The following is a 115343-nucleotide window of genomic DNA, read 5'->3' as shown; positions in this document are numbered from 1 at the left end:
CCAGGCTTTCGATGTATTTCGGGATGAGTGTTTTTGGGCCACATACTTTGACTTCGGCACCTTGCATTTGCAAAGCGTAGATGTTAGACAAAGCCACTCTCGAGTGCAAAATATCGCCTACGATTACCACCTTCTTTCCTCCTACCTCGCCCAGTCTTTCTCTGATGGAGTAACTGTCGAGTAAACCTTGCGTTGGGTGTTCGTGGGCACCGTCTCCGGCGTTGATGATGCTGGCTTTTACATTTTGTGATAAGAAGTAAGCGGCACCCGGATTGGCATGACGCATCACGACCATATCGACTTTCATTGACAGAATGTTATTTACGGTATCAATCAGCGTTTCGCCTTTTTTAACCGAAGATTGCGCTGCTGAGAAACTAATTACATCGGCTGACAGTCTTTTTTGCGCCAATTCGAATGAGAGTTTCGTACGTGTACTGTTCTCAAAAAAAATATTGGCAATGGTAATGTCGCGCAATGAAGGCACTTTCTTAATCGGGCGGTTAATCACTTCTTTGAAATGATCTGCCGTTTCAAAAATCAAGTCGATGTCTTGCTTTTGCAGGTATTTTATTCCTAGTAAATGGTTGACTGACAGTTCGGACATTTTTTTTGTTGTATTATTTCGCTGCGCTCCGATTATTAATTTTTCTTAATATCAAATGCCTCGGGTGTTGTATGTTGTAAGTTATATGTTGTTGTCTCTGCTAAAATTCGTAATTCTCTTATTCCTTATCCCTTATCCCTTTTCCCTTATCCCTTTTCCCTTATCCCTTTTCCCTTTTCCCTTATACTAAATAAACCGCATCTTCTCCATCCTTTTCCTTCCAAGACACGATTACTTTTTCATCATTAATGACATCTACCTGACGTCCGCGGTAATCGGGTTGTATGGGCAAATGGCGGCTGAATCTTCTGTCGATCAGTACCAAAAGTTCTACTTCTGAGGGTCTTCCAAAGGATTGAACGGCGGTTAAAGCCGCATTGATACTTCTTCCGGTGAATAGCACATCGTCAATAAAAACCACTTTTTTATCTTCTACCAAAAAATCGATTTGGGTTTTGTTGGCTTCCAATTGTTTTTCGCCCCGACGAAAATCATCGCGAAAAAAAGTGATGTCTAAGAAACCTAATTGAACGTCTTTGATTTGGTAATCATGCTCCAACAAAGCCTTGACACGGTTGGCCAAATAAGTGCCTCGCGGTTGTATGCCTATTAAAACGGTATTGGAAAAATCGAGGTGGTTTTCGATTAACTGACAAGCCAAACGATGGAGTATGATATTGACTTCTTTGGAAGTGAGCAATACTTTTTGACTCATGGTAGTGTTGTTTGGGTGGTAAAAGTAGCGTTTTTTTTTAAGCAAGGCAAATTAGTTGTAAGTTGTGGGTTGTCGGTTGTCGGTTGTAAGTTACAAGGTTCGTCAGTTCGAGTGTTCTTTGTGGAGTGCAACGGAACAAAAAATGACCCGAGGCTTTAGCCAAATTGAGCGCAGCTAATCGAGAGCCGTTTGTCAGTAGTCGGTTGGTTTGGTTTATAACCGAGATGCTTTGCTGTTAAATATGTTACACAGAGATTCACAGAGATTATTGAGCTTCACAGAGATTTTCTGATATTCAGATTTTCTGACAACAGACAACAGACAACGGACAACGGACAACAGAAACTTTGTGTTCTTTGCGCCTTCTTTGCGTTCTTTGTGGTTAAATTTTTAGTGGCCAGTGGTCAGTTGGTTTAGTTTAAACCGAGAAGCTTTGTTGGATGACAGTTGGGAGTTGTAAGCTTGCAAGTATCTTTGATGCTTTATCCACATTCTAAGACTTTTGCATTAATTAGGTACTGTGCAAAATGATACCATAAATTAAAATCTTTCCTATTTTTTTGTTAAAGGGAAAACAACTTACCGAGGAAACTCCCAATTTTAAAACCTGAAATACAATCCATTTAAACCCACTTCCATACATGAAACATTTTTTCTCTTTACTGTTTACTTGTTGCCTCACCTTAGCGATTAACGCGCAAGCACAACCCAAAAACACGATATTAAATTTAGACATTGAAATGGTCGTCGATGGTAAAGCGGTTGGCTGGACGCTATTTGGCAATGAAAAATTCACTGCCGTTGTTGACTCGACCATAGTGCATGGCGGCAAATATTCTTTATCGATTAGCAATGACAGTGATGTGGCCAATTTTAGGGCTTGGAACTTTACTTTGCCTGCTAATTATGAAGGCAACAGAATAAAACTCAGCGGTTATCTAAAAACAGAGAATGTTACTACCGGGTTTGCCGGTTTGTGGATGCGAATTGATCCATCGATAGGTTTTGACAACATGAAAAATAAAGGCATTAAAGGCACCAACGATTGGCAGAAATTTGAAATAATACTTCAAATGAATCCGCAAGAAACTACACAAATCGTATTAGGCGGTTTATTGGTGGGCAAAGGAAAAATTTGGATTGATGATTTGGAAGTGCACATTGACCGAAAAGAATTGAAGAATGCCAAAATCTTTGAAAAGGAAAAATTACCCGCCGATTTGGATACTGAGTTTGCCCAAGGTTCTACCATTGCCGATTTTACGCCGAATGCCATACAATTGGAGAATCTAAAAACGCTTGGTCTGATTTGGGGTTTCTTAAAATACCATCATCCGGCAATTGCTAAAGGAGATTATAACTGGGATTTTGAGTTGTTTAGAATCACGCCTAAAATACTGGCTGCCAAAACCGCTACAGAAAGAGATTTGGCTTTGTTGGAATGGATTAAAAAATTGGGCGAGGTAAAAGAAGGAAAACCCGAAACCTTTAAGCCGGAGGAAGTCAAAATAAAACCCGATTTAGATTGGTTAACCCAAAGCGGCTTTTCGGCGGAACTGCAAAACCAACTGTTGAAAATCAAGAATGCGGATAGAAATAATAAGCATTATTATATTGATTTTCATGCCGGTGTTAAAAATCCTAATTTCCAAAACGAAAATGCTTATGCTGATATGGTACATCCTGATGCCGGTTATCGCTTATTGTCGTTGTACCGTTATTGGAACATGATACAATATTATTTTCCATATAAGAACCTAATCGAAGAAGATTGGAAAGGTGTTTTGCAAGAGTTTATTCCGAAAGCAATCGCCGCCAAAGACAAAACCGAATACACGCTGACGATGTTGGAATTGATTGCCCGCATTCATGATACCCATGCTAATATTTGGGGCGGCAACAAAACCCTGAGTGACTTTTGGGGCAAAAATTATCCGGCGTATGAAGTTAAATTTATTGAAGAGCAAGCTGTCGTAATTGATTACTATGATGAGATTTTGGCGAAAGAAAACCCACTGCAAAAAGGAGATGTTATTCTGAAAGTGAATGACAAAGAAGTCACCCAAATAGTCAAAGACCTTTTAAAAAGAACTCCGGCGTCCAATTATCCGACACAGTTGAGAGACATTGGTTCCAAACTTTTGCGCAGCAATGACAGCTTGGTTACTGTGACTTATCAACGCAACAACGAAATCCTGACGCATACCATTAAAACCTATCCGACGAACAAAATCAACTTTTACAATCCGGACGAAAGTACTGAGCCAAGTTATAAATGGTTGGACCAAGACATCCTGTACATTCACCACGGCGATTTAAAGAAAAAGGAGTTAGCCGATATTGGAAAACAAATGCAAAAGGCCAAAGCAGTGATTATTGATGACCGAAATTACCCTTCGGATTTTCCTATTTTTGAATTGAGCAAACTTTTACTTCCTCAAAGGAATCTCTTTGTCAAGTTCTCCAATAGCAGTTTGAAAACCCCGGGCTTGTTTACCTATTTCGGTGAAGGTACTTACGTAGGCTCCAACAACAGCGATTATTTTAAAGGAAAAGTAATTATACTGGTTGATGAAACCACGCAAAGTTCAGCCGAATACCACGCCATGGCGTACCGAACTGCACCAAACGCCACCGTTATGGGTTCTACCACAGCCGGTGCAGACGGAAATGTATCTACTATCAAACTTCCGGGTGGTATTATGACCATGATTAGCGGTATTGGGGTGTATTATCCTGACGGCAAAGAAACCCAGCGCATTGGGATAGTTCCTGATATAGTGGTCAAACCCACTATTGAAGGTTTTACTAAAGGGAAAGATGAAGTACTTGAGAAAGCTTTAGAGTTTATACGAAAGGATTGATTGGGGTGGATTGTGTTTAGTGGTCAGTTAGTTTGGTTGATAACAGAAACCTTTGCGTTCATTGCGCCTTCTTTGCGTGCTTTGCGGTTAAGTTTTTAGTGGTCAGTGGTCAGTTAGTTTGGTTGATAACAGAAACCTTTGCGTTCATTGCGCCTTCTTTGCGTGCTTTGCGGTTAAGTTTTTAGTGATCAGTAGTCAGTGGTCAGTTAGTTTGGTTGATAACAGAAACCTTTGCGTTCATTGCGCCTTCTTTGCGTGCTTTGCGGTTAAGTTTTTAGTGTTCAGTAGTCAGTGGTCAGTTGGTTTGGTTGATAACAGAAACCTTTGCGTTCATTGCGCCCGCTACCGCTCGAATCCCTTCCCCTGCTACCGCGCAAATCCCTTCGCGTGTTTCTATTAAACGTGATTCTAAAAAGTTTTACTAGTTTGGTAAAAAGAACAGATGAACAAGAATTACAAGTTTCATAATGATGAGGGATTGTGTTTTTAGGTATTTTAAGTTGTAGTATTGAAGTACCACATACCACGCGAAAGGATTGACTTCGTCGAATTTCATTTCGCGCGGTAGCGGGGGGGTTGACTTATCCCTTTTTCCTTTTCCCTTTTTCCTTTTCCCTTTTCCCTTTTCCCTTTTCTCTTTTCCCCTTTTCTCTTTTCCCTTTTCCCTTTTCCCTTTTCCCTTTTCCCTTATCCCTTATCCCTTATCCCTTATCCCTTTTCCCTTTTCCCTTTTCCCTTTTCCCATATCCCTTTTCCCTTATCCCTTATCCCTTTTCCCATATCCCTTTTCCCTCATTCCTCTCAATTTCCTCAAAAAACCAACTTTCCAGCATTTCCAAGCCCTCCCAGCCGGAGAACGAGCTTCGGACTCCCGCAAACGAGCTTCGGACTCTCAAGAACAAGCTTCGGACGGATTACTTTACTCTTCGGAGGATTACTAACGAGTTTCGGACGCCTTCCCTCCAACTTCTGAGAACAAAAAATGGTCTTCGAACCACTAAAAACAAGCTTCGGATAATAACGAAGACTCAACGGAGGATGAAAAAGACTCAAAGTACTAAGAAAGCTTTTCCCTTATCCCTCTTCCCTCTTCCCTTTTCCCTTTTCCCTTTTCCCTCACTCCCGACCAAAAACCTAAAAAACCCGATAAGGGGATTTATTTTACAAGAAATGAAAGGGATTGGTGGGGATTATTTATATTTGGAATAGGCTGGGTATTTTTAATACTTATCAAAACATTAGTAGCAAGCTTAATCAACATCAATAAATAAAGAAAAACATGCATCTTATTGAACGTGAAATTAAAAATATTGGAATAATCATCAATGAGTTTGAAGATGATATAAGTTCTAAAGTTTATCAAAATCAGGCTGAAATTATTGTTCAAAAACTGAAAAGAATAATAGATGCATCTGCTCTGAAATATAACCTTATTTCAAAGAATAGTGTTAGAGATATTAGACATTACAACTTTATTAGTAGAATAAAAGAACCTGATAGCTTAAAAGAAAAACTCATTAGAAACAATCTAATAAATGATTTCATTAATGAAATTAATTTTGAAAATCTAGATGCAAATTCTAAAAAGGCAATCAAACAAAAACTTTTTGGTTTAGATGATTTAATTGGTGTTAAAATATTAACTGACTTAAATGTAGATTGTAAAAACATGTGTGAATTAATACAATCACCAGAATTTCAATCTCAAGCAGAAACTGAAGATATTACTTTTAATAAATCAGACCTTGCAAAACAACCTCAAATAATGAGAAACGGATTAGCTATATATAAAATTCGTTGCTCTTACGACAAATACAATTTTGAATTACAAATAAAAAGTAAACTTGTATCAGCTTGGGGCGACATGGAACATTCCATTTTTTATAAAGATTATGCAATAACTCCTGTTAGGCATACTGCTCAAAAATCAATGAATCATGTTGGGAAATTATTATTTGATATTGATGATTTTGTTGAAAGCATTAGGAATGCAAATAAGGATTATAAAGAAAATGCTAATGCATTATTGTTTTTAAGCTGGTTTGAGGAAAAGTATTCAACTCCAGTTAAAAGTATACTTCAAAACGTAACATATAAATTTGATTCTATTTCAGAGATCCTATATCGTGTTAGTACATTATTAAAAATTAATTTAAAAGAGGACTTTGAGGTTAGAAATTTAAGAATTGAACATTTTGATTTACAATCAGAAGACGGAAATATTAATCATTATATAAAAATCAGAAACAATAACTATGATTTGAAAATTTTAGAATCTATATTAATTAGTTGGTTATTATTGAGTGATGAAGTTATTGACAAAGGTAATTTAGACAATAAACTTAAAGAGTATCTAGCAACTATTATTAATGCAACTTCAATATATCTTATTGAATATTTTCCTGGATATGAAGAAGATGAAATGATAGAATTAATTACTGAGCTTTATGAAATAAGTTTGAAATATGAATGCAACGAGAGTTTTTTAATAAATATTCAAAAACTTCAAACTTTTTTAGAAAACTGGGAATTTACAAAATCAATTATAGAATCTAAACTTGAAGATGATTTAATATCAATTATTGGTAAGATCATTTTTATATTTCTTAATAATGGAAATTACCAAAAGTATATTTCTGATACAATTAATGATATTGAATTAAAAAAATCTTTAATTAGCATAAATCGTGAATTGAATTCCTTTCCAGATATCAAGAAAAAAGTAACTCCTAATTTTCTATATATCATAAATGAATTAATAAAAAAAATAAACTAGAAGAATATGAAATTTCCAATAATAGAATACAATCAGAATAATTATCATTTTATTTCTACTGTTTTACCATTTGATTTAATTAATTCATCAAGTGAAACACTGGTTTATGGCAAAAACTTAGGTGGATATCAAAGAGAACCAGATGGTTTACATTTTAATAGAATTAAGAATTATATCTTAAAAGATGATAAATTTCTCTTTCCTACATCAATTATATTAGGTGTAGATAGTGAATTAATAAAAAGCTTCATAATAGTAGAGAACGGTATTTCATATATTGACTTCTCTACTATAAAATCTAAGATATTTAGAATTGTAGATGGACAACATAGACTCAGAGGTTTAGAAGAAGCAGCTAAAATAAATTCAACTCTTAAAGAATTACCTTTGAGTGTAAATATTTTATGCACTCCTCCAAATTCTAAATCATTAGAAATGGAAATATTTGGAAACATAAACTCTAAAAGTAAAAGAATAAAAGTAGATTTAATTGAGTTAGCTAGATATGAATATCACATAATTGAAAAGAGTATAAATTCTTCAGAGATAAATGAGCATCTATCAATTCGAGTTGCATTTAACTTAAACGAAAATAAAGACTCGAAAAATGTTTGGGAAAATGCGATTAAATTTGGTATTCATGATGATGAAAAAATTGGAATTATTGGCGTTAATGCTTTTCGTGAATCAATTAAATCAATTGTTTCTTCTTATCTGATAAATAATAAAGGAATATCTTCATTACAAGATGGGGAATTAATTGAAAAAACTAAAACTGCTTCAAGTGAAATTGAAGAATTCCTATTGCAAGCATGGAATATTGTTTTTGAAAAATGGCCAAGTTGTTTTGATATTTCACAAGAACAGATCGATTTTGATTTAGACGTAAAAAAATTTCATTATAAAAATAATTATTACATTCAAAAAACTTTAGGAGCAAAATCGATAAATGGATTACTGGGAAGTGTAATTTCTGAAAATAATAACAAAATCGATCTTTCTTCTCTGGATATATTTAAAGCTATTTTGAGTAAATCAGATACAGTGACAACTGATTGGGAAATTGGAAATACTTTTAGCGGATATAGTTCAGAATCTGGATTTGCAAAAGTGGCTAAAATTATTAGTGGTGAATTAAAGTCAAACAAAATTTGACACAACGAAAAGCCAGTTGCTAACAACAGTTTGTAGCAATTGAAAGGCTTATAAAAAAACCGCCCAATCAGGCGGTTTCTTCATTTAGCATCTTAATTATACATCTTCTTTCTCAACTCTTTAACCTTCTCATCATCCAAGTACTCATCAAAAGTCATGTATCTGTCAATAACACCATTTGGCGTAATTTCTAAAACACGGTTGGCCACGGTTTGCGCAAACTCGTGGTCATGCGTCGTGAATAGTACTGAACCTTTAAAGTTTTTCAACGAGTTGTTAAACGCCGTGATGGATTCTAAATCTAAGTGGTTCGTTGGTTCGTCGAGCATTAACACATTGGCACGAATCATCATCATGCGCGATAACATACAACGTACTTTTTCGCCTCCAGACAATACCGTACATTTTTTTAACGCTTCTTCTCCTGAGAAAATCATTTTCCCTAAGAACCCACGAACGTAAACTTCATCACGCTCTTCTTCGGTTTTTACGAACTGGCGTAACCAGTCTACTAAGTTCAAACTGCCGTCGGTAAAGAACTGGCTGTTGTCATTGGGTAAATAAGATTGATTGGTGGTAATGCCCCAATCATAGGTTCCGGCATCGGCTTTTTGGTTGCCGTTTAAGATTTCGTAGAAAGCAGTTGTTGCACGGGAATCTTTAGAAAACACTACTACTTTATCGCCTTTCGCCATGTTCAAATCGACATTCTTAAACAACACTTCGCCATCTACTGAAGCGGCTAGGTTTTGCACGTGAAGGATTTGGTCTCCGGCTTCTCTTTCTACATCAAAAATAATCGCAGGATATCTTCTACTTGACGGTCTGATTTCGTCCAAGTTTAATTTTTCAATCATCTTTTTACGGGAAGTCGCTTGCTTAGACTTGGCCACATTCGCACTAAAACGACGGATGAATTCTTCCAACTCGGCTTTCTTTTCTTCCGCTTTTTTGTTTTGTTGTGCTTTTTGACGCGCCGCTAACTGGCTCGATTCATACCAAAAAGTATAGTTTCCGGAATAGTGATTGATTTTAGAAAAATCGATATCCGAAATATGCGTACAAACCGAATCTAAAAAGTGACGGTCGTGAGATACTACGATTACGGTGTTTTCATAATTGGCTAAGAAATTCTCTAACCAAGTGATGGTTTCAAAATCCAAGTCGTTCGTAGGCTCATCCATGACCAACACATCCGGATTTCCGAAAAGCGCTTGTGCCAAAAGCACACGAACTTTCATCTTTCCTTCCATCTCGCCCATCAAAGTATAATGTTGATCGGCAGTAATGCCTAAATTGGACAACATCGCTCCGGCATCAGATTCTGCGTTCCAACCGTTCATTTCTTCAAACTGCACTTGCAACTCGCCTATTCTGTCGGCATTTTTATCATCATAATCGGCATACAACGCATCCATTTCTGATTTTACGGCGAATAACACTTTGTTCCCCATCATCACGGTTTCCAACACGGTATGCTCATCGAACATGTTGTGGTTTTGATTCAACACCGACATACGTTTGCCCGGCTCGAGGAATACTCTTCCTGAAGTGGGGTCGATATCGCCGGCTAAAATTTTAAGGAAAGTAGATTTTCCGGCACCATTGGCACCAATCACACCGTAGCAATTGCCTTGGGTGAACGTGGTATTTACTTCGTCGAATAAAATTCTTTTACCAAATTGAACCGATAAATTAGAAACTGTAAGCATATTGTAGTTTTATAAAATTTTTGCAAAAGTAGTGAATAGTGTTCAGTGTTCAGTTAATTAGTGGTCAGTTTTTTATCTAACTTAGTTTTCAAGATGAATGAAAAGCATTAGCCAAAACGTCTCAAAAAATATTGGATAATTGATAATAAAGCCACATATTTACGGCGATTTACATTTAACTAATGCTTAACAGTATAATCCAAATCATCTGAATATTTTTGTTTACTAGTTTCTATTCAATGCACAATTACAGAAATTTAAAAGTTTTTGCTTTACTTATCCCTTTACTTACGCTTTTGAGTTCGTGTAAAAACGAATTTAAAGGGAATGACTATGTTGCTTATTTTGGCGGTGAAATTGTAAATCCAAACAGTCCGTATGTGCTTTTCTGCAAAGACAATGAAGTGATTGATTCGATAAAATTGGATAAAAACAATCGCTTTTTTGTACAATTTGATTCTTTAGCGCCGGGTTTATACACATTTAAGCACGAACCGGAATACCAATACATCTATTTCGATAAGAATGACAGTTTGATGGTGCGTGTCAATACCCGAGACTTTGACAATTCGGTTGTATTTTGTGGTCGTGGCGATCAGAAAAACAACTTTCTCATGGAGCAATATTTGAAAAATGAGAAAGACAAGAACAGGCTTTTTGAAGCTTTTGATTATGATATTGACAAATTTACCAAAGCCATCGATTCCTCTTATCAAGTAGCCACAAAATTCTACACCAACAAAAAAGAAGAACTTAAATGGAATGAGAGTTTTGATGTGTATGCCAAAGCGGCCTTAGACTTTCCGTATTATTCGCGTAGAGAGTTGTATCCGATGGTGCATAAAATGAGAACCGGAAATGATGTGTATGAACAAATTCCAACTGATTTTTACAATTTCAGAAAGAAGGTTGATTGTAATAATGTGGCACTTTCCTCCTATTCGCCTTTTGTGATGTACTTGTCGCACATGTTGAACAATATGGGTTCCATCAATTACCACAATCATTTTACCGAAGTTGATTTGGCACTCAAAACCAATGTCAACAAAATGAATATCGCCGATACCTTGATTAAAAACGAAAAGGTTAAAAACACGATTTTAAACAACATCGCCTTTACTTATTTGTTGGAAGATCAAAATATGGTGAACAACCAAACCTTTTTAGACACTTATCACAAGATATCGACAGATAAGAGTCAGAAAAATGAAATCACCAAAATAGGTAACGCCATACAATTGTTAAAAGCCGGAAGCCAACTCCCGGAAGTAACGCTTATAGATCGTAACGGTCATAAAATAAGCTCTACCACTTTTACCAATAAAAAAACAGTGCTTTTCTTTTGGACCGCGAACGCCGTTTCGCATCTTGAAGGAGTTCACAAAAAAATACTAAGCTTTCAAAAAGCCCATCCGGAATATCAGTTCATAGGCATCAATATTAATGATACGCAAGACGAATGGAAAAACTTATTGAAAAAATATAAGTTCGACACCATTACTGAATTGCGCTGTGTTGATTTTGAAGACATCAAAGCCAAATGGGTTATTACGAAAATTCACAGAACTATTATCTTAGGAGATAACGGAGCGATTAAAAACGCTTTTACGAATATATTTGAGTTGAACTTTGAAGAAGAACTCAAATAATAGTGGTCAGTTGGCAGTGGTCAGTGGTCAGTTAAAAAAAGCGTCCCGAAAAAATCGGGACGCTTTTTTTATGGTTATGGTTCAACTGCTCACTGAATACTGAACACTGAACACTATTGATTATTGGTTTCCTTTAGCGTAATCGGCTAAGAACTGAGCCAAACCTAAATCGGTTAAAGGGTGTTTTAATAATCCTGTGATGGATGATAATGGTCCGGTCATTACGTCGGCACCAATTTTAGCACAGTTTACCACGTGCATGGTGTGACGAATAGAAGCCGCTAAGATTTGTGTTTCAAAAGCGTAGTTGTCATAAATATCACGAATCTCTTGAATCAAAGCCAAACCGTCTGTAGAAATATCATCCAATCTTCCTAAGAATGGTGATACATAAGTCGCTCCGGCTTTGGCAGCCAATAAAGCCTGACCTGCAGAGAATACTAAAGTTACATTGGTTTTAACGCCTTTGTCTGAGAAATATTTACAAGCTCTTACACCGTCTTTGGTCATTGGCAATTTTACCACGATTTGCTCGTGTAAATCGGCTAATTCTTCTCCTTCTTTGATCATACCATCATAATCGGTCGCGATTACTTCAGCACTTACATCGCCATCAACAATGTTGCAAATGTCAACGTAGTGTTTTAAGATGTTGTTTTTTCCGGTGATTCCTTCTTTAGCCATCAATGACGGATTAGTCGTTACGCCATCAAGAACGCCAAGTCCTTGTGCTTCTCTGATTTCGTTTAAGTTGGCCGTGTCAATAAAAAATTTCATAGTGTACTGTTTATGTGTGTAAAAGTTGTGTTTTCAAATGTTGGGCGTTTCCCTCGGCAGTCGGCTTTCAGCCTCGCGTCCCTTCGGGTCAGGCTGTCCGCGGTGCATGATTTGATATTAAGAGGAAAATGTCAGGTGGACATTCGGTTTTTCTGACTTCCTAAAGTAAATACCTGACTGCCGCTGGCAGTCCTCCTTTTAATTTCAAATTTAACGCAAAATCTGTGCAAAAGTACAAATATATTACATCTTTTGGGAGTTGTTTTTATTCAATTCTTTCAGTTCATCACGTATTTCTTTTAACGTTCCAATCATTTCATTGTGCTTGTCATCATAGATAGCCTTGTTAGCCGCTTGCGCTTTCTTAAATATTGTCCTTATAAATATCAATAATGCGATAAAAATAAAAAGGGGTAATAAGCTAATTAAAATTTCTGTCCAGTTTGTCATTGTTTATAGTTTATAATGATTCATCAACATGCTTTCATAAATTCTATCAGGAAGAATCCTTTTCAAAACGATAGAGAACTTTTGCATAAAAGCACCGATTTTATAATGCAATTTCGGGTTTTTAGCATTGATAATTTGGTATATCGCTATTGCCATTTCGTCGGGATTGCTGCCACTGTCCACGTGGTCGTCCATTTGTTTCAGCGTATTGCCATAAGTGGTTTCATAAGCCGAACCTGCAACAACCGGTGCATGATATCTTCCCGAAGCAATATTGGTAGCAAAATCGCCCGGAGCCACATTTACGACATTGATACCGAATGGTTTTACTTCCATACTAATGGCTTCCGTAATAATTTCTAAAGCGCCTTTGGAAGCCGAATAAACACCACGATAAGGCAATCCCATATAGCCTGCAATGGAAGTAATATTGATAATTAAACCCGATTTTTGTTCGCGCATTTGCGGCAAAACGGCTTTGATAACCTCGATTGGGCCAAAGAAATTGGTTTCGAAATTGTTCTTGATTTCCTCAGTTGGAATTTCTTCCAATGGTCCGGTAATGCCAACGCCGGCATTGTTGATGACCACATCAATTCGTTTAGAAATTGAAATCACTTTTTCAACGGCATGTTTGATACTTTCACTATTGCGAACGTCTAAAGCAATCAAGGGAAATAACGAATTGGTGATTTTATCAGGATTTCTGCTGGTGCCGTAAACGGTAAACCCTTTGTGAAAGAGGAATTCACCTATGGCTTTGCCTATTCCGGAGGAACCTCCTGTAATCAGTACTACTTTGCTCATTAAATATTAAATTTCAAATATTAGATATAAAACTTATAAAGATAATTAGTTTATTTTGATGCCCAATCCGTGATTTTCGCTCAAGTGAATTTTTCCATTGACTATCTGAGTTCCTTGGGCGATATCATTGGCTATTAAATTGGCGCCGTCTAAATCGGCGTAGTCACACAATGGTGCTAAAACAGCTCCTGCTGAAATACCTATCGTTGACTCCGTCATGCAACCAATCATGATTTTGAAACCTAATTCACGAGCCGTTGAAATCATTTCCAACGCCGGTGTTAATCCGCCACATTTGACTAATTTAATATTGATGCTTTTATAATGTGGAACCAAGTCTTTTAAAGCCATTATATCCTGACAATCTTCATCAGCCATCCAATTGGCCTGTTTATCCGAATGCAAAATTGAATACTGCTCTACTCCTGTTTTCATGGGTTGTTCTAAATAAGTGAAGCTTGAAATTAACGCATTATTTTCCAACCAAAGACATTCTTCTGCGGTAAAACTTCCGTTAGAATCTAAAGCCAGATTTTTATCCAGTTGCAGTAATTTGGTGATGTCGCTTTCGCTAAAATGGTTACACTTGACTTTGAATTTTGTCCAAGCCGATTGTTTTATTTTCTGGATTTGGTTTTCGACTGCATCTACACTTATGGTAATGGAAGATTCCGGAAGTTGGTTGTAATTGATTTGATTGAGTGCTAAAAAACTTTGCTGCTCGAGTTTACCGAATAAATCCCAATAAGCACAATCGAGTGCTGAACGTAGAAAACTTGGAAGATTTAAGCTGACCAAAAAAGAATAAAACTCGAATGGAGGAACTGTTTTTTGGCTTTCAATTAGGGACTTGACTTTGGCTAAAGCAGTTTGAAAATCCTCTAAGTTAATGTGGTAATAATCTATCGAAGTACATTCGCCATATCCTTTTTCACCATGACTTTGAAGCGTAACAATTAAGGCTTCTCTGAACGTGTAATTTCCATAGGCAATGGCAAAGGTTTCTTTGAGATTGAACTTTACTATTTGCCAGGATAAAACCATAAGGTGTAAAAATAAAAAATCCCGATACTTTCGGGACACTTTTTGAAAAAAATGGCAAGCGACCTACATCGCACCGCTCAACCACATACCTTTGCTATGTTCCCATCCTGGAGGATTTTGCAGGAGCTGGTCGTGTAGGACTTGCCGGTGCAAATATACAATCTTTTTATTTTTTTGCAAGAATTTAAGAGCAATATAAATATATTTGTGAGTGAAAAATTAATTAAAAAAAATGAGAGTTCATAACCTATTCATAACCACTTTTTTAGCTTTAAACATCGTTGGTTGCGGTGATAAACAAAAAGACAAAGAAGGCTTTTTCGGCTTTGATGAAAGCGCTATAAAACCAATATACAGTGCCACAGATAAAGTAGATTTTACTTTATTGAACAATAATAGCAAAACCATAGACAGTGTGATTTACTTTGCCAATAACGAGAGAATTACTTCGGTAAAAGGCAATGGTAAATTCAGTTTTGATTTGAACGGAAAAAAATTGGGCTACCAAAACATTAAAGCTTTGGTATATTTTGAAGGCGATACCATTTCGACCCAAACCCGAATAGAAGTCGCTGCGGCGATTGCTCCCAAACTATTAAAGTATACCGTTGTCAATACTTATGACCATGATGTGAATGCCTTTACGCAAGGTTATGAGTTCTATAAGGATACTTTAATGGAAAGCACAGGACGTGAAGGAACATCGTATGTAGCCAAAACCGATTATAAGACCGGAAAAACATATCAGAAAACGGATTTAAATCAGCAATACTTCGGCGAAGGGATTACGGTTCTTAACGATAAAATTTATCAGTTAACTTGGCAAAATGCTGAAGGCTTTATTTATGATGCCAAAACGTTAAAGCCAATCAAATCATTCCCCTATGACAAAAAAATTGAAGGTTGGGGTTTGACTAATGACGGAAAATATCTTTACCAATCAGATGGTACAGAAAAAATTTGGAAAATGGATCCGGAAAGCCAAAAGCTTATTGATCATGTAAACGTTTATACCAATGACAGTAAAATAAAAAGTGTCAATGAAATAGAATGGATTAACGGAAAAATTTATGGTAATATTTGGCAGAAAGATGCGATTGCTGTAATTAATCCGCAAACCGGTGCTGTGGAAGCAGTATTGGATTTGACAGCTTTGAGAGCGAAAGTAACCAATAAAGAAGCGGAAGTTTTAAACGGAATTGCATTTCGCAAAACCACTAACACGATATTCGTAACCGGTAAAAATTGGAATAAAGCTTTTGAAATCAGAGTGCAGGAATAAGAATTCAGATTTCAGAAGCATTTATAAAAAAACCTCTCGTTTTAATCGAGAGGTTTTTTATTTATTTCTTGGTTACAAATTCCATTTTAGTGGCATCATAAACCAACTTATTTTCCTGCTTCTTGCTTTTTTGAGTAACAGAACCATCAGGATTCAGGATAAACTCAAAGCCATCTCTTCTTATTTTTTCCTGTGTTTCCGTAGCGGCTGTTCCGCCCAAAGAAACTATTTCAGTAATGTGATTGGTCGTTTGGGTATTTGAAAATACTTGTTTTTTATTGGTAATCTCATAAATCACTGAATAAACATTTGTAATGTCTTCTGTTTTCTTATTGGTTTTGATTTGCACTATTTCGGTCCAAGTCAATAAATATAATTTAGTTCCGCTTGCGGTGAATGAAGATAGTTTACAATTCGTTGGCTTAAAACCAGCATCGACCGCTTTGACAATCATAGCGTCTTTTTCTTTACCGTTTTCATTAATGGTTACTTGGAAATTTCCTTTCTTCACTTCGGCTACCAAGTTATCTACTTTGGCTAATCCTGAAGCAGCCGTTGTGGTTGGTTTCTTCGCTACGGGTTTCTTTTTCTGACTGTAAGTATTGACACTCAACATAGCGATTAACGCCAATAAAACGATTCTTTTCATTTGATACAATTTTTTGGTTTAAACAGGAATCGAATATACAAAATAATCAATTCGATGTGTGTTAAAAACAAAAACCGCTCCAAAAAATGGAACGGTTTTTTTATTTAATTGTAAAGACGCGATTAATCGCGTCTCTACGGGAATTATATTATTTTACCTCTTCGAATTCTACATCCTGAGTATTATCGCCTTGCGCTTCTGCTTCCTGAGCCTGACCAGCGTCACCTTGAGCATACATTGCTTCTGTAGCTGTTTTCCAAGCGGCATTTACATTGTCTAACCCTTTTTGAATCGCTTCCAAATCTTGTGATTGGTAGGCCATTTTCAATTCGGTTAAAGCATATTCGATAGCTGTTTTATGTTCGTCAGATAATTTCTCACCCAACTCTTTCAATTGACTTTCTGTTTGGAAAATCATACCGTCAGCTTCGTTTAATTTATCTGCTTTTTCTTTAGCCAATCTATCGCTTTCAGCGTTTAATTCAGCATCTTTTTTCATTCTTTCGATTTCTTCCGGAGTCAATCCTGAAGACGCTTCGATACGAATATCATGAGATTTTCCTGTTCCTTTATCTGTAGCTGATACTTTGATGATACCATTGGCATCGATGTCAAAAGTTACTTCAATTTGAGGAACACCTCTAGGTGCCGGTGGAATTCCTTCTAAGTGGAAACGACCAATAGTTTTGTTATCTGCAGCCATCGTTCTTTCTCCTTGAATCACGTGGATTTCAACACTTGGTTGGTTGTCCGCAGCCGTAGAGAACACTTGTGACTTTTTAGTTGGAATAGTCGTATTTGACTCGATTAATTTAGTCATTACGTTACCCATAGTTTCAATTCCTAATGATAAAGGCGTAACATCTAATAACAATACATCTTTTACATCACCGGATAAAACACCACCTTGAATCGCAGCTCCAATTGCTACTACTTCATCAGGATTAACTCCTTTTGATGGTTTTTTACCAAAGAATTTTTCTACTTGATCTTGGATAACCGGGATTCTTGTAGAACCACCAACCAAGATTACTTCGTCGATATCTGAAGTCGTTAAACCTGCATCTTTCAACGCTTTAACAACCGGTTCCATAGAACGTTTTACTAAAGATTCAGCCAATTGCTCGAATTTAGCACGAGTCAAAGTTTTCACTAAGTGTTTTGGTCCTGAAGCCGTAGCCGTAACGTATGGTAAGTTGATTTCTGTTTGTGTTGAAGACGACAACTCGATTTTAGCTTTTTCAGCTGCTTCTTTTAAACGTTGTAATGCCATTGGGTCTTTACGCAAATCAACACCTTCTTCGGTATTGAAATCGTTAGCCATCCAATCGATGATTACTTGGTCAAAGTCATCTCCACCTAAGTGAGTATCTCCGTTTGTAGACAATACTTCGAAAACACCATCGCCTAATTCAAGTACAGAGATATCAAAAGTTCCTCCACCTAAATCGTAAACGGCAATTTTTTGGTCTTTTCCTTGTTTGTCTAATCCGTAAGCTAATGCCGCAGCGGTTGGCTCATTGATGATACGCATTACTTTAAGACCTGCAATTTCTCCTGCTTCTTTCGTAGCCTGACGTTGTGCATCGTTAAAGTAAGCCGGAACAGTAATCACTGCTTCGGTAACCGTATGACCTAAATAGTCTTCAGCTGTTTTTTTCATTTTTTGAAGTGTCATCGCTGACAATTCTTGTGGTGTATACAATCTTCCGTCGATATCAACACGTGGTGTGTCATTATCGCCTTTCATTACTTTGTACGCAACAGTTGATGCTTCTTTAGCACTTTCTGTGTACTTGTTCCCCATAAAACGTTTAATAGACGCTATGGTTTTGGTTGGGTTTGTCACCGCTTGTCTTTTCGCAGGATCACCTACTTTAATTTCTCCACCTTCTACAAAAGCAATTACAGATGGCGTTGTTCTTTTACCTTCTGCGTTAGCAATTACAACTGGTTCTCCACCTTCCATAACGGCCACACAAGAGTTGGTTGTACCTAAGTCGATACCAATAATTTTTCCCATTTTTATTTTCTCCTTTTAATTTATTCTTTGATTATTCCTCTACGAGTGAATAGTACTTTGTGTTGTACGATTTCGAGAATGACAACTATTGTGCCAAGTGGCCATTGGGAATAAATTGTCAGTTTTGGGATAGATTATGCTGACAAGATGACATTTTGAGTATGGCGTTTGGAGTTTTGAGCCGGGAGTATTTGACTTATTTCTCACTTAGCGATTTCCTCTTAAACAAGATTCTTTCGTTAAAAATAACGATCGATAGTAAAATGAGGCTGAATGAAATAATATGCGCCGTTGTCATTTTTTCATGGAAATAAAATATACCCAACAAGAAGTTGATTAACGGATTGGTGTACATCAATATTCCAACCGCCGAGGAATTCATGCCTTTTAAAGCATACAAATTCAGAAACAACGGAATGATGGTAAACAATACTACAATTACAATCATCAGTATATAGAATATCGATTCGTTTGGTGTGGTTCCGCTATAGAGTGGAAAAAACGGTGCTAATACGATGGAAGCAATGATCATTTGAATAGACAACACGATGAACTTATCAAAAAGGTTATTCTTTCGCTGACTGATTAAGTACAAAGCAAAGGAAACCGCAATAATCAAGCTGTACACCAATCCGGTTAAATCTCCATAGGATAAAATCGCGCAACTGATCAAACATAAAACCACCGAAAACCATTGCCAGAAACTCAGCTTTTCTTTTAAGATAAAAAACGCTAAGATAGTAGTGATGATTGGGCAAATCAGATAAGCAAAAGAAGCCGAATTCAGACTCACATGGTTAAGGGCGAACATAAAAAGATACCAATTCAGCACCAATAAAAATCCGCCTACAACCGTTAAAGTCAAGAACTTTCTTTTATCTTTTTGACTCAATGACCTAAACACTTTTACATTTTCTTTGACAACATCATATCTAAACGAAACATTGATTAACAACAGTAAAGCCGTAGCTAAAAAAACTCTGTAAAATAAGATGTCCAACGACGGATAATCGTGAAGCGGTTTTAGTGGCAAACTAAAAAATCCCCAAATAATAAAAGCGGATAAAGCAGACAGGTAATATTTATTGATTTGCACGAAGTAAATTTTAATTTCATTCCGTTCGACCTTCGGTCTCGGGTGCTGCAAAAGTAAAGAATGAAAATGTTGCATTATGATAAATATTTGCTAAAAAAAATCCCAACCGTTAAGTTGGGATTCAATATTTAATCGTTCATCGAAATGAGGAACTCATCGTTATTTCGGGTCTTCTTAATCTTATCATTAATGGTATCCATCGCTTCTACCGGATTCATATCAGCTAAGAACTTGCGCAAAATCCACATTCTTTGTAGTGTTTTTTCGTCTAACAATAAATCATCACGACGCGTACTGGATGAAGTCAAATCGATAGCCGGGAAAATTCTTCGGTTGGCAATTTTTCTGTCCAATTGCAACTCCATATTACCTGTTCCTTTAAATTCTTCGAAGATTACTTCGTCCATTTTAGAACCGGTTTCCGTTAAAGCTGTTGCGATGATACTGAGTGAACCACCGTTTTCTACGTTACGAGCCGCACCGAAGAAACGTTTTGGTTTTTGTAACGCATTCGCATCAACTCCACCCGAAAGTACTTTACCGGATGCCGGTTGCACCGTATTATAAGCTCTGGCCAAACGCGTAATCGAATCCAACAAAATCACTACATCATGACCACATTCTACCAAACGTTTTGATTTCTCTAAAACAATATTGGCAATTTTTACGTGTTCCATTGGTTCTCTGTCGAAAGTAGAAGCAATTACTTCACCACGAACACTACGTTGCATATCGGTAACTTCTTCCGGACGTTCGTCAATTAGTAACACTATCAAATAAACTTCAGGATGATTGGCCGCAATGGCATTGGCAATGTCTTTTAACAACATTGTTTTACCTGTTTTGGGTTGGGCCACAATCATACCGCGTTGTCCTTTACCGATTGGCGAAAACAAATCGATTACTCTGGTGGAAACGCTGGCTTGTTTATCGGCTATATTGAATTTTTCTTTTGGAAAAATTGGCGTTAAGTGTTCGAAGGAAACTCTATCTCTAACGACTTGCGGATCATGTCCATTGATTTTTAAAACGCGAACCAATGGGAAGAATTTTTCACCTTCTTTAGGCGGACGTACTACTCCTTTTACGGTATCACCGGTTTTCAAACCGAATAATCTGATTTGAGAAGTCGATAAATAAATATCATCGGGAGACGCTAAGTAGTTATAATCAGAAGAGCGCAAGAAACCGTAGCCATCAGGCATCATTTCTAAAACACCTTCGCTTTCAATAATTCCGTCAAATTCATAATCGGAATCGCGGAAATTACTATGTTTCTTTCCTTTAAAATTAGGGTTGTTATTGTTTGCATTACCGTTACCATTGCCATTTTGGTTTACTTCGTCAGTTCGCTTACGCTCGTGTTGATTTTGGTTCGGATTTTTAGGCTTTTGCAGACGGTTACCATCCTTATTTTGGTTTGGATTGGCTTCAGTTTGTTGCGTCTGTTCGCTATCGCTTGGAACTTCAACAGCCCGTTGCTTTTCTTCAACTTCGCTATCGCTTGATTGCTGTGAAGGTGTATTGCCGGGTTTAGCTTCGTTCTGTTCGGCTCCGCCTCGAGTTTTTTTATCGAAAGGTTTTTTAAACTTAGGGTTTTTGCTTTCAAAAGCCGGCTTTTGCTCCGCCCGTTGGCTATCGCTCGGGGCTTCGGCTACGACCGCTATCGGTTCCTCATTGGCAAACAAATCATTTTGATTGGTTTCAGGTGCTTTTTTGGTTTCAGGCGTAATTCGGGCGCGTTTACTTTTATTATCAACTGCTGCTTTTTGCTTAGCCAATTCGCTATCATTCTGGTCTGAAGTAACTTTGGGTTTCTCTTCGGTTACAGTATTGTTTTGGTGTTCCAAAATTTTTGCAATTAGCGTATCTTTTTTGGCACCGGTGACTTTAATAGTTTTTGCCAACTTGGCAATGTCTTGAAGCTCAGAAAGCTTCATTTCTTTTAAGGCGGAAATATCAAACATCAATATTGTTTTGATTTAAATTTGTTCTTTGGAAAATACTACAAATGTGGGTAGAAAATATTGGTATAGAAAAGTCCGAAGATGAAGTACTTGCGGATTTGTTATGCAATAATACAAATAAATTTTTACCATGCAATAGTATTTTTTAAAAAGAAACTATATTTTTGTACAACATTTTTCAAGAACTATGTTTAGAATACAGACTTATTATTTGATAGCTTGCCTAATCGTAACTGGTGTTTTACCATTTGTGTTTCCTTTGTGGAATGACGCATCGGGTAAATCAATCTATTTTATGATGGATATTGCTTACACCGCGCTATTCGGATTGAGCAGCACGCTGTCATTATTGAGCATTTTATCACACGCAAAAAGACAACAACAATTTGTCATGGGCAGATTGAATATCATATTGAATTTAATTTTATTAGGATTATTTGTGTACCGAACACTAACTGCATCTGGAGAAGCTATTGTTTCTGAGAAAGGTGTTGGGATGTTCTTACCTATTCTTTCTATCGTACTTTTGGTTTTGGCCAACAAAGCCATTAAAAAGGATGAAGATCTCGTAAAATCTGTGGATCGATTGCGATAAACCTATAAACTTAGTTTTTTAGTGCTGCGAAAAACCCGTCTTTTTAAACAGACGGGTTTTTTATTGAATCATTTATATTAAACACAGATTACACACCCGAGCGAAGCGAACTGACGAAGTAAATTTTTACAAATTAATAATTAAACACAAATCTGTGATAATCTGTGAAATCTGTGTTTAAAACTACTTCTTCCCTATTTCAATAATCTCCAAATTCTGAATTTTATCGCCATCAATTTCGAAACGCAACATCGTTCGCACCTGATGAAATCCGTAAATCCCACAAGCTCCCGGATTCATATGCAATAAATTGAGTTTTTTATCAAATTGTACTTTCAGTATGTGCGAATGCCCACAAATGAAAAGCTTCGGTGGACTGGTTTGAATTTCAGTTCGAATGGCCTGATTGTACTTTCCGGGATAACCGCCAATATGAGTTATCCAAACGTCAACACCTTCACAGAAAAACCTATTGTTCAACGGAAATTCCATTCGGGCTTTGTCATCGTCTATGTTGCCGTAAACCGCTAGCAAAGGTTTGATTGCTTTAATCGTATCAGTCACATTTAAATCTCCAATATCTCCGGCATGCCAGACTTCATCAGCTTGGTGAACATATTTCAAAATAGTATCATCAATATGACTATGGGTATCGGAAAGTAATAAGATTTTTTTCAAGGTAAAAGGTACTGAGGTGCTGAGGCACTAGGTTTTGAGGTTACAAATATAATCAATGAAATTATGAAAACTTTAAACATCCAATTTAAAATCCTTTGTACCTTTGCACCTCATAAAACTAGGAACATCCACATTGAGATATTTTATTGAATTAGCTTATAAAGGAACAAATTACCACGGTTGGCAGTACCAACCCGATGCAAGTTCCGTACAAGAAACACTCAATAAGGCTTTATCCATCATTCTAAAAAAAGAGATTGATATTGTTGGTGCAGGCCGAACCGATACCGGCGTTCATGCCAAAAAAATGTATGCGCATTTTGATTATGAAACCGATATCGACAGTAAACTCATAGTTCACAAACTCAATTCTTTTTTACCCAAAGACATTGTCATTTTTGATATCCGAAAAGTACACGATGATGCTCATGCCCGTTTCGATGCTACGAAACGAACTTATGAATACCACATTCACACTTTCAAAGATGCTTTTGAAAACGACGGGAGTTGGTTGCACCAATTGCCTTTGGATGTAGACAAAATGAACAGAGCGTGCCAAATCCTTTTCAAGTATACTGACTTTGAATGTTTTTCTAAAACCAATACAGACGTCAGAACGTTTAATTGTGTTATTTTTGAAGCACACTGGCAACAACTCGAGCCAAAGGCGAACAGGACGGAGTCAAACGGCAACAAATTAGTGTTCACCATAGCCGCTGATCGCTTTTTACGTAATATGGTTCGTGCCATTGTCGGAACCATGATTAATATCGGTTTAGGCAAAATAAACTTAGAAGATTTTGAAAAAATAATTGAAAGTAAAGACCGAGGTCAAGCGGGATTTTCTGTGCCTGCGCACGGTTTGTACCTAACCCAAATTGATTACGACTATATAAAATAATATGCAAGCAAAAGCATTCGATACTAATTTATTCAAACGCATTTTAAAATACACCAAGCCTTATAAAAAAAGGTATTACGGTGTGATTTTGTTTGCCGTATTGCTTTCCGTTTTTGCAGCACTTCGTCCTTATTTGTTAAAACAAACCGTTGATGAATATATAGCACCGAAGGACGAACATGGTTTATTGTTTTATGTAACCATTATGGGCGTTGTGTTGATTTTAGAAACCCTATCCCAATTCTATTTTGTGTATTGGGCGAATTGGTTAGGACAAGATATTATTAAAGACATTCGAACCAAGTTATTCAAGCATATGCTCAGTTTCAGAATGAAATATTTTGACCATGCACCTGTCGGACAATTGGTAACTCGTTCTGTATCTGACATTGAACAAATTGCTCGTATTTTTAGCCAAGGTTTATTCATGATCATCAGTGATATGTTGAAAATGATTGTGATACTGATTTTTATGTTTTATATGAACTGGCGACTGACATGGATAGTGATTTTGGCGATGCCCGTTTTAGTCTATATCACTAGAATCTTTCAGCGAAAAATGCAAGTGGCTTTTGAAGATGTTCGAAATCAGGTGGCCAATATGAATACGTTTGTACAAGAGCGCGTTACCGGAATGAAAATCGTTCAGCTTTTCAACCGCGAAGAAATCGAATACGAAAAATTTAAGGAAATCAACCAAAAGCACAACAAAGCTTGGATTAAAACCATTCTTTACAACTCTATCTTCTTCCCTATCGCCGATATCATTTCGTCATTAACGTTAGGCGCCGTGGTACTTTATGGCGGTTTTCATATTTTAGATGGTGATAAGTTTACCACTTTTGGTGATTTGTTTTCCTATACAATGTTCATCGGGATGTTGTTTAACCCATTGCGTCAAATTGCGGATAAATTCAACGAGATGCAAATGGGAATGATAGCCGCCAATCGTGTTTTTGACATTTTAGACACCGATAAAGACGTTCAGGAAGACGGAAGTGTTGTGGCCAGCCATTTCAAAGGCAATATCCGATTTGAGAATGTTCGATTTGGTTATAACGATAAAGAAGAAGTATTAAAAGGTATCAATCTAAACGTTAAAGCAGGTGAAACTATCGCTATCGTTGGTGCCACCGGTGCCGGAAAATCTACCATTATCAATTTGCTGAATCGTTTTTATGAAATTAATTCGGGGACAATTTATGTCGATAACCAAAATATTAACGACTTCCAATTGGAAAGCTTACGCCAACAAATTGCCATCGTTTTACAAGATGTTTTTCTTTTTGCCGATACAATTCACAACAACATTACGCTTAACAATCCGAATATTTCACGGGAAGAAGTGATTGAAGCAGCAAAAAAAATCGGCGTTCATAAATTCATCAAAACATTGCCCGGTGGTTATGATTATGACGTTAAAGAGCGAGGTGTGATGTTGTCTTCCGGCCAACGTCAATTGATTGCTTTTCTTAGGGCTTATGTGAGTAATCCGAGTATTTTGATTTTAGACGAAGCGACTTCATCCATTGATACGTATAGCGAGGAGTTAATCCAAAAAGCGACTGAGCGAATCACGCAAGGCAGAACTTCTATCATCATTGCACACCGTTTGGCTACCATTATAAATGCAGATAAAATCATTGTGATGGACAAAGGCCAAATTGTAGAAGAAGGAACACATCAGGAATTGGTCAACAAAGCACAAGGTTATTACAAAAATTTATACGATTCACAGTTTGCCGTAGAAAGCTAAATTTTCAAAATAATTCCGTAAATTCGCAATCTCAAATAATCAAATAAATTTTATAAAAATAGCAAGAACATTAGCGACTGCATTTTTACATTAAATAAATAATTACAAAAAAAATGAAATACGATATTATTGTTTTAGGAAGTGGTCCGGGCGGTTATGTTACTGCGATTCGCGCGTCACAATTAGGCTTTAAAGTAGCCGTTATCGAAAAAGAAAACCTTGGTGGAATTTGTTTAAATTGGGGTTGTATTCCAACGAAAGCACTTTTAAAATCGGCACAGGTTTTTGATTACCTAAAACATGCTTCAGATTACGGTTTGACCGTGAAGGAATTTGACAAAGATTTCAACGCTGTTATCGCTCGTTCTCGTGGCGTAGCTGATGGCATGAGTAAAGGAGTTCAATTCTTAATGAAGAAAAATAAAATTGACGTTATAGATGGTTTTGGTAAAATAAAACCGGGCAAAAAAGTTGCTGTAACGGCAGCAGACGGAAAAGTAACTGAATATTCAGGTGACCACATTATCATTGCTACCGGTGCTCGTTCGAGAGAATTGCCGAATTTGCCACAAGATGGTATAAAAGTAATTGGCTACAGACAAGCGATGACTTTACCAACACAACCAAAGAAAATGATTGTCGTGGGTTCAGGTGCGATTGGCGTTGAGTTTGCTCATTTTTACAATTCAATGGGTACAGAAGTAACTATTGTTGAGTTTTTACCCAACATTGTTCCGGTTGAAGACGAAGACATTTCGAAACAAATGGAACGTTCTATGAAAAAATCAGGCATTACCATTATGACCAATTCTTCTGTAGAAAGAATCGACACTACCGGAAAAGGCGTAAAAGCATTTGTAAAAACTGCTAAAGGCGAAGAAGTTTTAGAAGCGGATATTTTGCTTTCAGCCGTTGGAATCAAAACCAACATTGAAAACATAGGATTAGAAGAAACCGGAATCAAAACCGATAAAGATAAAATTTTAGTCAACGATTTTTACCAAACTAATGTTCCGGGTTATTACGCCATTGGTGATGTAACGCCAGGACAAGCTTTGGCTCACGTTGCTTCAGCAGAAGGAATTCTTTGTGTGGAAAAAATCAAAGGTTTGCACGTTGAACCTTTAGATTACGGAAACATTCCGGGCTGTACTTATGCAACGCCTGAAATTGCTTCTGTAGGTATGACTGAAAAACAAGCCAAAGAAAAAGGATACGAATTAAAAATTGGTAAATTCCCTTTCACTGCTTCAGGTAAAGCGAAAGCCGCCGGAACTCCGGATGGTTTTGTCAAAGTAATTTTTGATGCCAAATATGGCGAATGGTTAGGTTGTCACATGATTGGTGCCGGTGTAACCGATATGATTGCGGAAGCAGTTGTAGCTCGTAAATTAGAAACTACAGGACACGAAATTTTAAAAGCGGTTCATCCACATCCAACGATGAGTGAAGCGGTGATGGAAGCAGTAGCCGATGCTTATGGAGAAGTGATTCACTTATAGTATTCGAAAAAATAAAGCATAAAAAAACCATCCGATATTGGATGGTTTTTTTATTGAATCAAATTGAAAGATTACATTTTAGCTTTTAAAGCTTTGTACTTATCAGTCATTTCCAAAGCATTATAAACACTTAACAATGTCTTTTTAGCCGGTTCATTGGTAGGCTCTAATTCTACCGCTTTTTCAAGATGAGGCAAAATCAATTTGAAATTATCTTCTCTTAATTTTTTAATCACTTCGTAGCGTTTGTTGTCTTTTTCAGAAGTCCCTAATTTGTTTAATTCAGTAACCCATTTTTCGTCAGCTCTTAATTTTAATTCGGCTAAATTCAAATGAGCATTGAAATAATTAGGGTTAATTTCTAAAGCTCTTTTATAATGTTTTTCAGCTTCGTCTAACTTATTCGCATTGGCACTGATTACGCCTAAATTGAATACCAAATCTACATTATTAGGATTCTTACTAAGTGCTTCATTAGCTAATTTTGAATAGGTTTCAAAATCATTCATTTTTAAATACAAATCGGCTTCCGTCAATATCAAAGATGTGTCTTCCGGATTGGCTTGACGTGCTTCTTGAACTGCTGCTTTAGCTTCTTCTACTTTGCCTTTTTGCACTAATATCAGCGCAATATTTTTGAAAATTTCACCACGTTTTGATTCGGTTTTCTCATCTCTAGGTTTTGAATGCGTTTTTGTAGTATTTACAGAAATATCACGAAGGCTTTTGTTAGTTCCGAAGTTCTCTTCTTGCTTTAAAGTATTGTTAAAGGCAAAATAAAGTGTTCCTTCACCAGTATAATTAAGTGCTTTTAATTCACTGTAATATTGGAAAGCTTTGTCATAATTAGCAGCACTAACGGCATAACTCGCTGCGAAAAATAATTTGTCTGCATCTTTTTTATCTAAAAGGTACAAAGAGTACAATACATCCGAAGCTTCTTGGAATTTTTGTTGTTGACCCAAAGCAATCGCCAAATTGATAATATCAGATTTATACAACTCTACTTTTTTCAAAATATCATCAGTATAAACTTTTTTACCGGTCTTTTTCTCATATTCTAAAGTACCATTCAGTCCTTTCTCAATATCAACAACCGTTTTGGCACTCACTACTTGGGCTTTTTGAGCTTCTGTAACAGTTGGTCCAAAAGACATAATCTCTACCAAAGGCAACATGGCTTTGTAAAATCCGGCTGAAACTTTATCGCCTTCTTCAGTAGCCAATCCTTCAAGTCTTGCCAAAGTACTTTTATACTCTATGACATCACCCGGTTTAGGCGCTTCTTTGGTATAAATTTTCTTTAACGTCTTAAGCTCGTCTTTTTGAGCAAAAGCGGAAACAGAAACTAGTATTGTTGAAGCCAATACAATGTGTTTAATTTTCATGTGGTATTATTTTAAATTATTCTTGAGTTTCTTCCTGACTGTCTTCAGAAGTTTCGGCATCGTTACTTTCTTCGGCCTCAACACCGTCAACGATTTCTCCTTCTACATCTTCCACTTCGTCTTCTTTCATTACTTTGGTTACTGCTGCAATCGAATCATTTCCTTTGATATTAATCAAACGAACTCCTTGTGTAGCTCTTCCCATAACTCTTAAATCAGACACTTCCATTCTGATGGTCAATCCTGATTTGTTGATAATCATCAAATCATCTTCATCAGTCACGGCATTAATAGAAATTAACGCTCCGGTTTTTTCAGTGATGTTTAAGGTTTTAACTCCTTTTCCACCTCTGTTGGTGATACGGTAAACATCTTCTCCATCTTCATCTACCAACTTCGTTCTTTTTCCGTAACCATTTTCAGTTACTACTAAAAGTTGCGTATCATTGATGTCATCTTTGTTGACAGAAACCATACCAATTACTTCATCTTTATCGTCAGCTAAGGTAATTCCACGTACTCCGGAAGCGGTTCTTCCCATTGGACGCGTTTTCCCTTCTTCAAAACGAACCAACTTACCTGATTTCACCGCCACTAAAACTTGGCTTTCTCCATTGGTCAATTTGGCTTCCATTAATTCATCATCTTCTCTAATTGTAATGGCATTGATACCATTTTGACGCGGACGTGAATATTGCTCCAACGGCGTTTTCTTCACTTGCCCTTGTTTGGTCGCCATGATTACATAATGACTATTGATGTATTCTTCGTCTTTTAAGTCTTGCGTGCAAATGAAAGCTTTTACTTTATCATCACTTTCGATATTGATTAAGTTTTGAATCGCGCGACCTTTGCTCGTTTTGCTTCCTTCCGGAATTTCGTAAACGCGCATCCAGAAACATTTTCCTTTTTGCGTGAAGAATAACAAGTATTGGTGATTGGTTGCCACGAATAAATGTTCCAAAAAATCTTGGTCACGAGTACCGGCACTTTTTTGTCCAACGCCACCTCTATTCTGCGTTTTGTATTCTGATAAATTAGTACGTTTGATATAACCGGCGTGAGAAATTGTGATTACTACATTTTCATCGGCAATCAAATCCTCGATACTCACATCGCCACCGGAATATTCAATTACAGAACGACGAGCATCACCATATTTATCTCTTATTTCTACTAATTCATCTTTAATCAATTGCATTCTTAATTCTTTACTTGCCAATAAATCTTTCAAGTGTTGAATTAACTTCATGATTTCATCGTATTCCGCTCTTAACTTGTCTTGTTCCAGACCGGTTAATTGACGCAAACGCATTTCAACAATCGCACGCGCTTGGATTTCAGATAAAGTAAAACGCTCAATCAATTTGGTTCTTGCTTCATCACCGTCTTTCGATGAACGAATCAATGCAATTACTTCGTCAATATTATCTGAAGCAATGATTAACCCTTCTAAAATATGCGCTCTTTCTTCCGCTTTGCGCAATTCAAAATTCGTTCTTCTGATGACAACATCATGACGGTGTTCAACGAAATAATGGATTAATTCTTTTACGTTCAACATTTGAGGCCTTCCGTTTACCAATGCGATATTGTTTACACTGAAAGAAGACTGCAATGAGGTAAATTTGTAAAGTGTATTTAAAACCACATTTGGAACCGCGTCACGTTTCAATTCGTAAACGATACGCATTCCGTTTCTATCCGATTCGTCACGAATATTGGAAATACCTTCAATCTTTTTGTCATTGATCAAATCGGCAGTTTTTTTAATCATGTCTGCCTTGTTGACTTGGTATGGAATTTCAGAAACAATAATTGCTTCTCTTCCATTGGATTCTTCAAAAGCAACTTTGGCACGAATCACAATTCTACCACGTCCTGTTTTGAAAGCTTCACGAACACCTTCATAACCATAAATCACACCTCCGGTTGGAAAATCCGGTGCTTTGATATGTGTGATTAATTCGTCAATTTCTATATCATTATTGTCAATGTACGCTAAAGTACCATCAATTACTTCTGTTAAATTGTGCGGCGCCATATTGGTCGCCATACCAACAGCAATACCGGATGCTCCGTTAATCAATAAATTCGGAACTCTGGTTGGCATTACCTTTGGCTCATATAAAGTATCGTCAAAGTTCAATTGGAAATCAACTGTCTCTTTGTCGATATCTGCCATAATGTCCTCTGACATTTTTTTCATTCTGGCTTCAGTGTAACGCATCGCTGCAGGACTATCGCCATCAACAGATCCAAAGTTACCTTGACCGTCAATTAATAAATAACGTAAACTCCATTCTTGTGCCATACGAACCATGGCGTCATAAACTGAAGTATCGCCGTGCGGGTGATATTTACCCAATACTTCTCCAACAATTCTTGCGGATTTTTTGTGAGCTCTATTTGAAAAAACGCCTAAATCATACATTCCATATAACACTCTTCGGTGTACCGGCTTTAAACCGTCACGCACGTCAGGTAGCGCTCTTGAGACAATTACAGACATCGAATAATCGATGTAAGCTGATTTCATTTCATCTTCGATGTTAATAGGAATTAACTTTTCTCCGTCAGACATATTTTATAAATTATTAATAAAAAATTAGTTTAAATTCAAAACGTGCTAATATAGAATATTTATAGCTTTTAGTACTAATTTTAGCCCACAAATTTCAATGATTTATTAACAAAATAGGCTCTTTTTTTGGTTAATAAAATAGTTACACCACTACTTTTATTATTGGCTTTTTTTTTGTCAATTAGCTGACAGTACATTTAGGCGGAATGATTTTTGTTAGAACCATTCATAATAACTAAATTTACATTACCAACAACCCTAATTTATATGGATGATAATTTTTCACCAAGAGTCAAAGATGTTATAACCTACAGCAAGGAAGAAGCATTACGTTTGGGCCATGATTTTATTGGCACTGAACATTTGATGCTGGGTATCCTCAGAGATGGAAATGGTAAAGCAATTGCCATTTTAAATAACCTGTCTATAGATTTAGAGCATTTGCGAAAGAAGGTCGAAATCTTAAGCCCGGCGAATCCAAACGTTGAAATAAGCAACGAAAAAAAGAATTTACACTTGACACGTCAGGCCGAACGTGCCTTAAAAACAACATTCTTAGAGGCAAAGGTATTCCAAGCGACTTCCATAAGTACTGCACATTTGCTTTTGTGTATTCTAAGAAACGAAAATGATCCTACAACCAAACTATTGCATCGTCTGAAAATAGATTATAACGTAGTTAAAGAACAGTATTTGAATATGACACCAAACGAAGAAGATTTTACAGATAACCTGCCTAGAAATGAGTCATTCAATGATGATTCTGGTCAAGATGACAGTTTAAAAGAAGGTAGTTTCAATAATCCGGCTAATAAGACTAATAAAAAATCGAAAACTCCGGTATTGGATAATTTTGGTCGTGACTTAACCGAATTGGCTGAAGAAGGCAAACTCGACCCGGTAGTTGGTCGTGAAAAAGAAATTGAGCGTGTGTCTCAAATTTTAAGCCGAAGAAAGAAAAACAATCCGTTACTCATTGGTGAACCAGGTGTTGGTAAATCTGCCATCGCCGAAGGTTTGGCTTTGCGTATTATTCAAAAGAAAGTATCGCGTATTCTTTTCAACAAAAGAGTCGTAACGCTTGATTTGGCTTCGCTTGTTGCCGGTACAAAATACCGCGGACAATTTGAAGAAAGAATGAAAGCCGTGATGAACGAATTGGAGAAAAACGACGATATCATTTTATTCATTGACGAAATCCATACCATTGTTGGAGCCGGTGGTGCCACAGGTTCGCTAGATGCATCGAATATGTTCAAACCGGCGTTAGCGCGTGGCGAAATACAATGTATCGGTGCTACAACACTTGATGAATACAGACAGTATATTGAAAAAGATGGTGCGTTAGAAAGACGTTTCCAAAAAGTAATTGTAGAGCCTACTTCGGTGGAAGAAACGATTACCATTTTGAACAACATCAAAAACAAATACGAAGACCATCATAACGTGATTTACACCGACGAAGCCATCGAAGCGTGTGTTAAATTGACCAACAGATACATGTCGGAGCGCTTCCTTCCGGACAAAGCGATAGATGCTTTAGACGAAGCCGGTTCGAGAGTTCACATTACTAATATTGATGTTCCGAAACAAATTTTGGATTTGGAACGCCAGTTGGAAGAAGTGCGTGACTTGAAAAACTCTGTCGTTAAAAAACAGAAATACGAAGAAGCAGCAAAATTACGCGACGACGAAAAACGCTTAGAAAAAGACTTAGCCATTGCGCAAGAACAATGGGAAGAAGATTCAAAAAACAACAGAATTCGGGTAACCGAAGACAATGTAGCCGATGTAGTATCGATGATGACCGGAATTCCGGTGAATCGTATTGCCCAAACGGAAAGCAACAAATTGGCTCATTTACCTGAATTGATTCAAGGAAAAGTGATTGGTCAAAACGATGCGGTTTTGAAAATATCCCGTTCTATTCAACGCAATCGCGCCGGATTAAAAGATCCGAATCGCCCGATTGGTTCGTTTATTTTCTTAGGTCAAACCGGTGTTGGTAAAACCCAATTGGCGAAAGTGTTGGCCAAAGAATTATTTGACTCAGAAGATGCTTTGATTAGAATCGACATGAGTGAATACATGGAAAAGTTCGCAATTTCAAGATTAATTGGTGCGCCTCCGGGTTACGTTGGTTATGAAGAAGGCGGACAATTGACGGAGAAAGTTAGAAGAAAACCATACTGCGTAGTGCTTTTAGACGAAATCGAAAAAGCGCATCCTGATGTGTTTAATATGATGTTACAAGTGTTAGATGATGGTTATTTGACGGATAGTTTAGGCCGAAAAATCGATTTTAAAAATACGATTATCATCATGACTTCGAATGTTGGAGCACGCCAATTGAAAGACTTCGGACAAGGCGTTGGTTTTGGTACGGCTGCGAAAGTAGCACAAGCCGATGATCATTCGAAAAGTGTAGTAGAAAACGCTTTGAAAAAAACTTTTGCGCCTGAGTTCTTAAACAGAATTGACGACGTAATCGTATTCAACCCGTTAGAAAAACACGACATCGATTTGATTATCGAAATCGAATTGAAAAAATTGTTTGCTCGTGTAGAAGAATTAGGTTATAAATTGAACCTTTCTGATACTGCCAAGGCATTTATCGCTGAAAAAGGTTTCGACAAACAATTTGGAGCTCGTCCATTAAAAAGAGCGATTCAAAAATATGTAGAAGATGCTTTAGCCGAAGAAATTATCACTTCTAAAATAGCGTCAGGCGATGAAATTTTTATGGATTTAGACGAAGCTTCTCAAGAGTTGACCGTTACGATTCAAAAAGCTGAAAAGCCAACAAAATAAGATCATTTTAATCTTTAAAAGCCACAAATTATTCAAATTCACGCCATTTAATCAGTGAGAATTTGAGTAATTTGTGGCTTAAATTTTTTATCAAATGCCAATAAACAAAATCATATTAGGTTCCGAAGAATGGTGTTCTTTTCCCGAACTCGGAATTCCTGCTATCAAAGCCCGTGTTGATTCGGGTGCGAAAACTTCGGCACTACACGCCATCAACATTGCTCCATTCCTGAAAGATGGTGAAAACTGGGTAAAATTTGACATCAACCCTATTCAGAATAACCTCAAAACCGTGATTCATTGTGAAGCCAAATTAGTCGACAAACGCATTGTCAAAAGCTCGAGTGGCTTTCGCGAACAACGGTATGTAATCAAAACCAATTTATCTATCGGAACCGATATTTGGGAAATCGAAATGACTTTAACCAACCGAGATTCCATGGGTTTCCGAATGTTGTTAGGTCGGGAAGCGATGAGCGGCAGAATATTAGTCGACCCGGAACAAAAATATTTATTAGGACATACCTCAATCGAAAATTTAAAGGATTTATACCAAGATGCTATCGCCATTAAATCAGGTTTGCGCATTGGTGTTTTGGCCAGTAATCCGGAACTGTACAGCAACAAACGCATCATGGAAGCCGGCGAAATGCGTGGTCATGAAATGCGCTTTTTGAACATCAAGGAATGTTACATGAAACTCGATGCTGATAAACCCGAAATACATTATCGCGGCGGAAAAATATTAGACAATTTCGATGCGATTATCCCAAGAATTCGTCCGAGTATTACCTTTTACGGTTGTGCTTTGACACGCCAATTTGAAGCGATGAAAGTCTTTTGTTTAAATTCCGCGGCAGCGATAACCCAATCACGAGACAAACTTTTTTCGCTTCAATTGTTATTACACCACGGCGTAGATATTCCCACAACCGGATTTGCAAATTCACCATTGGATACAGACGATTTGATTAAAATGGTTGGCGGTTCGCCATTAATCGTAAAATTATTGGAAGGCACTCAAGGAAAAGGCGTTGTTTTAGCCGAAACCAAAAAAGCAGCCGAATCGGTAATCAATGCGTTCAAAAGTTTAAATGCCAATATTTTGGTACAAGAATTTATTAAAGAAGCCAACGGAAAAGATTTGCGCTTATTTGTTGTAGATGGCAAAGTCGTAGCCGCAATCCAACGTGAAGCCGCTCCGGGAGAATTTAGAGCCAACATCCATATGGGCGGCACTGCTTCGGTGATTAAACCAACAGTTGAAGAAAAGAAAATAGCCATCAAGGCTGCTAAAGCCATGGATTTGAAAGTGGCCGGTGTTGACATTATTCGTTCGTCCAAAGGTCCGTTATTGTTAGAAGTAAACTCTTCACCCGGATTAGAAGGTATAGAAGGCGCTACTAATAAAGACATTGCCGGAGAAATGATAAAGGCGATTGAGAAGAATTTTAAGAAGTAGGCAGAAATCAGAACACAGACAACAGAAAGCAGAAATTATGAATAAAAACAGACTCGAAGCCTTTAGCGATGGTGTTTTAGCGATTATCATCACCATTATGGTATTGGAATTTAAAGTTCCGAATAGTGTCAGTTACGAAGCTATAGTTCCGTTACTGCATAAATTTTTGAGTTATGTCTTGAGTTTTATCTATGTTGGTATTTATTGGAATAACCACCATCACATGATGCATACGGTGAAAAGAGTTAATGGGAAAATTCTTTGGGCCAATTTGCATTTGCTGTTTTGGCTATCGTTAATACCTTTTGCCACCGCTTGGATTGGTGAACATCACTTCGCTCCTTTTCCGATGATGTTTTACGGATTTATTCTTCTTATGAATGGTTTGGCCTACTTCATTTTACAAAATTTAATCCTAAGTCACCACGGTAAAGACTCTTTATTGTCAAAAGCATTGGGCAAAGATTACAAAGGAAAATCTTCTCCTATTTTGTATTTAATTGCTATGCTTTGCGCTTATAAATTCCCTTCTATCGCTGGTGGAATCTACATTTTTGTAGCTTTGATGTGGTTAATACCCGATAAAAGAATTGAGCGGATTTTTAACGAAAATGACTAACCATGAATTTACCATCACAGATTATCATTGGATTTGTAGCGGCATTACACCTTTACATTCTATGGCTCGAAATGTTTGCTTGGACGACTCGCGGACGCAAAGTTTTTAAAACCATTCCCGCAGACCAATTTGAAAAAACTAAAGTCATGGCTGCCAATCAAGGTTTATACAACGGCTTTCTCGCCGCCGGTTTGATTTGGTCACTAATAATTACTAATACTGATTGGAGTAAAAATATAGCATTATTTTTCAAGTTGTGTACTTGTAGCCGGAATTTACGGAGCATTAACCGCTTCTAAAAGAATTTTTTACGTACAAGCGGTTCCTGCGATATTAGGATTAGCGAGTTTATTTTTATGGTGAAATTTTTGAGTTTAAAGTTGGTGGTAGGAAAAGAAAAATCACCATAAAAAAACCACGTCTTTCAACGTGGCTAACAACTCAATTAACTTATCAATCTATTTATTCAAATGGGCGTAAAGTTCGTCTTTGAGGAATAACAATTTGGCCTTTAATTCATGCACAAAATTGTCGTTGGCTATTTCCGAACCCATATTGATTCGGTGAATTTGGTGTTCAATTTCGTGATACTCATCAAATAAAGTTCTGAAGTGTGCATCTGAAATTTTCAGTTCGTGAATTCTATCTTTAAATTCAGGAAATTCATGTAATAAATCGTGTTTTTCCATGGGTTGGGAGTTTAAGTGTTAATTATTGTTTAAAGTGGTTTGTTTACTAATGACAATTGGCATTTGCTTGGACAAATAAATTTAAATTGCTGGGTGAAACATAAGCGATATCTAAACCCATGCCTCGCAATACAAATAAAAGGCCTATAATAACGGTTATTAAAGGTACTATTTTTTGCAATTTGTTTCTAAATGGTAACGACAAAATTGTGCTTACATAAACCACTGCACTCATTAACGGAATAGTTCCTACCCCATAAAGTACCATATAAGTTACTCCTAAAGTCACATTTTGCATCGCTATAGCACCAAACAAAGCTGCATAAACCAATCCGCAAGGCAATAAGCCGTTGAAAATACCAATAGTAAAAAAAGCATCAGGTGTTTTGCGTTTGAATTGACTTCCTAAACTACTTTTTACTTTAGATATGACTTTATAAATTGGTTTAGAAAAATTGTATTGGGCAAATATTTTTTCCGGAATTATCGCAATTAAAATCATCAGAACACCTAAGACAATTGAAAATCGTTGTTGCATTCCCGCGAGATACAATCCTCTTCCCAATAATCCGAAAAGCAATCCTAAAGTCGCGTAAGATGTTAATCTTCCGGTGTGATAAAGTAGAATTTGGAATGCTTTTTTTGTTGAATCATTTCTGTCTACCGGCAACATCATAGCAATCGGTCCACACATGCCAATACAGTGCAAACTGGAAATTAAGCCGAAGATAAGTGCGGTGTAAAGCATTTTTTAGATTATTAGCCTTCTTAGATGGTTAGACCTGTTAGAAATAGATTTCTTCCTTATTCAAATAACTTTTTCCTTCGTATTCCCACGCGACAGTAATACCCCAAAGACCGTCAACCAGATTGTTTTTAGGTATGAGCAAATCAAAACCGGACAGAGAAATAGGGATTTCAAAATCCAGTTTTTGGTTAGACGGTCTATATAGGGATACTTTTCCTTTAATTTTTGAATAGTCTAAATTCTTGGGGAAATTGACTGTTACTCCTGCAGCGTTTTTATCAATAGCTACTTTCTCTGTTAGATTGTTGGCATTTTGAATGCTTTCAATATTACCCTGAACCAGTTTCTCTTTTTTATAATATTGCTCAGTAACCATTTCGTTATCATATTGACTGTCTGATTGTACTTTGACCACAAAGTATAAAATGAAGCCCATGAATAGTGCAATAGCTATGACAATTCCTTTTCCCCAATTGATTTTCATGACTCTATTTTTTAGTTGAAATTTCTCGGACCCACAAAATTGGTCGTCGCCGTTTCGATTAATTTATTGTTATTGTAAACCTCAATTTTCAATTCAACTTTTTCGCCTTGTAAATTGCTTTCCAGAATTTTGACGAAGAAAGTTCCTTTGGTCATTCCTTGTTTTGGCACTTTAGCAAATGGACTACCTACGAGTTTGATTTCGCCTTTGGGCTCTACTAACTTGAAAGTGACATGCTCAAATTCCTTTTCGGTTTTATTGATAATATCGTAATTATAAATGTTGCTAATCTTGTCACCATCATGTTGGAACATTTGTCCCGGCGCATGTAAAATAGTGGCCTCGACATCATTTCGCAAAAATAACATTCCGATAAAAACACCAATTAAGATAGTCAAAACGGCTATGTAACCTTTCATCCTAGTCGTTAATTTGAACGGTTCTTTCTTTACGATTTCATCTTCACTTGCATAACGAATCAACCCTTTCGGCAAACCAACTTTTTCCATAATGGAATCGCATTCATCAATACAAGCGGTGCAATTGATACATTCTAATTGTACGCCGTTTCTAATGTCAATTCCGGTTGGACAAACATGCACGCAGACTTTGCAATCAATGCAATCACCTTTGCCTAAAGCTTTTCGGTCTTCATTTTTATTGAATTTGGCCCGACCGATTTCTCCTTCGCCACGAACATGGTCATAAGCGACATTGATGGTTTTATTATCCAATAAAACACCTTGCATTCTACCATAAGGGCAAGCAATTATACAAACTTGCTCTCTGAACCAAGCGTAAATGAAGTAGAAAACCCCTGTAAAAATCAATAAAGCAATGAGCGTACCGGTATTTTGCGCCGGTCCTTCTTTGATGAATTCAATTAGTTCATCACTTCCGATTAAGTAGGCCAAAAACACATTGGCAATGACAAACGAAATGATGAAAAATACTATCCATTTGGTTACACGCTTTCTGATTTTTTCAGCATCCCAAGACTGTTTTGACAAGCGAATTTGCTGTGCTCTATCACCATCAATCCAGAACTCAATTCTGCGAAAAACCATTTCCATAAAAATAGTTTGCGGACAAAACCAACCGCAAAAAATACGTCCGAACGCTACGGTAAATAAGGCCAATCCCACTACTCCAATAATCATGGAGATTACGAAAAGGTGAAAATCTTGTGGCCAAAATGGGAAACTGAAAATATTAAACCTTCTGTCGATTACATTAAAGAGTAAGAACTGATTGCCATTGATTTTGATAAACGGTGCTGATAGCAAAAAGGCTAACAATAAATAGCTGACTATTTTTCGTTTATTATAAAACGGCCCCGAAGGCTTTTTGGGATGGACATATACTCGCTTCCCTTTCTCATCAATAGTGGAGATACTGTCTCTAAAACTTTCATCCGGTATATTGTTTTCCATTTTGTTTTTGAATTAAAGATTTAATTCGAATTATTTTGCCACTACAGTAGTGCTGTCGGTTGTTACTGCTGCTTCCGCTTTTGGCGCTGCTTCTTCTACCCATTTTTCTCCTTCGGCTGCTTTACCTCCAGCAGGTTTTGTACCTTGTAAACTAAGTACATAACTCGCTACTTTTTGGACTTCTTTAGTACCAAGAGTTTTTGCCCAGCCTACCATAGTTGGGTTGTTTTTACTTCCTTCGGATATTAATTTGAAAACGTTTTTAATTCCGCCTCCATTTATCCAATGGTCATCAGTTAAATTTGGCCCAACAACACCACCACCATCAGCTTTGTGACATGCGGCACAAGCATTAGTATAGATTTCTTTTCCTTTAGCCAAACTCTCAGCATCGGTTAGTAAAGTTACTTTGTCAAAAGTGATCTCCTCTTTAGGCGAATTGAGCTTGTTTTTTTCAATTTCAATATTGGCTGCAGCTACTTCCTGATCGTATTCCTGAGCTTGAGTGTAGTCATCCATTACATGGAATCTCACCAAGTAAATCACTCCGAAAATAATGGTTGCATAGAACAAGTTCACCCACCAAGGCGGCAACACATTGTCTAATTCTTTGATACCGTCATAATCATGATCGAGCATTACATCAGCTTCTTGTTCGATAGATTTAGAACGGGTCATGCTTTTCATGATGTTTTGCACCCATTTACTTTCGGTAAAAGAAACCGATTGAGCTTCTTCCAATTGCTTGCGTTGTTCGTCAGTCAGCATGTGATAAGTTACATTATCAACTGCACTAACCACAATCTCGATGGCAACCAACAAGAACAAGAAGACTACTAGAAATAGAGAAACCATTGGGAACTTAATGAAAGCCGGACGGTCTCCTGAGTCTATGAAATATTCCAAAGCACCAAAAACAAAGGCGAAAATCAGTGGAACTCTTACGTATGATGGAAATAATTTTTTCATTTTTATACTTTTAAAGTTGGAATAATTAGTCTTCCAACGGAAGGTTACTTACTTTTTTGATAGTTTCCTTGCTGTAGGTCATTGCCCAAACGGTGAACAAGACAAAAGCGGTAAAGAAAATCGTCAGAGAAATAATTGGGTAGATTTCTACACCCGCAATCGTTTCTAAATTGTGTTTTACATATTTCAACATGACGCTTATTTTTTAGATTTTACTTGTGTGTCTGTTCCTAATCTTTGCAGATAAGCAATCAAGGCTACAATTTCTCTGTCTTTCAACGGAACCGTTGCATTTCCAAAAGATTTTTTGATATCCGGATTTGCTAATAATTTGGCTTCTATTTTAGACGCTTGTTCATCAGAAATTTTAAGAGCATTTGCCACTTCTTCTTCAGAATAAGGAACTCCTAAAGTTACCATCGCTTCCAATTTAGCTTGTAATGTTGAATTGTCTAATTTGTCTTTAATCAACCATTGGTACCTTGGCATAATTGATCCCGGAGAAATACTTTGCGGGTCATACATATGATTGAAATGCCAAACATCATCTCTACCTCCATTGAATGGTTTTCCTGGAACACCTTCTCTTGCTAAATCCGGACCGGTACGTTTAGAACCCCAAAGGAATGGATGGTCATAAACATTTTCACCTGATTTAGAATATTCACCATAACGTTCAACTTCTGAACGGAAAGGACGAATCATTTGAGAGTGACAGCTTACACAACCTTCTCTGATATACAAATCCCTACCTTGTAATTCAAGCGGCGTATATGGTTTTACAGCGGCAATCGTTGGAATATTTGATTTTACTAAAATAGTAGGCAGAATTTGAATCAAACCACCAATTAAAATAGCTATGGTAGTGTAAATCATAAATCTTACCGGTTTTCTTTCTAACCAAGCATGCCATTTTTCACCTTTCAAACGGTTTGGACTAATGACAGCTAGTGCCGGAGCTTCTGCTGGTTCGTCTTGAATTGCTGAACCTTGTTTTACTGTTTTCACAATGTTGAAAACCAAAACAATTACACCTATTAAATACAAAGTACCACCGATAGCACGCATCCAGTACATTGGCATAATTTGAGTCACCGTTTCCAAGAAGTTACCATATTGTAAAGTGCCGTCCGGTTTGAATTGTTTCCACATTGAAGCCTGAGTAAATCCGGCTACATACATTGGCAATGCATAAAGAATAATCCCTAGAGTACCAATCCAAAAGTGGAAGTTGGCTAATTTTTCAGAATATAATTTCGATTTAGTCATTCTTGGAATCAACCAATAAATCATACCGAAAGATAAAAATCCGTTCCAAGCTAAAGCTCCAACGTGTACGTGGGCAATAATCCAATCGGTAAAGTGGGCAATAGCGTTTACGTTTTTCAAGGAAAGCATTGGGCCTTCAAAAGTTGCCATACCGTAACCGGTAATCGCTACTACGAAGAATTTCAATACTGCATCAGTTCTTACTTTATCCCAAACCCCACGAAGGGTTAATAATCCATTAATCATACCACCCCAAGACGGTGCAATCAACATTACTGAGAATACGACACCCAAGTTTTGTGCCCAATCAGGTAAAGAAGAGTACAATAAATGGTGTGGTCCTGCCCAAATATAGATGAAGATTAGTGACCAAAAGTGAATGATAGAAAGTCGGTATGAATAAACAGGTCTATTAGCCGCTTTTGGCACAAAATAGTACATCATTCCCAAGAATGGCGTAGTTAAGAAAAAGGCAACAGCGTTGTGTCCGTACCACCATTGTACCAAGGCATCTTGCACTCCGGCATAAACAGAGTAAGATTTCATGGCAGAAACAGGTAATTCAAAACTGTTAAATATGTGAAGGACGGCAACAGTTACGAAAGTCGCAATGTAGAACCAAATGGCCACATAAATATGACGTTCTCTTCTTTTGATAATTGTACCAATCATATTGATACCAAATACAACCCAAATCAAAGCAATAGCGATATCAATCGGCCATTCTAATTCGGCGTATTCTTTTGAAGTTGTATAGCCCAACGGTAACGTAATCGCCGCGGCTACTATAATTAATTGCCACCCCCAAAAGTGAAGTTTGCTTAACAAGTCGCTAAACATTCTGGCTTTTAACAAACGTTGCATTGAGTAGTACACTCCGGCAAACATGGCATTACCCACAAATGCGAAAATCACTGCATTAGTGTGTAAAGGTCTAAGACGCCCAAAACTTAAAAAGGAAACTCCGCTGGTTAGGTTGGGAAATAAAAACATAAATGCTAATAATAGCCCAACTAGCATACCTACAATACCAAAAACGATACTGGCGTAAATGAAGTTCCTTACAATTTTGTTGTCATACTGAAATTGTTGCATTTCCATAATTATAATTGTTTTTCTTCGGTTATATTAATTTGATTTTTGTTAGTTTCTTTTACTAGCTCGTCGTCAAAAAGCATTCTGACGGATGGTGTATAGTCGTCATCATATTGACCGCCTCTTACTGCTTTGATAAAAGCGTAGAGAAAGAATACAGCGACTACAATACTTATCGAGATTAACATATAAATGACACTCATACCTCTAATTTGTGTTAGACAAAATTACTTCTGCGATTATTCTTAAAATATGACATTTGTCATACTTCGGGTTTTATTTTCTGTTGGCAAAAACATTACTCATAATGGTTACAAAACTTACTATGGTTATCGTACTCAAGGGCATTATGATGGCAGCGACAATTGGCAATAAATTACCGGTTACGGCATAGCTTAAGCCGACTACATTATAAAGCAATGACAATCCAAAACTCAAGTAAATGGTTATCATAGCGTTTTTAGAATATTTCAAAAAGAAATCAATCTTTTCAAACTGACTTGCATCTAAAATTCCGTCACAAGCCGGTGAAAACACATTCACATTTTCAGAAATAGAAATCCCAACATTACTTTGTGCCAAGGCACCGGCGTCATTGAGACCATCGCCTATCATTAATACATTTTTACCTTCTTTTTGAAGGTTATCGATGTAAGCTAATTTCTGTTCGGGTTTTTGGTTAAAGGCCAAAGTAGTTTTTTCGGGAAGCATTTTTTCTAAAATGCTGCGTTCGCCGTCGTTGTCTCCTGATAATACAATTAAATTGTACTTTTTGTCCAAATTCTCAAACAATTGTTCTAATCCTTTTCTGTATTGATTGTTAAAAACATAACTACCTTTATATAAGCCGTTGATTTCAACATGGACTTTGGTTTTCTTATGGGTGTTTTCACTCATGTGCTGCAAAAACTGTGAGGAACCTAATTTGATCGTATCCTGTCCGATTTCGGCGAAAATTCCTTTCCCAATGACCTCTTCAAAAGAAGTTGTTTCCATTTTATCTTGTGGTGGAATGAAATCATATAATCTTCTGCTCAACGGATGATTGGAACCTCTTAGTACATTCTTTAATAATTTCATTTCGAAATCATTTAAAGCGATACCTTCATAGGTTATCGATGTCTTTTCATTGGTGGTAATGGTTCCGGTTTTGTCGAAAACAATGGTGTCCACTTTTGCTAATTGCTCTATGACAATGGCATTTTTAAGGTATAATTTTCGGTTACCCATAATCCGTAATACATTGCCTAAAGTAAATGGAGCAGTTAACGCTAATGCACACGGACAGGCAACAATCAATATAGCAGTGAATACATTAAAAGCTGTGGAAACATCAATAAAAATCCAATAAATAAAAGACACTACAGACAATAGCAACAAAGTCGGTGTAAAATAACGACTGATTTTGTCGGTAATGGATTTGTGTTTTTGGTCGACTTTCTTCTGGAAAACATCGTTGCTCCACAATTGGGTTAAATAACTTTGGGACACCGAAAACAAGACTTCCATTTCGATGACTTTACCCAATTGTTTTCCGCCGGCAAAAATCTTATCGCCTGATTTTTTATCAATAGCAACTGCTTCTCCGGTTACAAAACTGTAATCTATGGAAGCTTTTTCAGAAATCAGAATACCGTCTACCGGAATTAATTCTTGGTTGCGAATTAATAGCCTATCGCCTTTTTTTATATCGTAAACCTGAACTGCTGTTTCTTTTCCATCGGGTAAAATTTTAGTGATTGCGATTGGAAAATAAGATTTATAATCGCGCTCAAAAGAAAGAAAATCATAGGTTTTTTTCTGAAACAATTTTCCCAACAACATAAAGAAAATCAAACCACACATACTGTCAAAAAAGCCTTGACCATAACCAAATGCGATGTCTACTGTACTTCGAATAAACATCACTACAATTCCTAAAGCGATAGGAATTTCGATGTTTAACATGCCTTGTTTCATACTTTTCCACGCCGCCACATAATAGATGGAAGCCGAATACAAAAATGCCGGAAGTGACAAAGCAAAAGTCAGCCAGCGGAAAAATCCCTTGTATTGCTCAATCCAAAATTCATTGACTTCAAAATACTCGGGAAACGATAACAACATGATGTTTCCAAAACAAAAGAATGCCACTCCTAACCTATAAATTAGGGAACGGTCAATCTTCTTTTTGCCTTCGTCAAAATTTTCTAAACTGATGTAGGGTTCGTAGCCAATAGAACAAAGTATCTCAACAATTTGTTTGAGATTGGTCTGCTCAGGATTGTAAGTGATTCTTACTTTCTTATGGGGAAAATTAACTTGAGAAGCACCTATTCCCGGCTGAAGCCTTTGTAGATTTTCCAGAATCCAAATACACGAACTACAGTGAATATGAGGAATGTAAAGTGAAACAATAGCTGTTGTACTTTCTTGGAATTCGAGAAGTTTGTTGACAATTTCTTCATTGGCTAAAAAATCATATTTGCCTTTAATATCTTGTGGTGTAGCGCCCGGCGCCGATTGAAAATCATAATAACAAGACAAGTCATTTTGACTAAAGATTTCGTAAACTGTTTTACAACCGTTACAACAAAAACTTCTGTCGTCAAAAAGAATCTCGTCTTTTTTTATGACATCATTACCACAATGGAAACACTGTGATGTATTCATAATTTGCTCATTTTACCTTGGACAAAGGTCAAGTAAATACTAAAATTAAAATATGATAATTGTCATACTTTCAATATATTTGTAAAAACAAACCCAAAATCAATATGAGTAAATGTGAACAATGTATCGTGAGGCAATTTAGTTCTCTAAAGGCATTGACAAAAGATGAGTTGCTCAAAATGGCCGACTGTAAAACTTCTTATACCATTAAGAAAGGAGATCCTATTTTTGAAGAAGGCGAAGTGACTAATGGTATTTATTGTATAAAAGACGGTGTTTGTAAATTGTCCAAATTGAGTTCCAATGGTAAAGATCAAATTGTAAAATTGGTCAAACCCGGAGAATTGTTAGGACAACGTTCCATGATTAGCGAAGAACCGGCAAACTTAAGTGCTGTAGCTTTAGAAGACATGGAAGTTTGTTTTATTCCGAAAAACGAGATTATTCAGTTCTTCAATCAAAACAATCAGTTTTCAATGAATTTAATGAAAACCATTTGTGGTGATTTGAAAGATGCTGATGATCACATGGTTAGTTTGGCCCAAAAGAATGTAAAAGAGCGTTTAGCCGGAACATTAATTTATTTAGATGAAAATTTCGGTAATGATACTGACGGTGCGCTTAGGCTTCAACTATCTCGTGAAGAATTGGCCGGAATTATTGGTACAGCTACGGAAAGTTGTATTAGATTACTTTCTGAACTTAAGAAAAGTGGCTTGATTGATTTGATAGGTAAAAAAATCAAAATTGTCGACAAAAACAAACTCCGTCGTATAGCCGATTAATTTTCTCTTCTAGCAAAATCTATTAATGAGGCAACTTATCTTTTATAAGTCCGTATAAAAATGTCCCAAAAATTGCCCCTAGTAAAATTAAACCCACACTTATAAATCCGGCACCAAGAAGGATAAAAATTGGTCCGGGACAAGCACCAACCATAGCCCAACCTAAACCAAAAAGAGTGCCGCCAATCCAATAACGGATATTGCCTTTTTCTTTGTCCTGAATATAAATTGAGTTGCCATCAATGTCTTTCAATTTTTTTCTTCTGATAATTTGAATACCAATCAAACCTGTTACCACAGCCACTCCAATTATACCATACATATGAAAAGATTGGAAATGGAACATTTCATAAATTCGGTACCAAGAAACAGCTTCAGCTTTGGTCAAAACAATTCCGAAAATAAAACCAACGATTATATATTTTAATAATTTCATATCTTAGAAAATTAGAGGTAAAATAAAATGAGCCATAATTAAGCCACCAATAAAAAAGCCCATCACGGCTTTTAAAGATGGTAATTGCAGATTACTCAATCCCGAAATGGCGTGACCCGATGTACAACCTCCGGCATATCGCGAACCAAATCCAATCAAAATCCCACCGATAATTAAAATCGCTATCATTTTAGGGGATTGGAATATTGCATTTCCGAAAAGTGCGTCAGGTAACAATTTTCCATTGGGTGCCTCAATTCCCATTGCTGTTAATTGTTCAATAGTTTTTGGATTCAAATCAACATTCGAAGCATCACTCAAAAAATGTACTGCAACAAAACCACCAAGCATTGCTCCGGCAACTACAGCCAAATTCCAGCGTTGTGATTTCCAGTCCCAATCGAAAAAAGCTACTTTTTTTCCAATTCCGGTCATCGAACATAACGAACGTAAATTAGAAGACATACCGAATACTTTTCCAAAATAATTAAGAGTCAGCATTATCATTCCGATAAGGAAACCGGAAACAGCCCAATGCCAAGTATGTGTGATCAATTCCATGCACCTATTTTTTTACAAAAATAGAAATATTAAAGTGTTTCGTGACATAAAATTTATTGAAATAAAGTATTTTTGACTTTAAATTAAATAAGACAATGAAAAACTATTCCATAGAGATAAAATGGACACTTCGCTTTATATTATTGGTATTGGCTTGGGCAATTGGAGAAAAATTTACCGGATTACATGACCAACATATCGATCAATATGCGCTTTATACTAATCTTTTTGCTATTCCTGCTTTGCTGTTTTATTATTTAGCCCTAAAAGAAAAGAAAAAATATGTTTACAACAACAATATCACTTGGTCTCAAGGTTTTGCAAGTGGTGTTGTGTTATCATTTTTTATTGCCTTATTGATGCCCATTGCACAATTTGTGATTTACAAAAGTATCAGTCCCCATTTTTTCGAAACCATCATTGAGTACAAAACCAAAAGTCCTTTATTATCACGTCACGTCACTTTGAAAGATGCTCAAAGTTATTTTAACTTAAAAAGTTATATGATTCAAGGCGTCTTCAGTGGATTGTCAATGGGAATTATTACCGGAGCTCTTGTTTCATTACTCTTGCGAAACAAAAAATAAAATTGCACGGTTATTGTATTACCGAAAAAAAATAATCAACCATGAAATCAAAGATTACTACGTCAGTTCGCCTTTTAGGCTCGGGTCACGAATACCAAAAAAAAAATAATTTATTAATGAGTAAAAAAATAGTTCATTTTACCCTTTTAGCTGTATTCATTTCACTTTGTTCTTCTTGCGTAAGCACACGTTCAACCTTGAAAAATGTGGATAATACTGCGCCTAACCCAACATTAAAAGAAAACGTCTTTGTTTTAACTGAATACAGTAAGGATAAAAAATACGGATATGACCCGGATTATCCTGTAAATGTTTTCTATAAAAGTGCTAAAGACGAAAACCTCAACGCAGAAAGATATCTCAAAGCTTTAACAGGCCCAAATGGAGAAAAAATAACCTTTACTAAAATAGAAAGTTGCTGTCCGTTTCCGACCAAAAGAACTGAAGTGGGTGCCGGTTTTCTGGACATTTACGAATTGCAGTGGGAGGGTCAAAAAAAACCGATAAAACTTTACATAAACATTTATGAAAGAGGTTATTTGCTTGTTCCTATTGGACTTTCAACCCAAAAATAACTTGACAAAATAACTATAAAAATTACCAAATTATTCATAACTTAGCGATTTTTAAATCCAAAATTTATGAATATAAACACCATTCCACAAATCAAAAATACCGATAGTGGAAATTTCTTCGTATTAGCTGGTCCTTGTGCCATCGAAGGAGAAGACATGGCGATGAGAATTGCCGAAAAATTAGTTGCTATAACTGATAAATTAGAAATTCCATACGTTTTTAAAGGGTCATTTAAAAAAGCAAATCGTTCCAGAATTGACAGTTTTTCGGGAATTGGCGATGAAAAAGCTTTAAAAATCCTTAGAAAAGTTTCAGAAACATTTCATATTCCGACAGTTACCGACATTCACACCAATGAAGATGCCGATATGGCGGCGCAATATGTGGATATACTACAAATCCCTGCTTTTTTAGTTCGCCAAACCGATTTGGTTGTAGCTGCAGCCAATACCGGAAAAGTGGTCAACTTGAAAAAGGGACAATTCATGAGTCCGGAAAGCATGAAGCACGCCGTTCAAAAAGTCTTAGATTGCAACAACCAAAACGTAATGGTTACTGATAGAGGAACTATGTTTGGCTATCAAGACATGATTGTTGATTTTCGTGGTATTCCAACGATGCAACAGTATGCTTCAACCGTACTTGATGTTACCCATTCTTTACAACAACCAAATCAAACCACGGGTGTAACCGGCGGAAGACCCGATATGATTGAAACAATTGCCAAAGCAGGAATTGCTGTTGGCGTAGACGGGATTTTTATTGAAACGCATTTTGATCCGGCGAATGCCAAAAGTGACGGAGCGAATATGCTACATTTAGACTATTTTGAAGGTTTAATGACCCGATTGGTAGCCATCAGAAAAACAATTAATTCTTTTTAATTTTAATTACAAGCCTTGAAAAAGACATTTTTATTTTCATTCGTGACATTATTCGCGTTGATACAAACTGTTTCTGCGCAGGAAAAAATAGCCAACCCAGATAAATATACTGCCCATAACAAAGGAAAGTTTTATGTGTTTTGGGGTGGAAATCGAGAAAGCTTTTCAAAATCAGATATCCATTTTAAAGGAGACAATTACAATTTTACCTTACACAATGTTGGTGCGAGTGACAAACCTAAAGGTTGGCAAATTGATTATATAAATCCAGCCCGAATGACCATCCCGCAAACCAATTTAAGAATTGGCTATTTTATTAATGACCATTATAATATTTCAATTGGATTTGACCACATGAAATATGTTATGGATCAAAATCAATTCGTAAATATAACTGGTGAAATTAACGACGGAACTGCTTTTGATGGTACTTATAACAATGAACTTATCCAGCTCACAGAAAGTTTTTTAACTTTTGAGCATACTGATGGTTTGAATTATGTAAATACTGAATTTTCAAGAGTTGATGATATTTCGAAGTTGCTTAATATTAGCAATACCGATAAATTTCAGCTGAATATTACAGAAGGAATTGGAGCCGGTTTTTTATATCCCAAAACAAATGCCATGTTATTAGGCAAAGAAAGACATGACGATTTCAATGTTGCCGGTTACGGACTTTCTGCTAAAGTGGGACTAAATTTTACCTTTTTTAAACACTTTTTTATTCAAACTGAATTAAAAGGAGGATATATTGATATGAATAACATTAAAACAACACACAATGATTCAGATAAAGCTTCGCAGCACTTTTTCTTTTTACAAAGAATTATAGCTTTTGGAGGCATTTTTAAAGTATAATTTTTCTATTGACAACCGACCAAAAAACCACCATTATGAAAAAAATTACCTTACTACTATTAATCTTTTTCTTTTCACTCCAGGGTTATTCTCAATTAGCCCTGGAAGGATTTGAATCCACAACAGGACCTGATGCTCTTCCTGGCACAACTTGGACATTAGGAACAGGAAATTGGGCTGTCTTTGACAATGGCATTGGAACAGCACAACGTTGGGGAATCAACAATACGATCAACGATCCTCCGATAGTATATCAAGGCACAAACTCGGCTTACATCAATAGAGAAACAATGAATATTGGAGACATTTCCGAGGACTTTTTAGCTACTCCTTTAGTTACTATTCCTGTAAATGGACAACTTCATTTTTATACCCGTTCATTTGCTTCGGGAAATCAAGGAACCGTTTATCAGATTAGGGTTGCGCCGGCTACGGCATCACAAACTGATCCGGCAGCTTATACCATAATTCAACAATGGACAGAAGCAGATTTAACTGCAACTTTTAATTTATACGAAGAAAAAGTGGTCAATTTTCCGGCCATTTATCACAACCAACAAGTTTATGTTTCCTTTGTTAAAGTACATAACCAGCAAGTAGCCGGTCTAACTGGCTCTGGAGATCGTTGGTTAGTGGACAATGTTAGTATTAATGAACAGTGTTTAAATCCAACAACATTAACAGCAACAGTAACTTCAGAAAGTACTGTAAGTTTAAGTTGGGGAAATCCAAGTGGTGCCACTTCATGGGAAATTGAAGTTGTCCCAGCAGCCGGAACACCAACCGGTGTTGGAGTCGTTTATACAGGAACTCTTCCTTATGTAGTCAACGGATTACTTCCTAATACTTCCTATAAATTTTATGTTAGAGCAATTTGTTCAACTGGATATCTAAGTGAATGGGTTGGTCCATCTACTATTTTTACAACTTCTACTGCACCACCGATATGTGGTGGTAATTTCGTGGATGAAGCCGGACCAACGACAAATTATGCCAATAATTCAGATTCAACGGTTATCATTTGTCCAACAATTCCGGGAGAACAAGTTACAGTAACTTTTACTTCATTCAATACTGAAGCCACTTGGGATGCTTTGTATGTATTTGATGGAAATTCAATTACAGCACCACAAATTGCCAGTACAAATCCTGCCGGGAATGTTCCCGGAGGTTTAGCGGGAGGTTATTGGGGTACCGCAATACCTGGACCTTTTACTGCTTCAAGTCCGAATGGCTGTTTAACCTTTAGATTTAGAAGTGATGGTTTTGCAAATAATCCGGGATGGATATCCAATGTTACATGTGCTCCACCACCCGTTTGTCAGCAACCAACTGCATTAACTGCAAATGATATTACTCCAAACTCCGTTTCGTTTGGTTGGACTAATGTTGGAATTGGTACTTCATGGCAAGTCTTAGCTTTACCGTGTAATGCTCCGGCACCAACAGCAGCTACAACAGGTTGGACAGAAACAACTTCAAATCCTTTTATAATCACAGATTTAACTTCTGCCACTTGCTATAATTTATATGTAAGAAGCAATTGTGATACTGATGGTGTAAGTTTATGGGCTGGTCCAAGAAGTATAACAACATTAGTTGCGCCACCGGTTTGTGGCGGAAATTTTGTTGATACAGGAGGTCCAACTGCTAATTACCCTAATAACTCAGACTCAACCGTTACCATTTGTCCAACCATTCCGGGTGAATTGGTAACTGTAACCTTTACTTCATTTAACACTGAAACCAATTGGGATGCCTTATATGTATTTGACGGAAATTCGATTACAGCACCTCAAATTGCCAGTACCAACCCTGCCGGAAATGTTCCCGGAGGTTTGGCCGGAGGTTTTTGGGGAACAGCTATACCTGGTCCTTTTACTTCTTCAAGCCCGACCGGCTGTTTAACCTTCAGATTCAGAAGTGATGGTTTTGCAAATAATCCGGGTTGGATAGCTAACATAACCTGTGCACCTGCTCCGGTTTGTCAACAACCAACAGGCATAACGGCTACTACAGTTACTTCAAATTCAGCTATAGTGAGCTGGACAAACGTAGGTATTGCCACTTCTTGGGAAATAATAGCCTTACCGTGTAATTCTCCTGCACCGACAGCGTCATCAACAGGATGGATAACTGCAGACACCAACCCATTTACATTAACGGGATTGAATCCTACAACATGTTATGACATATATGTAAGAGGCAATTGCGGAACTGATGGGGTAAGTTTATGGGCAGGCCCAAGAACCATCACCACTCAAGTTACACCACCTATTTGTGGCGGCACTTTTGTAGATGCTGCAGGACCTACAGCCAATTATGCCAACAATTCAGATTCTACAGTTACCATTTGCCCAACCAATCCCGGTGACCAAGTGACCGTTACTTTTACTGAATTTGACACGGAAACCAATTGGGATGCCTTATATGTTTTTGACGGAAATTCAATTACAGCCCCTCAAATAGCAAGTGATAATCCAGCGGGGAATGTTCCCGGTGGTTTGGCCGGAGGTTATTGGGGAACAGAAATACCTGGTCCTTTTACCTCATCAAGTGTTGATGGTTGTCTAACTTTTAGATTTAGAAGTGATGGATTATTTAACAATCCTGGATGGATTGCTACTATAACTTGTAATCCTCCTCCAACTTGTCCAAAACCTACAGCATTGGTCGTTTCAAACGTAACCCAAACAGGTGCTACAGTAGCTTGGACTGAAAATGGTTCAGCTACATCATGGCAAGTTTTATTTTTACCGGCTAGTGCGCCAGCTCCGGATGCTTCAACCCCTGGTTGGGTAACAGCAACAACTAATCCTTTTGTTTATGACGGATTAAGTTCAGGAACACTTTATAAAGTATATGTAAGGGCTTTTTGTAGTGATGCCGATATTAGTTTATGGTCAAATTCGGTAACTTTTGCCACTTTAATTTCTAATGATGAATGTGACAATGCAATTGTGGTGCCGGTAAATCCGGATACTTCTTGTGCACAATTTGTTTCGGGAACAATTATAGGAGCCACAGCTTCATCTGAACCGAACAATTGTGATGGTACAAGTGATGACGATGTTTGGTTTTCATTTACTGCCACCGCTACTGATCATTCCGTTACTTTAAACAATGTTTTAGGTAGTGATACCTTTTTATTACATACAGTTTATAGTGGAAATTGTAACCTTTTAAATCAATTGTATTGTAGTGATAGTAACCAAAGCATTGCCAATGGCTTAGTCGTAGGTCAAACCTATTATGTCAGAGTATATTCATGGACTTCAACTCCCGGACAAACTTCTACCTTTGATATTTGTATCGGAACAATTCCTCCGCCAATTTCAACCAATAACACAACCTATACAACACTTCAGTTGGTAGAAGATGTGTTCTTGAATTCTACTTGTGCCAGTGTTTCAAACGTGACCTCTTCAACAGGTAATAATTTTGGTTCTACCAATGGTATTGCCTATTTTAATCAGAATGGCTCAGGATTTCCTTTTAGTGAAGGAATCGTTTTGACAACAGGAAATGCCATGAGTGCGCCAGGTCCAAATACAACCGGTCTTGGTGATGGTAATGAAGCTTGGACAGGAGATGCTGATTTAGAGGCTATTGTTTTAGCAGCAACAGGCAACCCAATGAATTCAAGAAATGCCACCAAACTGGAGTTTGATTTTGTTCCTTTGGTGACTGAAATTAATTTTAATTTCATTTTTGCTTCAGAAGAATATGGAATATTCCAATGTGATTACTCCGATGCTTTTGCCTTTTTACTAACGGATATTTCAACTGGTGTAACTACTAATTTAGCAGTTATTCCTGGGACACCGACTCCGGTTTCAGTAGTAACCATAAGAGATGAACTTTATAATGATGCCTGTGGTTCGGTTAACGAGCAATATTTTGATGCCTTTTACGGATTTGGAGGATTAGATCCTTTGGGCTCCCCGACCAATTTTAATGGGATTACAGTTCCTCTTGTAGCAACTTCTCCTGTTATACCTGGTAATCAATACCATATTAAATTGGTTATAGCAGATAGATTGGATAACAGTTTTGACTCTGCAGTTTTTCTTGAAGGCGGTAGTTTAGATATTGGAAATATTGAATTGGGCGAAGACTTTCTTCAAGCTAATAATACTGCTTTGTGTTCAGGGACAAGTTACACTATTACATCAGGTTTGAATCCTGCTCTTTATAGTTTTGTATGGACCAATGGAGTGGATATTATTCCTAATGAGACAGGACCAAACTTAACAATTACCCAACCTGGGGTTTATGGGGTTACCATACAATATACAGGGACAACTTGTACCTCAAGTGATTCAATTACTATCGAATATTATGATCCAATTGTACCGGGAACTCCTAACAATTTAGTGGTTTGTAATGCTTCTGGTTTTGCTCAATTTGATTTGGGTGAAAATAATAGTGCGGCTTTAGGTGGTTTAGATTCCGGTACGCACAATGTAAATTATTATACAACCAATGAAGATGCAATAGCTGAGACAAATGTTTTACCATTATTATATACCAATACTACAGCTAACTCTCAAATCATTTATGTTAGAATAGAAAATAATGTAACCGGTTGTTATGCTATTAGAACCTTTAATTTAATTGCAAATTTAACCGTTACTCCTACATTCCTTTCTCCGGCACCAATTTGTAGCGGAGATTCAGCGCCAACATTACCAACAACCTCATTGAATGGGATTGCGGGAACATGGTCGCCAGCATCTGTAGATAATACTCAAACTTTAACTTACACCTTTACGCCTAACGAAGGACAGTGTGCTAATCAAACAACATTAGTCGTTACCGTTTATCAGAATTGTGCATTTGGAAGTTACGCCAGTGCGATATGGTTAAACAATTGTGAAACCGATAACTTCTTTAATACTGTCGGTTCAGGATCTTCTATTATTGGACCAGTTCAAAATATTTTCCCTAATACTGATTTTGGTACTTATGTTTCCAATTCAAATACCTTCAAATTAAGAGGTGGCGAATTAAAAACATTTAAAAGTGCTACAGCGAATGTTTGTAGCGCACGATTAAATTATAGAATTTATCCAGCTTCAGGTACTCCGGGAACGTTTACCGTAATAAACTTACCATTCCTTGATGAATGCGGTGGCGGTTCATTCCCAAGTGGTGGTCCATGTAATGCAGGTGATCAAAAATGGCAAAGAATAGTAACCGATGCTGAATTGCCGGTTGACTTGACAGCATTCCCTGCTGGTGATTATGTGATAGAAGTGTTTTATGACATTACCGGTGATGTAAATTCAACATCTCAATGTGATGACACCATTTTGATTAATAACAATGGTGCTAATTTTATAGCTACTTATACTTTACAAGCCAATCCAACCTTCATATTCACGAATCCATCTGATTGTACTACTGCTGACGGAACTATTACAATAGGAAGTTTGGCTCCAAATACAACGTATTCATTAACGTATTCTGATGATAGTGCACCAATTGGACTAATTACAATTATAACTGATAATAATGGTACCTATACCTTAACCGGATTAAATAATGGTAGTTATTCAAACTTTAATTTGACTGTTAACGGTTGTGCAATTAATACCACGAATGTAATTAGTTTAAGCGGCTCTTCAACAGCTCTGACAACAAGTACAAATCCTTTGACTTGTGGCGGAAATACAGGTACAATTACCATTGGTAATTTAGTTCCAAATCAAACTTACGTTGTTACTTATACAGATGACACTGTCTTAGTCGGCCCTACAAATTTGACTTCAGACTCGAATGGATTAATTGTATTAGCCGGACTTAATGCCGGTGTTTACAACAATTTTAACCTAGGCAATACCAATTGTACTTTTAGTTCAACGCAAGCAACAACATTAGTTGATCCCGGAGCTCCTATAATTACAGTGAACAGTGAAAGCATTTGTAACGGTCAAAGTACAACTATTACTGCCACACCTCAAGTACCGGGAACTTATAGCTATGTTTGGACTGTTCCTGCCGGATTTGCAAATCCGGGTAATGTTGATACTTTCACTACATCAGTTCCGGGTGATTATACAGTAGTTGTTACACCGTTAGTAACCACTTTTTGCAATGGTAGTTTTGAGAACCCATTGGCTACAGGTCAGTTCCCGAATATGCTCAATGAAAATGCAGTTCCTTGTTGGGATACAACAGCCGCTGACGGAATTTTGGAAGTATGGCCGGCAGCCGGATTTGAAAATGTCTTTGCCTACCAAGGCAGTCAGTTTATAGAAATGAATGGAACTACCACAGCCACAGTATTCCAAGATTTTACCACTTCACCGGGCACTCAATTACAGATTTCTTTTGCGCACAGAGGTCGTCAGGGCAATGATACTGTTGGCGTTGAAATTGGTCCTGTTGGTGGTCCTTATATAAATATTGGGAATTTCACTGACGGTAACACAGCATGGGTTTTACACAATTTAACGTATACTACACCACAAGTAGGTGGAAATAATTATACTTTACGATTTGTATCGGTATCCAGTGCAGGTTTTGATCCGTCTGTGGGTAATTTCCTAGATGCTGTTAATGTAACTTCATCAGGTTGTAGCTCATCTCCTGTAACAGGAACTGTAAGTTTATCACCTGCTGTGAGTTTGAATTTGACTTCGGCCAATAACGAACAAACAGTTTGTATAAATACCCCTATTTCAACTATTAGTTATGCTTCAACTAATGCAACTGATGTTACCGTTACAGGCCTTCCTTCAGGTGTAAGCGGAACATTTGACTCAGGAACAGGGGCATTTACTATTAGTGGAACTCCTACAGTAACCGGTACTTTTAATTATATTGTTACATCTTCTGTTAGTTGTAATACTGTAACCTTAAATGGAATTATAACCGTAAATCCATTAGCTGCTTCGACCTTTACTCCTATTACCATTTGTAGTGGAGATGCTGTAGTGTTACCAACCCTTTCTATAGAAGGATTTAGCGGTTCATGGAATCCGGCGACAGTTGATAATACACAAAACGGCACTTATATATTTACGCCAACTTCAGGTCAGTGTGCTGCTTTGGGTGCTGTAACTGTAACTGTAAATCAACCTATACTTCCAACATTCGACCCAATTGCGGCAATTTGTAATGGTGGACAATTGAATCCACTTCCAACGACTTCCAACAATGGCGTTACAGGAACTTGGTCTCCGGTTTTGAATAATACCCTAACCACTACTTATACATTCACGCCAACTAACGGTAGTTGTGCATTGCCAACAACTTTGACGATTACTGTTAATGCGAATGTTCTACCAACATTTAATGCAATTGCTCCTTTGTGTATAGGAGAAACAGCACCTTCATTACCGCTTACCTCTCTCGAGGGAATAACCGGTACATGGACACCGGCGGTAATTGACAATACAACTTCTGGAACTTATACATTTGTTCCTAGCGCAAATCAATGTACTACCAATGGAAGTTTAACTGTAACGGTACAAAGTGGTTTTGATTTTGAAATCACCGGAAATTGTGTCGGTAATGATTTCGTACTTGAAGTAACAGCAGTAAATGACACCTTTGATGTTGACACCGCTAGTTTTAATTGGTTTACCAATGACCAACAATTAGTAGGCACCAATTCAAGCACCTTTAATGTTAGTGAATACCTTAATTCAACAACAATTGTTGAAGAGTTACCAATAACATTCTCTGTAACTGTAACTGATGCTAACGGTTGTACCAAAAATGAATCTATCACATTAGACAGAATCTCTTGTAGTATTCAAAAAGGTATTTCAGTAAACAATGACGGTAAAAATGATTTCTTTGATTTGACCCAATTGAACGTTAAAAACCTTACTATCTTCAATCGTTACGGAATGAAAGTTTACAGTAAAAACCAATACCGAAACGAATGGAAAGGTCAATCAGAAAAAGGAGATGAATTACCGGATGGTACTTATTATTACGTAATCGAATTTAATAGCGGTGATGCTGCAAAAACAGGTTGGATTTATGTCAATCGTGAACAATAATCAATTAAAAAGCCCCGAAATTCGGGGCTTTTTTTTAATATAATGCCTTGGCTTCTTCAATTACTGAAATCAAAATAGCATTGTCAATCTTTTCTAAATTATAATAACGCAATGACTTAATCGTATTTCGACCTTTGTCAGCAATCAAATATTCTTGATTGTTTTTCAATTGAAAACCTTTAGCAAAACCAACATCCACAAATTGATGCTTATGACTTGCATTGAGATAACAGAATGGTTTCTTCTTATAATAAAAATAAGGAATTCCCCATTTGTATTCCAAAGTAACTTCGGGTAAAGTATGCTCGACAACCGCGACAATATGAAGTAAAATATCTCGGTACTTTGCAGGTTGCTTAAGTATGTATAATTCCGTTGGTTTCAATTACTTCTTTTGTCAATAATTATTCTCCGATGCATTAATTGGCTTTATTAAGTGAAGCGTATTTATACAATCTTATATTAAGCCAAAACAACAAACTGAAAATCAAAACAGCTCCAAAACCATAGCCAATATTGAAGAGCATTTCTTCTTGACTGTCGATTAGCTTTTTAAATGTACTGTAAACACCACTTAATAAAACAACAAACAGAAACAAACTGAGTATTTGCAAAACATAAAATAAAAATTTCTTCATCGTTTAAGAATTAATCGATTCCGTATTGATCAAACAAATAAACCAAAGCAGTCATCGTTGCGGCTCCTAATTCCAATTCTCTTTTATTGATAGCGTCAAAAGTATCATTAGCCGCATGATGGTAATCAAAATACCTTTGCGAATCAGGTTTCAAACCGGCTTTTACAATTTTGGCAGAAGTCAACGGACTGATATCGGAACCGGTTCCGCCTTTGACAAAACTATGAATGAGATAGGGTTCAAATAACGCTTTCCAATTCATAATCTTATCAAAATTATGGTCATCACATTCAAAGAAAAATCCTCTTGGTGTAAATCCTCCGGCATCGCTTTCTAGTGCAAAAATATGGTTTTCCTTATTCGTTTGAGACAATTCTTGGTAACGCTTTCCTCCTTTTCCACCGTTTTCTTCGTTCATAAAAAGAACTACTCGGATGGTATTTTTAGGTTTGTAATTCAGTTTTTTGAAAAGTTCCACCACTGCCATGCTTTGCACACAACCAGCGCCATCATCATGAGAACCATCTGCTAAATCCCAAGAATCCAAATGTCCGCCAACAACCATAATTTTTTCCGGATGCACTGAACCGGTGATTTCTCCAATGACATTGTAGGAAAGCACGTCGTCATATTGCTGGCAAGATTGTTTAAAATAGAATTGCAGTTTGCTGTTTTCTTTAAGTTTTTGACTCAACAATTCGGCACCATTCGTACTGATTGCAGCCGTTGGAATGTACTTTTCTTTTGGCAAATCACCATAACTTTGCGTTCCGGTATGTGGAAAATCATCTAATCTTAAATTCATCGAACGCACAATCGTCGCAACCGCGCCAAACTTAGCTGCTTCTTTAGCTCCGGCATATCGTTGGTCTACACAATGTCCGTAAGATTTAAAGGTTTCAATATTTTCGGGTTCCATCGGGCGATTGTAGAAAACTATTTTACCTTTGATTTTGGCTTCGCCTAACGTTTCGAGCTCTTCCAAACTTTGTACTTCGATAATTTCTGCTGTTAATCCATTTTTCGGCGTGGCAACAGAACCACCTAACGCACAAATCGGAACGCTGATTTTACTCTTTTTATCCAAAATATAAGCCGTTTCCTTTTCACCTCTAACCCATTTTGGCACCATCACTTCTTGCAAATAGACTTTGTCTAAACCCAAAGTTTCCAATTGCTGCTTGGTGTAAACCACACCTTTCTCAGCTCCTACAGAACCCGACAAACGTTGTCCAATTTTATTTGACAGATCATCCAACCAAGCATAACATTTCGAATCCGTTAAAGCCAATGTGTAAATATCTTTAAGCATTTGCTCGTCTTTGCTTTGAGCAAAACCTGAAACTGTGATAAAAAATGCAACACCGAAAAGAAGCTTTTTCATAGGAATAATTTTTATCAAAAATAAATGAAAAAACATTTGGTCAACGAAAAAATATTCATTTACTTTGTTTTTCAAAGTACTTTAATATGGAAACTAAAGATTATTTAAAAGACATTCAGGACATCAAACAAATGATGACGCAATCTTCGCGATTTATATCCTTGAGTGGATTGTCAGGTGTACTCGCGGGCGTGTATTCTTTAATCGGCGCTTGGTTAGCCTATAAAACCATTTACTTTGACACTTCGACTGGCGGTTCTTATAGAGATTTAGTCATTTCCTATGATGCGGTTTACCGATTATTGATTATCGGTTCTTCGGTTATGATTTTATCTATTTTAACCGGACTATTTTTAAGTCTGAGAAAAGCGACAAAAGAAAAAGAAGCATTTTGGAACCCAACGTCTAGAAGATTATTGATTAATTTTTTAATTCCGTTATTAACCGGTGGCTTTTTTATAGTATTCTTGATAGAGAAAAACATATTGGAACTTGTTGCGCCCCTAACCTTAATTTTTTATGGATTGGCTTGTGTGAATGCGAGTAAATATACCTTAGGAGATGTTCGTTACCTAGGCATTTCACAAATATTGATAGGCTTGCTTTCTACTTGGTTTTTAAGTTATGGTTTGCTGTTTTGGGCTTTAGGCTTTGGTGTTTGCAATATTTTATACGGAAGCATTATGTATTTTAAATATGATAGAAAATAAGTAATGAAAAAAGCAATTGTAATAATCGCGGGTTTGTTGATTGCCTTTTTTGTTTTGGCAAAGGTTAACGCAACACAAGTTGAAAAAACGTTAGTCAAATTAGACCAAAATATCCAAGAGTCATTGCGTGACGGCGACATCATTTTCCAAACTTCACAATCTAAACAATGCGAAGCAGTCAGAATTGCGACCAATTCAAAATTCTCGCACTGCGGAATTATTTATGACATTAAAGGCGAAAAATATGTTTATGAAGCCGTTCAGCCGGTTAAAATTACACCCTTAAAAGAATGGATTTCACATGGTCAAGGCAATGCTTATTTGGTTAAAAGATTAAAAAACGCAAGCGCTATACTAAACACTTCAGTTCTTGAAAAAATGAAAGCCTATGGCAGTCAGTTTAAAAACAAAAATTACGATCTGTATTTTGAATGGACCGATGATAAAATCTATTGTTCTGAATTGGTTTGGAAAATCTATAAAAATGGTGCCGGAGTAGAACTTTGTGGATTGGAAAGTTTGAAGAGTTTTAATTTGGATAACCCAAAAGTAAAAGCCATATTGCAGGAACGTTATGGTAATGAAATTCCTTTGGAAGAAAAAGTAGTTGCGCCATCACAATTAGTTGATTCACCCTTATTAGAAACTGTAATTGACACTTATTAATTTTGAAAAACATCATCCAAAATATCAACAAAGCTTTTGATCATCGCATACGCCTTGGCATTATGTCAATATTGATGGTGAATGAAAGTGCCGATTTTAATATGCTTAAAGAACTTCTTGGTGTCACTGACGGGAATTTAGCCAGTCATACCAAAGCCTTAGAATCCGAAGAATACATCATGATTGAAAAACAATTTATCGGTAAAAAACCAAATACCAAATACATCGCCACAGCAGCCGGAAAAAAAGCTTTTCAAGATCATATTGAAGCGCTTGAAAAATTAATATCAAAAAGCTAAACCTATTTTTTTATCTATTTACTTTGAAAAACAAAGTACTTTTAATTTTATTTATGAAAGATTTAATCATCGAAAAAATGTATGAGTGGAGCAAAAAGCCCTACCAAAAATTCTTCAAAAAAAGTGAACCTTGGAATGTTACGCCTAAAGAGCTGATTTTGTATCCTCAAGAAAGTCTGGGATTTCATATGGGTTGCTTCCTACTAAAATACAATTTCGAAATGCAACCCAAACTCGAAGATCACGATGTCATTCATGTATTGACCAACACCGGCGTTTCAGTCATTGAAGAGATTGGGATGCAATATTATTTATGGGGCAACGGTAAAAAAAGCGCCTATATGTATATGGTGATTTTCATCGGCACGCTCTTCTATCCTGCTCAATTTAACACCTTTTGGGATTACTACAAAAGAGGTCAGAAGGCACATCATTTCTACGATTTAGATTTTGAAAAAATGCTTCATATTCCGGTTAAAACCATTCAATCCACTTTTAACATCAAATAAATGAACATAGTTTTAAAACTTTTCAATCAAAACAAAAAAACCAACCAATTGTTGCTCCTTTATAGTATTTATTGTCTTTCGCTATTACTGGTCAGAGCCAAATTAACCAATTCTATTTACTTGTTCTTCCTGATTTGGAATCTATTCCTTGCCGTTATTCCCTATGTGATTTCTTCGCATTTATTGACTTTAGACTTAAAAAAAGTTTCAAAACTCAAAGTCTTGGGTATTTCAGCTATTTGGTTGGCTTTTATACCGAATGCGTTTTACATCATTACCGATTTAGTGCATTTGGCCAAATCTGACGGACACATTTTTTGGTTTGATCTCATTATTGTAAGTTCTCATGCTTTGATCGGTTTTGCCTTCGGATTAATGTCATTGCACCATTTTGAGAAAATAGCTCAACAATTTATCCCTGTTAAAAAAGTCAACTTTTTCATTCCTACTATTTCCATTCTCTGTGGAATAGGGATTTATATAGGACGAATTCTTCGTTATAACAGTTGGGATATCATCAGCAATCCTATTGACTTGGCTTTTGATTTATTTCAAATAATCATTTCAATTAAATCTATACTATTCTCCATTCATTTTGGCGTATTCATCTATTTCTCCTTTTTAATCAAAAAGAATTTAACATAAACTATTTACTCATGGAAACACAACTCATTATCAAAACCGAAACTCCAGGACGATTTTCAACCTATCTGGCTATGGGCTCTTTTAGCATTGGCACCTTTCTTTTTCTAATTCATTTCATTCTTCCGGAATTTGGATTACTTTATTTAATTGGTTATTTCTATTTGCTTTTCGCTTTTTTGGTAAATCTACTTGTCTTTCTGAATTTGCTCTTTCAGTTTTTGATAAAACCCGAAGAACGAGAAGCTTTAGCCATCAAAATGCTGATTATGTTAGCTAATATTCCAATTGCATTACTTTACCTCTGCATCGTATTTCACAAATTTTAACCCTATTTAAACGCAACATCATGGAAAACCAAGAATTTCAAGAACACCCAATTACAGAAGCAAAAACATTCTTTCAATCGGCAACCGCCAAAATGATTATGGTGGGTTTACTCACACTCTTTTTACTGATTCCGCTTTTTTTTGTACAAGATTTGATCTCCGAACGTTCCCAACGAAAATCGGAAGTCGTCAAAGAAATCTCCAATCTTTGGGGAAGTGATGTGGCATTTTACGGACCGATTTTACGAGTGCCGTACAATACTTATGAGAATTTAAATGTCATCGACCAAAAAACCGGAACAGCAACACTTCAAAGAAGAGCCACCACCAATTACGCCTATTTCTTTCCGAATGAATTAGCCAATATTTCCAAAGTAAAGAAAAATGAATCTTTAAAACGAGGTCTTTTCAATCCGGTGGTTTTCACCGCTGACATGAATTTTAAAGGGAATTTCAGTACGCCGAATTTTGCCAAACTCAATATTCCGGAAGAAAGTATTCAATGGGATAAAGCGACCATTATCGTCAAGACCACCAATCTCAAAAGCATCAAAAGCGAGCTAAAGATTCAGTTAAATAATGAAAAACTAACTTTTGAACCACAACCGGATGACAAAAGTAATTACAGCGTTTTGGCCACCAATATTTTTAATTACAAAGTCTTAGCTACAAATAATCAAATTAATTTCAACTTTGGTATCACTTACAACGGAAGCAACAGTATCAATTTTATTCCAATTGGAAAAGTGACCAATGTGGCCATCGACTCCGATTGGGAATCACCAAGCTTTGAAGGTTCCTTCGCCGCAAATGACACTACCAAAATCATAAACAAAGAAGGCTTTCACGTTGATTGGAAAGTTTTAGACATTAATCGCACGTTTTCTCAGCAATACGCGAATGTTTTACCGAATTTGGATGATTACCTCTTTGGTGTAAAATTAATCGATACAGTCGACGAATACCAGCAAAACGAAAGGGTTTCCAAGTATGGCTTTCTTGTAATCGGTTTGACGTTCTTGATTTTCTTCTTAATTCAGTCGATAAGCAAAATCAACATTCATATTTTTCAATACTCGATGATTGGAATCGCCTTGATTATGTTCTACACGCTTTTGATATCCATTACCGAGCACAGTAGTTTTAGTTTGGCGTATGCCATTTCGGGAATTGCGGTAGTGGTTATGATTACGCTCTATTCGATTTCGATATTGAAAAACAGAAAATTCCCGATGTTTATCGCAACGTCACTTTCTGTTTTATACACCTTCATTTATGTGATAATCCAAATGGAAGATTATGCTCTTTTGGTGGGAAGTATTGGCTTGTTTTTCATCCTTGGTGCCGTGATGTATTTCTCCAGAAAAATTGATTGGGGAAAGTAAATTTTTAAACTAAAAAACCTGTTCATTCGAGCAGGTTTTTTTTTATTTAAAATTGTCGAAATCTATTTCCCAATCAAGCCCTTTTCGATACCAAAGTTGCCCATGTGAAACTTCCAACGGACAATCAAAATTATTAGTATATAAACTTCCCGTTCCTAAACCTTGAGGCATTAAATTATTTTGCAAAAAAGTAAATTGGGCAATCGCGTTCAAACCCACATTACTTTCTAAAGCGGAAGTAATCCACCAACCAATATTCAATTTTTCGGCAATGGAAATCCATTCCAATGTACCGCGAATTCCACCGATAAAACTCGGCTTTAAAATGATGTATTGCGGTTGGATTTTTCGCAATAAAGCTTCCTTATCTTCAAAAGAAAACACACCGATGAGCTCTTCGTCTAAAGCAATAGGCAAATGCGTCTTTTTACATAAAACTGACATCATGTCAGTATTGTTTTTTTGAATCGGTTGTTCTATGCTATGTAACTTAAAACCAGTTATTTGATTTATTTTATTTAAAGCTTCATTTTCAAAAAAAGCACCATTCGCATCGACTCTAATCTCAATAGTATTTTCATCAAAATTTTGACGAATAAAGCGCAATAAAGCCAACTCTTTGTCGAAATCTATGGCGCCAATCTTTAATTTTATACACGTAAAACCTTGGGCAATTTTCTCTTCAATTTGACGCTTCATGAATGCTTCATCACCCATCCAAACGAGTCCGTTAATGACGATAGATTTGTCACCTGAAGTAAATTTAGACGGAAATAAAACAAACGGATTTTCGCTTTTAAAAGACAAAAAAGCCATTTCTACTCCGAATTGAATCGAAGGAAACTCCATTAATTCTTGCCATAATTTTGATTCTCCCAGATGGATATTTTGACAAACCCATTGCAATTTTTCTTCATAATCGGGACGATCATCTGCCGATAATCCACGTAAAATGCCACACTCGCCTATGCCTTTTTTACCGTCTTTTTCAAGTACAATAAACCACGTTTCTTTGTCGGTCAAAACACCTCGAGAAGTACCCGAAGATTGTTTGAAATGAAGTATATATTTATGGTAAGTGGCTTTCATTTTATTAGTCTAAAACACGTAGAATCTTCTTAAAATCATTCGTGGGTAATCCTCTTTTTTCAAAGGTAGAGAAATCAATTTTAACTTGCGCTGCCCAAGATTTTCCGGTGGACAAACTTTGATTGCGGTACTTTTTATGAAGGTCTTTGGCTTTCGAAAGTCTGTCCGTGAACAAATACACATGCGCCAAATCAAGATTGAAAATGATTTCTGAAGGGTTTAATTTTAATCCTTTGCTATACGCTTCTTCAGCTTTTGAATACTGTTTTGACAACAAATAATAATCGCCTAATATTTTATAACCCTTATAATCCGCTCGATTCTTAGCAATGACTTCCGATTGAATTAAATCAATGGCTTCATTGGTTTTTCCTTCATTAAACAGCTTTGTCGCTTTATCGCAGATAACTTGGCTCCATTTATTTATTTCACCCGATTTGGTCAAGCTTTCTTCGGCAGCAATTTCAATGGCTCTATTTTTTTCTGAAGTTAATAGTTTCTGAAAATCGGCATATTTGTATTTTGCCGTTATATTTTCCAGAAACAAACCATAAAACTGATCTTTTTTAGCCAGATAGTTCACAAATTCTAATTTGGAAGCCATTGCTAGTATTTCTTTTTTACTTTCCACTTTCCAACCGCTTCTCAAACTATAATTCACCCACGGCACAACCTCCAAAATGATTTTTTCTTTCATCACCCAATTGTCGCTTTGAAACCCAAACCACAGATTTTGAGCGCCTTGATTCATACATCTTGACTTTTCCGTCAGGAGTTTGACCGCTTTATTTACCGGTTCGTCTTGAGATACACAAGCATTTTTAACAACACCGGTTTTCTCGTATTGCAAAGCGTCATTTTCATTGGTAAATACATAAAACTTGCACTTATCATCACCTGAAATGGTAGAAAGTAAAAATACAGTTCCGGCAGCGCCTTGGCTGATTCCTGTTGGATCCGGAATGGCTTTTAAAACCGAAACCAAACTCGAACTGATTTTTTGATTGTCATCTAAAAGCGAAATGCGATAGACTACTTCGGTGGTACCAACAGGGAAATCGGCTGTTTTAATGGCTTTGCGTTTTCCGGCATTGAGAATAATGGTTTCATTGGTCGTTCTGATATTGTCCCAAAAACCCTCATTGCTTTGTGCCAAAGCTAAAGATGTACAAACCAATAATAACCCTAAAATTGAAAATTTCATCATATGTTTTTCGTTCCTAAAACAAGAAGAGTGCCAAAACTGACACTCTTATTTTCTTTGTAAATTTTATTAAAGCGAAATACTTTCTCCTATTTCGAGTAGCATCAAGTCTTTTCCGGCGTCGAAGAATTTCTTTTTGGCTTCGTCATGGTTGATTACGATAAACCCAAAGGTATCAAAATGACAGCCCAAAATCTTATCACAATCGACAAAATCGGCCGCCATGATTGCATCTTCAACATCCATGGTAAAACAATTCCCTATTGGAAAAACGGCTAAATCGAGTTTGGTTCGCATTGGAATCAATTTCATATCCATCGTCAAAGCCGTATCGCCTGAAATGTAAATATTTTTATGTTCGCCTTCGATTACAAATCCGCCCGGATTACCGCCGTTACTGCCGTCGGGAAACGAACTGGAATGTGCCGCGGCGACATATTTCACTTTACCAAAATCAAACTGCCAGCTTCCGCCATAATTCATCGGATGATATGACAAACCTTTGTTTCCAAAATGAGTCGCGATTTCCCAATTGGAGATAATCACTGAATTGTTATTTTTTGCCACTGTTTCAACGTCTAAAATATGGTCGAAATGAGCGTGAGTAATTAGAATATAATCTGCTTTTAAAGCAGCAATATCAATATGAGCGGCTTTTTCATTTCCGGAAATAAAAGGATCAACAAGTAAATGTTTTCCTCCAACTTCAATTCCGAGGCATGAATGACCGTAAAATGTAATTTTCATAGCTGTTCTTTTAAATTAAACATAATTTATCACCATATCTGAAATAAAGAAAATCAGACACAACGCCAATAAAACAGAAAGTAGAAACGTGCTGATTGCTAATTTCTTCAATTCGGGATCTAATAGTTTCGGGTTTCTATTTTTATAAACGGTGATTAAATGACTTATCAGAGGAAAATAAGCAACCACGAAGATATATTGGTCAATATGGAAGTCATTTAAAAAAGCAAACAACAATACCAAAACCATAGCGAAAATCACTAGGAAAAAATGATATTTTTTAGCCGTTGCGCCACCCATTTTTACAACAATAGTGTTTTTTCCGGCTCTTCTGTCGCTTTCTTCATCGCGCATGTTGTTTAGATTTAACACGCCGACACTCAAAAAGCCAATGGCTGTTGCCGGTAATAATAACAACCAATCAATGGTTTTCGAGAACATAAAATATACTCCGAAAGCACTTACCAATCCAAAGAAGATAAACACAAACAAATCGCCGTAACCTCGGTATCCATAAGCACCTTTTCCAACAGTATAGCGAATGGCCGACGCTATGGCCAAAATCCCTAATATTAAAAAGATAAAAGAATACAGCAAGTAACTTTCTTTAAAAGCAAAATAAATTAGTAAAATCGCAAAAACCAGAGTAATCAATGAAGTAATCACCATGGCTTTCTTCATGGCTTGCGGCGTGATAATGCCACTTTGAATGGCACGTTTTGGTCCAACCCGGTCTTCGTTATCTGTTCCTTTAACGCCATCGCCATAATCATTGGCAAAATTGGATAGAATCTGCAATCCCAAAGTAGTCAGCAAAGCAAAAATAACGATGTTCCAATTGAACATTCCTTGTGACATCGCATAAAAACTTCCGACGATAATTCCGGATACCGAAAGTGGCAATGTTCTAACTCGCGCGGCTTCAACCCAATGTTTCATATAATTCAAATTTTTAGACTTCTTAGATTTTTTAGACTTCTTAGATTACATTTCTAAAAATCATCTATTTACTTACATCCAATTGCTGTTTGAGGTTTCAATTTCATACAGCCAAAGGTTTACATACTCGTTGATTTGATCAAATTTCCCTAACTGAAAAGTAATATTTCCGCCGGCGGTATGCATCGTCAACGAACCTATGTTCAAACTTTTGTGCCAAAACAACTGCGAAGTTGTAATAGCTTGTATTTTTTCAATTTGGATGATATCATTATCAATATCCCAAGCGCCGCTTTGTTTGATAATATGATTTTCATTGACAAACAATCGATAATTTCTGTAACCGAAGAACAGTAAAACCAACATGAAAATAGTGTAAAACACCGCAACATTTACATATTCGAACACTTTCGGCTCTGCATATTTTCCAAACAAAAAATAACCTGTTAAAGGTAATACAATTGTCAGGAATATAGAAAACACCAATTTTCGAAAATTAGGTTGCATCTTGGCTCCTTTTTCCGGCAGTTGCTTGAACAATAATTTTAAAATTTCGTCTCGTTCAAAAGCATTACAACCGGGAATTTCGATAAGTGATTTATTATCCTTTTGTTCGTTGCTGATGGCTTGCCTTATCTTTATTTCGAGCACATTCAGCTTTTTTTGAAGATAATTTCTGGACACTTTGACAATCTGGACTTTCTCAGGTTTCAGGATAGTACTTTGGGTGTTTATTAAGCCATAAGTCAACATTAACGAACCTTTTTGTTGGGTTACCGTATAATCAAAAAACTTAATGAGTGTTCGCCCGATATTGATTAAAAAGACAATACTGAACATTATCAGGACAAATACCAAACCTGAATACCACAGCGAATTGTTGTCAACAAAACCTTCCAAGCGTTCGGTATTGATTACATCTTCTGCTCCGGCTTGGTGTAGGTTTTCATAAATCGTGAAAAAGAAGGTTAAAATTAATCCAACACTTTTTACATAATTAGAAGTAATTCCAATTTTGAGTAAACTCACCAAATTAATTTTAAGAAACGGAATGGCTTTGTATTCGGGCTTTGCTTCTACTATATCTTCTGAGACCATTGACCTTTTACCTTCATTTTCAAGCAATCTCGATTTTAACACAATCGCCAATTGATGAGATATGGCTTTGATATTGCCTTCTTTTTTATCACTTCCGGCGGTGTCAACATCTAAAGCGTAAACGCCGATTAGCCTTTGAATCAAATTTTGCTTGATATTAACCTGTTGGATTTTGTGCAATTGGATAGACGTTTTAGTTTTATTGATAATTCCATCATTAACGATAAACTCCTCATTTTCTTCATCAATATAGAAAGTGAAATTTCGATAATTCAAATACGAATAGACACCCAACCAAATAATCATACCAAGCAAAATCAAAGAACCTATAAAAATTGATTTTGAATTGGCTTTCAACAAAGAAATCACAATAATCGGCCAAGTGGCTTTTAGCACCTGAAAAACCATCTCCAGAAAAATTACTAAAATACCCACCAAAGACTGGCGCTGTGGCTGATTAAAATTGGCTTCCATTACAATTGCTTTTGAATTTTGCCCATAAGCAATTGTTTGATGTTCTCGGCTTCTTCTTTGGCAATACCCGGAATCTCCAAGTCACTGGAAACACCACCGGCTGTGAAAATTTCAACTTTGGCTAAACCAAAAAATCGAGCAATAAAACCTTCATGAAGTGCCACGTGTTGAACACGATTATAGGGAATCACCATCGTGTTGGTGGCAATAATACCGCTTCGAAAAATCACATCGTGGTTTCTGAAAGCATAGGCTTTTTTCTTGTAAGCTATATTTGAGAAGAAAAAAAACACCAAAACAAATAGGCCGTAAATTGAAACGACAAGCCCTTTATAATCAGTTAGTTCTTCTATAAAAACAACTCCAAAAACAACGGCAATTCCTAAAACCAAAAGCACTAAACCTCTAGAAATCAAAATTTCTTTCCAATAATTCGGATGTAATTTGGTCAGAGCAACGGTTTCGTACCTTGGCAAGTTTGAAGTATCTATCGTTTCGTTTGTAAAGTTTTCCATAGTCATTAAGGAATCCATTTATTCTTTCCGAAATTCGGTTTTCTTTTTTCCAAAAAGGCGTTTCTACCTTCTATCGCTTCGTCAGTCATATAAGCCAAACGCGTAGCTTCTCCGGCAAAAACTTGCTGTCCTACCATACCGTCATCGGTTAAATTCATGGCGAATTTTAACATTTTAATTGACGTTGGCGATTTCTCTAATATTTCTTGTGCCCATTGATAAGCGGTGTCTTCCAATTTTTCATGCGGAATCACGGCATTCACCATTCCCATATCATGCGCCTCTTGTGCGGAATAATTTCGACCTAAAAAGAAAATCTCACGGGCTTTCTTTTGTCCAACCATTTTGGCCAAATAAGCCGAACCGTAACCGCCGTCAAAACTCGTCACATCAGCATCGGTTTGTTTAAAAATGGCGTGTTCTTTGCTGGCTAATGTCAAGTCGCAAACAACATGCAAACTGTGTCCGCCGCCAACAGCCCAACCGGGAACAACCGCAATCACCACTTTTGGCATAAACCGAATTAAACGTTGGACTTCCAATATATTCAATCGATGATAACCGTCTTCGCCAACATAACCTTGATGACCGCGTGCTTTTTGGTCGCCACCGCTACAAAACGACCAAACACCATCTTTGGTACTCGGACCTTCGCCGGATAGCAAAACCACTCCGATAGAAGTATCTTCCATAGCGTCGTAAAAAGCGTTGTATAATTCGCTAGTGGTTTTCGGTCGGAAAGCGTTGCGAACATTTGGTCGGTTAAACGCTATTCTGGCAACACCATTACATTTTTTATAAGTGATATCTTCAAATTCTTTGGCGGTAATCCAATTGATTGTGCTCATTTAAAATTTGGTTTAAATAGGATTCATATATTTTAGTTAAAAATAAACGTTAGCAAGCTAAAACTATTATTTTAGCGTAAAAATAAATCATTTTTTGACTTTAGCGTCATCACAAATCAGATTCTTATGAATAAAACATTGCTTCTTTTTTTATCCTTTTTTTTCAGTTTAAATACATTTTCTCAAAAATATGATTTTCAACCCATTACAAACATAGAGATTACTCCCGTTATCACACAGCAAAACACCGGAACCTGTTGGAGCTTTTCCTCTACTTCCTTTTTAGAAGCTGAAATCATTCGTACTAAAGGCATAAAAATAGACTTATCTGAAATGTACAATGTGAGAAATACTTATATAGACAAAGCGGATAATTATGTCATGCGTCAAGGCAAAACCCAATTCGGTGAAGGCGGATTAAATCATGATGTGATCAATAGCGCCCGAAAATATGGTGTTGTTTTGCAAAGCGATTTTTTAGGTAAATTAAACCCCGATGACAAATATGACCATTCCAAAATGGTTGTAGCATTGGAAGAAATACTAAAAAAAACAGTTGCAGAAACGCCTGCAAAATATCCAACATGGAAAGCGGATTACATTGCTGTTTTAGACCAATACATGGGCAAGTCTGAAAATGCAAATCCAATCAACGCCAAAACATTTTTAACTAATTACAAGATCGATCTAAACGACTATGTAACCATCACTTCTTTTACTCACGAACCTTTTTACTCTAAATTCATTCTGAACATACCCGATAATTTTTCCAACGGTTATTTTTACAATTTACCTTTAGATGAGTTTGTTCAAAACATTGATTATGCGCTTGAAAAAGGGTTTACCCTTGCCCTTGATAGTGATGTTAGTGAAACAACTTTTTCCGGCACCAAAGGCATCGCAGTCATTCCTGAAAAACCGGAAGATGCAACAGCCATTTTGGACGAAATTAAACCCGAAAAGACGATTACTCCTGAATTTCGCCAAGCGGAATTTGAGAATTACAATACGCAGGACGACCATTTGATGCATATTGTTGGGAAAGTTAAAGATCAAAAGGGAAATGTGTATTACAAAGTCAAAAACTCTTGGGGAAATCAATCGGGCAAAGATGGATTTGTTTACATGAGTGTTTCTTATTTAAGATCAAAAGCCATTTCCGTTTTACTGCACAAAGGTGGTTTGATGCCTAAAACTAAAAAATTATTGCGATTGTAAATTAACTATTCTTTTTATCCGAATTTAACCGAAGTCATAGTAAGTGAACCACCAACAGCTTTGTCATTAAAGAAACTGACTTCATCCTTTTCATCTTGCAATCCCAAAGTATACAATAAAGGATAATAATGATCGGGCGTTGGTATGGCCAACTTGGCGGCACTTCCTAATTTTTCATAAGCGATAAGCGATTTAGCATCTCCGGAAGTTATTTTTTCTTTAAAAACTTGATTGATTTCATTTGCCCAATCATAACCAAATTCAGATTTATTGAGTTTATCCCAAGCAACCATTCTCAAGTTATGAACCATATTTCCACTGCCGATTATTAAAACTCCTTTTTTGCGTAATGAAGTCAATTCTTTTGCTAAATCATAATGGTATTGTGGAGGTTTACTGTAATCAATACTCAACTGCAATACCGGAATATCTGCATCCGGATACATATGTCTGACAACCGTCCAAGTACCGTGGTCTAAACCCCAATCGTGGTCGAGTTCAACCTGAGTAGAAGTAATTAATTTTGACGTTTCCAGAGCCAATTCTGGGTTGCCTTTTGCAAGATATTGCACGTCAAATAAAGCTTGAGGAAAACCGCCGAAATCGTGAATGGTTTGCGGATTTTCCATAGCAGTAATATGGGTTCCTTTGGTCAACCAATGCGCTGAAACCACTAAAACCGCTTTTGGTCGAGGAATTTCATTTCCGTATTTCGTCCAAGTTCTTGAAAATTCATTGTCCTCAATTCCGTTCATGGGTGAACCGTGACCTATAAACAAAACCGGAAGTTTAATATCCGTTTCCCTTAAGTCTTTTGTCCAATTGTATAAAGGGTTTAGTGCCATCATTGTAGTTCCTCCTATCGTTAATTTTATAAAACTGCTTCGTTTCATTATTACAACATTTGTATATACAAATGTAAAACATCTGATTAACAACCAATCCTCATTACAGAAAAATTAACACTACAAACCCAAAAAATTATATATTTGGTTGCTACTATCTAAACCAAACAAATGCAACAATTTACCCGTCAGGAAAAACTAAAACACTTATTCGGTTTTCCTGTTATCATTGCCTCTTTGGGCTATTTTGTGGATATTTATGATTTATTGTTATTTGGAATCGTTCGAATTCCCAGTTTGAACGACATGGGTTTGGAAGCTGATACAGTTGGCACCATGATTCTCAATTATCAAATGGTCGGTTTGGTTTTAGGCGGTATTATTTGGGGTATCTTCGGAGATAAAAAAGGCAGGCTTTCTGTTTTATTTGGTTCCATAATCGTTTATTCTTTAGCCAATATTGCCTGTGGGTTTTTACCTCAAATGGATTTTGCTGACAAAGGAGTAATTTATGCTTGGTTGCGATTCATTGCCGGTATTGGTTTGGCAGGAGAATTGGGTGCCGGAATCACTTTGGTTTCCGAAACTTTACCCAAAGAATTACGTGCTATCGGAACTTCTATAGTAGCCGGTTTTGGTGTTTTAGGTGCTGTTGTAGCACAATTTACAGTCGAACTCGCCGGAAGTTGGACCACCGCATATTTCATTGGTGGTGGATTAGGGTTAATGTTACTCGTACTTAGAATTAGTGTGGCTGAAAGTGGTATGTTTAAAATCGTCAAAGAAAATAGTTCGATTAAAAGAGGCGATTTTTTAGCTTTTTTTACCCAAAAAAAGCTTTTTGTCAAATACATAAAGTGCATTTTGATTGGTGTTCCCATTTGGTATTGCATTGGAATTTTAGTTTTTATGGCCAATCAATTTGCCCCTGAAATGGGCATCACATCCATCGATCCGGGAAAAGCCATTATGTGGACTTATATTTCAACTTCTGTTGGTGATTTCTCTTGTGGTTTTATTTCACAAGCATTGCATTCGCGAAAGAGAACTATTCTATACATGTTGCTATTTACTTTTGTTGGTGTTGCTTTGCTCCTTTTTAGTGGTAATAAAACCGAAAACATGTATTACTTTTATTGTGGTTGGATTGGTTTAGGTTGTGGCTTTTGGGCGATGTTTGTTACGGTTTCTGCAGAACAATTTGGCACCAATATGCGAAGTACCGCAACCACTAGTGTTCCGAATATGGTTCGTGGCACAGTGCCAATTATGTTGGTAGGTTTCGATTATTTAAAACAAAACAATACCGTAATTTTTTCCGCAGCCATCATAGGTTTGATTGCCTTTTCTTTGGGAATTTATGCTACTTTAACGATCAGTGAAACTCATAACAAGCATATGGATTTTGTGGAGTAAAAAAACTCGCTTTTAACAACAATTTCTGAATTCAAAATCCCAAATTCTAAATCCAACCTTTGTATCTTTGCATTTCGCAAATTGCAATTATGGAATCAGTACTCGAAAGCAACCAACCGGTCGGCAAACCAAAATGGTTAAAAGTAAAATTGCCTATCGGTCAAAAATACACTGAACTTCGTGGTTTAGTCGACAAATATAAGCTCAACACGATTTGTACTTCGGGCAGTTGTCCTAATATGGGCGAATGTTGGGGCGAAGGCACCGCAACCTTTATGATTTTAGGGAATATCTGTACGCGTTCGTGCGGTTTTTGTGGTGTAAAAACCGGAAGACCGGAAACGGTAGATTGGGACGAACCTGAAAAAGTTGCGCGTTCCATTAAAATCATGAAAATCAAACATGCCGTAATCACCAGCGTTGACCGCGATGATTTGAAAGATATGGGTTCCATCATTTGGTTCGAAACCGTACAAGCCATTCGCAGAATGAATCCCGAAACAACTTTGGAAACCTTAATTCCCGATTTCCAAGGTGTAGAAAGAATTATCGACCGAATCGTAGAAGCCAATCCGGAAGTAGTTTCGCATAATGTAGAAACAGTACGCCGATTAACTCGTGAAGTTAGAATTCAGGCAAAATATGACCGAAGTTTGGCCGTGTTGAAATACTTAAAACAACAAGGAATCAAAAGAACCAAATCGGGCATCATGCTTGGCTTAGGCGAAACCGAAGAAGAAGTAATCCAAACCATGCAAGACTTGCGCGACAATGACGTAGATATAGTAACTATCGGACAATATTTGCAACCGAGCAAAAAACACTTGCCCGTAAAAGAATTCATCAGACCCGAACAATTCGAGAAATACGAAAAAATCGGAAAGGAAATGGGATTCCGTCATGTGGAAAGCGGTGCTTTGGTACGTTCTTCTTATCACGCTGAAAAACATATACTATAGTCGAAAATCGTAAAGTCAAAAGTCGAAAGACATAAAAATTGACTTTAACACTTTAAGACGTTAAGACTTTAAGACTTATGACAAAAATTGCCATCAACGGTTTTGGAAGAATAGGACGCAACTTATTCCGATTACTTTTAAACCATCCAAGTATTGAAGTAGTTGCTATCAATGATATTGCCGACAATCGAACGATGGCGCATTTAATCAAATACGATAGCATACACGGCGTTTTACCTTATGATGTTTCGTTTGATGAGCAATCGATAATTGTTGGCGGAAAACATTACACTTTTTTCCACGAAAGAGAAATCAGTAAGCTCCAATGGGAGAACATCGATTTTGTAGTAGAAAGTACCGGCAAATACAAAACTTTCGATGAAATCAACCAACATATATCGGTCGGTGCCAAAAGAGTAATCCTTTCCGCACCAAGTGAAGTGCCCGAAATTAAAACCGTAGTTCTTGGCGTCAACGAAAATATTCTTGATGGGACAGAACTCATTGTTTCCAATGCGAGTTGCACGACCAACAATGCCGCGCCGATGATTAAAGTCATCAATGAATTATGCGGTATTGAACAAGCCTATATTACAACGGTTCACTCCTACACTACTGACCAAAGTCTTCACGATCAACCGCATAAAGATTTGCGTCGCGCTCGTGGGGCAAGCCAGTCAATTGTACCAACCACAACCGGTGCAGCCAAAGCCTTAACCAAAATTTTCCCGGAAATGGAAGGCAAAATCGGTGGTAGCGGTATTCGTGTTCCGGTTCCTGATGGTTCACTAACTGATATTACTTGTTATGTCAAAAAACAGGTAAGTATCGAAGAAATCAATTCGGCTTTCAAAAATGCAGCGGCTACTAACTTAAAGGGAATTCTCGCTTATACAGAAGATCCAATCGTTTCCGTAGACATATTGGGCAACCAAAACTCTTGTTTGTTTGATGCGCAACTTACTTCTGTCATTGGTAAAATGGTCAAAGTTGTAGGTTGGTATGACAACGAAATAGGTTATTCTTCACGAATAATTGACCTGATTATTTTGTTGGAAAAATAATTTCGTTACATTTATACATCTAAATCCTTTCTAAACCCGGAAATCTATGAGATGGTTATTGTTTATATTACTATTTCAAACACTTGGCTTTAGTCAAAGAAAAGTCGCAATACCTACAGACAGTACGGCTTATTACATAGAATTAGCCGATTTTAATAAAAAAATCAACAACTACAAATCTTCGCTCTATTTCTCTCAAAAAGCGATTAATTATGCCAAATTTAAAGGTAATACCCAACAAAAATCTGATGCTTGGTACTCTTTAGGCTCTACTTATTTCGAACTAAAAAAATATGGTGATGCTGTTGAAATTTTTTCAAAGTGCGCAGCTTTATTAAGTTCAATTCCACCAACAAGCCAACAAGCAATTTGCTATTACAATATGGGAATGTGCTACATGAATTTGGATGATTTTACCAAAGCTGAACTCAACTTCAACAAAGCACAAGCTATTTATAATCTTTTAAAAATAGATGCTTCCGAACCTTTGAAACTTCAAAAAGGAATTTTATATAAAAACAAAGGCAAAACCGAATTGGCTTCTAAATTATTTAATGAAATTATTTCAAAATCCGATCTTGAAGATATTTATAAATCCAAAGCAGAAGCTTTATACCAAATGGGTACTATTGAAGAAAGCTTAAACCATAACAATCTTGCTGTTAACTATCTAAACCGAGCACTGGTTTTGAATGCCAGAGATACCAATTTAGACCAAAAAGCAGCTATTTTATTGTCACTCAGCAGAACCAATGAAAAATTATTAAATCTAAAAAAGTCTCATGACTATTTAAAAGAGCATCTTGTAATAAAAGACAGCCTTTCCTTTTTGAGCAACCAAAAATTAGACGCCAACGATTACCAAGAGTTCAAAGAAAGTGAGCGAATGAAAGCCGTTGAGCAAATGACGAAAGAAAATGAAGCCCAACAAAAAACCAATAAGTTTGTAAAATTGATTAGCATTTTAGCAATCGCTTTAATCTCTATCTTATCGCTTTTAAGTTTGTCTTTATATAAAAACAATATCATTCGAAGCAAATCAAACGAACTGCTGCAAGAAAAAAATATCGAACTACAAATGGCCAAAGAGAAAGCCGAAAAAGCGTCTAAAGCCAGAGCCGAATTTCTTTCTACCGTAAGTCACGAATTAAGAACTCCTTTGAACGCAATTAATGGGATCACACATTTGCTGATTGAAGAAAATCCGAAGCAAAACCAATTACATTATCTCAATTCCTTAAAGTTTTCAGGGAATTATTTAATGACTTTTATCAATGAAATTTTGGAAATCAACCGAATTGATTCGAGCAATATAGAAATTGAATACATCCATTTCAACCTGAAGCAATTGTTAACCAACATTCAAAATTCGATGAATGAAATCGCTTCTAAAAACAACAACAAATTCACTTTAGAAATTGACCAAAACATCCCCGAAATTTTACTTGGTGACCCAACAAAATTGTCTCAAATATTTATCAATTTAATCAATAATGCTTTGAAATTTACCCAAAACGGAGAAGTAAATGTGATTGCTAAATTGATTGATCAAGGCAGTGATTTTTCCCGAATTAATTTTGAGATACGCGATACAGGAATCGGAATACCGGAAGAAAAGCAAGAAACCATTTTTGACAGTTTTTCCCAAGGTTCTATCGAAATCAACCGAAAATATGGCGGCACCGGTTTAGGTCTGACTATCGTAAAAAAACTGGTTGATTTATTAGGCGGCGAAATCGGGCTGAAAAGTGAAGTTGGCGTAGGAACTTCATTCGCCTTCGAACTTAATTTACTCAACGGAAATCAAGAAATTCAAGTCGAAAAACCACTTCTTTATTCTGATGATATTTTAGTCGGTAAAAATATTTTGGTTGTAGAAGACAACAAAATCAACCAAATGGTAACCAAAAAAATGCTCGAAAACAAACGCATGAAATGTAAAATCGTCGACAACGGTGAAGAAGCCATTAATGTCATGCGAGCCAAAAATGATTTTGATTTAGTACTGATGGATGTCCACTTACCGGGAATCAACGGAACAATTGCCACGCAACACATCCGTGAGTTTGAAACCCAAATACCAATCATCGCTTTAACCGCAATTTCGTTAAACGAAAACCGAGAAATGCTCTTGTCTTTCGGAATGACTGATGTCATTACGAAGCCTTTCGAACCTGAAAATTTCTACCGAGTAATTGCGCTGAATTTGATTTAATACTGCAAAATCAGTTCCTTAATCAACTGTCTTACTTTAGGTTCAGCCTCATTAGCCGCTTTCAAAACTTCTTCATGGGTAATGTTTTCCAAATGCTCTTCGCTGCCAATATCAGTAATCACCGAAATCCCGAAAGTTTCTAATTCCATGTGACGCGCAACGATTACTTCAGGAACAGTCGACATTCCGACACAATCTGCACCAATCACTTTGACCATTTTGTATTCATGCAAGGTTTCAAAGGTTGGTCCTTGCAATCCCATATAAACTCCGTCTTGTACTTCTATATTCGAAGCTTTGGCGATTTCTTTAACTTTGGCAATCATTTTTGGACTATATGGCTCGTTCATGTTCACAAAACGCGGTCCAAAACGGGAATCATTTTTCCCTCTTAGCGGATGTTCCGGCATCATATTCACATGATCGGTAATAATAGCGATGGTTCCTACTTTATAATTTGGATTCACACCGCCGGAAGCATTAGAAACAATGAGTTTGCTGACACCAATGTATTTCATCACTCTTACCGGAAAAGTAACTTCCTGCATCGAATAACCTTCATAATAATGAAATCTTCCTTGCATTGCCACCACTTTTTTATCGCCTATGGTTCCAAAAACCAAAGCGCCTTTGTGACCTTCAACGGTTGATACCGGAAAATTAGGTATTTCATTATAAGGCAAAGTAAATTCGACTTTGATATCATCCGTAAAACTGCCCAATCCGGAGCCTAAAATTACGCCGTATTCCGGAGTAAAATTGGTTTTATCTTTAATATAATTAACGGTTTCTTGTACAAGTTCCCACATAGTTTAAAATAATTTGGTCAAAAGTATCGCTATTGTTTATCAGCTGACTTTTAATTGGTAAATAATATAATTGCGCTGCGAAAATATCAGCCTCCAAACGTACAAAATCCTTTTCGGTTGTGACGATAATTTTATCCACAGCTTGACTTTTTATGTTTAAAATATCGCTTTCTTTAAAATGATGGTGATCAGAAAAAGCCATAACCGCATCATTTTCAGATTGTAAATGATTAAAGAAAGGCTTTGGCTTAGCAATTCCGGCTAACAATAATTTTTCTTGCAATTTGACTTTAGTCACTTCTAAACTGCCGAATTGGTTATAAACCCTGTCATCATAATCAACAAAACTGAAGAAAACAACCTTAACATTGTCATTCCGAGGAAGGAGGAATCTCATCAATTTTTCACTTATTTTTTCCTGCGCAATTTCAGTAATATTCGGCGGACATTTGGTGACAATTATCATATTGGCTCTCTTAGCACCGTTTCTACTCTCGCGAAGATTTCCTGTTGGCAACATAAAATCGTCACAAAACAACTCATCATAAGCCGTCAAGAGAATATAAAACCCGGCTTTTACTTTTCGGTGTTGAAAAGCGTCATCAAGTAAAATAACTTCCGGCTTTTCGCTTTGAGCCAATAATTGAGTGATACCGTTATGCCTGTCGGCATCGACTGCGACTTGTATCTGCGGAAATTTTTTGTAATATTGAAACGGTTCGTCACCGAGAATTTCCGCAGTAGCATTGGCATCAGCCAAAATAAAACCTTCCGATTTTCTTTTGTAACCGCGACTTAAAGTTGCCACTTTATATTTAGGAGAAAGCAACCGAATCAAATATTCAATCTGAGGCGTTTTTCCGGTGCCGCCAACACTGAGATTTCCAACAGCAATGACCGGAATGTCGAAAGAATACGATTTTAGTATACCTTTATCGTAAAGATAATTTCGAATAGAAGTGATAAAGCCATACAGAATGGCCAAAGGGAAAAGTAATTTTCGCAACAAAATCATAGCACGAAAGTAACGATTTTTTATCTTTGAATGAAAATTTTACAGTTCCAATAACTAATGAAACTACTCAACCTGCATTTTCTTTTAGGCTTTCTGTTCATCTCGCCCTTGACTTTTTCTCAGGAAGCCGACAACACGGCTATTCTTAAAATCATTTTTACCAAATACTATAAAAATGAAAAAGTCATCGCCAAAGGCAGATTACAACTTTTAAGTTTTTATTGTGGCAAAGCACCGAATAACGAAGAAGTACTGGAAGTCATCTCGAAAAACGATTTACTGAAAAAGAATGCAACCGAAATCAAAAAACAGATTATCATTGGCATAAATGAAGATTGGTCAAAGGAATACAACCTGCTGTTTGACAACCAACACCAATATTTAAAAAGCAAAGTCAATGCATGTTTGTCTTTGGATGAATTTCAAGAAATTTCAAAGAAACACAGTGAAAATAACCAACGCTTGCTCATTGTCAACAAACCGATTTACTTTGCTAAAAACCAATTTGCCTTAGTCAAAGTAGCCTTTTACAGAACTATCGAACACAACAGTGGCCGATTTTTATTACTCGAAAAAGTAAATGGCGAATGGATTATTAAAGAATACTTAAACGAATGGGCAACTTAATTACTGTTCAGTCCCGAAGCTTCGGGACAGTTGGCAGTGTTTAGTTAGAAAAACAAAATTATGAAGATTAAAGAAATACTCAATACTTTAGAAGAAATGGCGCCTTTGGCTTATGCCGAAGACTTTGACAATGTTGGTTTACTGGTTGGTGATGCCAATACTGTAGCCACCGGAATTTTGGTTTGTCATGATGCCTTAGAAAGCGTAATCGATGAAGCGATTGCTAAAAAATGCAACTTGGTCGTTTGTTTCCATCCAATTATCTTCTCAGGTTTGAAGAAAATTATAGGCAAAAATTATGTGGAACGCGCCGTACTCAAAGCCATTAAAAATGATATTGCGATTTATGCGGTTCACACGGCTTTGGACAACCACAAACACGGTGTGAATAAAATATTTTGTGATGCTTTGGGGTTGACCCAAACCAAAATTTTAGTGGCCAAAAAGAATTTCATTCAAAAACTCATCACTTATACCATTCCTGAAAATGTTGAAACTTTACGCAACGCGCTATTCGACGCTGGTGCCGGAAAAATAGGCAACTACGAAGATTGTAGCTTCAATTCAAAAGGCATCGGAACTTACATGGGCAATGAAGACAGCAATCCTGAAATCGGTAATCGCTTCGAATTTGTGGAAAACGAAGAAATCAAAATCGAAGTCACTTTTGAAAAACATCTGCAATCCAAAGTATTAAAAGCCTTATTCTCCAATCACGTTTACGAAGAAGTGGCTTATGAAATCTACGAATTGCAAAATCACCACCAAAACATTGGTCTCGGTATGATAGGTGAACTTGAAAAACCAATGAGTGAACCTGACTTCTTAGCTTTCGTTAAAGATAAAATGCAATGTGGCGGCATTCGACATAGCGCATTGTTAGGAAAAGCAATTAAAAAAGTAGCAGTACTTGGTGGTTCGGGAAGTTTTGCTATCAGCAATGCCAAACAAGCCGGAGCTGATATTTTTCTGACGGCCGATTTGAAGTACCACAACTTTTATGAAGCTGAAAATCAATTGGTTTTAGCCGATATCGGACACTTTGAAAGCGAAAGATTTACAAAAAATTATATTGTTGATTTTCTTAAGAAAAAAATCCTTAATTTTGCAATCATTTTTTCGGAAGAAAATACAAATCCAGTTAAGTACTTATAAAATATGGCGACTACAAAAGAACTAAGTGTTGAAGACAAATTAAGAGCTATCTACGACCTGCAAATCATAGATACCAGAATTGATGAAATCAGAAACGTTAGAGGAGAATTACCTTTAGAAGTGGAAGATTTAGAAGATGAAGTTACTGGCTTAAGCACTCGTTTAGACAAATTAAAAAGCGATTTGGTTGCAATCGAAGAGCAAATCAAAACTAAAAAAAGTGCCATCGAAGAGCATCAGGCGGCTATCAAAAAATACACTGAACAACAAAAAAATGTTCGCAACAACAGAGAATTCAATTCTTTAACTAAAGAAGTAGAATTCCAAGAATTGGAAATCCAATTGGCGGAAAAACAAATCAAAGAATTGAAAGCTTCTATTGATCACAAAAAAGAAGTGATTTCTAACTCTAAAGAAAAATTAGACCAAAAATCTTCTCACTTAAAACACAAAAAAGCAGAGTTGAACGACATCATGGCGGAAACCCAAAAAGAAGAAAGCTTCTTAATGGAAAAATCAGCTGAGTATGAAGCCCAAATCGAAGAAAGATTATTGGCTGCTTACAAAAGAATTCGTTCAAGCGTTCGCAACGGTTTGGCCGTAGTGTCTATTGAGCGTGGTGCTTCGGCAGGTTCGTTCTTTACGATTCCACCTCAAACCCAAGTAGAAATTGCGGCTCGCAAAAAAATCATCACCGATGAGCACTCAGGAAGAATCTTAGTTGATGCTTCTTTAGCAGACGAGGAAAGAGAAAAAATGCAAAAATTATTTGCTCACCTATAATAATTAATCCCGACTCGCTCGGGATTTTTTTATGAAGAAAATACAATACTTTCTCATTACAAAATCGGTTGGCTTATACATCAACCTAATCAGCTATTTCCGTCCGGAAAAGGCCAAACAAATCGCCTACGAAATTTTCAGCCAACCCAGAAAAGGAAAAATAAAAAACGGCAAACTTCCTAAAACATTGCAAAACGCCCAACAGGAAACTTTGCATTACGACGGCGAAGATTTTCAAACCTACCTTTGGCAAGGCTCCGAAGACATTATTTTGTTACTTCACGGCTGGGAAAGCAATGCGTCTCGTTGGAAAAAATTACTAAATCACCTCAAACCCTTAGGCAAAACCATCATCGCCATCGATGCGCCCGGTCACGGATTGAGTTCCGGAAAAGAATTCAATGCACCGAGATACGCCGAATTCATTCACGTTTTGTCTCAAAAATACAACCCAAAAACCCTTATCGGTCACTCGATTGGCGGCGCAGCGATTACTTATTATTTGCACAAATATCCCAACGACCACATCGAGAAAATCGTATTACTTGGTGCTCCATCAAGTTTCAAAAAATTAAGCGACAACTTTGTGGACATTTTGAGCCTGAACAACAAAATGAAAAACCTTTTGGAGAAACATTATCAGGAAAAATTCAACATCCACATTAATGAATTTGCCGGACATCTGTTCGCCAAAAACTTCCCGCAAAAAGCCATCATCGCTCACGACATTCACGACAAAGTCATCCTCGTAGAGGAAGGCAGAATGTACGCCTCCAATTGGAAAAATTCGACTTACATCGAAACCCAAGGCCTAGGTCACAGCATGCACGACAAGGATTTGTACCAAAAAATAGCCGATTTTATTTCAGAAGCATAAAGGTCAGCGCTTTCTTGTTGTCCTTATTCCCGCTTTGCATTACAATATCCCGATAAATCGGGATGATTTCCATTACAATCGGGGCTAATCAGGATTTGCCTTTTGCATCATTCACTTTAAAAACCTGAAAATCAACACTCCAAAAAATAAAATTTCAGGATAATGCTATCTTTTTAGCTTTTCTGCAAAAAAAGTAGCAACCAAAAACAAATATTTCCTATTTTTAACAAAATCATTACCTATTAACATTACAAATTATTCCTAATCATGAAGATTCTAAAAGTACAAGCATTACGCGGACCTAATATCTGGAGTGTACAACGCAAAAAATTAATCCAAATGCGATTGGATTTAGAGGAAATGGAACAATTTCCAACAAATAAAATCGAAGGTTTTCGCGAACGCATTGAAGCCATGTTTCCTACCATGATTGAACACCGTTGTTCAGAAGGAACGCGTGGTGGATTTTTCTCCAGAATCGAACGTGGTACTTGGATGGGACACGTGATTGAACACATCGCTTTAGAAATTCAAACCTTAGCCGGAATGGAAACCGGTTTCGGAAGAACCAGAGAAACTAAAACACCCGGAATATACAATGTTGTGTTTAGTTACACTGAAGAAAATGTTGGCATGTTCGCCGCCGAAAGTTCCGTAGCCATAGCCGAAGCTTTAATAGCCGGAACCGATTACGACGTAGAAGCCGATATCCAAAAAATGCGTGAAATTCGCGAACAAGTGCGTCTCGGACCTTCAACCGGAAGTATCGTAGACGAAGCCGTAGCCAGAGATATTCCTTGGATAAGATTAGGAACTAACTCCTTAGTACAATTGGGTTACGGTGTAAACCAAATGCGTTTCCAAGCCACAATCACTTGCAAAACGAGCAGCATTGCAGTAGATATCGCGTGTAATAAAGAACAGACGAAACGCATGCTCGACTTAGCTTCAATTCCTGTAGCGAATGGCGGAATTTGCGTAGACGAAGTAGATTTAGAAACTACCATTAAAAAAATCGGCTACCCCATCGTAATCAAACCCTTAGACGGAAACCACGGAAAAGGCGCTTCTATTAATGTGGTAACTTGGGAAGATGCTGTTTCAGGTTTGGCTTACGCTCAAAAATACAGCCGCAGGGTAATTGTAGAAAAATTTATCACAGGTTTTGACTTTAGGGTTTTGGTGATTGACAATAAATTGGTCGCTGCTGCCAAAAGAGAACCGGCTCACGTAGTTGGAAACGGAAAAGATACTATTCAACAATTAATTGAAGAAACTAATAAAGACCCGAGACGCGGTTACGGACACGAAAATGTTTTAACCCAAATCGACGTCGACAGAGATACGTTAGACTTACTGGAAAAACTAAACTATACCGTTGATTCTGTGCCAAAGAATGGAGAAATCGTTTATCTAAAATCGACTGCCAATCTCAGTACAGGAGGAACTTCCATCGACGTAACCGATATGATGCATCCCGAAAATATCTTCCTTTGCGAACGCATTTCAAGAGTAATCGGATTAGACATTTGCGGTGTTGATATCATGGCTGAAAATTTAACCCAACCGTTGAAAGACAATGGCGGTTGTATCTTGGAAGTCAATGCGGCTCCGGGTTTCCGCATGCACTTAGCACCAAGCGAAGGTTTACCGAGAAACGTTGCTGCTCCGGTAATCGACATGTTGTATCCACCGGGAAAACCAAGTCGCATTCCGATTATAGCCGTAACCGGAACTAATGGTAAAACCACCACTACCCGATTATTGGCACATATAGTGAAAAATAACGGCTACAAAGTTGGTTTCACGACTTCCGACGGCATTTATGTCCAAAACCACATGATGGAAAAAGGCGACACGACCGGACCACTTTCTGCCGAATATATTTTAAAAGATCCAACGGTCGAATTTGCCGTATTAGAAACCGCTCGTGGTGGAATTTTACGTTCCGGTTTAGGTTTCAGCCGTTGTGATATTGCCATTATTACCAACATACAGGAAGACCATTTAGGTTTGGCAGACATTCACACTTTAGACGATTTAGCTCGCGTAAAAGCAACGGTTGTTCGCGCTGTCAAAAAAGACGGTTGGGCAATTCTAAACGCGGAAGACGAGCAATGCTTGAAAATAGCCAACGAATTGAGTTGTAACATCGCCTATTTCAGTATGGACGAAAACAACCCAAAAGTACAACAATTTGCAAAAGAAGGAAAGACAGTAGCGGTATACGAAAACGGATACATCACCATCAAAAAAGGTGAATGGAAAATCAGAGTAGAACGTGCCACTCACGTTCCGTTGACTCTAGGCGGAAAAGCCAAATTCATGATTGCCAATGCTCTTGCTGCCACTTTAGCTGCCTATTTACAAGGATTTAAAACAGAAGATATTAGTTTGTCATTGCAAACGTTTATTCCAAGTGCGGCGCAAACTCCGGGTCGTATGAATATTTTTGATTTTAAAAAATTCAAAGTTTTGATTGACTTTGCACACAATCCGTCGGGATATAGAGGTGTGGAAGAGTTTTTAACTTCCGTAGATGCGACCAAGAAAATCGGAATCATAGCCGGCGTTGGCGATCGCCGTGACGAAGACATCAGAGAATGTGCTACCATTGCCGCTCGTATGTTTGACCACATCATCATTCGCCAAGAAAAATACTTACGCGGCCGAACCGAAGAAGAAATTATCGGACTAATTATGGAAGGTATTAACGCTTCAGGAAGAACCGTAACACACGAAATCATAGCCAAAGAAGTTGAAGCCATCAAACACGCAATAAACAGCGCACAAGAAGGAACTTTCATCACGGCACTAAGCGACGTAGTAACCAATGCCATTGACATTGTTCAGGAATACTTGGACAAAGAAAATGAAGATGGAAATATTTAGAAATTAAAATTCCAAATAATAAATTCCAAATTCCAGCAGGTTTTTGGGATTTTTTCAAACCACAAAGCAATGAACCAACTCCACAAGCTCTTAAATCAAATCGAAAGCCACATTCCCAATCTCGAAAAGATAAATCCTTCTGTTTCTCAATCTTGTATTGGTTGGCAATTAGATCATAGTTTGATCGTAATTAATAGTGTTGTAACACAAATAAAAAGCTCCAACCCGGAAAATTACAAATGGAAATTCAAATGGATTCGAACCTATATCCAAATCACCAATAAAATTCCAAGAGGCAAAGTAAAAGTACCAAAATCTGTTAGTCCTGTTGACGTTGCCACAGCGGAAGCATTAAAAGCCAAATTGGAACAAGCCCGAAAAGGTATTGCCGATTTGGAAAAACTTCATTCCAACAGTTATTTCACGCATCCGTTTTTTGGAGATTTGAACTTAAAGACCACTATTTGGTTCCTGAAACTGCACACCAATCACCATTTAAAAATTGTCACTGATATTATAAGCAATGGATAATTTTAACAAAATAGATTGTCCTTTTTTTATACATTTACGGCGCTAAATTTCAACCTTATGAACAATAAAATATGGGTGGCTTTACTATGCTTTGTAGCCACAACTGCTGTAGGTCAACTTAAGAAAATCACACTCGAAGAAGCTGTTTTACAACAAGGTCGCGCTTTCAGAGCTGACGGCTTAACCGGTTATCAATGGATTCCAAATACCAATAGATACGTATTCTACACCGATGCTTGGACCAAAATGAAAACGGCATCTGCTGCTAATGATACAGCAACAGAACTGGTTACTTTGGCTGACTTGAATACCGCATTGGGAACCAAATTGAGAAACTTCTTTGGTTTACAATGGGTTGACACCAACAACTTCTTGATAACAGAAAATGGTAAATATTACAGTTACAACCTAACCACAAAAACCGGCAAATTAATCCTTCAAGCACTTGAAACTGCTGAAAACAATACTTTCGACAGCAATAAAGTGAACTTGGCTTTTACAGAAGGAAATAATCTGTACTTCTTGAACAATAAAGGAGAAAAAGTTACGGTAACCAACGAAAGCAATAAAGGAATCGTATCCGGACAATTTATTGCTCGTAATGAGTTTGGCATTAGCAACGGAATCTTTTGGTCACCAAAAGCATCATTTTTAGCTTTCTACCAAAAAGACGAAACCGAAGTAGCCGATTATCCTTTATTAGATATAAACGAAACACCGGGAAAATTAGTCAACATCAAATACCCAATGATTGGTCAAAAAAGCGAGAAACCTAGAGTTGGAATTTACAATTTGACTACTCAAAAAACAGTTTTCATCACACCAAGAGGCAACCAAGATGACTATTTGACCAACTTGTCTTGGACACCGGACGAAAAATACGTTTTGATTGCCGAATTGAATCGCGGACAAAATGATATGAATCTGAATCTGTATGATGCCAACACAGGCGCTTTTATCAGAACCATTTTAAACGAAAAAAATCCTCGTTGGGTTGAACCGGAACACGATGCTTTTTTCCCGAATTCGAAATCCAATAACTTTGTTTGGTTCAGCGAAAAAGACGGTTTCCCTAATCTGTACTACTACGCTATCGAAGGAAAATTAATCAAACAATTGACCAATAACCAATTCGTTGTGCGTGATATCATTGGCACCAATACTGCCGGAACGGAAATTTATTTCAAAGCCACCGGACCAAATCCAACCAACATGTTGGCTTACAAAGTCGATTTAAAAGGCAAACAAACTTTAATCACCAAAGACCAAGGTATTCACAATGTAATTCCGAGCAGCGATGGCAATTGGTTTTTTGATGAATTTTCAAACCACGATACGCCCTCAAAATCATTGTTGTATGACAAAAGTTTGAAAGCCAAAACACTTTTGGTGAGCAAAAACAAATACGATGGTTACGAAATCGGAACAGCCGAAATCAAAACCATCAAATCAGCTGACGGAACAACCGATTTATACACACGTTTGATTAAGCCGAGTAACTTTGATCCAACCAAAAAATACCCGGTATTAGTCTACGTTTACGGCGGACCACATGCGCAAATGATTACCAATTCGTTTTTAGATGGTGCCAATTTGTGGATGTATTGGATGGCAGAACAAGGTTATTTGGTTTTCACGGTTGACAATCGCGGTTCGGACAACAGAGGTTTTGCTTTTGAAAGCATCATTCATGGAAATTTAGGTGTAAACGAAATGGATGACCAATTGAAAGGTGTCGATTATTTAAAATCGCTTCCTTTTGTTGACGGAAATCGCTTGGCGGTTCACGGTTGGAGTTACGGCGGATTCATGACCACTTCTTTGATGTTGCGTAAAGCCGATACCTTTAAAGTAGGCGTTGCCGGCGGACCGGTAATCGACTGGAAATGGTATGAAGCCATGTACGGCGAACGTTATATGGACACACCAACTGAAAACCCTAAAGGTTTTGAAGAAACTACCGTATACAATTACGTAAAAAACCTAAGAGGCAAACTGCTTTTAATTCACGGAACAAACGATGATGTCGTGGTGGAACAACACAATTTATCGTTAGTAAAAAAGTTCGTTGAGGCCGGAAAACAGGTAGATTATTTTCCTTACCCAATGCACAAACACAATGTAACCGGTAAAGATCGTGTGCATTTAATTCAAAAAGTACTGAACTACGTGATTGATAATAATAAGTAGGAGCTATTTCCCGCTTTCGCCTTTATCTCACTCCGTAAACTACGTGAGGATATCGGCTCTATCGGGGCTAAAAAATCCCAAATTCCAATTGTCACACTGTCCCGAAACTTCGGGAGTCGAAGTGAATTGGAATTTGGGATTTCTTATTCGTGATTAAAATTGTTAGGTTTTCTGAGGTTTCTTTCTCGCCGCCGGAAATAATACATTGTTCAAGATCAAACGGAATCCGGGTGAAGTTGGATGCAAGTCTAGCACTGTTGGCTCATCACCTACTCGATGTTGGTAATCTTCCGGATCATGACCGCCGTAGAACGTGAAAAATCCTTTTCCTTTTTGACCATGGATATAACGCGCTTCGTCATTCAATTCATTTTTACCCAAGGTCAACACATTGGATTTAATCAAATTGCTGTCAAATGCTGTCGTTTGTCCCATAAAACCTTTGACCAATTGGGTATGATTTTGGCACAACATACTCGGAATCACATCCCATTTGGCTGAAAATTCCATTAAAGTGAAATAGTCTTTTTCGAAAGGAATACGACGTTTTTCGGTCATATCAATATCCGAGAACTCATAGTGTTCCGGTTTTCTATCTAAAATAAAATTCTTGAAAGCAAAGGTTCTGCTGTAATCAATTTGTGATTGGTAATTGGCATCGCTGTTGTCGCCATCAAACATCGGTTCGCAAATATCAACACCTTCGGCAGAAAGTGCAATATCAAAACTATCTGTTGCCGAACACATCGCAAACATAAAACCGCCACCAATTACAAAGTCGCGTATTTTTTTGGCTACCGCTAATTTCTCTGTCGACACTTTAGGAAAACCTAATTTCGTGGCCAAAGCTTCAGCGGATTTCTTTTGTTCGATATACCAAGGTGCGTTTCGGTACGCTCCATAAAACTTTCCATATTGTCCGGTAAAATCTTCGTGGTGCAAGTGCAACCAATCGTATAAAATTAATTGGTCACTAAGCACTTCTTCATCATAAACTACTTTAAACGGAATCTCGGCATAAGTCAACACCATCGTTACCGCATCGTCCCAAGGTTGTTTTCCCGGTGGCGAATAAACCGCAATCTTTGGGGCTTTTTCTAAAACAACGGTTTCCATATTCTGCGACGGACTCGCGATTTCGGCTAAAATATTCTGCATTTCTCCATCGGATACCACTTCAAAACTTACGCCTCGGATTTGACATTCTTTGCGAATTTCAGCCACATCGGGTAACAAAAATGAACCACCGCGGTAGTTCAGTAACCAACTCGCTTTGTATTGCTTGTCTAAAGCCCAATAAGTAATTCCGTAGGCTTTTAAGTGGTTTTTCTGTGATACTTCATCCATTGGTAACAATAAGAAATTCGCCTTTACAGAAAAGGAAATCAGTATTAGAAATATATAGAGTGACTTTTTAAACATTTGTAGCCATATTTAAATTCAAAGATAACAGAATTACTGTGAAGAAAAACATAAAAAAAATCCCGATTACTCGGGATTAATATTTTTAGAATGGAACGTCGCTGTCGTCATCGTTTCGGTTGATATTGCTACCGAAAGCTTCGTTGGGTGATGGTAAATTCTTCGTCATAAACGGATTGTCATCGTGGTTCATTTTCGAAGGCAAATCGTCAAATCCGCCGCTATATTCTTCTAAGTTATCGAACTTACCAAGGTTTCCAATGAATTTCAGTCTGATATTTTCCAACGAACCGTTACGGTGTTTTGCGATAATAAATTCGGCCTGACCGGCAGTTGGCGATTGTTCGTCATCATCCCATTCGTCAATTTTATAGTATTCCGGACGATAGATAAACGATACGATATCGGCATCTTGCTCAATCGCACCGGATTCACGTAAGTCGGACAATAAAGGTCTTTTACTCGAGCCACGAGTTTCCACGGCACGAGACAACTGTGATAACGCAATTACCGGAACTTCTAATTCCTTGGCAAGAGCTTTTAAGTTTCTCGAAATGGTTGAGATTTCCTGTTCACGGTTTCCGCCGCCTTTGCCATTACTTCCGCCTGCGGTCATCAATTGAAGGTAATCAACTATAATCATCTTGATGCCGTGTTGTGACGACAGACGTCTTGCTTTGGCTCTTAAATCGAAGATAGAAAGCGATGGCGTATCGTCAATATACAAAGGTGCTTTTTCTAAATCTTTTACTTTGGTAGACAATTGCTCCCATTCGTGTTTTTCCAGTTTTCCGGTTCTTAGTTTTTCTGATGACAAACCGGTTTCTGAGGAAATCAAACGGGTGATTAACTGTACCGATGACATCTCTAATGAGAACAAAGCTACCGGATGACCGAAATCAATGGCTATGTTTCTCGCCATCGACAATACAAAGGCGGTTTTACCCATACCCGGACGAGCCGCGATGATAATTAAATCGGATGGTTGCCAACCTGAAGTCACTTTGTCCAGTTTTTCAAAACCGGTTGCGATTCCGCTCAAACCTTCTTTATTAGCGATTTCTTCGATTCTTTTCTTGGCTTGGATTACCAAACTTTGGGCAGTTTCTGAGCTTCGCTTGATATTCCCTTGGGTAACTTCGTATAATTTGGATTCGGCTTTGTCTAACAAATCGAATACATCGGTTGATTCATCATAAGATTCTTCGATGATTTCCGAAGAGATTTTGATTAAGCTTCGTTGGATGTATTTCTGAAGAATAATTCTCGAGTGGAATTCAATGTGTGCGGAAGACGATATCTTTTGCGTAAGCTGGATTAAGTAAAAATCGCCACCGGCTAAATCCAACTTCGCACTCTTTTTTAATTGAGCCGAAACTGTTAATAAGTCAATGGGTTGAGAATCTGTGAATAACTGAAAAATCGCTTCAAAAATGTGTTTGTGAGCGTCTTTGTAAAAAGCATCGGGTTGGAGAATATCAATTACCTCATCGACGCCTTTTTTATCAATCATCATCGCACCCAACACCGCTTCTTCCAAATCCATCACTTGTGGCGGGAGTTTTCCTTTTTCTAAGTTGATGATGGTAGTTTTATCTACTTTGATAGGGTTAATATTTCTGAGATTTTCCATGAAACGAAAGTAGCAATTTTAGCCAAATTTTTGGGATTGAGTTATTCAAAGCCAATGTTTATAAGTTTGTGTTTTTTGTTAACAACCAAAAAAAAATCCGAAACCATTGGGCTCCGGATTAAGATATATTTTGTGAGAATTTATTCCTTGTATTCGCCCATCTTGCTGTATTTGTCCATCCTTTGAGACACTAATTCTTCTGTTGATAAATCTTTCAATTCGTTAAACGCTTTCATGATATATTGTTCAACAGTTTTAAATGTAGTTTCTTTATCGTAATGAGCACCACCTAATGGTTCCGGAATCACATCATCAACTAGTTTCATCTTTTTCATGTCGGTTGAAGTCAGTTTCAAGGCTTCGGCTGCTTGTTCTTTATATTCCCAGCTTTTCCATAAAATAGATGAACAAGATTCAGGAGAAATAACAGAATACCAAGTGTTTTCCATCATCAATACTCGGTCACCAACGCCTATTCCTAGAGCGCCACCTGAAGCACCTTCTCCAATAATTACACAAATAATCGGCACTTTTAAACGCACCATTTCCAAAATATTTCTGGCAATCGCTTCTCCTTGTCCGCGTTCTTCAGCTTCCAATCCTGGGAATGCTCCCGGAGTGTCAATAAGGGTTACTACAGGAAGATTAAATTTTTCCGCCATTTTCATCAAACGCAACGCTTTACGATAGCCTTCAGGACTAGCCATACCGAAATTACGCAACTGACGCATTTTAGTATTGATTCCTTTTTGTTGTCCAATTAACATGAAAGATTGACCGTCAATTTTGCCTAAACCACCAACCATGGCTTTGTCATCTTTGAAATTTCTGTCGCCAAACATTTCTAAGAAAGTGCCTTTGGTTAAATTAGTAATATGCTCTAAAGTATAAGGTCTGTTAGGATGACGTGATAATTGTACACGTTGCCAAGCGGTTAAATTTTTGTAGATTTTCCTTTTGGTTTCCTCTAACTTTTTTTCAATTTGTTTACAAGTAGCGGTGACATCAACATTGGATTCGGCACCGATGATTTGACATTTATCGAGTTGATCTTCTAATTCCTTGATAGGAAGTTCAAAATCCAAATATTCCATAGGGTTGTTTGTTTTGTTTAATCGAATAGCAAATATAAAATTTTAAATTGTGATAAAAAGCAATTCTGCCGGATTAGTTTTAAACAAAAATTAACCTTTGACTAACCTTTATTTAATGACGCCTTTCTACTTTTTAGAATAGCATTTAAAATTACGGTTAATAAAATAATAGCGGCTCCGATATAAAATTCGAAACTCATTTTTTCTTTTTCTTCGAAGATTAATACGGCTAAAATAATTCCGTAAATAGGTTCCAAATTGATAGTAAGCATTACTGTATACGGACTTAAAAACTTCATTACTGCGGTTGAAGCAATAAAAGCATAAGCGGTACAAACCGAACTCAATATCAATAAGTACATTAAATCTTTAGCGGAAAGTTGAAAGAATTCAGGTTTGAAACTGCCAAAAAATAACAAGAGAAAAGAGAAAAACACTACGCCACCACTGAGTTCATAAAAGGAAATCACGGTGGCATCATAAGATTTGACTAATCTACTGTTTATTACTGCAAATAAGGCAGAAAGGAAGGCAGAAATCAAAGCAAATCCGATTCCAAATAGGTATTTATTTCCACCATTAAATATGGCTTTAAGTAATCCCTCTGTTCCGGTATCCGCGGAAATAGCGACGAAATACAATCCTATTATCGCAACAAGTCCGGATAGCAATTCGTACCAAACTATCTTTTTACCATATAAAATCGGTTCGAGTACAGAAGCAAATAAAGCGCCGGTGGAAAGACAAGCCAAAGTAATGGAAACATTGGAGATTTTAATCGCATGAAAAAAGGTAAACCAGTGCAAAGCAATTATCAATCCCGAAAAAAGGAACTGCATCAAAATCTTCATCGGTACTTTTAACGGCAACTTTTTGTAGTAAATATAAATGGCAATAAAGCCAACAGCAAAAAGCATTCGGAACCAAACCAAAGGCAAAGCATCAAGGGTAATTAAGGCACCAAGTATGGCTGTAAATCCCCAAATGAATACAATCAAGTGAAGATTTAAATAGCTTTTTAGATTATCGTTTGGCATTTCTTAAAAGATAAATCGCTAAGAGTCCGAAAACAATATTGGGTGTCCAAACCGCCAACATTGGTGGTGCTGTTGATTTTTCAGCCAAAACCCCAAAGACTTTATCTAAGAAGACAAAAGCAAAAGCCAATACAATTCCGATAGCCAAATTGGCTCCCATTCCGCCACGTCGTTTCATGGCCGAAACTGCTACCGCAATAATGGTTAAAATAAAAGCGGAAACCGGAATACTGTACTTTTTGTAAAGCACTACCATATAGGTGTTAATATTTGACGAACCACGGGCTTTTTCTTTGTCGATGAACTTGTGCAATTCATTTAGCGGTAACGTTTCCGCTATGTAAACCACCGGTGTTAAATCTTCTAAATCAAAGTTAAAAACGGTATCCTTTTTTTCGCCTCTTTCAATGATATCACCAAATTCACCTACTTTTCTTTTACTGTAATTGAACAAAGTGTAGTTTTTGGTTTTTGGATTCCACTTGATTCTGTTGGCGACCAATTTGTATTTTAATTTGTCTCCTTCAAATTTCTCCAGAGAAAAGTTGAATGCCATTTTAGACAAGTCATTGAAATTAGTCACAAAAAGATATTCGTCTTTGCTTATTTGGCGAAACACATCTGAATTGTCTCGAACCTCATTGCGTCCGTTACCAATTAAGTATTTATACCTGAAATTCTTAAATCCGGCACTGGCACTTGGCACTAAAAAAATACTCATAATCAGTGCAAATATGGATATGATAGTAGCACCGACTATATAAGGGCGCAAAAATCGAGAAAAAGAAATCCCAGAGCTTAAGATGGCAATAATCTCGGTGTTGTTGGCCAATTTTGAGGTAAACCAAATCACCGAAAGAAATAAAAATATAGGAAATAATAAATTGGCAAAATAAATCGTGAAGTCAAGATAGTACCAAGCAATTTCTTTGAAAGGCACTTTGTTTTCAATCATTCTGTTGACTTTCTCCGAAACATCAATCACAATTCCGATAGGAATAAACATTAGCAACATCACGGAGAATGTGACTAAGTAACGTTTTAGGATGTATTTGTCAATTATTTTTAGCATAGTTATATGTTGTGAGTTGTATGTTGTAAGTTGCTGTTCTTTTAACCAAGAACCTACAACTTAGAACCTACAACTTTAAAGCCTTTGGCTCATTTGTTTTACCATCATGTCTTTCCAAGTTCTGAAATCTCCGGCTAAGATATGTTTTCTGGCTTCACGAACCAACCACATATAGAAACCTAAGTTGTGTATGGTTGCAATTTGCTTTCCAAGATATTCATTGGCAGCGAACAAATGACGTAAATAAGCCTTTGTATATTCGGTATCAACAAAAGTATGTCCCATTTCATCTACCGGAGAAAAATCGGCTTCCCATTTTTTATTCTTAATATTGATAGAACCATGAGCCGTAAATAACATTCCGTTACGAGCGTTACGTGTTGGCATCACACAATCGAACATATCAATCCCTAAAGCGATGTTTTCCAAAATATTAATTGGCGTTCCAACACCCATTAAATACCTTGGTTTGTCTTGGGGTAATATAGCGGTTACGACTTCGGTCATTGCATACATTTCTTCGGCAGGCTCGCCAACAGACAAACCACCGATGGCATTTCCTTGTGCACCGGCATTGGCAATATATTCTGCTGATTGTTGGCGTAAATCCTTATAAGTACTTCCTTGAACTATTGGAAAAAATGTTTGTTCGTAGCCGTATTTAAAAGGCAATTTTTCCAAATGATTGATACAACGGTCTAACCAACGGTGTGTCATGTGCATCGAGCGTTGTGCGTATCTGTAATCACATGGATAAGGCGTACATTCGTCGAAAGCCATAATGATATCGGCACCAATGGTACGTTGGATTTCCATCACATTTTCAGGAGTAAACACGTGATACGAACCATCGATATGCGATTTGAATTTTACGCCTTCTTCTTTGATTTTTCTATTGGCCGAAAGCGAATACACCTGGTAACCACCGCTATCGGTTAAAATATTCCTATCCCAGTTCATGAACTTGTGCAAACCACCGGCTTTTTCAAGAATTTCGGTTTGCGGGCGAAGGTATAAATGGTAGGTATTCCCTAGGATAATATCGGGATTGATTTCTTCTTTTAATTCGCGTTGGTGTACTCCTTTTACCGAAGCTACGGTTCCAACAGGCATAAAGATTGGGGTTTCAATTACGCCATGGTCGGTTGTAATACTTCCGGCACGCGCACTTGAATTGGGATCTTTGGCTAATAAATCAAATTGCATAAGTTTCTTTTACAGTCGGCAAAGATAAAAGAATTAGGAATTAGGAATTAGGAATTAGGATTTTATTTAACAGTTGGGTATTTAGGGCTTATTTAGGTGTACTACAATTATGGTTTTAGATAGGCTATAAAAAAAAGACAACCCATCACAAAATGAGAGATTGTCTTTTACACAAAACTAAACAAACTTGTTAATTCCCTTGAAGAGAAGTTCTCTTATCTGGGTAAAAAGAAGCATCCCAATCTTTTTGCGGATTGTTTCTCTTTTTATTGTCTTCCGTAGCATCCTCACTTAAATCACGAGCTTTCTCTTTTTCTAGCGGTATTTTTTTTAAATAATCAGCAGTATTGTCATGGGACACTCTATCCGGGTTTGAATCGGTAACTACAGTGGTTTTTTGGGTTGGTTTTTCTTCAGAATGCGAATCATATTTGCTTTCCGACTGTGTCTTACTTTTTGTTGTTGCGCTTAACTTTCCTTTATTTTCCATCCTATAACTTTTATGAGTTGTTATTTTACCATTATTGTAAAAGTAAACCAATCTGACCGGAAGAATTTGTACAATTCTTACTCAAATTTATATCATTGCCACATCATGCCTAAACCAAACTTTTGGAGCAAAAAAAACAACCTCAAATCCCTTTGAGGTTGTTTTGAAATAGTGATTAAGTTTGGTAATGTGTATTACTTAATTATTATTATTTTAAGAAGCTGCTCTACTTTTTCTAAAATGGGTATCCAGTATTTCTCTTAATGATTCTCTGTAATCGTGCACATGGTGTTTTTTCATCATATAGTCGACTCCAAGATCAGAGAAGTGCTTTACTAACTTTTTAGGGTATGCACCGGAGACCATTACAATTGGAATCTTTTTAAGCGTGTCTGATTTTTTAATGATTTCCAAAATTTCCTGACCATTAAGTATTGGCATATGTATATCCAAAAATATCATATCCGGCTTTTGTCTTTCGGTTTCTAAGACCAATAGCATAATTCTTCCTTCGCTAAATCCTCTGACTGTGTGCCCTAAGTCTTCGGCAATTTCTTTAAAGAAGTCTAAATCTTCATCATCATCATCTAAATAAAAAAGGGTTTGTGAGTTTTTCATAGCAACTTGAAATTGAATCATAAAATTAGCAGAAACCGTAAAAAAATATGTTACAGAATATTGTCATTTTATTATAGAATTTCAATCTGACACCAATGGGTTCTCATTAAGAAATTAAGTTTATTAATAACCCTTTGATAACTAATTTGTAAAACTTTTGCGGCTTGCAAAAATTAGAATTACTTTTGAGCACAATAATTTATACCTAATTTATAATGTCTAACACACAACATTTACAAGATTTTACATCACAAGTACGCAGAGACATTCTTCGTATGGTTCATGCCGTAAACTCGGGACATCCCGGTGGTTCCTTAGGCTGTGCCGAATTTTTCACAGTGTTATACCAACACTTATTGAAAAGAAATCCGGACTTTGACATGAACGGCAAAGGCGAAGATTTATTCTTCTTGTCTAACGGTCACATTTCACCTGTCTTCTACAGCGTTTTGGCACGTTCAGGTTATTTCCAAGTGGCAGAATTAGCAACTTTCAGAAAATTGAACTCGCGTTTACAAGGCCATCCAACAACTCATGACCACTTACCGGGTGTTAGAATTGCTTCGGGTTCATTGGGCCAAGGTTTATCGGTTGCTATTGGTGCGGCTCAAGCTAAAAAATTAAACAACGACAATCATTTAATTTATTCCCTTCATGGTGACGGTGAATTGCAAGAAGGTCAAAACTGGGAAGCTATTATGTATGCTTCAGCCAAAAAAGTGGACAACCTAATTGCCACTGTGGATTACAATGGACAACAAATTGACGGTTCAACTAATGACGTATTGAACATGGGGAATTTGAAAGCCAAGTTTGAAGCCTTTGATTGGGATGTATTAGAAATTAAAGACGGAAACAATATCGATGCAATTATTGCTGGAATGGAAGATGCCAAAAGCAGAACCGGAAAAGGAAAACCGGTTTGTGTTTTGTTACATACCGTTATGGGCAATGGTGTCGATTTTATGATGCATACTCATGCTTGGCACGGAAAAGCACCTAATAACGATCAGTTGGCTATCGGATTAGCACAAAATGCTGAGACTTTAGGCGATTATTAATTCCGTTACAAATAATATTGTAAATTAAAACCTTAGTACCTCAGAGCCTTAGTCGCTTTGAACCTTAAAAAGAAACAATGAAAAAATACGAAAATACAGGAAGTAAAGATACCCGTTCAGGATTTGGAGCAGGAATGACCGAATTAGGACAAAAAAATGAAAACGTCGTGGCGCTTTGTGCGGATTTAATTGGTTCGTTGAAATTTGACGATTTTAAAAAGAACCATCCGGAGCGTTTTTTCCAGATTGGTATTGCAGAAGCCAATATGATTGGTATTGCGGCCGGTTTGACTATTGGTGGAAAGATTCCATTTACCGGAACTTTTGCTAATTTTTCTACCGGAAGGGTTTATGACCAAATTCGCCAATCAGTAGCTTATTCCGACAAGAATGTAAAGATTTGTGCTTCGCATGCCGGATTGACTTTGGGCGAAGATGGTGCCACACACCAAATTTTAGAAGACATCGGATTGATGAAAATGTTACCGGGAATGACGGTAATTAACACTTGTGATTACAACCAAACCAAAGCGGCAACAATTGCGTTAGCGGATCATAACGGTCCGGCTTATTTGCGTTTTGGACGTCCGGTTGTGCCTAACTTCACTCCTGCTGATGAGCCGTTTGTAATTGGGAAAGCGATTATGCTAAGTGAAGGTACAGATGTAACGATTGTAGCAACAGGTCACTTAGTTTGGGAAGCCTTAATTGCAGCGGAAGCATTAGAAGCTAAAGGAATTTCGGCAGAAGTAATCAATATCCACACCATTAAACCGTTGGATGACGAAGCTATTTTAAAATCAGTAGCCAAAACCGGTTGTATTGTAACCGCTGAAGAACATAACTTTTTAGGTGGTTTAGGTGAAAGCGTTGCCAGAGTTTTAGCATTAAACAATCCAACACCGCAAGAGTTTGTAGCAGTGAACGATAGCTTTGGCGAAAGCGGAACTCCGGAACAATTGATGGAGAAATACAAACTAAACAACCAAGCCATTGTTGAAGCTGTAGAAAAAGTGATTAAAAGAAAATAAAGCTATTTTATAGTAAACAAAAAGTCCCGATTGCTCGGGACTTTTTTATTTATACTGTTACTATAAATTAGTGACAATCGGCTGTAAGATGTTTTTTCTTGCCGTCTGAACATAAAGGAATCTGATCATAAGGATAAGCTATTCCCGTCAAAGGGTTCTTGATCTCAACTTTGGTCATGAAAAAATCGCCATCGTCATCAACGTCTAAAAAATCAGGAGTACCATCACCATCAGTATCATCAATATTGGCTACTCCTTCCTCCAACGCTCTTACATACCCATCATTATTTAAATCTTCTTGGTAAGAAAAAATACCGTCACCATCGTTATCAACTCTTTGAATTTCGTATAATTTAAAAGCAAAAATTAAGTTAGAATAACCCGGAATTGAACCCGATGAGCTTCCATAATAAGCCAATCCCGATGGGACAAACATAATACCGGCACCAAAATCAGAATAGGTTATTGTTCCATCAGGGTTTCCAACGTAGGTTCCTGATTTGAATCTAGGGAAAATTTCACTCCAACCTCTAATAGTAGAAGACAAGGTTAAAAAACTTTGAGGATTTAAGTTTTTCTCAAATTCTTTTATTTCGATTGATTCTACAGTTTCGTCATCTACGGTTTCAGTTGTTTTGTATATGTATTGTCCGACATAAGAAGCCAATACTCTATCTACATTACAGGGTGCTTTTGCAATATCTTCAGGGGAAGAAATACTACGGTCTACATGTCCTCTTAGTTTTAAATAATACAATTTATAAGTGATGTCATGTAGACTAACTGTATAATTGGTTACTAAATCAGGACTGTCCCAAATAGGTGTTTGCGTTCCGCCTGCAGGTATTTTAGTAAAAGTTACGTCTTGATCATTAGGAGCACCCGGATTGTCAATAACGTCTATATAATGTGTTTGTAAAAACTCTTCAATTAATACAATATCCTTTGCATATTGTTCTGCATAATCTCGCAAAGGCACTGCTTTTTCATCGTCTTTTGAACAGGAAACTACCAATAAAGCTAAGGTGAAGCCTAGGATAGTTTTAAAAAAATTATTCATTTTTGTATGATATTTAAGTCCGCAAGATACAATATTGATTTATTTTTGTAAACTATTTAACGTTGATTTTGGAAAAAAAATGAGAGTTGATAAATATTTATGGTGTATTCGATATTACAAAACCAGAAACATGGTAACCGAGGCTTGTCGGAAAAATCAAATTACGGTGAATGGACAAGTGGCTAAGGCTTCTAGAGAGGTGTTTCCTATGGATAAAATTACTTTTAGAAAGGATCAAATTACCTACATTGTATCCGTTTTAGATATACCGGCCAACAGGGTTGGTGCTAAACTGGTCGATATTTACCGCAAAGACGAAACGCCTGCGGAAACTTTTGCCCATTTGGAACTATTAAAATTATCTAAAGAGCACTATCGCAAAACCGGAACAGGCAGACCTACTAAGAAAGACAGAAGAGACTTAGATGAATTTGGGTTTGAGGTGGATGATGAATAAATGGCTACTGTCTTTTCCGTAAATTAAAGACTATCGAATAACCTTTTTAGTTACAACCACTCCATCGGTAGAGGTAATTTGAATAAGCAGTACTTCGTTAGCCAATCCGCTGCTTACAATAGTTTGAGTAGCATTGATTCCTTTTTGCTCTATCAATAAACGACCTCTGACATCAAATACTTTTACCGATTCCATAAGAACGTTACCAGTTAAAATAACAAAATTATGGTCGTTATTTTTATAAATAACTACTTGGTTGGAAGTCAGGGTTGGACTGTCAATACCCAAAGCATTATTGGTAAATATGATTTTGAATCGCTCTTCAAAAGTACCTGCTTCTGTGGTAAACTGATAATTAGAGGCTTTTAAATCGTGGATAATGTTAAGCGTTGTATCTTCTAAATAAATAAACTGAGTATCGAATAAACCGTCAAAAGCGGATAGTTTAATTTGGTAAGCAGTAGCCGAATTGGACTTATACCCAATCGGAATTACATCGGTCTCATTAAATGGCAATGCGCGTCCTTGAATAGATAGTTTTTTATCTTCCTGAGGTGTGTAAAGCGTCACCGGATTTCCAATATCTACCATTTCGCCGTCAAAACCTCTGTCGATTCCGCTATTGGTCGCGTTTTCAATATAGGCGATTAGCATTTGCTTATAAGCACCCTCATCATTATAAATATCCAACCAAAAACGGTGACGTTCCAGTTCAATGGCAGACTCACTGTTAGAAGGATTGTTCATTCTGAAGAACTGATCGTTATCCCCTACCAATCTCATGCTGTTTTTATAAATTATATTGCCTGACGATAATCCTTTTACAAAAAAACCTTGACCGGAGGCAATTTTACCATTAGGTACACTGCTATTCAATCCGGGATTCAAAGCTGCTGTACCGGTTCCAACACCACCAGAATAATTGTACATGGCATAATCAGCGGCGTTGTAATTATTATTTGTGATTGGCGTATTGTGCGTCCATAAATAAATTGTCGCATCGATTACTGGCACATTTGCAAGATCAGATAAAAAGGCATTTGCCCCTAAAGCACTCGGATAAGGATTACCGATAAGATTAAATTGATTGGAACCACCCACTATAGGGATTGTTATGTTTCCTGTATTAGGCACACCAATAAAAGAACCAAGGTAATTGTTTGGTGTGGACACATTAAAAGGCGCAACATCTGGAGCTCGAATCAGATAGCCCTTTCCGAGAATCATTGGAATAGTACTAGTAGCATAAGCCCAATTGTTTACAACCGGATCATAAGAGAAAAACAAAGTAGTGGCTGGTGAAAAGTCCATCAAAGTTTGTGGACTTACAGGAGTTGACCAATAAATATAGTCAAACTTCTTGATTGGTGTGCTGACTCTTTTATAGGTAATGTTGCCACTATTAGCAAAAGCCACACCATTATTATTTAGCGTATTGATTTGCACTAAACTCGCATTATTTTCAAAAGTTAACGAACCACCGGTTACTTTCACATCGTTTTGAACAATTAATGTATGTCCAGAATTAATGTTTACAGTTCCCGATATTACCTCAATCGAACAAGCTTCTATATCACTCACAGAAGAAAAAGTTGTAGCGCCGCCATTGAAGATGGCTCTCAGTCCTGAGTTAGGTGTACCGTTACTCCATGTCACTCCATCCCAAGTAGTAGAAGGATAAACAACATAAACTGAATTTGAATAAACCACCGGACAAGTGCCACTCTGCAAGACCACTCTATAATAACGCGTTCCGGCAAAAGTCCCAATTGCCGCACCGGTTAAAGTGGAAGTTGTGTTAGTAATTGGCGTCAAACCAAACGTAAAGGTTGCGTCGGTAGCGTATTCCCAGCGCACTATATTTCCACCTGAAAAACCGGTTAAAGTTAAATCAGAGGCCAACCAAGTAGCACATACTTCCTGACTGCCGGACAACACACCTAATATTGGAGTCGGAATGACAGTTACAGTTGTTGAAACACTGGCTGAACAACCATTGGCGCCAACAACGCTACCGGTATAAACTCTTGTAGTCGTTGGTTTGGTATAAACGGTACCGGTTGGTGTACCACTAATATAAGCTGTAGTAGCTGCCGCATCAAAATATAATTCTGTTGGTGGCGCCCAAGTCACTTCTACGGCTAAAACACCGGTGATTGTGACATTATCAATTGCCCAACCAAAATCCCATGTGGCGTCAAATAAAAATCTGATTTTAACATTTGAATTACCAACATAACTATCCATACTTAAAGTAGCATTGACAAAATTTGATGCAGACCCTTGATTAGCTAGAAAGCTGTTTAAAATAGTCCAAGTGCCACCTCCATCTATAGAAACTTCAACCCTAGCTTTGTTACCAGGAAAGTATCTCAAATAATGGTAAAAATTCAATGAAGCACTTGTATAACCTGACAAATTAATTGAAGGAGACTCTAAATAAGTTAATGTTCTATTAGTCCCTGGACTTCCTTGAGCATCAGAGTTAGAAAAATAAAACTGTGAAACATCATTACTATTCATATTAATATTCCAATATGAACTGGTATAAGAATATGGACTTGGCCTTAAAATCCAAGCTGCATTGGCTACAATCCCACCGGTTGAGGCATTGGTTTTTATCCAGTTATCGGTAGGCGAATTAAAATTTTCATTAAAAATAATAACCGGGGTTGAAGCCGCTAAACTTGCATTTAAAGATTGTATTGCCCCATCACAAATAGTTGCCGAAGCCGGAACGATACTTATGCCCGGTGGTTCAGGCTTAACTGTCACAGTATAAGATATTACCAAGGTACATAAGCTACCTGATGATTGTGATGCCGTTAAGTTATAAGTAGTTGTAATTGTTGGATTAAATGCAAATCCGGCCGCTATTGAACCAGAAAGCCCAACAGTTGTATTCCAAGTAAAAGTATCATAAGACGTTGCACCAGAAACAGTAACCAACGCTGTTGTTTCTCCTTGACAAATTACTGAGGACGAACTACTGAAAGCTATTGCCGGAGGAGTAATGACTGTTGCAGTTACTGGAGTCAGTAACGAACGACAAATATTTGAAAACTTCCAATTGTAAGCATACAGGAAAAAAGTATTGTCATAACCATTTCCATTTATATTAGCTAAAGAAGAAGTATATGGGTATAGAGTATTGTCAATATTAGCCATTAAACCTGCAACAGGTAGTGTTTCAAAATAAACAAAATAATTTCCTGCAGTTAAACTAAGTGCTAAAGCAATAGTTTGTGGCGTATTTCCACCGGCGACATTGGTAACAAAATTATAGGAAGCTATTTGAACATTAGAAGCATTTCTAACCACTATAGTTCCGTTTTGTCCAGAAACCATCGGATAAATATCAAATGATTGCAACGTGGTTGCTGAAGTAACTGAAAAGCTTACAAACGTTTGAATTAATTGGGGAGCGAGAGCACCTCCATGTAATAACGGTGATATTGGACCTAATCCTACCAATCCTCCCGGTGCTCGGGATTGTGCGTAATAGATAGTGGTGGCACCTAGTGTTGGCGTGATATAATTATTACCTGTAAATAACAACGTATCTCCTGTTGATTCTGCATACCATTCAATAGTTGAACCCGGTGCTCCTATTGCTTGCAAAGTGGTTGAACCTCCTCCGCAAAGTGTACCATTGGTAACTGTCAAAGAAGTTGCCGCTGCACAATCTGTACTAAAAGTTTCAATGTTACTCCAAACACTTTTATCACTACTACTACAATTTCCTCTAACCCACACGTAATATAGTGTCGCTGGAGTCAGTCCTGAAATAGTCACAGCCGTTATACCCATACCTACAGAGCCGGTTGGTGTTACTGATCCACTTGGAGTAGTATTTGAAGTGCTGACATAGTATTCATATCCATTGGCAGGTTCCGGTGAGGATGCTGTCCAACTTATCCCTACCGAATTGCTTCCAACTGCACTGATTATAAGATTATTTGGCTCAAAACAAGTTGGTGATACTATAACACTAATATCATCAATCATTATTTTGCTTTGGTTGGCAAAACTATACCCTTGAAAGCCAAGATAAAAAACGTTATTAGTCACCGGAGTAAAATCGACGGTTGCGGTTTGGTATACCGTATTGATAATATTGGATAAATCCAATATAGTATTATTCATTGTAGCTTCTGATGGACCTGTACCTAAACGAATTCTTAAGTTTTCGGAATATGTCCCGGCACTTTGGGTATTGTACTTGAATTTTAAACGATAAGTTACCCCTGCGGTTAAATTTAGTCCAGCTGTGAAAAACCAATCATTAGTGACTATAGCTGTATTAGTTGCTAAGTGAAATGCATTAGGTGTTGACGCGGCTAAACTATTCTGTACATTCCAAGACACGGCATCTGCATTGTCATTAGTTATGGTAAAACAAGTAGGTAATCCATTAACAGGTGTAGTATCAAAATTTTGAAAATACGGTATTGGAAATGCACCACAAAGCGTAGTAACCGAACCGGTTGTACTATTTGTTGAACAGTTGATTCCCACGGCACGTACTCTATAATAATAAGTGGTCAAAGGATTTAGCCCAGAGACTGCAAAATCAGTTGCCCCTGCTGTTGAAACACCTGAATAAGCAGGAAGTGTGGCTGTAAAAGTATTGTTGGTTGAAACATCTATTATGTAATTGGTAGCACCAGACACCGCAGTCCATGAAGCAGTAAAAGAATTTCCTTCTACGGTTGAAGCTGACAATCCGGTTGGTGATGCAGCGCAAGTAGTATTGGAAGCCGAAGCCATAGCACTCAAGTTATAAAAAGGGCCACCAAGACATCCTGCATTATAAGGTATAACCCAATAATAATAGGTGGTATTTGGCGACAAAGCTGTTTGTGCAAACGACGTTGCATTAGTAACACTAACTACCGTGTAAGTTCCCGCAATCACATTGGTAACCGCCCAATAAGTTCGATTTGGAATTTGGACAGCTGATGGTGGCACATTGGTAGTGCTCCTTAAGACTAAGTAATTAGTGGGAGCCGGACTTGCAGCCGTAAAACTATTCCCAATAAAAGCTGTTGCAGTCACGGATGTATTCCCAATTACAAAACCAGTAGGAACTCCGGTAGGTGTTGTACAAGGTAAAGAAGGTGTATAAGTGTATTTGAGTCCGTTATTAGGGTATTCGGCTATACTGGTTCTAACTGTATTGGAATTGGCCGTACCGTTAACTGTTTTCCCTAACCAAGGAGCATTGGTATTAACTCCTGTCTGGTATCTGTTTTGAACTTCTCCTTGTAAAAAGACATTCGAAACCCCACGAATCCCGACTTGGGCATTTAAAACCGTCAAATCATCAGGAGCGCAAACACCGTAGGAAAGTTCAATAGCATTAGTGGTTTCTAACAATCGGATTTGGAAGTTAAAATTTCCGGTATTTGATTTTCTTCTGGCATTGGTCCATTCCACTACAAAAACTCTGTTGGGCGCACTACCTATGGTATTGTAAGTAATATCATCGGTTGTTGATATCAAGTCCATTCCCATCGCACTTATAGTTCCGCCATTAGTAAAAACTGTAGCTACACTTAACGGCAAATAAGAATTGAATATTGGTTGCACTCCGAAAGAAATATAACCATTGGGACTAATGTAACATTGAGTTTGGGTAACGCCATTATAGCTGAAGTTAAAGCCAATAGCTGCTTGAAAAGCTGCACCGGTTGTATGATCATCCCAAGGTGCAGTATAAGCTACAGAAGGTGAAGTAAGCGCCGTATAAGTTGCACTTACTTCACTAAAATTATAGGTGCTAACTTGGGCATTTAATCGTTGAGAGAGAGAAAAAAAGAACATCACTGTAAAAAAAAGACCTAAAAGTTTTTTCACAGAGAAGTAATTTTTTTTGTTTGTTTTGGCAATCATATACATATTTTGATTCAAGGCGAAACATTCAAAAAAAAAACACTAAGCACCAAACTTCAATCGTTTGTTTTTTAAATAATTAAAGAGGTGAACAAGCATTTTACAGTCGGTAAATTTATGTGAAAAGTTTCTAAAAAAAAGTTTAAAAAATCTAATTTTTGAAATAAAGCATCAAAATATTAAAAAGTATTGGTATTTAGTAGCTTTGCACTCATACAATTCCTATACATATAGAGAGAATTGTCCAAATAAAATAATAATAAAGCTACATTTTATTTTGAAATGACAAATATATATAGATAATAAATCACAAAAACAGCTTAGAAACTAATTCGTCACCTTAATTATTTAATAATAATGAAAAAAAACAAAGTGTTTTCTATCTTTGAAAAAAAAAACATGGGGCAAAATATCATACTCAACCACCAAGAAATTGAACATAAAATAAGACGTATTGCCTATCAAATATATGAAACCTTTGCTGGTGAAAAAGAAATTGTATTGGCTGGTATTACCAACAATGGCTACCTCTTGGCTGAAAAAATTGGTGTGATTCTAAAAGACATATCTGATATCAATATCGTATTGTGTGAAGTCAAAATTGACAAGCAAAATCCGTTTAATCCAATAGCTACTTCAATTACCAAAGAAACATATAATGACAAAAACTTAGTCCTAGTTGATGATGTCTTAAACTCGGGAACGACACTGGTTTATGGGGTAAAGCATTTTTTAGAAGTGCCTATTAAAAAGTTCAAAACCGTAGTTTTAATAGACCGAAATCACAAAAAATTTCCCGTCAAAGCTGACTTTAAAGGGATATCGCTTTCTACCTCTTCCAAAGAACATGTTCATGTGGTATTTGAGGAAAACAATAATTATGCTTACCTAGTTTAACAAAGCTACTATTTCACTCACAATGGCTTGCGGTGTTTTACTTTCGGTATCGACTTTAAAAGTAGCCTGATTGTAATAATAACTTCTGTCAAATAGATTTTTGGCGATGAATTCTTTGAGTTGTTCTTCCGATTGGTTGGCGATTAAAGGTCTGTCGCCATTATTACTACTAAGCCTTTTATACAACTCTTCAATTGAAGCTTTGAGATAGACAGAAACCACATTTTCGCCATTTAGAAGTAAATGATTATTAGAATAACAAGGTGTTCCACCACCGGTACTAATAACAAGACTTTCATTACTGTCCAAAAGTTTCTTTAATTCTAGATTTTCCTGCTTTCTGAAAAAGATTTCACCTTTTTCTTTAAAAATAGCTGCTACAGATAAATTAGTATTTTTTTCGATTATTTGATCAAGGTCAAGCCATTTCATTTGTCTTTTTTCGGCTATCAATTTGCCAATAGTTGACTTTCCAACTGCCATATACCCTACTAAAACAATTTTTCGCATTACAATAAAACCTTATAAATTAAGCCATTAAGACCCTTATCTAAAAAAAGCCAAATTTATAATAAAATTGCTTTGAAATATAAATAATAAGGTCTTATATTTGCACCCGCATTCAAGAAAAGAAAAAGACTCGATAGCTCAGTTGGTAGAGCACATCACTTTTAATGATGGGGTCCTGGGTTCGAGCCCCAGTCGGGTCACAATTTTTCTTTATTTTGATGCTAAAGACTCGATAGCTCAGTTGGTAGAGCACATCACTTTTAATGATGGGGTCCTGGGTTCGAGCCCCAGTCGGGTCACAAAAAGTCGAACAGCTATTGTTTGACTTTTTTTTGTTTTAGGCCACGTGGAGAAATTGGTAGACTCGCCATCTTGAGGGGGTGGTGTCGCAAGACGTGTCAGTTCGAATCTGATCGTGGTCACATTTAAAAGAGCAAATTCTATTGGATTTGCTCTTTTTTTATAAAGTTTATTTCCAAAAAAGACATTGGTAAAGTTATTTTATTAATTTTGTTTAACTAATTCAAACAAAAGATGAACAACGTTAAAAGTGTTTTTAGTATCAAAGATTTGGAAAATCTTTCAGGAATTAAAGCTCACACAATTAGAATTTGGGAAAAAAGATATAGCATACTTGAACCTATGCGCACCGAAACCAATATACGTCTCTACGATTTAAGCAACCTACAAAAGCTCTTAAACATAACGTTATTACACAATTACGGTTACAAAATTTCTAAAATATCAAAACTTTCAACAGAAAGAATCCCGCAATTAGTTAATGAAATCATTTCTGAAAAAAGTGCTAAACATCATGCAATTAGTTCTTTTAAAATGTCAATGATGAATTTTGATCAGGCACTTTTCTTTACTACTTACAACAAATTACTTTCAGAAAAGTCATTCAGAGAAATTTTCTATGAAGTTTTTATACCATTAATTCAGGAAATAGGCCTGCTTTGGCAAACGGATACCATCACACCAGCTCACGAACATTTTATCTCATACCTCATCAAACAAAAAATATTAACCAATACAGAAAAAGTTCAAACCCTCGAACCAACACAACCCGACAGAGTTTTTGTATTATATCTACCCATGAATGAAATCCACGAATTGGGGTTAATGTATTTGAACTATGAAATTTTAAATTTAGGTTACAAAACTGTCTATTTGGGGGAAAGCGTTCCGATTGACAGTTTAAAAGATATGAAAAAACACTTTGACAATATCACCTACTTGTGTTACATGACTGTAGAACCTAATAAATCTGAAATCAATAATTATATCAAAACCTTAAAGCAAGAAGTTTTGGACGAATCTTCCAATTTGTGGCTAATTGGCCGAATGATTGAAAATATTGATATCAAATTAATTACAGAAAAAACCACTACATTTAGTTCGATTAAAGAATTAGTTGAAAATATATAAACAAAACTTTTATTTTGTTTAACTTTTGCATACTTTTGTTAAACAAATATGAAAAAAGAAATTAAAATAATCGGTTCCGGATTTTCCTCACTTGCAGCTGCATGCTATCTTGCTCAACAAGGAAGTGACATAACAGTGTACGAAAAAAACGCAACGATTGGCGGAAGAGCAAGACAATTAAAAAAAGACGGATTCACCTTCGATATTGGACCAACGTGGTATTGGATGCCCGATGTTTTCGAAAGATTCTTTGCCGACTTTGGCAAAAAACCTTCCGATTATTACGAGTTAATTAAACTTTCTCCAGCTTATCAAGTGTATTTTGGTGTTAACGAATTTGTAACCATCGCTGATAATCTTCCGGAAATCATCACCACTTTTGAAGCAATTGAAAAAGGCAGCGGTCAAAAATTAGCTTCCTTTATGAAAGAAGCGCAGAGTAATTACAACATAGCCATCAAAGATTTGGTTTATCGCCCTGGCGTTTCCCCTATGGAATTAGTTACTTTGGAAACAGCAAAAAAAGTCAATCAATTTTTTGGCAACATCTCTAAAGACATTCGTCGCCGATTTAACAATACCAAACTAATCCAAATTCTCGAATTTCCCGTACTTTTCCTTGGAGCTAAGCCCTCTGATACGCCATCGTTTTATAGTTTTATGAACTTTGCCGATTTTGGTTTGGGCACTTGGCATCCAAAAAACGGAATGTACAGTGTGATTTTAGCTATGGAAGAATTAGCCAAAGAATTAGGCGTGGTAATTCATACCAATGCCAATATTGAAAAAATTATAGTCGAAAACGGTTCAGCTACCGCTATAAAAGTTAATGGAAAAACGGTAAAAGGAGATGTCATTTTGAGCGGTGCCGATTACCATCATACGGAGACTTTATTAGATGAAAAATACAGAGCGTATTCTGAAAAATATTGGGAAAAACGAACTTTCGCACCGTCATCACTTTTATTCTACGTTGGTTTTGACAAAAAGATTGAAAATGTAGAACATCATTCCTTATTTTTTGATGTAGATTTTGATGTACATGCAGCAGCCATTTATGACACACCACAATGGCCGAAAGAACCTTTATTTTATGCTAGTTTCCCTTCGAAAACAGATGACAATACAGCTCCCGAAGGTAATGAAGCCGGGATTTTCTTAATTCCTATTGCACCCGGACTAAAAGACACTCCCGAATTGAGAAATTTGTATTTTGAAAAAATAATTACGCGTTTCGAAAAACTGACACAACAAACTGTAAAAAACAATGTTATCTTTAAAGAATCGTTTTGCGTAAATGATTTTATAAAAGACTACAATTCGTATAAAGGGAATGCGTATGGACTTGCCAACACCTTACTGCAAACTGCTTTTTTAAGACCCAAATTGAAAAGTAAAAAGGTGAAAAATCTCTATTTTACCGGACAATTAACCGTTCCCGGACCTGGTGTTCCACCATCATTAATTTCAGGAAAACTTGTTGCCGAACTCATTCAAAAAAATCTATAAACATGAAATCAATTTTTGACACCATATCTTTCGATTGCAGTAGAAACGTGACTAAATCATACAGCACGTCTTTTTCGGCAGCCGTAAAGATGTTAGCGCCGAGCATTCGTCAGGATATTTATAATATTTATGGGTTTGTTCGCTTTGCCGATGAAATTGTAGATACTTTCCACGATTACAATAAAGAACAACTTTTTGATATGTTTGAAAAGGATTTGGCGAATGCTTTAGAGAACAAAATCAGTTTGAATCCGGTGTTAAATTCCTTTCAGCATACAGTTCATAAATACAATATTCCCCAAACCATGATTGCGGCTTTTATGAAAAGTATGAAATTGGATTTACATAAAACCGAATATAAATCCTATGATGAATACAATGAATACATTTATGGTTCAGCCGATGTGGTTGGTTTGATGTGTCTGAAAGTGTTTGTCAATGGCGATAATAAAAAGTTTACTGAATTAGAACATTCGGCTATGCGATTGGGTTCTGCTTTTCAGAAAGTGAATTTTTTGCGAGATTTGAAAGCTGATTATGAAGATTTGAATCGAACTTACTTCCCAAATACTGATTTATCAAAGTTAGATGAACATTCCAAAAATGAAATCATCAAAGAAATAGAAGCCGATTTTCAAGCGGGATTTGAAGGGATTTTAAAATTACCTTTAGAGGCTAAATTTGGCGTATATACGGCTTATGTGTATTATAAAAAATTGCTGTCTAAGTTGAAAAAAACACCTTCGATGGAAATCAAAAACACTAGAATCCGAGTACCTGATTATGAAAAATTTGGACTTTTAGCTCGATGTTATGTCAATTATCGTTTAAACTTATTATAAAATTATGCTCCTACACATTATAGTTTTTTTTGCTACATTTTGCTTCATGGAATTTATGGCTTGGTTTAGTCACAAATACATTATGCATGGTTTTCTCTGGAATTTACATGCTGATCACCACAAAAAAGACCACGATTCTTGGTTCGAGCGCAATGATGCTTTCTTTATTTTTTATGCCGTTGTTAGCATTGGCTTCTTTTTACTTTGGCAAAACAACATACTCGAAATTGGTTTAGCAATCGGACTAGGAATTTTTGCTTACGGATTAGCTTATTTTACCGTTCATGACATTTTTATTCACCAAAGGTTTAAATTGTTCCGAAATGCCAACAATCGCTATGCAAAAGCTGTTAGAAGGGCGCACAAAATGCACCACAAACATATTGGCAAAGAACAAGGGGAATGTTTTGGAATGCTCGTTGTTCCGTTTAAATACTTTAAAAAATAAAAAAGTCCCGAGTAAATCGGGACTTTTCGTTTTTAACTATTAACCTCAGTAAAATCATTTTTTATTTTTTCATCAAAGCTTCTAAAGGCTTTAATTGGTCCATGTCAATATTGGCAGATTGCAAGATGGAAATCATATTCATAATATTATTCGGATTCATGTCATTGCCCAAAATCCTCACAACGGCAAAACCATTGTCTTTCTTTTTACCAAATAAAATAAACTCATCTATATTATCCTCGTCTCCCACAAAACTGATTGAAGCACCATCTTTACCTGAACCCACTTTCATTAGCTCCTGATACTCTTTGCCTTTTAATATTTGTGTTAGCTTTTTACTTTCAGCTTCGTATTGCGCTTTGTTCTTATCATCTAATTTGAAAGCTAAAATATTCATCTTATCAAATGATTCCAAAGCTGTTTTTTGGTCAGAAGTTAATTTAGCTTTGTCAACATTAATAATATTTGGGGATACATCAAGGGCAACAAAATCTTTGTCCTCTGACTTCTCTACAAAATACTTTTGAAGACTTGGTTCACTATTGCAACTCAGCAACAACATTGAAGCTAACATTGCGATGAAATAAATAAGTTTCATATCTTATTATTTTGCGCCTTTCGGGCCTTTTGATCCTTTAGAAGCTTTTTTTAAATCATCGCCGCCCGGTAATTTCATTTTTTCTGTCAAAACCGAAAGTTCGTTCAGATCAAAATCGCCTGTTAATGACATCAAAACAGTTTCTTCTTTGCCACTGCCTTCTACAAACATTAACAACTCTTTCACTTGTGAATCAGTCGCACCGGATTTTACATAAATTTTTACGCTTTTTCCTTTCTCGTTGATGCGCATTAATTCTTCTAAAGCAGATGTTTTAACATATTTATCAGATACCAATTTCATCTCATCTGCTTTCTTGTCGTTGGTAGTTACAAATACTTTTAAGTTGTCTAATTTTTTAATCAAATTGACATACTGTTGGGTTTCCTTATCTTCCACTTTCATTTTGCTCAATAAAGTAAACATCTTTTTGTTGACAATTACTGTCGTAATATCGTCTTGATTGTCAAATTTATCAAAAACAGTTTGAGCAAAAATGGTACTCGTTGATAATATTACTACTAATGTTAAAATTAAATTTCTCATGATTTCTTGATTTTTTTTTATTTAAAAACTTTGTTTTTTGATTGTTCGTATTCATTTAAATATTCCATACTCTCGATGCCTTTATTTACACTTTTAGAAATCAAAGCCAAGGCTTTTTGGGTTTCTCTAAAAGCAACTTCAGGATCATCATACGTTCCTAAATCTTCTGATACAGGTTGGTTATAATGATTAAAGGTAAATAAACCCACACTCAACAAAACCGCTACAGACGCTGCAATTGATAACCAAACTACGCTTTTGCGTTTCTTAGTGTTTAACGGAATCGTTGCGATAAACTGCTCTTGTTTTGCTTGTATAGCATAACCGAATATAGGTTTGAATTGTTCCAAATGCTGCGCAACATCTGAAGAAGCAAAATAGTTTTTCAACTCTTTTTCTTCGGCTATAGTGGTTTCTGCTTCGAAGTATTTTTCTAATAATTTTTCTATGTTATCCAATGCCATAATGATGTGTTTTTATCATGTTTTCTCTTATCGT

98 protein-coding genes, 3 tRNA genes, 1 other RNA gene and 1 pseudogene (2 of these 103 running past the window's edge) are annotated in these 115343 nt (G+C 36.8%); 49 read left to right on the top strand and 54 right to left on the bottom strand.

The window, feature by feature from the left end; translation table 11 throughout:
• Together C8C84_RS09780 and pyrR are read right to left on the bottom strand one after the other, a co-directional pair.
• Positions 1-607 carry the 5' portion of an aspartate carbamoyltransferase catalytic subunit gene (locus C8C84_RS09780; protein ID WP_121313468.1) on the bottom strand. It extends 323 nt beyond the left edge of the window, so only the first 607 of its 930 coding nucleotides appear in the window; the start codon lies at positions 605-607; its stop codon lies off the left edge, out of view.
• Positions 608-788: 181 nt separating this feature from the next.
• Complete coding sequence (gene pyrR, locus C8C84_RS09775; RefSeq protein WP_121313467.1) at positions 789-1322, bottom strand: bifunctional pyr operon transcriptional regulator/uracil phosphoribosyltransferase PyrR; 534 nt, start codon at positions 1320-1322, stop codon at positions 789-791.
• Between the two features lie 641 nt (positions 1323-1963).
• On the opposite strand from pyrR, the gene C8C84_RS09770 reads away from it, so the two are divergent.
• The 3 genes from C8C84_RS09770 (at position 1964) to C8C84_RS09755 (ending at position 8117) form a co-directional block, all read left to right on the top strand.
• On the top strand, positions 1964-4186 hold the full coding sequence (locus tag C8C84_RS09770) for a S41 family peptidase (protein ID WP_121313466.1): 2223 nt from the start codon (positions 1964-1966) through the stop codon (positions 4184-4186).
• A gap of 1279 nt (positions 4187-5465) precedes the next feature.
• Complete coding sequence (locus C8C84_RS09760; protein ID WP_121313465.1) at positions 5466-6962, top strand: hypothetical protein; 1497 nt, start codon at positions 5466-5468, stop codon at positions 6960-6962.
• Between the two features lie 6 nt (positions 6963-6968).
• The gene (locus C8C84_RS09755) at positions 6969-8117 is read left to right on the top strand and encodes a DGQHR domain-containing protein (RefSeq protein WP_121313464.1); all 1149 of its coding nucleotides are present in this window, start codon (positions 6969-6971) and stop codon (positions 8115-8117) included.
• 92 nt (positions 8118-8209) lie between these two features.
• Here C8C84_RS09755 and C8C84_RS09750 read toward each other — a convergent pair whose 3' ends face one another.
• Positions 8210-9829, bottom strand: coding sequence for an ABC-F family ATP-binding cassette domain-containing protein (locus C8C84_RS09750; RefSeq protein WP_121313463.1), 1620 nt, complete (start codon positions 9827-9829; stop codon positions 8210-8212).
• A 239-nt stretch (positions 9830-10068) separates the two neighbouring features.
• Between C8C84_RS09750 and C8C84_RS09745 the strand changes: the two genes are divergently transcribed.
• Complete coding sequence (locus C8C84_RS09745) at positions 10069-11478, top strand: thioredoxin-like domain-containing protein (RefSeq protein ID WP_121313462.1); 1410 nt, start codon at positions 10069-10071, stop codon at positions 11476-11478.
• 120 nt (positions 11479-11598) lie between these two features.
• Here the strand turns inward: C8C84_RS09745 and fsa are convergent, their stop codons facing one another.
• The 5 genes from fsa to ffs form a co-directional block, all read right to left on the bottom strand.
• Entirely contained in the window at positions 11599-12255 is a 657-nt protein-coding gene (gene fsa, locus C8C84_RS09740; RefSeq protein WP_121313461.1) for a fructose-6-phosphate aldolase, read from the bottom strand.
• 243 nt (positions 12256-12498) lie between these two features.
• Entirely contained in the window at positions 12499-12705 is a 207-nt protein-coding gene (locus tag C8C84_RS09735) for a hypothetical protein (RefSeq protein WP_121313460.1), read from the bottom strand.
• A 3-nt stretch (positions 12706-12708) separates the two neighbouring features.
• Positions 12709-13512 carry an SDR family oxidoreductase gene (locus C8C84_RS09730; protein WP_121313459.1) on the bottom strand — a complete coding sequence of 268 codons (804 nt, stop codon included), beginning with the start codon at positions 13510-13512 and terminating at the stop codon, positions 12709-12711.
• A gap of 45 nt (positions 13513-13557) precedes the next feature.
• Entirely contained in the window at positions 13558-14556 is a 999-nt protein-coding gene (locus C8C84_RS09725; protein WP_121313458.1) for an enolase C-terminal domain-like protein, read from the bottom strand.
• Positions 14557-14605: 49 nt separating this feature from the next.
• Positions 14606-14703, bottom strand: an RNA gene (ffs, locus tag C8C84_RS09720) — signal recognition particle sRNA small type.
• An 85-nt stretch (positions 14704-14788) separates the two neighbouring features.
• On the opposite strand from ffs, the gene C8C84_RS09715 reads away from it, so the two are divergent.
• Positions 14789-15838, top strand: coding sequence for a glutaminyl-peptide cyclotransferase (locus tag C8C84_RS09715; RefSeq protein ID WP_121313457.1), 1050 nt, complete (start codon positions 14789-14791; stop codon positions 15836-15838).
• Positions 15839-15899: 61 nt separating this feature from the next.
• Here the strand turns inward: C8C84_RS09715 and C8C84_RS09710 are convergent, their stop codons facing one another.
• The 4 genes from C8C84_RS09710 to rho all read right to left on the bottom strand — a co-directional run bounded on the left by C8C84_RS09710 (position 15900) and on the right by rho (position 21573).
• A complete protein-coding gene (locus tag C8C84_RS09710) occupies positions 15900-16487 on the bottom strand; it encodes a hypothetical protein (protein ID WP_147406836.1) in 588 nt (195 codons plus the stop codon).
• Positions 16488-16635: 148 nt separating this feature from the next.
• Positions 16636-18510, bottom strand: a complete 1875-nt coding sequence (gene dnaK, locus C8C84_RS09705; protein WP_121313454.1) for a molecular chaperone DnaK — start codon at positions 18508-18510, stop codon at positions 16636-16638.
• Positions 18511-18706: 196 nt separating this feature from the next.
• Positions 18707-19606: an EamA family transporter gene (locus C8C84_RS09700; protein ID WP_121315028.1), complete on the bottom strand. Its 900-nt coding sequence runs from the start codon at positions 19604-19606 to the stop codon at positions 18707-18709.
• Positions 19607-19734: 128 nt separating this feature from the next.
• Complete coding sequence (gene rho / locus C8C84_RS09695; protein ID WP_121313452.1) at positions 19735-21573, bottom strand: transcription termination factor Rho; 1839 nt, start codon at positions 21571-21573, stop codon at positions 19735-19737.
• A 187-nt stretch (positions 21574-21760) separates the two neighbouring features.
• On the opposite strand from rho, the gene C8C84_RS09690 reads away from it, so the two are divergent.
• Complete coding sequence (locus tag C8C84_RS09690) at positions 21761-22168, top strand: DUF4293 family protein (RefSeq protein ID WP_121313450.1); 408 nt, start codon at positions 21761-21763, stop codon at positions 22166-22168.
• Between the two features lie 183 nt (positions 22169-22351).
• Here the strand turns inward: C8C84_RS09690 and C8C84_RS09685 are convergent, their stop codons facing one another.
• Positions 22352-22846 carry a metallophosphoesterase gene (locus tag C8C84_RS09685; RefSeq protein ID WP_121313448.1) on the bottom strand — a complete coding sequence of 165 codons (495 nt, stop codon included), beginning with the start codon at positions 22844-22846 and terminating at the stop codon, positions 22352-22354.
• Between the two features lie 133 nt (positions 22847-22979).
• Between C8C84_RS09685 and truA the strand changes: the two genes are divergently transcribed.
• From truA to lpdA, 3 genes are all read left to right on the top strand, one after another.
• Positions 22980-23747 carry a tRNA pseudouridine(38-40) synthase TruA gene (gene truA / locus C8C84_RS09680; protein ID WP_121313446.1) on the top strand — a complete coding sequence of 256 codons (768 nt, stop codon included), beginning with the start codon at positions 22980-22982 and terminating at the stop codon, positions 23745-23747.
• Position 23748: 1 nt separating this feature from the next.
• Positions 23749-25503, top strand: a complete 1755-nt coding sequence (locus C8C84_RS09675; protein ID WP_121313444.1) for an ABC transporter ATP-binding protein — start codon at positions 23749-23751, stop codon at positions 25501-25503.
• 113 nt (positions 25504-25616) lie between these two features.
• Positions 25617-27005, top strand: coding sequence for a dihydrolipoyl dehydrogenase (gene lpdA / locus C8C84_RS09670; protein ID WP_121313442.1), 1389 nt, complete (start codon positions 25617-25619; stop codon positions 27003-27005).
• Positions 27006-27076: 71 nt separating this feature from the next.
• Here the strand turns inward: lpdA and C8C84_RS09665 are convergent, their stop codons facing one another.
• Both C8C84_RS09665 and gyrA read right to left on the bottom strand, forming a co-directional pair.
• Positions 27077-28393 (bottom strand): tetratricopeptide repeat protein, encoded by a 1317-nt coding sequence (locus C8C84_RS09665; RefSeq protein WP_121313440.1) that lies wholly within the window; start codon positions 28391-28393, stop codon positions 27077-27079.
• A 16-nt stretch (positions 28394-28409) separates the two neighbouring features.
• Positions 28410-30977: a DNA gyrase subunit A gene (gene gyrA / locus C8C84_RS09660; RefSeq protein ID WP_121313438.1), complete on the bottom strand. Its 2568-nt coding sequence runs from the start codon at positions 30975-30977 to the stop codon at positions 28410-28412.
• A gap of 267 nt (positions 30978-31244) precedes the next feature.
• Between gyrA and C8C84_RS09655 the strand changes: the two genes are divergently transcribed.
• The 4 genes and pseudogenes from C8C84_RS09655 to C8C84_RS09640 all read left to right on the top strand — a co-directional run bounded on the left by C8C84_RS09655 (position 31245) and on the right by C8C84_RS09640 (position 36232).
• Positions 31245-33788: an ATP-dependent Clp protease ATP-binding subunit gene (locus C8C84_RS09655; RefSeq protein ID WP_121313437.1), complete on the top strand. Its 2544-nt coding sequence runs from the start codon at positions 31245-31247 to the stop codon at positions 33786-33788.
• A 94-nt stretch (positions 33789-33882) separates the two neighbouring features.
• A complete protein-coding gene (gene rimK / locus C8C84_RS09650) occupies positions 33883-35250 on the top strand; it encodes a 30S ribosomal protein S6--L-glutamate ligase (RefSeq protein ID WP_121313435.1) in 1368 nt (455 codons plus the stop codon).
• A 37-nt stretch (positions 35251-35287) separates the two neighbouring features.
• On the top strand, positions 35288-35869 hold the full coding sequence (locus tag C8C84_RS09645) for a TMEM175 family protein (RefSeq protein ID WP_121315027.1): 582 nt from the start codon (positions 35288-35290) through the stop codon (positions 35867-35869).
• Positions 35870-35871: 2 nt separating this feature from the next.
• A pseudogene (locus C8C84_RS09640) lies at positions 35872-36232 on the top strand (DUF1304 domain-containing protein).
• A 95-nt stretch (positions 36233-36327) separates the two neighbouring features.
• On the opposite strand, the gene C8C84_RS09635 reads toward C8C84_RS09640, so the two are convergent.
• The 9 genes from C8C84_RS09635 to C8C84_RS09595 form a co-directional block, all read right to left on the bottom strand.
• Positions 36328-36558, bottom strand: coding sequence for a YdcH family protein (locus C8C84_RS09635; protein ID WP_121313433.1), 231 nt, complete (start codon positions 36556-36558; stop codon positions 36328-36330).
• A 46-nt stretch (positions 36559-36604) separates the two neighbouring features.
• The gene (locus tag C8C84_RS09630; RefSeq protein WP_121313431.1) at positions 36605-37306 is read right to left on the bottom strand and encodes a sulfite exporter TauE/SafE family protein; all 702 of its coding nucleotides are present in this window, start codon (positions 37304-37306) and stop codon (positions 36605-36607) included.
• Positions 37307-37343: 37 nt separating this feature from the next.
• A complete protein-coding gene (locus C8C84_RS09625) occupies positions 37344-37790 on the bottom strand; it encodes a FixH family protein (protein ID WP_121313429.1) in 447 nt (148 codons plus the stop codon).
• An 11-nt stretch (positions 37791-37801) separates the two neighbouring features.
• Entirely contained in the window at positions 37802-39223 is a 1422-nt protein-coding gene (gene ccoG / locus C8C84_RS09620; protein WP_121313428.1) for a cytochrome c oxidase accessory protein CcoG, read from the bottom strand.
• Positions 39224-39253: 30 nt separating this feature from the next.
• Positions 39254-40192 carry a cbb3-type cytochrome c oxidase N-terminal domain-containing protein gene (locus tag C8C84_RS09615; protein WP_121313426.1) on the bottom strand — a complete coding sequence of 313 codons (939 nt, stop codon included), beginning with the start codon at positions 40190-40192 and terminating at the stop codon, positions 39254-39256.
• A gap of 25 nt (positions 40193-40217) precedes the next feature.
• Positions 40218-40385, bottom strand: coding sequence for a CcoQ/FixQ family Cbb3-type cytochrome c oxidase assembly chaperone (locus C8C84_RS09610; protein ID WP_121313425.1), 168 nt, complete (start codon positions 40383-40385; stop codon positions 40218-40220).
• A 5-nt stretch (positions 40386-40390) separates the two neighbouring features.
• Positions 40391-42562, bottom strand: a complete 2172-nt coding sequence (gene ccoN, locus C8C84_RS09605; RefSeq protein WP_121313423.1) for a cytochrome-c oxidase, cbb3-type subunit I — start codon at positions 42560-42562, stop codon at positions 40391-40393.
• 2 nt (positions 42563-42564) lie between these two features.
• Positions 42565-42759 (bottom strand): cbb3-type cytochrome oxidase assembly protein CcoS, encoded by a 195-nt coding sequence (ccoS, locus tag C8C84_RS09600; RefSeq protein WP_121313422.1) that lies wholly within the window; start codon positions 42757-42759, stop codon positions 42565-42567.
• Between the two features lie 73 nt (positions 42760-42832).
• Positions 42833-45208, bottom strand: a complete 2376-nt coding sequence (locus tag C8C84_RS09595; RefSeq protein ID WP_121313420.1) for a heavy metal translocating P-type ATPase metal-binding domain-containing protein — start codon at positions 45206-45208, stop codon at positions 42833-42835.
• Between the two features lie 104 nt (positions 45209-45312).
• Here C8C84_RS09595 and C8C84_RS09590 point away from each other — a divergent pair, with 104 nt between their 5' ends.
• Positions 45313-45993 (top strand): Crp/Fnr family transcriptional regulator, encoded by a 681-nt coding sequence (locus tag C8C84_RS09590; RefSeq protein ID WP_121313418.1) that lies wholly within the window; start codon positions 45313-45315, stop codon positions 45991-45993.
• 22 nt (positions 45994-46015) lie between these two features.
• Here the strand turns inward: C8C84_RS09590 and C8C84_RS09585 are convergent, their stop codons facing one another.
• The gene (locus C8C84_RS09585) at positions 46016-46429 is read right to left on the bottom strand and encodes a DUF6691 family protein (RefSeq protein WP_121313416.1); all 414 of its coding nucleotides are present in this window, start codon (positions 46427-46429) and stop codon (positions 46016-46018) included.
• A 3-nt stretch (positions 46430-46432) separates the two neighbouring features.
• Complete coding sequence (locus C8C84_RS09580) at positions 46433-46990, bottom strand: YeeE/YedE family protein (protein WP_121313414.1); 558 nt, start codon at positions 46988-46990, stop codon at positions 46433-46435.
• 95 nt (positions 46991-47085) lie between these two features.
• On the opposite strand from C8C84_RS09580, the gene C8C84_RS09575 reads away from it, so the two are divergent.
• From C8C84_RS09575 to C8C84_RS09555, 5 genes are all read left to right on the top strand, one after another.
• On the top strand, positions 47086-47577 hold the full coding sequence (locus C8C84_RS09575; RefSeq protein ID WP_121313412.1) for a DUF4199 domain-containing protein: 492 nt from the start codon (positions 47086-47088) through the stop codon (positions 47575-47577).
• 41 nt (positions 47578-47618) lie between these two features.
• Positions 47619-48152, top strand: a complete 534-nt coding sequence (locus C8C84_RS09570; RefSeq protein WP_370453642.1) for a 2-dehydro-3-deoxyphosphooctonate aldolase — start codon at positions 47619-47621, stop codon at positions 48150-48152.
• Between the two features lie 66 nt (positions 48153-48218).
• Positions 48219-49037, top strand: coding sequence for a 3-deoxy-8-phosphooctulonate synthase (gene kdsA, locus C8C84_RS09565; protein ID WP_121313410.1), 819 nt, complete (start codon positions 48219-48221; stop codon positions 49035-49037).
• Positions 49038-49052: 15 nt separating this feature from the next.
• Positions 49053-49898 (top strand): hypothetical protein, encoded by an 846-nt coding sequence (locus C8C84_RS09560; protein WP_121313409.1) that lies wholly within the window; start codon positions 49053-49055, stop codon positions 49896-49898.
• Between the two features lie 35 nt (positions 49899-49933).
• The gene (locus C8C84_RS09555) at positions 49934-57916 is read left to right on the top strand and encodes a choice-of-anchor L domain-containing protein (RefSeq protein ID WP_147406835.1); all 7983 of its coding nucleotides are present in this window, start codon (positions 49934-49936) and stop codon (positions 57914-57916) included.
• A 34-nt stretch (positions 57917-57950) separates the two neighbouring features.
• Here C8C84_RS09555 and C8C84_RS09550 read toward each other — a convergent pair whose 3' ends face one another.
• The 3 genes from C8C84_RS09550 to C8C84_RS09540 are packed head-to-tail and all read right to left on the bottom strand — an operon-like array spanning position 57951 to position 59938.
• Complete coding sequence (locus C8C84_RS09550; RefSeq protein WP_121313405.1) at positions 57951-58301, bottom strand: DUF1801 domain-containing protein; 351 nt, start codon at positions 58299-58301, stop codon at positions 57951-57953.
• 34 nt (positions 58302-58335) lie between these two features.
• Positions 58336-58554 carry a hypothetical protein gene (locus tag C8C84_RS09545; RefSeq protein ID WP_121313404.1) on the bottom strand — a complete coding sequence of 73 codons (219 nt, stop codon included), beginning with the start codon at positions 58552-58554 and terminating at the stop codon, positions 58336-58338.
• A 10-nt stretch (positions 58555-58564) separates the two neighbouring features.
• Positions 58565-59938 (bottom strand): M28 family peptidase, encoded by a 1374-nt coding sequence (locus tag C8C84_RS09540; RefSeq protein WP_121315025.1) that lies wholly within the window; start codon positions 59936-59938, stop codon positions 58565-58567.
• Between the two features lie 86 nt (positions 59939-60024).
• On the opposite strand from C8C84_RS09540, the gene C8C84_RS09535 reads away from it, so the two are divergent.
• From C8C84_RS09535 to creD, 7 genes are read left to right on the top strand one after another with little or no spacing between them, the layout of a single operon-like run.
• A complete protein-coding gene (locus tag C8C84_RS09535; protein ID WP_121313402.1) occupies positions 60025-60648 on the top strand; it encodes a hypothetical protein in 624 nt (207 codons plus the stop codon).
• 3 nt (positions 60649-60651) lie between these two features.
• Entirely contained in the window at positions 60652-61314 is a 663-nt protein-coding gene (locus tag C8C84_RS09530) for a YiiX family permuted papain-like enzyme (RefSeq protein WP_121313400.1), read from the top strand.
• 2 nt (positions 61315-61316) lie between these two features.
• Positions 61317-61613, top strand: a complete 297-nt coding sequence (locus C8C84_RS09525; protein ID WP_121313399.1) for a transcriptional regulator — start codon at positions 61317-61319, stop codon at positions 61611-61613.
• A gap of 53 nt (positions 61614-61666) precedes the next feature.
• Positions 61667-62122, top strand: coding sequence for a Coq4 family protein (locus C8C84_RS09520; protein WP_121313397.1), 456 nt, complete (start codon positions 61667-61669; stop codon positions 62120-62122).
• Positions 62123-62767: a DUF1361 domain-containing protein gene (locus C8C84_RS09515; protein ID WP_121313395.1), complete on the top strand. Its 645-nt coding sequence runs from the start codon at positions 62123-62125 to the stop codon at positions 62765-62767.
• A gap of 11 nt (positions 62768-62778) precedes the next feature.
• Positions 62779-63093 (top strand): hypothetical protein, encoded by a 315-nt coding sequence (locus C8C84_RS09510; protein ID WP_121313394.1) that lies wholly within the window; start codon positions 62779-62781, stop codon positions 63091-63093.
• Positions 63094-63113: 20 nt separating this feature from the next.
• Positions 63114-64478 (top strand): cell envelope integrity protein CreD, encoded by a 1365-nt coding sequence (creD, locus tag C8C84_RS09505; RefSeq protein WP_121313391.1) that lies wholly within the window; start codon positions 63114-63116, stop codon positions 64476-64478.
• A 42-nt stretch (positions 64479-64520) separates the two neighbouring features.
• Here the strand turns inward: creD and C8C84_RS09500 are convergent, their stop codons facing one another.
• The 7 genes from C8C84_RS09500 to C8C84_RS09470 all read right to left on the bottom strand — a co-directional run bounded on the left by C8C84_RS09500 (position 64521) and on the right by C8C84_RS09470 (position 71392).
• Entirely contained in the window at positions 64521-65567 is a 1047-nt protein-coding gene (locus C8C84_RS09500; protein ID WP_121313389.1) for an o-succinylbenzoate synthase, read from the bottom strand.
• 4 nt (positions 65568-65571) lie between these two features.
• Complete coding sequence (locus C8C84_RS09495) at positions 65572-66774, bottom strand: M48 family metallopeptidase (protein ID WP_147406834.1); 1203 nt, start codon at positions 66772-66774, stop codon at positions 65572-65574.
• Positions 66775-66840: 66 nt separating this feature from the next.
• Positions 66841-67518 (bottom strand): metal-dependent hydrolase, encoded by a 678-nt coding sequence (locus C8C84_RS09490; protein WP_121313385.1) that lies wholly within the window; start codon positions 67516-67518, stop codon positions 66841-66843.
• 15 nt (positions 67519-67533) lie between these two features.
• Positions 67534-68457 (bottom strand): 1,4-dihydroxy-2-naphthoate polyprenyltransferase, encoded by a 924-nt coding sequence (locus C8C84_RS09485; protein WP_121313383.1) that lies wholly within the window; start codon positions 68455-68457, stop codon positions 67534-67536.
• A 72-nt stretch (positions 68458-68529) separates the two neighbouring features.
• A complete protein-coding gene (locus C8C84_RS09480) occupies positions 68530-70029 on the bottom strand; it encodes a PH domain-containing protein (protein ID WP_121313381.1) in 1500 nt (499 codons plus the stop codon).
• Positions 70029-70544, bottom strand: a complete 516-nt coding sequence (locus C8C84_RS09475; protein ID WP_121315024.1) for a PH domain-containing protein — start codon at positions 70542-70544, stop codon at positions 70029-70031. Before C8C84_RS09475 ends, C8C84_RS09480 begins: the two co-directional genes overlap by 1 nt.
• A 5-nt stretch (positions 70545-70549) precedes the next feature.
• Entirely contained in the window at positions 70550-71392 is an 843-nt protein-coding gene (locus C8C84_RS09470) for a 1,4-dihydroxy-2-naphthoyl-CoA synthase (RefSeq protein WP_199717126.1), read from the bottom strand.
• Between the two features lie 126 nt (positions 71393-71518).
• On the opposite strand from C8C84_RS09470, the gene C8C84_RS09465 reads away from it, so the two are divergent.
• Positions 71519-72610: a C1 family peptidase gene (locus C8C84_RS09465; RefSeq protein WP_121313379.1), complete on the top strand. Its 1092-nt coding sequence runs from the start codon at positions 71519-71521 to the stop codon at positions 72608-72610.
• A gap of 14 nt (positions 72611-72624) precedes the next feature.
• On the opposite strand, the gene ygiD is transcribed toward C8C84_RS09465, so the two are convergent.
• Positions 72625-73503, bottom strand: coding sequence for a 4,5-DOPA dioxygenase extradiol (ygiD, locus tag C8C84_RS09460; RefSeq protein ID WP_121313377.1), 879 nt, complete (start codon positions 73501-73503; stop codon positions 72625-72627).
• Positions 73504-73626: 123 nt separating this feature from the next.
• Between ygiD and C8C84_RS09455 the strand changes: the two genes are divergently transcribed.
• From C8C84_RS09455 to C8C84_RS09440, 4 genes are all read left to right on the top strand, one after another.
• Positions 73627-74871: an MFS transporter gene (locus tag C8C84_RS09455; RefSeq protein ID WP_121313375.1), complete on the top strand. Its 1245-nt coding sequence runs from the start codon at positions 73627-73629 to the stop codon at positions 74869-74871.
• An 89-nt stretch (positions 74872-74960) separates the two neighbouring features.
• Positions 74961-75830 (top strand): lipoyl synthase, encoded by an 870-nt coding sequence (lipA, locus tag C8C84_RS09450; protein WP_121313373.1) that lies wholly within the window; start codon positions 74961-74963, stop codon positions 75828-75830.
• A gap of 77 nt (positions 75831-75907) precedes the next feature.
• A complete protein-coding gene (gap, locus tag C8C84_RS09445) occupies positions 75908-76894 on the top strand; it encodes a type I glyceraldehyde-3-phosphate dehydrogenase (RefSeq protein ID WP_121313371.1) in 987 nt (328 codons plus the stop codon).
• A gap of 46 nt (positions 76895-76940) precedes the next feature.
• Complete coding sequence (locus C8C84_RS09440; RefSeq protein WP_121313369.1) at positions 76941-79109, top strand: ATP-binding protein; 2169 nt, start codon at positions 76941-76943, stop codon at positions 79107-79109.
• Here C8C84_RS09440 and C8C84_RS09435 read toward each other — a convergent pair.
• Together C8C84_RS09435 and lpxK are read right to left on the bottom strand one after the other, a co-directional pair.
• Positions 79106-79918, bottom strand: a complete 813-nt coding sequence (locus C8C84_RS09435) for a purine-nucleoside phosphorylase (RefSeq protein WP_121313367.1) — start codon at positions 79916-79918, stop codon at positions 79106-79108. The genes C8C84_RS09440 and C8C84_RS09435 overlap by 4 nt on opposite strands.
• Entirely contained in the window at positions 79890-80933 is a 1044-nt protein-coding gene (gene lpxK / locus C8C84_RS09430) for a tetraacyldisaccharide 4'-kinase (protein ID WP_121313365.1), read from the bottom strand. Before lpxK ends, C8C84_RS09435 begins: the two co-directional genes overlap by 29 nt.
• A gap of 57 nt (positions 80934-80990) precedes the next feature.
• Here lpxK and C8C84_RS09425 point away from each other — a divergent pair, with 57 nt between their 5' ends.
• The 7 genes from C8C84_RS09425 (at position 80991) to C8C84_RS09395 (ending at position 89988) form a co-directional block, all read left to right on the top strand.
• Positions 80991-81560 carry a hypothetical protein gene (locus tag C8C84_RS09425; protein WP_121313363.1) on the top strand — a complete coding sequence of 190 codons (570 nt, stop codon included), beginning with the start codon at positions 80991-80993 and terminating at the stop codon, positions 81558-81560.
• A 60-nt stretch (positions 81561-81620) separates the two neighbouring features.
• Positions 81621-82715 (top strand): Nif3-like dinuclear metal center hexameric protein, encoded by a 1095-nt coding sequence (locus tag C8C84_RS09420; RefSeq protein WP_121313361.1) that lies wholly within the window; start codon positions 81621-81623, stop codon positions 82713-82715.
• Between the two features lie 3 nt (positions 82716-82718).
• Positions 82719-83498: a zinc ribbon domain-containing protein gene (locus C8C84_RS09415; RefSeq protein WP_121313359.1), complete on the top strand. Its 780-nt coding sequence runs from the start codon at positions 82719-82721 to the stop codon at positions 83496-83498.
• Between the two features lie 31 nt (positions 83499-83529).
• Entirely contained in the window at positions 83530-84375 is an 846-nt protein-coding gene (locus C8C84_RS09410; RefSeq protein WP_121313357.1) for an alpha/beta hydrolase, read from the top strand.
• Between the two features lie 267 nt (positions 84376-84642).
• Positions 84643-87267 (top strand): cyanophycin synthetase, encoded by a 2625-nt coding sequence (gene cphA / locus C8C84_RS09405; protein ID WP_121313355.1) that lies wholly within the window; start codon positions 84643-84645, stop codon positions 87265-87267.
• Positions 87268-87336: 69 nt separating this feature from the next.
• Positions 87337-87798, top strand: coding sequence for a DinB family protein (locus C8C84_RS09400; RefSeq protein WP_121313353.1), 462 nt, complete (start codon positions 87337-87339; stop codon positions 87796-87798).
• A gap of 57 nt (positions 87799-87855) precedes the next feature.
• Positions 87856-89988, top strand: coding sequence for a DPP IV N-terminal domain-containing protein (locus C8C84_RS09395; protein ID WP_121313350.1), 2133 nt, complete (start codon positions 87856-87858; stop codon positions 89986-89988).
• A 162-nt stretch (positions 89989-90150) separates the two neighbouring features.
• On the opposite strand, the gene C8C84_RS09390 is transcribed toward C8C84_RS09395, so the two are convergent.
• The 8 genes from C8C84_RS09390 to C8C84_RS09355 all read right to left on the bottom strand — a co-directional run bounded on the left by C8C84_RS09390 (position 90151) and on the right by C8C84_RS09355 (position 98560).
• Positions 90151-91410: an asparagine synthetase B gene (locus C8C84_RS09390; RefSeq protein WP_121313348.1), complete on the bottom strand. Its 1260-nt coding sequence runs from the start codon at positions 91408-91410 to the stop codon at positions 90151-90153.
• 85 nt (positions 91411-91495) lie between these two features.
• The gene (gene dnaB / locus C8C84_RS09385) at positions 91496-93043 is read right to left on the bottom strand and encodes a replicative DNA helicase (protein WP_121313346.1); all 1548 of its coding nucleotides are present in this window, start codon (positions 93041-93043) and stop codon (positions 91496-91498) included.
• A 140-nt stretch (positions 93044-93183) separates the two neighbouring features.
• Complete coding sequence (locus C8C84_RS09380; RefSeq protein WP_121313344.1) at positions 93184-94137, bottom strand: acetyl-CoA carboxylase carboxyltransferase subunit alpha; 954 nt, start codon at positions 94135-94137, stop codon at positions 93184-93186.
• Positions 94138-94238: 101 nt separating this feature from the next.
• Positions 94239-95174: a DMT family transporter gene (locus tag C8C84_RS09375; RefSeq protein ID WP_121313342.1), complete on the bottom strand. Its 936-nt coding sequence runs from the start codon at positions 95172-95174 to the stop codon at positions 94239-94241.
• Positions 95161-96246 (bottom strand): LptF/LptG family permease, encoded by a 1086-nt coding sequence (locus C8C84_RS09370; protein WP_121313340.1) that lies wholly within the window; start codon positions 96244-96246, stop codon positions 95161-95163. The genes C8C84_RS09375 and C8C84_RS09370 overlap by 14 nt, the downstream gene beginning before the upstream one ends.
• A gap of 75 nt (positions 96247-96321) precedes the next feature.
• Complete coding sequence (gene tgt / locus C8C84_RS09365; RefSeq protein WP_121313338.1) at positions 96322-97452, bottom strand: tRNA guanosine(34) transglycosylase Tgt; 1131 nt, start codon at positions 97450-97452, stop codon at positions 96322-96324.
• Positions 97453-97642: 190 nt separating this feature from the next.
• Complete coding sequence (locus C8C84_RS09360) at positions 97643-97942, bottom strand: hypothetical protein (protein ID WP_121313337.1); 300 nt, start codon at positions 97940-97942, stop codon at positions 97643-97645.
• Between the two features lie 213 nt (positions 97943-98155).
• Positions 98156-98560, bottom strand: coding sequence for a response regulator (locus tag C8C84_RS09355; RefSeq protein ID WP_158592564.1), 405 nt, complete (start codon positions 98558-98560; stop codon positions 98156-98158).
• A 215-nt stretch (positions 98561-98775) separates the two neighbouring features.
• On the opposite strand from C8C84_RS09355, the gene C8C84_RS09350 reads away from it, so the two are divergent.
• On the top strand, positions 98776-99621 hold the full coding sequence (locus tag C8C84_RS09350; RefSeq protein ID WP_121313334.1) for a transketolase: 846 nt from the start codon (positions 98776-98778) through the stop codon (positions 99619-99621).
• 77 nt (positions 99622-99698) lie between these two features.
• Entirely contained in the window at positions 99699-100652 is a 954-nt protein-coding gene (locus tag C8C84_RS09345) for a transketolase family protein (RefSeq protein ID WP_121313332.1), read from the top strand.
• 67 nt (positions 100653-100719) lie between these two features.
• Here C8C84_RS09345 and C8C84_RS09340 read toward each other — a convergent pair whose 3' ends face one another.
• Entirely contained in the window at positions 100720-101712 is a 993-nt protein-coding gene (locus C8C84_RS09340) for an FKBP-type peptidyl-prolyl cis-trans isomerase (RefSeq protein ID WP_121313330.1), read from the bottom strand.
• Positions 101713-101791: 79 nt separating this feature from the next.
• On the opposite strand from C8C84_RS09340, the gene C8C84_RS09335 reads away from it, so the two are divergent.
• Positions 101792-102169, top strand: a complete 378-nt coding sequence (locus C8C84_RS09335; protein ID WP_121315022.1) for an RNA-binding S4 domain-containing protein — start codon at positions 101792-101794, stop codon at positions 102167-102169.
• 30 nt (positions 102170-102199) lie between these two features.
• Here C8C84_RS09335 and C8C84_RS09330 read toward each other — a convergent pair whose 3' ends face one another.
• Positions 102200-108028 carry a fibronectin type III domain-containing protein gene (locus C8C84_RS09330; RefSeq protein ID WP_158592563.1) on the bottom strand — a complete coding sequence of 1943 codons (5829 nt, stop codon included), beginning with the start codon at positions 108026-108028 and terminating at the stop codon, positions 102200-102202.
• A gap of 435 nt (positions 108029-108463) precedes the next feature.
• Here C8C84_RS09330 and C8C84_RS09325 point away from each other — a divergent pair, with 435 nt between their 5' ends.
• Complete coding sequence (locus tag C8C84_RS09325; protein WP_121315021.1) at positions 108464-108961, top strand: phosphoribosyltransferase family protein; 498 nt, start codon at positions 108464-108466, stop codon at positions 108959-108961.
• Here the strand turns inward: C8C84_RS09325 and C8C84_RS09320 are convergent.
• Positions 108953-109471, bottom strand: a complete 519-nt coding sequence (locus tag C8C84_RS09320; RefSeq protein ID WP_121313328.1) for a shikimate kinase — start codon at positions 109469-109471, stop codon at positions 108953-108955. The genes C8C84_RS09325 and C8C84_RS09320 overlap by 9 nt on opposite strands.
• Positions 109472-109598: 127 nt before the next feature.
• Here C8C84_RS09320 and C8C84_RS09315 point away from each other — a divergent pair.
• The 7 genes from C8C84_RS09315 to C8C84_RS09285 all read left to right on the top strand — a co-directional run bounded on the left by C8C84_RS09315 (position 109599) and on the right by C8C84_RS09285 (position 113701).
• Positions 109599-109671: transfer RNA gene (locus C8C84_RS09315), tRNA-Lys, on the top strand.
• A 26-nt stretch (positions 109672-109697) separates the two neighbouring features.
• Positions 109698-109770: transfer RNA gene (locus tag C8C84_RS09310), tRNA-Lys, on the top strand.
• Between the two features lie 41 nt (positions 109771-109811).
• Positions 109812-109893, top strand: a tRNA-Leu gene (locus C8C84_RS09305).
• Between the two features lie 112 nt (positions 109894-110005).
• Positions 110006-110902 (top strand): MerR family transcriptional regulator, encoded by an 897-nt coding sequence (locus C8C84_RS09300; RefSeq protein ID WP_121313326.1) that lies wholly within the window; start codon positions 110006-110008, stop codon positions 110900-110902.
• Positions 110903-110950: 48 nt separating this feature from the next.
• Entirely contained in the window at positions 110951-112411 is a 1461-nt protein-coding gene (locus C8C84_RS09295) for an NAD(P)/FAD-dependent oxidoreductase (protein WP_121313324.1), read from the top strand.
• Between the two features lie 2 nt (positions 112412-112413).
• On the top strand, positions 112414-113253 hold the full coding sequence (locus tag C8C84_RS09290) for a phytoene/squalene synthase family protein (RefSeq protein WP_121313322.1): 840 nt from the start codon (positions 112414-112416) through the stop codon (positions 113251-113253).
• Positions 113254-113257: 4 nt separating this feature from the next.
• Positions 113258-113701 carry a sterol desaturase family protein gene (locus tag C8C84_RS09285; protein WP_121313320.1) on the top strand — a complete coding sequence of 148 codons (444 nt, stop codon included), beginning with the start codon at positions 113258-113260 and terminating at the stop codon, positions 113699-113701.
• A 61-nt stretch (positions 113702-113762) separates the two neighbouring features.
• Here C8C84_RS09285 and C8C84_RS09280 read toward each other — a convergent pair whose 3' ends face one another.
• The 4 genes in view from C8C84_RS09280 to C8C84_RS09265 are tightly spaced (at most 17 nt apart) and all read right to left on the bottom strand, a layout consistent with a single transcriptional unit that may run on beyond the window.
• Entirely contained in the window at positions 113763-114299 is a 537-nt protein-coding gene (locus C8C84_RS09280) for a DUF4252 domain-containing protein (RefSeq protein ID WP_121313318.1), read from the bottom strand.
• Positions 114300-114305: 6 nt separating this feature from the next.
• A complete protein-coding gene (locus tag C8C84_RS09275) occupies positions 114306-114845 on the bottom strand; it encodes a DUF4252 domain-containing protein (RefSeq protein WP_121313316.1) in 540 nt (179 codons plus the stop codon).
• 17 nt (positions 114846-114862) lie between these two features.
• Entirely contained in the window at positions 114863-115309 is a 447-nt protein-coding gene (locus tag C8C84_RS09270) for a hypothetical protein (protein ID WP_121313314.1), read from the bottom strand.
• Positions 115296-115343, bottom strand: partial view of an RNA polymerase sigma factor gene (locus C8C84_RS09265; protein WP_121313311.1) — the final stretch only. 462 nt of this gene lie beyond the right edge of the window; 48 of the gene's 510 nt are visible here — the last part of the coding sequence; its start codon lies off the right edge, out of view; it ends in the stop codon at positions 115296-115298. Before C8C84_RS09265 ends, C8C84_RS09270 begins: the two co-directional genes overlap by 14 nt.

Origin of the sequence: Flavobacterium sp. 102, from assembly GCF_003634615.1 — a bacterium.
GTDB lineage: Bacteria > Bacteroidota > Bacteroidia > Flavobacteriales > Flavobacteriaceae > Flavobacterium.
This window is presented reverse-complemented; position numbering and strand designations above follow the sequence as displayed.

What these genes read in the sequence shown, in the direction of transcription:
- ccoS (WP_121313422.1), bottom strand. Translation starts at nt 42,759, where the DNA reads ATGAGTGTCATTTATATGTTAATCTCGATAAGTATTGTAGTCGCTGTA.
- lipA (WP_121313373.1), top strand. Translation starts at nt 74,961, where the DNA reads ATGGAATCAGTACTCGAAAGCAACCAACCGGTCGGCAAACCAAAATGG.
- dnaK (WP_121313454.1), bottom strand. Translation starts at nt 18,510, where the DNA reads ATGGGAAAAATTATTGGTATCGACTTAGGTACAACCAACTCTTGTGTG.
- dnaB (WP_121313346.1), bottom strand. Translation starts at nt 93,043, where the DNA reads ATGGAAAATCTCAGAAATATTAACCCTATCAAAGTAGATAAAACTACC.
- C8C84_RS09630 (WP_121313431.1), bottom strand. Translation starts at nt 37,306, where the DNA reads ATGCTTTACACCGCACTTATCTTCGGCTTAATTTCCAGTTTGCACTGT.
- C8C84_RS09360 (WP_121313337.1), bottom strand. Translation starts at nt 97,942, where the DNA reads ATGGAAAATAAAGGAAAGTTAAGCGCAACAACAAAAAGTAAGACACAG.
- C8C84_RS09635 (WP_121313433.1), bottom strand. Translation starts at nt 36,558, where the DNA reads ATGGAAAAACACGATTTATTACATGAATTTCCTGAATTTAAAGATAGA.
- C8C84_RS09370 (WP_121313340.1), bottom strand. Translation starts at nt 96,246, where the DNA reads ATGCTAAAAATAATTGACAAATACATCCTAAAACGTTACTTAGTCACA.
- C8C84_RS09665 (WP_121313440.1), bottom strand. Translation starts at nt 28,393, where the DNA reads ATGAAAATTAAACACATTGTATTGGCTTCAACAATACTAGTTTCTGTT.
- ccoG (WP_121313428.1), bottom strand. Translation starts at nt 39,223, where the DNA reads ATGGAAAACAATATACCGGATGAAAGTTTTAGAGACAGTATCTCCACT.
- C8C84_RS09610 (WP_121313425.1), bottom strand. Translation starts at nt 40,385, where the DNA reads ATGTTGAAATATGTAAAACACAATTTAGAAACGATTGCGGGTGTAGAA.
- C8C84_RS09295 (WP_121313324.1), top strand. Translation starts at nt 110,951, where the DNA reads ATGAAAAAAGAAATTAAAATAATCGGTTCCGGATTTTCCTCACTTGCA.
- C8C84_RS09280 (WP_121313318.1), bottom strand. Translation starts at nt 114,299, where the DNA reads ATGAAACTTATTTATTTCATCGCAATGTTAGCTTCAATGTTGTTGCTG.
- C8C84_RS09395 (WP_121313350.1), top strand. Translation starts at nt 87,856, where the DNA reads ATGAACAATAAAATATGGGTGGCTTTACTATGCTTTGTAGCCACAACT.
- C8C84_RS09400 (WP_121313353.1), top strand. Translation starts at nt 87,337, where the DNA reads ATGAACCAACTCCACAAGCTCTTAAATCAAATCGAAAGCCACATTCCC.
- C8C84_RS09465 (WP_121313379.1), top strand. Translation starts at nt 71,519, where the DNA reads ATGAATAAAACATTGCTTCTTTTTTTATCCTTTTTTTTCAGTTTAAAT.
- C8C84_RS09470 (WP_199717126.1), bottom strand. Translation starts at nt 71,392, where the DNA reads ATGAGCACAATCAATTGGATTACCGCCAAAGAATTTGAAGATATCACT.
- C8C84_RS09350 (WP_121313334.1), top strand. Translation starts at nt 98,776, where the DNA reads ATGTCTAACACACAACATTTACAAGATTTTACATCACAAGTACGCAGA.
- fsa (WP_121313461.1), bottom strand. Translation starts at nt 12,255, where the DNA reads ATGAAATTTTTTATTGACACGGCCAACTTAAACGAAATCAGAGAAGCA.
- gap (WP_121313371.1), top strand. Translation starts at nt 75,908, where the DNA reads ATGACAAAAATTGCCATCAACGGTTTTGGAAGAATAGGACGCAACTTA.
- C8C84_RS09340 (WP_121313330.1), bottom strand. Translation starts at nt 101,712, where the DNA reads ATGAATAATTTTTTTAAAACTATCCTAGGCTTCACCTTAGCTTTATTG.
- C8C84_RS09345 (WP_121313332.1), top strand. Translation starts at nt 99,699, where the DNA reads ATGAAAAAATACGAAAATACAGGAAGTAAAGATACCCGTTCAGGATTT.
- C8C84_RS09535 (WP_121313402.1), top strand. Translation starts at nt 60,025, where the DNA reads ATGGAAACTAAAGATTATTTAAAAGACATTCAGGACATCAAACAAATG.
- C8C84_RS09500 (WP_121313389.1), bottom strand. Translation starts at nt 65,567, where the DNA reads ATGAAAGCCACTTACCATAAATATATACTTCATTTCAAACAATCTTCG.
- C8C84_RS09335 (WP_121315022.1), top strand. Translation starts at nt 101,792, where the DNA reads ATGAGAGTTGATAAATATTTATGGTGTATTCGATATTACAAAACCAGA.
- C8C84_RS09425 (WP_121313363.1), top strand. Translation starts at nt 80,991, where the DNA reads ATGAAACTACTCAACCTGCATTTTCTTTTAGGCTTTCTGTTCATCTCG.
- rho (WP_121313452.1), bottom strand. Translation starts at nt 21,573, where the DNA reads ATGTTTGATATTTCCGCCTTAAAAGAAATGAAGCTTTCTGAGCTTCAA.
- lpxK (WP_121313365.1), bottom strand. Translation starts at nt 80,933, where the DNA reads ATGATTTTGTTGCGAAAATTACTTTTCCCTTTGGCCATTCTGTATGGC.
- C8C84_RS09770 (WP_121313466.1), top strand. Translation starts at nt 1,964, where the DNA reads ATGAAACATTTTTTCTCTTTACTGTTTACTTGTTGCCTCACCTTAGCG.
- C8C84_RS09690 (WP_121313450.1), top strand. Translation starts at nt 21,761, where the DNA reads ATGTTTAGAATACAGACTTATTATTTGATAGCTTGCCTAATCGTAACT.
- C8C84_RS09595 (WP_121313420.1), bottom strand. Translation starts at nt 45,208, where the DNA reads ATGAATACATCACAGTGTTTCCATTGTGGTAATGATGTCATAAAAAAA.
- C8C84_RS09545 (WP_121313404.1), bottom strand. Translation starts at nt 58,554, where the DNA reads ATGAAGAAATTTTTATTTTATGTTTTGCAAATACTCAGTTTGTTTCTG.
- C8C84_RS09520 (WP_121313397.1), top strand. Translation starts at nt 61,667, where the DNA reads ATGAAAGATTTAATCATCGAAAAAATGTATGAGTGGAGCAAAAAGCCC.
- C8C84_RS09495 (WP_147406834.1), bottom strand. Translation starts at nt 66,774, where the DNA reads ATGATGAAATTTTCAATTTTAGGGTTATTATTGGTTTGTACATCTTTA.
- lpdA (WP_121313442.1), top strand. Translation starts at nt 25,617, where the DNA reads ATGAAATACGATATTATTGTTTTAGGAAGTGGTCCGGGCGGTTATGTT.
- kdsA (WP_121313410.1), top strand. Translation starts at nt 48,219, where the DNA reads ATGAATATAAACACCATTCCACAAATCAAAAATACCGATAGTGGAAAT.
- C8C84_RS09715 (WP_121313457.1), top strand. Translation starts at nt 14,789, where the DNA reads ATGAGAGTTCATAACCTATTCATAACCACTTTTTTAGCTTTAAACATC.
- creD (WP_121313391.1), top strand. Translation starts at nt 63,114, where the DNA reads ATGGAAAACCAAGAATTTCAAGAACACCCAATTACAGAAGCAAAAACA.
- cphA (WP_121313355.1), top strand. Translation starts at nt 84,643, where the DNA reads ATGAAGATTCTAAAAGTACAAGCATTACGCGGACCTAATATCTGGAGT.
- C8C84_RS09615 (WP_121313426.1), bottom strand. Translation starts at nt 40,192, where the DNA reads ATGAAAAAATTATTTCCATCATACGTAAGAGTTCCACTGATTTTCGCC.
- ccoN (WP_121313423.1), bottom strand. Translation starts at nt 42,562, where the DNA reads ATGGAAATGCAACAATTTCAGTATGACAACAAAATTGTAAGGAACTTC.
- gyrA (WP_121313438.1), bottom strand. Translation starts at nt 30,977, where the DNA reads ATGTCTGACGGAGAAAAGTTAATTCCTATTAACATCGAAGATGAAATG.
- C8C84_RS09555 (WP_147406835.1), top strand. Translation starts at nt 49,934, where the DNA reads ATGAAAAAAATTACCTTACTACTATTAATCTTTTTCTTTTCACTCCAG.
- C8C84_RS09515 (WP_121313395.1), top strand. Translation starts at nt 62,123, where the DNA reads ATGAACATAGTTTTAAAACTTTTCAATCAAAACAAAAAAACCAACCAA.
- C8C84_RS09325 (WP_121315021.1), top strand. Translation starts at nt 108,464, where the DNA reads ATGGGGCAAAATATCATACTCAACCACCAAGAAATTGAACATAAAATA.
- C8C84_RS09585 (WP_121313416.1), bottom strand. Translation starts at nt 46,429, where the DNA reads ATGAAATTATTAAAATATATAATCGTTGGTTTTATTTTCGGAATTGTT.
- C8C84_RS09540 (WP_121315025.1), bottom strand. Translation starts at nt 59,938, where the DNA reads ATGAAAAAGCTTCTTTTCGGTGTTGCATTTTTTATCACAGTTTCAGGT.
- C8C84_RS09730 (WP_121313459.1), bottom strand. Translation starts at nt 13,512, where the DNA reads ATGAGCAAAGTAGTACTGATTACAGGAGGTTCCTCCGGAATAGGCAAA.
- C8C84_RS09435 (WP_121313367.1), bottom strand. Translation starts at nt 79,918, where the DNA reads ATGTGGGAACTTGTACAAGAAACCGTTAATTATATTAAAGATAAAACC.
- C8C84_RS09580 (WP_121313414.1), bottom strand. Translation starts at nt 46,990, where the DNA reads ATGGAATTGATCACACATACTTGGCATTGGGCTGTTTCCGGTTTCCTT.
- C8C84_RS09510 (WP_121313394.1), top strand. Translation starts at nt 62,779, where the DNA reads ATGGAAACACAACTCATTATCAAAACCGAAACTCCAGGACGATTTTCA.
- C8C84_RS09745 (WP_121313462.1), top strand. Translation starts at nt 10,069, where the DNA reads ATGCACAATTACAGAAATTTAAAAGTTTTTGCTTTACTTATCCCTTTA.
- C8C84_RS09300 (WP_121313326.1), top strand. Translation starts at nt 110,006, where the DNA reads ATGAACAACGTTAAAAGTGTTTTTAGTATCAAAGATTTGGAAAATCTT.
- C8C84_RS09755 (WP_121313464.1), top strand. Translation starts at nt 6,969, where the DNA reads ATGAAATTTCCAATAATAGAATACAATCAGAATAATTATCATTTTATT.
- ygiD (WP_121313377.1), bottom strand. Translation starts at nt 73,503, where the DNA reads ATGAAACGAAGCAGTTTTATAAAATTAACGATAGGAGGAACTACAATG.
- pyrR (WP_121313467.1), bottom strand. Translation starts at nt 1,322, where the DNA reads ATGAGTCAAAAAGTATTGCTCACTTCCAAAGAAGTCAATATCATACTC.
- C8C84_RS09735 (WP_121313460.1), bottom strand. Translation starts at nt 12,705, where the DNA reads ATGACAAACTGGACAGAAATTTTAATTAGCTTATTACCCCTTTTTATT.
- C8C84_RS09750 (WP_121313463.1), bottom strand. Translation starts at nt 9,829, where the DNA reads ATGCTTACAGTTTCTAATTTATCGGTTCAATTTGGTAAAAGAATTTTA.
- C8C84_RS09530 (WP_121313400.1), top strand. Translation starts at nt 60,652, where the DNA reads ATGAAAAAAGCAATTGTAATAATCGCGGGTTTGTTGATTGCCTTTTTT.
- C8C84_RS09420 (WP_121313361.1), top strand. Translation starts at nt 81,621, where the DNA reads ATGAAGATTAAAGAAATACTCAATACTTTAGAAGAAATGGCGCCTTTG.
- C8C84_RS09760 (WP_121313465.1), top strand. Translation starts at nt 5,466, where the DNA reads ATGCATCTTATTGAACGTGAAATTAAAAATATTGGAATAATCATCAAT.
- C8C84_RS09575 (WP_121313412.1), top strand. Translation starts at nt 47,086, where the DNA reads ATGAAAAACTATTCCATAGAGATAAAATGGACACTTCGCTTTATATTA.
- C8C84_RS09675 (WP_121313444.1), top strand. Translation starts at nt 23,749, where the DNA reads ATGCAAGCAAAAGCATTCGATACTAATTTATTCAAACGCATTTTAAAA.
- C8C84_RS09475 (WP_121315024.1), bottom strand. Translation starts at nt 70,544, where the DNA reads ATGGAAAACTTTACAAACGAAACGATAGATACTTCAAACTTGCCAAGG.
- C8C84_RS09655 (WP_121313437.1), top strand. Translation starts at nt 31,245, where the DNA reads ATGGATGATAATTTTTCACCAAGAGTCAAAGATGTTATAACCTACAGC.
- tgt (WP_121313338.1), bottom strand. Translation starts at nt 97,452, where the DNA reads ATGCAATTTGATTTATTAGCCAAAGATCCCAATTCAAGTGCGCGTGCC.
- C8C84_RS09455 (WP_121313375.1), top strand. Translation starts at nt 73,627, where the DNA reads ATGCAACAATTTACCCGTCAGGAAAAACTAAAACACTTATTCGGTTTT.
- C8C84_RS09320 (WP_121313328.1), bottom strand. Translation starts at nt 109,471, where the DNA reads ATGCGAAAAATTGTTTTAGTAGGGTATATGGCAGTTGGAAAGTCAACT.
- C8C84_RS09645 (WP_121315027.1), top strand. Translation starts at nt 35,288, where the DNA reads ATGAATAAAAACAGACTCGAAGCCTTTAGCGATGGTGTTTTAGCGATT.
- C8C84_RS09490 (WP_121313385.1), bottom strand. Translation starts at nt 67,518, where the DNA reads ATGAAAATTACATTTTACGGTCATTCATGCCTCGGAATTGAAGTTGGA.
- C8C84_RS09290 (WP_121313322.1), top strand. Translation starts at nt 112,414, where the DNA reads ATGAAATCAATTTTTGACACCATATCTTTCGATTGCAGTAGAAACGTG.
- C8C84_RS09440 (WP_121313369.1), top strand. Translation starts at nt 76,941, where the DNA reads ATGAGATGGTTATTGTTTATATTACTATTTCAAACACTTGGCTTTAGT.
- C8C84_RS09710 (WP_147406836.1), bottom strand. Translation starts at nt 16,487, where the DNA reads ATGAAAAGAATCGTTTTATTGGCGTTAATCGCTATGTTGAGTGTCAAT.
- C8C84_RS09380 (WP_121313344.1), bottom strand. Translation starts at nt 94,137, where the DNA reads ATGGAATATTTGGATTTTGAACTTCCTATCAAGGAATTAGAAGATCAA.
- C8C84_RS09275 (WP_121313316.1), bottom strand. Translation starts at nt 114,845, where the DNA reads ATGAGAAATTTAATTTTAACATTAGTAGTAATATTATCAACGAGTACC.
- C8C84_RS09590 (WP_121313418.1), top strand. Translation starts at nt 45,313, where the DNA reads ATGAGTAAATGTGAACAATGTATCGTGAGGCAATTTAGTTCTCTAAAG.
- rimK (WP_121313435.1), top strand. Translation starts at nt 33,883, where the DNA reads ATGCCAATAAACAAAATCATATTAGGTTCCGAAGAATGGTGTTCTTTT.
- C8C84_RS09480 (WP_121313381.1), bottom strand. Translation starts at nt 70,029, where the DNA reads ATGGAAGCCAATTTTAATCAGCCACAGCGCCAGTCTTTGGTGGGTATT.
- C8C84_RS09375 (WP_121313342.1), bottom strand. Translation starts at nt 95,174, where the DNA reads ATGCCAAACGATAATCTAAAAAGCTATTTAAATCTTCACTTGATTGTA.
- C8C84_RS09570 (WP_370453642.1), top strand. Translation starts at nt 47,619, where the DNA reads ATGAAATCAAAGATTACTACGTCAGTTCGCCTTTTAGGCTCGGGTCAC.
- C8C84_RS09355 (WP_158592564.1), bottom strand. Translation starts at nt 98,560, where the DNA reads ATGAAAAACTCACAAACCCTTTTTTATTTAGATGATGATGATGAAGAT.
- C8C84_RS09415 (WP_121313359.1), top strand. Translation starts at nt 82,719, where the DNA reads ATGGCGACTACAAAAGAACTAAGTGTTGAAGACAAATTAAGAGCTATC.
- C8C84_RS09410 (WP_121313357.1), top strand. Translation starts at nt 83,530, where the DNA reads ATGAAGAAAATACAATACTTTCTCATTACAAAATCGGTTGGCTTATAC.
- C8C84_RS09390 (WP_121313348.1), bottom strand. Translation starts at nt 91,410, where the DNA reads ATGTTTAAAAAGTCACTCTATATATTTCTAATACTGATTTCCTTTTCT.
- C8C84_RS09725 (WP_121313458.1), bottom strand. Translation starts at nt 14,556, where the DNA reads ATGGTTTTATCCTGGCAAATAGTAAAGTTCAATCTCAAAGAAACCTTT.
- C8C84_RS09270 (WP_121313314.1), bottom strand. Translation starts at nt 115,309, where the DNA reads ATGGCATTGGATAACATAGAAAAATTATTAGAAAAATACTTCGAAGCA.
- C8C84_RS09625 (WP_121313429.1), bottom strand. Translation starts at nt 37,790, where the DNA reads ATGAAAATCAATTGGGGAAAAGGAATTGTCATAGCTATTGCACTATTC.
- C8C84_RS09485 (WP_121313383.1), bottom strand. Translation starts at nt 68,457, where the DNA reads ATGAAACATTGGGTTGAAGCCGCGCGAGTTAGAACATTGCCACTTTCG.
- C8C84_RS09285 (WP_121313320.1), top strand. Translation starts at nt 113,258, where the DNA reads ATGCTCCTACACATTATAGTTTTTTTTGCTACATTTTGCTTCATGGAA.